Raw genomic sequence first — 115,343 nt, 5'->3', positions numbered from 1 at the left:
TAGATAAGTTATACTCTAGCCACATTCTACTCCCTAAACCCCTCCCGGGGGGCACAAAAGGCTATTTGAGATGGATAAAAAATCGAACCTGATCTGGGTTGACCTGGAAATGACCGGTCTGAACCCGGATACCGACCGCATTATCGAGATCGCCACCGTGGTGACCGATAAAGACCTGAATGTCATCGCCGAAGGCCCGAACCTGGTGGTTCACCAGAGCGATGAAGCGCTCGATGCTATGGACGAGTGGTGCACCACGCACCACGGCGAATCCGGTCTGACGCAGCGGGTGAAAGACAGCAAGTTGTCCGACGCGATGGCCGAAGCGGAAACCCTGGCGTTTCTGAAAGAGTGGGTGGAGCCGGGTGCGTCGCCGCTGTGCGGTAACTCAATCTGGCAGGACCGGCGGTTTCTGGTGCGATACATGCCGCATCTCGATGCGTTTTGCCACTACCGTAATATTGATGTCTCCACCCTTAAGGAGCTGGCCCGCCGCTGGCGCCCCGAGGTGTTGGATGGCTTTCACAAGAAGGGTAGCCACCGGGCGCTGGATGATATTCTGGAATCTATCGGTGAATTGAAGCACTACCGTGAGCATTTCATTCGGTTGGACTGAACGGTCCAAACAACGCCTGTTGTTTATGTGTCGTCCGGGCCCCATGTCTGCCCTTCAGGGTCAGTTACGGGCAGGGAATGGATACAAGGCGTTATGAATAAAGTCACCATCATTGGAAATGGCGGAGCCGGGAAGTCGACCCTGGCTCTGGCGCTTGGCAGGCGCACTGGCCTGCCCGTCCATCATCTGGACCAGGTGATCTGGCAGCCCGATTGGCAGGCGGTTTCTGAAGAGGCGTTTTTGCAAGCGCATGATGACCTGGTGGCCGGGGAATCCTGGATCATCGAGGGGGTTGGCTATGACTCAACCATCGCCGACCGGTTTGCGCGCTCCGATGCCATTGTTTACCTTGATTTTCCAATCGCCGTGCATTTTTGGTGGGCCATCAAACGTGGTGTGAAATCGGTGTTTGTGACACCAGCTGGTTGGGCAGAGGGTTGTCAGCCGCTGACAAAACTGATCCCTATGCTCAGGATTATTTGGCATATTCACAGCACGACCCGCCCTTATTTACGCTCGTTACTGGCCCGGCAGGAGAGCGGAGTTTCAATACATCACCTGCGTAGCCCTCGTGAATTGAAGCGGTTCTATGAGTTTTATTGCGAGGGGTAAACCCTGGTATTCCTGTTATTCCACTGTCGTAGCCAGTACCCCGCCTCTCTTCCTGCGTTCCTCAAAGCTCTGAAAAATCATCCTGCAGATTGTTCTGTTTGCCGGCCGTCTGGCCTGCGACTCCCTAGGCGGAAAACCTTAAAAACGAGCCTGGGATTTCTCTGACCCAATGCAATTCACCGTTTTAAGGGCCTAAATTGGTATTATTTTTAGAACGAAACGGTATTGTCTGGTGATCGAAGATGTAAATACCGCTGTTTATTGGCCTAAAGTGTGAATTGGTCAGCAAAATTCGATGGCTTATTTTTCGAACCACCCCGGTTGGTGGCTATATTTTGACCATCCAATCTCTAAAGGTATTAGATTGGTTATATAAGTATTAAGTGAGCTGAGATCACTTGGCCAACCGAAAAATAACAAAAGGAAGGTTCATATTATGAAGCATCAACGAGTCTTACTGGGCTTGAGCACGGCCCTATTGAGCACCGGTCTGATGGCTGCGCCTGCACAACCCAACCTGAGCTGGTTGCCAGCCAGCCTCGACGATGGCAGCAACACCAACATTGCCTGGAATGTCTGGTGGGGTGAAAACGGTTCTTCCTGGACACTGTCTGATAACGGCAATCCAATTTGCCAGAGCAGTCTTACCCGCAATGACCCGAACCCGCAGAACGCCAGCTGTACCGTAGACCTAGCCGCTGGCAGTCACGAGCTGGTGGTGGAGTTGTGCAATGACAGTGGGTGCACCACCAGTGGCGCGACTACGGTTACCGTTGCCGGCAGCGGCGATGACGATGATGGTTCTGGCGACTGGGACCCGGCCGACCTCGACATGACTGGCTGGCCGCACCCGCTGAAGCAAAACAACCAACCCTATGACACCCAGGCAAGTGGCAAGCAGGTGGGCGCCTATTTCGTTGAATGGGGTATTTACGGTCGTGATTTTCAGCCAGCGGATATTCCGGCTGAAAACATCACGCATCTCTATTATGGCTTTATCCCGATTTGCGGGCCGAACCAGTCGTTGGCCGACGCCAACCCTAGTGGTTACAGCGCGCTGCAGAGCCAGTGCAGTGGCAAGCAGGATTACGAAGTGGTGGTGCACGACAAGTTTGCCGCGCTGGAAAAGTCCTATCCAAATGACCGTTGGGACCAGCCGGTTCGCGGTACCTTTGCTCAGCTGTACCGTCTGAAGCAGGCGCACCCTGATATCACCATTCTGCCCTCCGTTGGCGGCTGGACGCTGTCGGATCCGCTCTATGATATTGGAACAGACCCGGCCGCGCGCGCCATCTTCATTGAGTCGATGATCGGCTTCATTCGCCAGTATGACTTCTTTGATGGCATCGACATCGACTGGGAATTTCCAGGTGGCGGTGGCGCCAACCCCGCCCTTGGCAGCCCCGCAGACGGCCAGGGTTTCGTGACCCTGATGCAGGAATTGCGCGTCGCACTGGATGAGCTGGAAGTCGAAACGGGCCGTCAGTATCAACTGACTGCGGCCATGAGCGGTGGTGTTGAGAAATTGCAGGCCGTCGGCGACGGCTGGGCAGACGCCGCCCAGGTGATGGATCACATCAACCTGATGACCTACGACTACTACGGCGCCTGGAATAACGTGCTGGGCCACCAGACCGGCCTGTATCCGGCACCCGATGCCGCCATGCAAGGCTTCAGCGCCCACGAAGCTGTGCAGTACATGCTCAGTGAAAATGTGCCGCCGCAGAAGCTGAGTCTGGGCGTTGCCATGTACGGTCGCGGTTGGAAGGGCGTCAGCGGTGGCCAGCCCGATTACCCCTTCACAGGCACCGGTGGCAGTGCCATTGAAGGCAGCTGGGAAGCGGGCATTCAGGATTACAAGGACATTGAAGCCGAGGTGATGGGCGGTCCGTCTGGTTCGGGTATTAACGGCTACCAGGTTTTCTGGGATGACATTGCCCAGGGCAGTTACGCCTGGAACTATGCCGATGGAAAACTGCTGACCTTCGATACCCAGCGCTCTGTTGAGGCCAAGGGTAACTATGTCCTGCAAAACAACCTGGGTGGCCTCTTTGCCTGGGAAATCGATGCGGACAACGGCCACCTGCTGAATTCCATGAATTCAGGGCTGGGGCATCCGGGCCAGTAACCTCTTTCACGCTTCCTGAAGCCCTTGCCGCCATGGTGAGGGCTTCCACTTCTTTTTCACCAAACAACGGCAAATGGATCACTCATGAAAACTCACCTTACCCTGAGCGCGTGGCTGGGCGGCCTGGTGCTGGCTGGCTCGGCAGCGGCTTACGACTGCAGCGGCCTGCCCGACTGGGATGCCACCACGGCCTTCAGTGGCGGAGACCAGGTGCACTATGATGACATCGCCTATCAAGCCAACTGGTGGACGCAAAACCAGAACCCGGCCGACCACAGCGATCAGTACCAGGAATGGACGGTGCTGGGCAGCTGTGAAACCACCGGCCAGAATCAGCCACCCAGTGTCAGCCTGACGAGCCCTGCAGCCAGTGACGATATTCAGCCTGGCGATACCGTTAATTTTACCGCAGAGGCGAGCGACAGTGATGGTGTTGTTACCGGCGTGGAATTCTTTGTCGACGGCACACCTATCGGTATTGATACCAGTGACCCTTATCGGTTCGACTGGGTCGCCGAAGCGGGCACCGTTAGTGTTTTTGCCCGTGCCACCGACGACGCCGGCGCCACGACCGACAGCACAGCGGTCAGGCTCAGCATCGGTGAAGACCCGATAGCCCGTGGTTGCCGGCCTGAAGGTCTGCACCAGACGGCGGGCGTCGAAGTGCCTTATTGCACGGTCTATGATGACAGCGGCCGCGAAGCGCTGGGCGACACGCACCAGCGTCGGATAATCGGTTACTTCACCTCCTGGCGCACGGGCAAGAACGGCCAGCCAGCCTACCTGGCCAGTGACATTCCCTGGCAGAAGCTTACTCACATCAATTACGCCTTCGCACACATCAACGACCAGAACGAACTGTCGGTTGGTGACACCAGCGACCCGGGCAACCCGGCCACCGGCCTGACCTGGCCCAATGTTTCGGGCGCGGAGATGGACCCGAGCCTGGGCTACCAGGGTCACTTCAACTTGCTGAATCAATACAAGGCACAGTACCCGCACGTTAAAACGCTGATTTCGGTTGGCGGCTGGGCCGAAACCGGTGGGTATTTCGACAGCACCGGTCAGCGCGTCGACAACGGCGGTTTCTACACCATGACCACCAACGCCGACGGCAGTGTCAACTACGCAGGCATTGAAACCTTCGCCAACTCAGCGGTCGATTTTATCCGCACCTATGGTTTCGACGGTGTCGACATCGACTACGAATACCCAACCTCCATGAGTGGTGCCGGCAACCCGCTGGATTTTGATTACGCCGATAGACTGCGTGGTGATTTGTGGAGCTCCTATCAGGTGTTGATGAAAACACTGCGGGAAAAACTGGACCAGGCGAGCGCTGAAGACGGCCAGCATTACCTGCTGACCATTGCCGCCCCCAGCTCAGGCTATCTGCTGCGCGGTATGGAAGACTTCGACGTCACCCCCTACCTCGATTACGTCAACATCATGACCTACGACCTGCACGGTGCCTGGAACGAATACGTTGGTCACAATGCCGCACTGTACGACACCGGTGAAGACGCAGAACTGGCCGCCGCCAACGTTTATGGCACCGCACAGTATGGTGGCATTGGCTACCTCAATACCGACTGGGCGGTGGCGTATTTTCGGGGTGCCATGAGTGCCGGGCGCATCAACATTGGCGTTCCCTATTACACCCGGGGCTTTCAGAACGTTCAGGGTGGCACCCATGGCTTGTGGGGCACGGCCGAACTGCCTGACCAGGCCGGCTGCCCGACCGGTACGGGCGTCAATAGCCCCTGCGGTTATGGCGCGACCGGCATCGATAACCTCTGGCACGACAAAGACGAACAGGGCAACGAACTGGGGGCCGGCTCCAACCCCATGTGGCACGCCAAAAACCTGGATGCAGGCATCGTTGGCCGTTACGTCAGTGATTACGGGTTTGATCCGCAGATGAACCTGAGCGGCACCTATGAGCGCCACTACGATAGCCTGGCCGAAGCCCCCTGGTTATGGAATCCGGATACTCGGGTCTTTCTCAGTACCGAAGACGATCAATCCATGAACGCCAAGGTGCAGTACGTTATCGATCAGGGCATTGGCGGCATCATGTTCTGGGAGCTAGCGGGCGACTACGGCTGGCATCCGCAGCGGGGCGATAACGGCGAGTACTACATGGGCACGACCCTGACGGACATCGCCTACAACGCCTTCGCCGGTGCCGATGGTTACGACACCGAACAGGCCGGTAACCTGGCACCCCCGAGCGAGGCCATCAACGTTACCGTTGAGATCAGTGGCTTTAAAGTGGGCGATAACAACTACCCGATCAACCCGACACTGACGCTGACCAACCGCACTGATGTCGAAATCCCTGGCGGCACCGACGTCAGCTTCAACATGCCGACCTCGACCTCAAGCACCATCTCCGACCAGAGTGGCGCCGGTCTGACGGTACTTGAAGATGGCAGTAACGCCGCCGGCAATAACATCGGCGGGTTGGACGCAACCTTTCACCGTGTCGGTTTCAGCTTGCCAGCCTGGCAGGCGCTGGCCCCTGGTGAAGCTGTCGACATTAAACTGAACTACTACCTGCCGGTCGCCGGGCCCGCCGGGTACCGCCTGCATCTCGGTGGTAACGAGTACGGCCTGGCGCAAGAACACCCGGAATTGCCCGTCGTTACACCCGCTTCGGATTAGCGGGCCAAGACTTCTAGGCCTCTGTCCAGACAGGGATGCCCATCCCTGTCTGGCCCTTCCGGAATCAATGAGAGTTGTCGATGCTGACGTTCGATTTGCACGATACCGTTTCCACTCTGGCTAGTGAAAACCCTCAAATACGACTAGAATCGCCGTCCATCGATTAACCAACCCGGTATTATCCCATGGGCAGAGCCTACCAGAACCGCAAAGAATCCATGGCCAAGACGTCGGACATGAAAGCCAAAGTCTACAGCCGTTACAGCCGTGAAATTTACATGTGTGCCAAATCCGGTGGCATCGAGCCCACCGGTAATCTGGCGCTCGCTTCCCTGCTGGAGCGGGCCAAGAAAGACCAGGTGCCAGCGCACGTGATCGACAAGGCCATTACCAAAGCCGCCGGCGGCGGCGGTGAAGACTTCGCGGTGGCCCGGTACGAGGGCTTTGGGCCGGGTAACACCATGATCATCGTCGACTGTCTGACCGATAACCCGAACCGTACCTATGGCGATGTACGCACCTGTTTCAACAAAGTAAAAGCCAAACTCGGTGCCTCGGGCGCCGTCAGCCATTTGTTCGACCACGATGCGATTTTCAGCTTCTCCGGACCGGACGAGGATGCCGTACTCGAAGCCCTGGCCGAGGCCGATGTCGATGTGTCTGATATCGAAGCCGAAGACGGCGTGATCACGGTATTTGCCCCCCACACCGAATACGCCAAAACCCGGGATGCGCTTAAGAGTGCGTTCGACGGGATCGAATTCGAGGTCGATGAAGTCCAGTTCGTGCCGCAGATGACGACCGCGATTGAAGGGGCCGACGTCGAGCAGTTCGAGAAAATGCTGGATATGTTGAACTTTCTGGACGATGTGCAGCACGTGTTTCACAACGCAGAATATTGACAGACCCCTCAATTTTCGGGAGTGTCCTGTCACTCTCACTCACTAACAGTACTGACAGGACACTCACGCCATCATGACTTCTGTAATTATCGGCCCTTTCAGTTTGCCCATTGGCTACATCATGCTGATGCTGGCGTTTGGCATCGCGATTCTGGTCGGCAGCCTGGTGGGTCGGCGTACCCGCAGCTCGGTGATCTCGAAGCTGGGTGATATTTTCCTGGTCACGGTCGTTGTGGCGCGCCTGGGTTTTATCATCCGTTATTTCGAGTTCTATCGGGACGACTGGCTGGGCATGGTCGACATTCGTGACGGCGGCTTTGACCCCTGGTTTGGTCTGGCCGGTACGATTCTGATGGCCCTGTTCTGGTATTGGCGCCATGCCGATGTGCGTAAGCCTCTGGCCATTGCCGTCAGCGCCGGCGTGGTTGCCTGGCTCGGCATCTGGAGCGGGGTACAGATGGTGGGTTACCCCAATGTGGATGTGCCGGAGCTTGAACTGGTGGACTTGCAAGGCGAGCCGCATAACCTGGCAGTCGTGGGTGCCGGCGGCCCGAGAGTGGTTAACCTCTGGGCCACCTGGTGCGGCCCCTGTGTACGGGAGATGCCGGTGCTGGAAGCCGCGCAGGAAGAGTACCCGGACATCACCTTCATCTTCGTCAACCAGGCTGAGAGCCCGGCCCGGGGGCTGGAATTCCTGAGCGAGCAGGGCCTGAATCTGCGCCACAGCTATTACGACCTGCGAGCCGAGTTACCGGCAATCATTCAAAGCCGGGGCCTGCCAACCACCCTGTTTTATGATGCCGATGGCACCCTGCAAGACACCCACGCCGGTGAGCTATCCCGCGCGACCCTGGCCCAGGGGTTGGCTAAGATTCTGCCAGATAATTAACTCGAGTTTCGGAGTTCGCGGTCGGCTTTGCTGCCAGTCGTCCGCACCGGCCACCAGGTAGGGCTATAGAGGGTCGGCGTGAACCCTTCCATGGGGCCTGGACCGCAGCATCCATGCTGCGGACCACCCTCGATAGCCCTACCTGGCACCCGGTGCTTACCCTTTACTAGCGAACTCCGAAATTCGAGTTAATTATGTTCCCGCCTGAGTGCGAAAGCCCTTTGGTGTTGCGCCTGTCAAACGTTTAAAGAATCTTGAAAAATACGCTGGATCAGAAAAGCCAAGCTCATCGGCTATCTGGTTGATGGTCAGAGCGCTGTAAACCAGCCTCCGTTTGGCTTCCAGGATCTGACGTTCGTGAATCAGCGCCAGGGCGGGTTTGTTGACCGCCTGGCGGCAGATCGAGTTCAAATGGTTGGCGGTGATGCCTATGTCGTTTGCGTAGTCGGCCACACCTCGTGGTTCCCGGAAGTGCGCTTCAATCAGGTCGGTGAAACGACCGAAATGATCCTGGGTTGCCGGGGTGTCGTGTGTGTCTCGGGGTCGGGCCTGACGCAGCAGCCAGACGAACAGGCTGCTGAGCAGCGATTCCAGTAACACCTGCCGGCCCAGTCCATCGCGCTGGTATTCCTGATTGATGATTTCGAACAAGCGCTCAATGTCGCTGCGTCGCTGAGAGACCGAGATACGATGGCGCACGAACTCGCTGAAAAACGCATGCAACTCGGGTAATGACTGCGCCAGCTTGTGCACCAATGGGTGCGCCAGCGTCAGTACATAGCCCGCGGCCTTGGGCCCGAACGCAAAGCCATGAATCGACATCTCGGGCACGATCACCAGGCTGCCTGCTTCCAGGTGGTATTGCTGGGCATCCTGTTGCAGCACCGCATCACCCGCATTCAGATACAACAGTTGGTACAGGCCCCGGTGCCGGTGCGGTTTGATCACCCAGTCGTGCAGGCGGCTGCGGTCTGCAATGGCTTCGCAATGCAGCAGATCCGGTGTCAGCCAGGCGGTTTGTTCGCCATAGAGCTTGAAGACGGGAATGGATTTCGCTTCGGCCATGAGCGTTGGCTTCTGGTAAATGGATGGTTAATTGTGCCGCTATCCATCAAAAGTACAAGAAAAACCCAGTTTTGTTCCTTCTTTTGCCCCCTGTATCGACTAAAAATACCAGCATAAGAAATGGCAGCCTCCAAAATAACCGGGCAGCGGTGCCCGGATGCCTGCTATGCATCTCATCGACAGGAGTACAGAACATGAAAACCCAAGTCGCGATTATTGGCGCTGGCCCCTCGGGCCTGTTGCTCGGCCAGTTGCTGCACCGCAAAGGCATCGACAACGTGATCATCGAGCAGCGCAGTGAAGAGTACGTGCTGGGCCGCATTCGTGCCGGCGTTCTGGAGCAGGGCATGGTCGACTTGCTGCGCGAAGCCGGCGTCGATGAGCGAATGGACCGCGAGGGCCAGGTTCACGAAGGCTTTCACCTGTCGTTCGACAACCGGCTGGAGCGAGTTGATCTGAAAAAGTATTCCGGTGGCAAAACCGTTATGGTTTACGGCCAGACCGAGGTCACCAAAGACTTGATGGACGCGCGGAAAGAAGCGGGTGCCCTGTCGGTTTACGAAGCCGAAGACGTTGCTCTTCACGGCATCGATACCGATACACCCACGGTCACTTTCGTCAAAAACGGTGAAAAAGTTACCCTCGAATGCGACTATATAGCCGGGTGCGATGGCTACCATGGTGTCTCCCGAAAAACCGCGCCGAAAGATGTACTGAAAACGCACGAACGCATCTATCCGTTCGGCTGGCTGGGTGTGTTGTCCGATACACCGCCGGTCGATGAAGAACTGATTTACGCCAACCACGAACGCGGTTTTGCCCTCTGTTCCATGCGCTCCAGTACCCGCAGCCGCTATTACATTCAGGTAGAGCTGGATGAAAAAGTGGAAGACTGGTCTGACGAGCGGTTCTGGGAAGAACTGAAACGTCGCCTGCCCGAAGATGTAGCTGCCCGTTTGGTTACCGGCCCATCCATCGAAAAAAGCATCGCACCATTGCGCAGTTTTGTGGCCGAGCCGATGAAATTCGGTCGCATGTTCCTGGTCGGTGATGCGGCGCACATTGTGCCGCCCACAGGCGCCAAAGGGCTGAACCTCGCCGCCAGCGATGTGTATACCCTGTACCATGCCATGATTGCCGCCTATCACGATGGCAAGCCAGAATTGCTCGACAAATACTCCGACATCGCCCTGCGCCGCATCTGGAAAGCCGAGCGTTTCTCCTGGTGGATGACGTCGATGATGCACAAGTTTGATGAGAACACGTTCAATCAGAAAATGCAGTTGGCCGAGCTGGATTACTTTACCGGGTCGGAAGCAGGGCTGACGGTGATTGCGGAGAATTACGTGGGTTTGCCGTACGAGAAGGTTGAATAAAAAAAGAGGTAACCTGCTCACTTAGCAAATGGCGGTCGGTGGCGTGTGAGTGGGCGTTGGTCCGCATGGACGCGGACCGCCGAGCTTACATGGAAGTACTTGCAGCGTCCCACTCACACGCCACCGGCCGTCGTTTGCGAACAAAAGCCACTAAATCCAATTCAACGGGCAGTAAAGGCAACCTCCCAGTCATCCTTACTCTTTGTCCACCATCTCTTCCCCGCAAAACCGACAAAATTCCGCATCGGCTTCGTGGCCGGTTTTTCCGCAGCCCGGGCAACTGCGATTGTCGCGTTGGACACGCAGTTGCGTGGCGAGTTCTGCGGTGTAGATGCCCGTGGGTACGGCGATGATGGCGTAGCCGATAATCATAACGGCGGTAGATAGAAATTGGCCGATCGGCGTGACTGGGGTTATGTCGCCATAGCCGACGGTGGTGAGCGTTACAATCGCCCAGTAGATGCTCTTGGGAATGGACGTAAACCCGGCTTCCGGCCCTTCGATCAGGTACATGAACGCACCGAACACCACGACCATGGTGACAACACTGTAGAGAAACACCAGTATCTTGCGTTTCCCTGCCCGTAAAGCCTGCATCAGCATTTCAGCTTCACTGATATAGTGAATCAGTTTTAGCACCCTGAACACCCGCAGTATTCGCAGGATGCGAATCACCAGCAAGGTATTGGCGCCTGGTATCAGTAAGCTCAGATAAGTTGGAATGATCGACAGCAAATCGACAATGCCATAGAAACTGGTCGCGTATTTCATCGGGTGGCGCACGCTGACCAGTCGCAGGCCGTACTCGATCGTGAACAATAGCGTGAAACCCCACTCGATGCCGATGAGCAGGGGACGGTAGTGCACTACTACAGCTCCCACGGTTTCGAGCATCACCGCAAGAACGCTGATAATGATCGCTAGAATCAGCACCACATCGAACAGCTTGCCGGCCTTCGATTCGGCACCGAAAATGACGTCATTCAGCGCCAGTCGCCAGTTTGCCAGTGGCTCTGGCGGTGCTTCTTCGGGTAACCGGTCCCGTGGTTCCGTGGCGCGTGGAATGTGGAACCGGTCGGTGCGTGGGTTCGGCATTAAAACGCTTCACCCACACTGATCGCAAACCCAAAGCTTTCCATGTCGACCAGGCCAAAATCGGCGCGAATGTTGAAGCGGGAATCGGCAATGGTGGAATAACGAATGCCGCCGCCGACACTGGTGTGGAAACGGTCTGCACCGAACTCGCTTAATTCACTGGCCACCTGGGCGGTATCGAGAAAACCGGTCACCGCCCAGCGCTGGGAGAGTGTCATCCGGTATTCCGATTGCAGGCCAAGTAGGTGATGATCGACCCAGAGATTGCCATCGGCACCGCGCAGGGTGCGTGCACCCGCCGGGCGAGGCAGGCGGCTGAAAGGCGTGGTTTCGCAACCGAAATCGTAATTGGCACCCAGCGCGATGACGTCATCCCCCAGGGCAATGTAATGGCCGACATCGGTTTCTATGGTACCGAAATTGTCGTCACTGCCCAGGAATTCGAAATACTGGCGGCCGGTGAAGCTCGCTTGTGAGCCTGCCGTCGGCCAGTCTCTGTCGTTGCGGGTATCCCAGCGCGCCGTCAGCCCGAGACCACTGTAAAAGCCGCCTTCAAATCCGCGCTGGTCGCTGCTCAGTAGCGGGTCGCTGGCATCGTCTTCTATCGATTCATTGTCGGCGAACACAAGGCCGCCGACTCGCAATGTGGGTGTCACCCGATAGGCTGCGCCGAACTCGGTTTCGATGGTGGTGAGGTCATAGATCTCCTCGTCATCGTCGAAACCGGTATCGTTACCCTGCTCGTAATAGGGCGTTGGCCAGTATTTGCCGCCCAGGGTGCCATACAGGTTCCAGTCGCCACCGGACACATAAAAATCGGGCCAGATATAAGCCTGGAACTGGCCTTTGGCGGTGCCTTGCAGCAACAGTTCCAGACGGTCCTGAGGCTGGTTCAGGCTCACTTGTTCAAACTGGCGCATCACATAGGCACCGTATTGAAAGCCGGTTTCAGGGCTTGAGCCAATGGCGGGCAGCAGCACCCAGTTAGCAGATTTCAGATTTTCAGCCTGAACCGAGCCAATAGCAGCAGTTAGGGTAAGCAGGGATAACGCTTTTATTTTCATGGCGCACTCGAGTCTGGGTAGCCGGAAACAGCCATCACTATAACCAGCCAGATCAGCGGCGAAAAGGTGAAAGCGGGAATTGGCGCTGTCTGAACCGGCTATTGTGACGCAGGTGACTGGAGAAGACCGGGTCGTTTGCCGATATACTGGCTGAATGATCACTGCAGTAGAGACAGTATGAACTCCGTATTGCTGACAGACCTGAATATTTGTGTGCTTGGCGATGGCATCGCCAGCGGCGAGGGAGACCCCGGACATCGCGGTTGGGCTGGCCCGCTGATCGACAGCGTTCGTGCAGGCCATGGGCCGTTGAACTACTACAATCTGGGCATCGTTGGCCAGAATAGTGAGGCTGTACTCGGGCGGCTGACTGAGCTGGAGCCACGGATGCCACTCGGTGCCGATAACCGGCTGATTCTGGCCTTTGGGCTGATGGATGCCGTGGGGGTGGGGGGCGCAGACCCGCTGCCGGCCAAAACCTCCTGGCAGAATCTGAGCACGCTGCTGAAACAGGTGCATGGGCATTACAAGCCGCTCCTGGTGGGGCCGCCTGCGGTTTACGATCCGGCGCACAATGCCCGGATAAAGCGCATTAATGGTGGCTTTCGTGAACTCTGCACCCGGGCCCGTGTCCCCTATGTTGACCTGTTTACCTCGCTTCAGGACGACGTCCAATACCGGCGCGAATTGAACCAGGGCGACCGCTTGCACCCGGGGCCCTTTGGTCACCGGAAAATATTCGATCTGGTCAGCAATGACCGCAGTTGGTGGTTTGGTTGAATTGCACGTTAAAAGCCCCTGTGTTTGCGGAACTTGAAGTCCGGAAAAGCCGGTTTCTGGCCTGGGTGGAGCCGGTGACCGACCGGGCTGCAGTGCAGGCACGCCTGGCTGAGTTGCGTAGCCAGTATTCCGATGCCCGGCATATCTGCTTTGCGTTTTATGTCGAGGGCGACAGCGGCATGAGTGACGACGGCGAACCCTCGGGCACGGCCGGAAAACCCATCTTCAATGTAATCAGTCACAAGCACCTGGTAAACGTGCTGGCGGTGGTAGTGCGTTACTTCGGGGGCGTCAAACTGGGGGCGGGTGGCCTGGTTCGCGCCTACGGTGGCGCTATTTCCCAGGCGCTGGACCAGGCCGAATGGGTGCCGGTTGAAACGCAGCACCCCTGGGTGTTTACCTGCCCGTTCGCATTGGAAAGCGAGCTGCGTCGGTTACTGGAACGCTACCAACTGCTGCCCGGGGGAGTTGAATACACCACCGGTGTGACCATGGAGGTGACGGTGCCTGATAGCCAGCTCGACGACCTTCGTCGCGATTTCTGCGCGCTGGCGCCACACCGAAATGATCTTTTTGAACATCGGGTAGGGGCGTCACCGGAGCTCGAATAGCTGCCGACATCCAGGCATTGATGATCGCCAGGTGAACTGTCTAGACCGTGTCAGCCTGCTCATGCTGCTCCAATGCCCAGCGAATATGCTCTTGAACCAGGGGGCTGGCATCCGGATAACGTCGTTGCAGGGCGGATACAATGGCCTCGCTGGTCGGTGCGTTGCCCAGGGCAACGGCCAGATTGCGTTGCCACTGCTCAAAGCCGATGCGGCGAATGGCGGAGCCCTCGGTGTTGCCCAGAAAGGTAGCTTCATCCCAGGTGAACAGAGTCAGAAGGCTGATGTTGTCCAGTGAATGACGGGGCTGGAAATCGGCTTCCCGGGTTGGCTCGCTGAAACGGTTGAACGGGCAGACGATCTGGCAATCGTCACAGCCATAAATGCGGTTGCCCATCTTGCTGCGCAGTTCAACCGGGATCGGGCCGCTGTGTTCGATGGTGAGGTAACTGATGCATTTACGGGCATCCAGTACCCCGGGCTCCACAAAGGCATCCGTCGGGCAGTCGGTCAGGCAGCGATTACAGCTGCCACAGTGCTGGCTTTCAAAGGGGGCGTCCAGTGGCAACGGCAGGTTGGTAAACAACTCGCCCAGAAAGAAGTAGCTGCCGGCCTCCTGGTTCAGCAACAGGGTATTTTTACCCAGCCAACCCATGCCACTTTGCTGCGCTAACTCGCGCTCCAGAACCGGCGCGCTGTCAACAAAGGCTCTGAAGCCGTGTTCTCCAACCCAGGATTCAATGGTTTTGCCCAGCTGGGTCAGGCGCTTGCGCATCAGCTTGTGGTAGTCACGGCCGAGTGCATAGCGCGAGATATAAGCCTGGTTTGGGTCATCCAGCACACCCTGCATATCGCCTTCGGGCCGGTAATCCATGCGCACGGAAATGGAGCGCAGTGAACCGGGGTGTAGCTCCGCCGCGTCGAAACGCTTGTCCAGATTGCGGGTCATCCAGTCCATGGTGCCGTGATAGCCCGCCTCCAGCCAGGCCAGATAGCTCGCCCGGTGGGCCTCAGTATTGCCGGTGCCAATGTGAGCCGCCTGAAACCCCAGAGCGGCTGCTTCAGATTTGATCCGTTGTGTCAGATGAACCAGATCGAGACTGGGAATGGCTTGGGTGTCAGCGGGCATGCGGCAAGGGCCAGTTTGGAAGCAGGGTGTAAAGTGTGCGGCCATCCAGGGCGTTAGACAACCCATGGGCTCCGCACGGGTGGCAGCTTGATGTTACACTTTGTGCGTTTAGGTGTGATTTGACCAGCCGGGGAGAAACAGAACATCGTGTTATCGATCACTGTCAGTGAAGTTGCCATGGATGCCGTTGGTCGCAGCCTGGCAAATGCAGTGCGTACCACAAAAGGGGGTATCGTTTATCTCGATGGTACGCTGGGCATGGGTAAGACCACCCTCAGTCGCGCTGTGATTCAGGCCTGTGGCTGGCAAGGCAGGGTCAAGAGTCCGACCTATACGCTGCTTGAGCCCTACGATTGCGACGGTATCACCGTGGTTCACTTCGATCTCTACCGCCTGGCAGACGCTGAAGAGCTGGAATTTATGGGCCTGCGGGACTATCTGCTGCCCGATACCCTGTGGCTGGTAGAATGGCCGGAGCGCGGGGCTGGCGTGTTGCCAGACGCCGATGTCGTGGTACATTTCAGCGATGCCGGGGCCGCTGACGGCAGCGACGGGCGCTTAATTGGATTTGATGGGGCTACAACAGCCGGCCAGCAGATCGTCGATGTGCTGAGTCAGCAACTGGCCGGACAGGCGTTGTAATGGGTTGGCGACGAGCACGATGTACTTACTAATGGGACGGTTAATGAAACAATGGTTTGTAAGCCTTGCGGCTCCGTTGCTGGTGCTTGTTGGGCTGGTGAGTGCTGCCGGCGGTGCCCGGGCTGCTGAGATTGAAGACGCTCGTATCTGGCCCGCGCCGGATAATACTCGTCTGGTCTTTGACCTCAGCGGCCCAGTCGAACACCGGGTATTCGTGTTGTCCAACCCGAGTCGGGTGGTTGTTGACATCAGTGATGTGTCGCTCGATACCAACCTGGAAAGTCTGTCGCTGGAAAACAGCGGCGTGTCCCGCATTCGCAGTGCCCAGCGGGAGGGCGGAGAGTTGCGCGTGGTGCTCGATTTATCCACCCAGCTGAGCCCGCGCAGCTTTGTTTTGCGCCCGAACGAACAGTACGGGCATCGCCTGGTGCTCGATCTGGAGCGCCCGCCTGGCCTGTCCATGGAGCCGAGTGAACGCCAGGTCAGTCGCAGTGCGGACGATCTGTCGAACCAGCAACGCAATATCGTCGTGGCGATCGATGCCGGTCACGGTGGTGAAGACCCGGGCGCCATTGGCCCACGAGGCACGCGGGAAAAAGACGTGGTGCTGGCCATTGCGCGGGAGCTTTATAACCAACTGGACGATCTGCGGGGCTATGAGCCGGTGCTGATGCGCACCGGTGATTACTATTTATCGCTGCAACGCCGGCGTGAGCTGGCGCGCGAAAAACGCGCCGACCTCTTTATTTCCATCCATGCTGACGCCTTCACCAGCCCGCAGGCTTCGGGGGCATCGGTTTTTGCGTTGTCGTCGAGTGGTGCCACCTCGGCCATGGCCGGGTATCTGGCCAACCAGGAAAATGCGGCCGATGTGATTGGTGGTGTGAACGGCATCAGCCTGGAAGACAAAGACGAGATACTGCGCTCGGTGCTGGTTGATTTATCGATGACGGCAACACTGAGGTCGAGCCTGGACGTGGGTAGCGACATTCTGGGACACATGAAACAAGTGGCCCGCATGCACAAGGCCAGCGTTGAACAGGCGGGCTTCGCGGTGCTGAAGTCGCCGGATGTGCCCTCCGTTCTGGTTGAAACCGGCTTTATTTCAAACCCGACCGAAGAAGCCAATCTGGGTTCGGCAAATTATCGCCGGCAACTGGCATCGGCCATTCGCCAGGGGGTGACCCAGTGGTTCGAGAGTAACCCGCCCCCGGGTACCTGGGTAGCCTGGCAAAAGCGTGAAGCGGGCACCTTGCGTCGCTATGTGGTGGTCAGTGGCGATACCCTGTCCGGCATTGCCTCGCGCAATAACACCTCGGTGAGTCGGCTACGGGAAGTGAATCAGTTAAATGGCACGTCTATCCGGATAGGTCAGGTCATTATGATTCCGCAAGGCTGAGCTCCCTGGCGTTTCTGGGTAGTAACGATTAATTGAAGGGTCTGGCATGCGTCGAATATTAACGCTCTCTCCCCGTCTGGCGAACCAGATAGCGGCAGGTGAGGTGGTTGAGCGACCCGCTTCGGTGGTGAAAGAACTGGTCGAGAACAGCCTGGATGCTGGCGCCACCCGCGTGGATGTCGAAGTCGAGCAGGGTGGCGTGAAGCTGATGCGCATTCGCGATAACGGCTCGGGCATTCTTCGGGACGACCTGGCGATGGCGCTGAATCGGCACGCCACCTCGAAGATTCACAATCTCGATGAACTGGAAGCCGTCGCTTCACTGGGCTTTCGCGGCGAGGCGCTGGCGAGTATTGCTTCGGTATCGCGCCTGATGCTCACGTCGAAGCCAGCCGAGCAAGCCGAAGCCTGGCAAGTGAACACGCACGGCCAGGACATGAACACCGAGATTCTCCCTGCGGCTCATACCGATGGCACCACCGTCGAAGTGCGCGATCTGTTTTTTAATACTCCAGCCCGGCGCAAGTTCATGCGCACGGAAAAAACCGAATACAACCACCTCGAAGAAGTGGTGAAGCGTCAGGCGCTGGCCCGTTTTGATGTGGGCTTCAGCCTGCGTCACAACAACCGGACCATTCACGCTTTGCGCCCGGCCACGACTCAGGCCGAGCAGGAACGCCGGGTCGCGCAATTGCTTAGCCCCGACTTTATGAACAATGCCCTGGTAATCGATGCCGAAGCGGCGGGTTTGCATCTGACGGGCTGGGTTGGCCTGCCGACGTTTTCCCGGTCGATGGCCGACATGCAGTACTTCTTTGTGAACGGTCGGGTGGTGCGCGACAAGGTGATATCGCATGCGGTAAAGCAGGCCTATCGGGATGTGCTCTACCACGGTCGCCAGCCCTGCTTTGTTTTGTATCTGCAGCTCGACCCGAGCGGGGTGGATGTCAACGTGCATCCAACCAAGCACGAAGTCCGCTTTCGGGACCAACGGCTGGTGCATGATTTTCTGTTTCGGCAATTGCACCGGGCGCTGGCACAAGTTCGCCCCGATGCCGAGACCGATCCGTCCCGGGCGCAGGCCGCATCGCCCCAGGCGTTGCGGCCTCAGGCTACAGGCGCTTTGGCGGGCGAGTTTGGCGGCCAGCAGCGTATGGACATGTCACCCCCCACCCCTGCATCGGGTGGGGGTTATGAGCGAACTTTCCCGGGAGGGGCGCAGTCGGCCTCGGTAGCCGATCAGATCGGGTTTTACCAGGCGCTATACCCCACCGCGGAGGGGGCCGCGACTGAGCGCCCCGAAACCCAGGGTTGGGACCGGCCTGCTCAGCCTTTGCCCGAGGCTGACGGCGATATGCCGCCGCTTGGGTTCGCGGTTGCCCAGTTACACGGCATCTTCATTCTGTCGCAAAGCCAGCATGGGCTGATTGTGGTGGACATGCATGCCGCTCATGAACGCATTACCTATGAACGCATGAAACGCCAGTACGACCAGCAAGGCCTGCAGGCGCAGCCGGTGCTGGTGCCTCAGAAACTCTCTGTCAGTGAGCGCGAGGCCGATGCCGCCGAAGAATTTGCGCATTTACTGGTCAACTTCGGGCTGGTGATTGAGCGCCTGGGGCCGGATGCGCTGATTGTTCGACAGACGCCGGTCTATCTGCAGCAGGCGGATGTGGAACCACTGGTTCGGTCGGTTCTGGCCGATTTTATCGAGCACGAAACCTCCGATGCCATTGTTGCCCGGCGCGACGAAATTCTCTCCAGCATGGCGTGCCATGGATCGGTACGCGCCAATCGCAAGCTGACCATCCCGGAAATGAACGCCTTGCTGCGTGATATGGAACGAACTGAGCGCAGTGGCCAGTGCAACCATGGCCGCCCGACCTGGACTCAGTTGTCGCTCGACGAGCTGGATAAGCTGTTTTTGAGAGGGCGTTAGGTGAACCCTCCAGCACTGACCGATAAGCCAACGGCGATTTTCCTGATGGGCCCAACGGCGGCGGGCAAGACCGACCTGGCCCTGTCGCTGGTGGACGCCGGCCAATGCGAAATCATCAGTGTTGACTCGGCCCAGGTGTTTCGTGGCATGGATATTGGCTCCGCCAAGCCCGACGCGGCTACCCTGAAGCGGGCGCCCCATCACCTGATCGATATCTGCGACCCGGCCGACAGTTACAGCGCGGCCCGGTTTCGAACCGACGCCCTGGCTGCGATGAGCGACATTCAGCAGCGCGGCCGGATTCCCCTGCTGACCGGCGGCACCATGCTCTACTTCAAAGCTCTGGTGGAGCCTCTGGCTGACATGCCGCCAGCCGATGAAACGGTGCGACAGGCACTGCAGGCGCAGCTAGAAACCGAGGGTCTGACTTCACTGCTGCGCGAGCTGGAAGTCGTCGATCCGGTCGCGTTCACGCGCATCGACCGGCAAAACCCGCAACGTGTGACGCGGGCTCTGGAAGTGTACCGGGTCAGCGGACGGCCGATTTCAGCCTACTGGGCTGAATCGGTGAACGACGGCAAGGGTCGTCTGGCGCAGAACGCGACCGGGGCCTTCCCCTGGCATCTGATACAACTGGCGGTGATTCCGGCAGACCGGGCCGTGTTGCATGAACGGATAGCCCGGCGGTTTCAGCTGATGCTCGATCAGGGGTTTGAGCAGGAAGTGCGAGCGCTGATGGCGAGGGGGGATTTGCACCCGGACCTGCCCAGCATTCGGGCCGTGGGTTATCGCCAGATGTGGCACTTTCTTGAAGGGCAGATCGATCACGCGACCCTGATCGAGACCGGCGTTGCCGCCACCCGGCAACTGGCCAAGCGACAATTGACCTGGTTGCGTAAGTGGCCGGAACTGGCCGTGCTCGACCCTGCCGGGCCCGATGGAGATCGGCGCATTATTGACCAGGCGTGGCAAATCTTGCGTAAATCGGGACTTTAGTACACGAATTGCATCCACATCGGCTTGAAATTCGCCTACAATTCCACATTATCTTGCGGATTGTGAAGTGATCTGGCGGGCTTTGGTCGGCCAATTCGCGACAACCCAGACTTTTTGTCGACCCAGGATACGCAAACCTGCGTAGTAAGAGAGTAGTTTGCCCGTTTTTGTTAACCGGGCAGGCGGACTACCCTGTCAGGTAGCCGTATCGATGGTGACGCTGGTGCAATCCATCAACGGCAGGCCGAGTGCCCGACTGTCCAGTGACGTTCGGCACTGTCGGTATGCCCATAAACGATTACTATAATCCTTCGTTAAAAGGAGTTCGACATGTCAAAGGGGCATTCGTTACAAGACCCTTTCCTCAATGCGCTGCGGAAAGAACGTATTCCAGTTTCCATCTTTCTGGTGAATGGCATCAAGCTGCAAGGGCAGATTGAAAGCTTCGACCAGTTTGTCATCCTGCTGAAAAACACCGTGAGCCAGATGGTCTATAAGCACGCCATCTCCACGGTTGTCCCAGCACGCAATGTTAAAATCCCTCATGAAAGCGAAGAAGTCACCATCGAGTGATGGCGCTGTTCTGCAGGTCAGCCCGGTCTATGATCGGGTATCGGAGAGTCTGATTGTTTTTTGAACGTGTCGAAGGCGGGGACCGGGCTGTATTGGTTCACGTCGATTTTCCCGAATCTGCCAACCGGGAAGACCCCCAGGAATTTGAAGAGCTGGTGACCTCTGCCGGTGCCACTGCTGTGGCCAGTCTGGGCGGTTCCCGGTCGGCGCCGCACCCGAAATACTTTGTCGGGTCGGGCAAGCTGGAAGAAATAAAAGCCGCGGTTAAGGCCAGCGATGCCGACGTGGTGCTGTTTAATCACAGTCTGTCGCCCTCACAAGAGCGTAACGTTGAGCGTGCGGTGGAATGCCGGGTGCTCGACCGCACTGGCCTTATCCTCGATATCTTCGCCCAACGGGCGCGTACCCACGAAGGCAAACTTCAGGTCGAACTGGCTCAGCTCCAGTACCAGAGTACACGCCTGGTACGAGGGTGGACCCACCTCGAGCGTCAGAAGGGAGGTATCGGGCTGCGTGGGCCGGGTGAAACCCAGCTTGAAACCGACCGCCGTCTGCTGCAAGTGCGCATCAGCACCATTCACCGCCGTCTTGAAAAAGTCGAGAAACAACGCGACCAGGGCCGCCGTGCACGAACCCGGTCGGACACCCCGACCATCTCGCTGGTGGGGTACACCAACGCTGGCAAGTCGACGCTGTTTAACGCCCTGACTCAGGCAGAGGTTTACGCCGCAGATCAACTGTTCGCGACGCTCGACCCCACACTGCGCCGGCTAAGCATCCCCGATATGGGCGATGTGGTTCTGGCCGATACGGTGGGGTTTATCCGGCACCTGCCGCACAAGCTGGTGCAGGCGTTCAAGGCAACTCTGCAGGAAACGGCAGACGCTGATTTACTGTTGCATGTGGTCGATTGTGCCGATGAAGACCGTATAGAGAATATGGAGCAGGTTGAGCTGGTGCTCGAAGAAATTGGCTCGCTGGACCTGCCCCGGCTGGAAATATTCAATAAAATTGACCTGCTCGACGACTTTGAACCGGCCATTGAGCGCAATGATCAGGGGCGTCCGGTCCGGGTCTGGGTATCAGCGCAGACCGGACAGGGCCTGGCGTTGATTCAACAGGCAATCGCAGAATGTTTAGGCGATGAGATCATTGCACGTAAAATCAGCCTGAAACCGGACGAATCGGCTTTAAGGGCTGCACTCTATCAGTACAATGCGGTACTGTCTGAGGATTACGATGCCGAGGGGCTGTCGATACTGGATATACGCATCCAGAAAAAAGACTTGCGGCAGCTACTGAAGAAAAACGGGCTTGATGCGGAGCGGTTCGGAGTCAGCGAACCCCGGGAATTTTTTGAGTTGTGACGGCTGTCGGCGCTGAGCCGGTGCCATCAACCCAATCCTTTATCATTTGAAAACGGAGACGACCATGGCGTGGAATGAACCACCAAATGGCAACAACAATAACGATCAGGATCCCTGGGGGAACCGGCGCCGTAAAGGCAATGACGGCCCTCCGGATCTCGATGAAATCTTCAAGCAAGTCAACGAGAAGCTCAACAAGTGGCTCGGTGGTGGCAAGAACAAGGGCGGTGGCAGTTCCGGCGGCTCCGGTGGTTCGGGCGCCAGCTTTGGCGCGATAGTGGGCATTTTGCTGGTCGTGGTACTGGCCTATGCGGCATATGACTCCATCTACACCGTCGATGAATCCGAGCGCGCGGTTATTTTGCGTCTCGGTGAGTTCAGCACGATCGAGTTGCCGGGTCTGCACTTCAAGGTCCCCTTTATTGATCAGATTGATCAGAAAGTGAACGTCACCGAAGTGCGCAGCTATCGGCTCCAGGAAAGCATGCTGACCGGCGATGAGAACATCGTGTCAGTCACCATGACGGTGGAATACCGGGCAGCGGATGCGCAGAAATTTGCGCTCAACGTGCAGCAGCCAGAAACGAGCTTGGCCAATGCCGCTGAATCAGCCTTGCGACACGTTATCGGCTCGGCCACGCTGGAACAGGCACTGACCGTCGGTCGTGACCAGATCCAGGAATCCGTTCGCCAGCGGTTACAGAATTACCTGAACCTCTATGACGTGGGCATTGAACTGGCTCAGTTGAACATCAACGATACCTCGCCACCCCAACAGGTGCAGGCTGCGTTTGATGACGTGATTACCGCCCGGGAAGACCAGCAACGTCTGATCAACGAAGCCCAGGCCTATGCGAACCAGATCTTGCCAGTGGCTCAGGGTCGTGCGCGCCGGCAGTTGGAAGAAGCTCAGGCCTACCGTGAACAGGTCGTTGCGAACGCTACTGGTGAGGCAGACCGTTTCACCAACATCCTTAGTGCCTACAGTGAAGCGCCGGAAGTGACGCGCGAACGGCTCTATCTGGAATCGATCTCACGCATCTATGCCAACACCAATAAGGTTCTGGTGGATGTCGAAGGCGGTAACAACATGATGTACCTGCCGCTGGATCAACTGCGCAGTAATGCCCGTGGTTCAACTGGCAGCGCCAGCAGTGGGTCGGGCCAGCAGGTATTGAACCCGCAAGGGTCTAACATGAACAACTTGTCGAGCAGCGAAGTGCGCAATCTGACCGATCAGATACTGCGTGAAATCGACCGCCGGCGTACCAACTGAGGAGCCTGAAACATGAGTACTCGTAATTTAGTTCTACTCGCCGCGCTCGCTCTGGTTGTCTTTGTAGGCCTGCAAAGTGTCTACGTGGTGTCTGAGAAAGAACGCGCCATCAAACTCCGGTTTGGTGAAGTCGTGGCCGCCGATGTGTCACCAGGCCTGAATTTTAAGGTGCCGTTCATTGAAGTGGTGCGCAAGTTTGAGCGTCGGATCATTACACTCGACAGCGATTCCGAGCGGTTCATTACCAGCGAGCAGAAAGGTCTGGAAGTGGACGCCTACGTTCAATGGCAAATCGATGACGTGCGTGCCTTCTATACAGCCACCAGTGGCGGCGATTTTTTCCGCGCCAACACCATTCTGGCCAACCGCATCAACTCGGCCCTGCGTGACGCCTTTGGTCGGCGTACCCTGCGCGAGGTAGTGTCTGGTCGTGCTGAAGATGAGCCATTGTCAACGGGAACGGCGATTGAAGATGAAGGCGAACGTGATCGTCTGATGCGTGAAGTGACGTCCGATGTTGACGGCTTTGCCCGCAGTGGGCTGGGTATTCGGGTCATTGATATTCGGGTGAAAGCCATCGACCTGCCGCAGGAAGTGTCGGCCGACGTATTCAGTCGGATGCGCTCAGACCGTGAGCAGGAAGCACGCTTGTTCCGGTCTAACGGTGAGCGGGAAGCCGAGGAAATTCGAGCCTCTGCAGACCGCCAGGAAACGGTGATCACCGCCAATGCGTTCCGCGAAGCCGAACAGATTCGGGGTGAGGGTGATGCCGAGGCATCGCGCATCTATTCCACGGCCTATTCTGAAGACTCGGAGTTCTACGGTTTCTACCGTAGCCTGCGCGCCTATGAAGACAGCTTTGGCAGCGGCGGCGACATTTTGTTGCTGGAGCCGGATAACGATTTCTTCCGCTACCTGCAATCGAAAGGCGGTGTTCTGACCACGGATGAGTAATTGCCGGGCTAATGGCGCCCACCCTTTGAAATAGTTCAAAAAAGGGTTGGGGGCCAGCCGTTGCAAGTGTAGAATCCGTTAACCGGGCCATGTGCCCGGTTTTTTTGTGCCCGGCGTTGGCAAATGCTCACCCGGCCCTACAAAAGTGGGGCTTCAAACGTGACGGCGACGCCTGGTAAAACCCTGATCGAATGAATGGGAACGTGTTCCGGCATGACCATAGCAGAACGCTGGCTGTTGCCCGACGGTATTGAGGAAGTCCTGCCGCCGGAAGCCGCACGAATTGAGGCCTTGCGCCGACTTCTTCTCGACGAGTACCGTACCTGGGGCTATGACCTGGTTATTCCGCCGAGCGCCGAATACCTGGAATCGCTGCTCACCGGGGTCGGCCATGATCTGGACTTGCTGACCTACAAGATCACCGACCAGACCAGTGGCCGCCTAATGGGGCTGAGTGCCGACAACACCCAGCAGGTGGCCCGTATGGACGCCCACAGTCTGCCGCGTGCTGGTGTGGCCCGTTACTGTTATTCGAGCAATGTGCTGCACACCAAGGCAACACACCTGCTGTCATCGCGCAGCCCCATTCAGATTGGCGCTGAACTGTATGGCTATTCCGGCATCGACAGCGACATCGAGATTGTTTCGCTGATGCTCACTTCGCTGGCCCGGGCCGGCCTGGTCAACGTAACGCTTGACCTGGGTCACATTGGTATTTACCAGGCGCTGATCGAGGCATCTGGTCTTGAGGGCGACAACGCGACTCAGCTGTTCCGGTTGTTGCGCCACCGCTCTCTGCCAGAACTGAACACCTGGCTTGAAACCGCCCCACTGAGCGATGATTTCAAACGCTGGTTTGCCCTGCTACCACAATGCGCCGGTTCAATGGATAAACTGGAGGGCTGGCCGGAACGCTTTGCCGGTGCGCCCGAAGGCGTGTTAACAGCACTGGATACGCTGACCCGGATCGCCGAGGCCTTGAAAGCCCGCTTTCCTGAGCAGCAAATTCACCTGGATCTGGCCGAACTGCGGGACTTCAATTACCACACTGGCCTGGTGTTTTCGGCCTTTGTTCCCGGTTTTGGTCAGGCCGTTGCCAAGGGTGGCCGCTACGATTCAACTGGCAAGGTATTTGGCCGTGCGCGTCCGGCGACAGGCTTCTCCAGCGATCTAAAGATTCTGGCCAGCCAGACGCGTGGCCGCTGGCAGGAAGCCGCAGGGATACGGGCACCGGCCGTCACAGACCCGGGGCTGATCGAACGGATCAGCCAGTTGCGGGCCTCCGGCGAGCGGGTGATTCAGGTCTTTACGGATCAGGCGGCTCCAGAAGAGCTGGGCTGTGACCGGGAACTCGTGCAGGTGCAGGGCGACTGGCAGATAAAGCCGTTAGCCTGAACCAGCCAACCGATTAACCAACCATATTATCAACTACAGGCAAAAAACGATGGGTAAGAATGTTGTCGTACTCGGCACCCAGTGGGGTGACGAAGGCAAAGGTAAGATCGTCGACCTGCTGACGGAAAAAGCGTCGGCTGTGGTGCGCTTTCAGGGCGGGCACAACGCTGGCCATACCCTGGTGATCGACGGTGTTAAAACCGCCTTGCACCTGATTCCGTCGGGCATTTTGCGCCAGGGTGTCAATTGCATCATCGGTAACGGCGTGGTGCTCTCCATTGAGGCGCTGCTGAAGGAAATGGCCATGCTCGAAGAGCGCGGCGTTCCGGTACGCGAACGGTTGCGCGTCAGCCACGGCTGCCCATTGATTTTGCCGGTACACATTGCACTTGACCAGGCCCGTGAAAGCCGTCGTGGTGAAGCCAAAATCGGCACCACAGGTCGTGGCATCGGCCCGGCCTATGAAGACAAGGTCAGTCGTCGCGGCGTTCGCCTGGGTGACGTATTCCAGCCCGGCTTTGCCGACAAGGTGCGCGAGTTGATGGATTATCACAACTTTGTGCTGGCCAACTACTATGGCGTAGACGCCATCGACGTCGACCAGACCCTGGCTGAAGTGATTGAGCAGGCACAGAGCATTCGCGATATCACCGTCAACTCCGTTGGCCTGATTCACAGCATCCGCGAGCAGGGTGGCGACATCATGTTCGAAGGCGCCCAGGGCTCACTGCTGGATATCGACCACGGCACCTACCCCTACGTGACGTCCTCCAACACCACGGCGGGCGGCGTTGCCACCGGCTCTGGCGTGGGGCCGTTGTATCTCGACCAGATCATGGGCATCACCAAAGCTTACACCACCCGTGTCGGCTCGGGTCCATTCCCGACAGAACTGTTCGATGACGATGGCAAGTACCTGGCCAAAAAAGGCAATGAATTTGGCACCACCACGGGCCGTGCACGGCGCTGCGGCTGGTTCGATGCCGTGCTGGTTAAACACAGCATTCGCATCAACAGCATCAACGCCATCTGCCTGACCAAGCTGGACGTGCTGGACGGCCTGAAAACCGTCAAGGTATGTGTCGGCTATCGCGACGAGGCCGGCAACGACGTGGAATGGCCGGAATCGGCAGAAGCCTTCGCCCGGGTAACCCCGGTCTACGAAGAGCTGCCAGGCTGGGATGAATCCACCGTCGGCGCCAGCGAGCTGAGCCAGCTGCCACAGCGCGCCCGGGATTACATCGCCTACCTGGAAAAGGCCATCGGCGCGCCCATCGATATCGTTTCAACCGGCCCGGACCGAGTTGAAACCATCGTACTTCGCCACTCGTTCGATATTCAGTAATTCTCGTCTCGGAGTTCAAGTTGGCATTATCGTCTTGAGCCCGCGACGGGTGTCACGGTTGCCCCTGTGGGGGCGCCGTGAATACACCGAGACGTCGGACCGCCCTGTAGGCTTAACTTCGGCATCCATGCCTCAGATACCCCCACATGAGCAACCGTGACACCCGTCGCTAGTCTATAGCGAATTCAGAAACTTGATTCAGTAGATTTAATTTCGGCTTTTGCACATAGCAAGCTGCGGGTGCCGTTGGTGCCTCTGAGGGGAAGTCCGCAGCAGGGATGCTGCGGTCTAGGCTCCAAGGAAGGATTCACGCCGACCCCTCAGAGGCACCACCGGTAGCCGCAGCGGACGACAGCTACAGAGCCAAACCAACCCCTCTGTTTTGCCCGTAGCCATGCCGTTACAGCCGTCTGCAGACAACCTTATTCAGATACCCAACAATGCGTTATACTGTTCGCGCATTAGTCAACCATAGCCTATTGGCCTATTAAACGGCCCCATGAATCCGAGGTTGACACTGACATCATATGATCAAATTTTAATCAACAAGGATTACGACCTATCAGCCGACGGAAACCCGCTGACCCGAATCTTGAACGGGAAGCTGAGAAATACGAAAACCCCATTCCCAGTCGGGAATTTATTCTGGAGCACCTGGAAAATCGCCAGGGCCCCGCAACACACCCCGAACTGTGCGATGAGCTGGGACTGGCCGACGACGAACGCGATATTGAAGCACTGCGTCGTCGTTTGATTGCCATGGTCCGCGACGGCCAGTTGCTGTGCTCGCGCAAAGGCGCTTTTGGCCTGATCGACAAGATGGATCTGGTGAAAGGGCGCGTCCAGGGCCACCCCGATGGCTTTGGCTTTCTGATCCACGATCAGGGTGGCAAAGACTACGTATTGAACCATCGCCAGATGCGCTGCTGCTTCGATGGCGACATCGTGCTTGTCCGCAAGGGCGGTACCGACCACCGCGGCCGTGTTGAAGCCATTATTACCGAAGTGCTTGAGCACAATACCCGGGAAATTGTGGGCCGGTATTTCAACGACGGCGGTATAGGCCGGGTTGAACCGGAGAATCGTCGCGTCAGCATTGATGTGTTGATCCCGGCCGGCAATGAAGGTGACGCCGCGCCCGGCGACATCGTCGTGGTCGACGTGCTCGAACAGCCCCAGTTCCGGCGTCAGCCGGTCGGGCGTGTTTCACAGGTGTTGGGTGAGCACATGGCACCGGGCATGGAAATCGATATTGCCCTGCGTACCCACGACATACCGCACGAATGGCCGCGCGAGGTACTCGACCACATCGAGGGCATGAGCGATCAGGTTGACGAAGCGCACAAGGTCAATCGCATCGACCTGCGCGACAAGGCATTCGTCACCATCGATGACGAAACCGCCCGGGATTTCGACGACGCGGTACTCGCCGAATCGGTTCGGGGTGGTGGCTGGCGCCTGTTCGTTGCCATTGCCGACGTCTCTAACTATGTAGCCGTTAACTCGCCGCTGGATAACGAAGCCCGCAAGCGTTCCACCTCGGTGTATTTTCCCGAGCGGGTCATTCCGATGCTGCCGGAGATTCTGTCGAACGGCTTGTGCTCACTGAACCCAAATGTTGATCGCCTGACGCTGGTCTGTGAAATCACTGTGTCGGCTACCGGGAACATCGACAGCTACCGCTTCATGGAAGGCCTCATCAATTCCCATGCCCGCCTGACCTACAACAAGGTGGCGCCACTGCTGGAGCCGGAAACCGCCGCCGAGGCGCGTGAAACCATGCAGCAGGAATACGGTGAGGCAGTGCTGAAAAACCTCACCACGCTGCGCGAGCTGTATAAGATTTTCCGCTTCCAGCGTCGCAAGCGCGGTGCGATCGATTTTGAAACGGTCGAAACCAAGATTGTGTTCGATGCCGACCGCAAGATCGAGCGCATTGTCCCGAGTGAGCGAAACGATGCACACCGGCTGATCGAAGAATGCATGCTGATCGCTAATGTCTGTGCAGCGAATTTCATGCAGGAACTCGAGATTCCCGCGCTGTATCGGGTGCACGACACACCCTCGCCAGAGCGTCTGGAAAACCTGCGCAAGTATCTGGGTCAATTGGGGTTGGATCTGAAAGGCGGGGAGAAACCCCATGCCAAAGATTATCAGACCCTGTTGAACCAACTGAAAGGCCGGGAAGATTTCCAGTTGATTCAGACCATGCTGCTGCGGTCGATGAATCAGGCGGTGTATCAGCCGGATAACCTGGGCCACTTCGGCCTGGCGTTCGATGCCTACACCCATTTTACGTCACCAATTCGCCGTTATCCGGACTTACTAACGCATCGCGCGATTCGCAGTGTGATTCGTTCCGGCAAGCGAACCTCTCTGGTACGTCGGGTTCGGGGCGCATCGAAACTGAACCAGAAAGACATCTATCCTTACGATTTGCAGGCCATGGTCGAGTTGGGTGAGCACTGTTCACTGACCGAGCGCCGTGCCGACGAGGCAACCTGGGATGTGGTGGCCTGGCTCAAGTGCGAATACATGAAAGACCATGTGGGCGACGAGTTCATGGGAACGGTATCGTCCGTCACCAACTTTGGCTTGTTTGTTCAGCTCGACGAAGTCTACGTGGACGGTCTGGTGCACATCAGTTCACTGGCCAGCGACTATTATCAGTTCAACGAAGTGGCGCATTGCCTGGTCGGCGAACGCACCCGGGTCAGTTATGGTCTGGGCGACCGGTTGCAGGTTAAAGTCATGCGGGTTGATCTCGATGACCGCAAGATCGACTTTGAATTGTCGGGCGACTGGGTCCAGAAACCGTCCCGTCCCGGCACGGCCAAAGGCTCGAAAGCCAAGGCGCGGCCAGATCAGAAAACCGGTGCCGGTGACGACGCCAAAAAAGGTAAGAAGTCGGCCAAGTCGGGCGGTAAACGCAAGTCGCGTCCGCGTCGTCGCAAAAGCAGCGAGTAACATCGCTGTTTGAGTAAGGAAAGCCTGGCGATTCGCCGGGCTTTCCTGTTTCTGGGTTAGTTTGATTTTCGGGAAGAATAACCATGAGTGACGCAACGTCCTGGGTCTACGGCATTCATGCCTGCCAGAGCGCCCTTGAGCAACATCCGGATCGGGTGCGGGAAATCGTTTTTCTGAAGGGCCGGCAGGATCAGCGTATTCAGCGCCTGCTGGATCTGGCCAAGGGCCAGGGCGCTCGCTTCCGCTGGCTGGCCAGAGAGGAATTCGATCGCCTGCTCAACCGTAACGACATGCAAGACGCTCGACATCAAGGCGTACTGGTGCAAACACTGGCTGCGCCGGTGCTGGATGAAGGTGACCTCGAATCGCTGGTAGCCGGCCTGGATCGCCCAGCCTTGCTGCTGGTGCTCGACGGCGTGACCGACCCGCACAACATCGGCGCTTGCCTGCGCAGCTGCGATGCCGCCGGGGCCGATGCAATCATCGTCCCGAAAGACAAGTCGGCGAGCCTGACGCCAACCGCAGTCAAGATTGCCAGTGGTGCAGCGGATACGGTGCCTTTTGTCGTCGTCACCAATTTGGCGCGCACTCTGGAGGCATTAAAGCAGCAGGGTGTCTGGATTTATGGAACGGCGGGAGAGGCTGAAGCGTCAATCTATCAGACGGACCTGACTGGCTCCGTGGCCATTGTGATGGGGGCTGAAGGCGCCGGATTACGACGGCTGACGCGTGATACCTGCGATGGACTGTTCAAGCTGCCCATGGCTGGCCAGGTGAGTAGCTTGAACGTCAGTGTTGCCGCAGGCGTCTGCTTGTTTGAAGCTGTTCGTCAGAGGTTGGGCTAGATAATAAGTTCAGGAGTTCGCTCAGAAGATTAGCGCCGGGTGCCGGGTGTGCCTCTGTGGGGTAGTCCGCAGCATGGACTAAAACGCCGGGAGCGTTTTAGCATGAGCGCAGCGAACCCGAAGGGTGAATCCCATGGAAGGGATTCATATCCTGCGGCCTAGGCTCCATGGATGGATTTACGCCGACCCCAAAGAGGCACACCCGGTATCTGGTGCGGGCCAAAGCCTTGGAAGTTAACCGAACTCCGTAGCCTGAATAATAAAATCGACCGTAGTTAGGCAGCCTCTCCGGTCAGAGATTTCAGGAAGCTGGTGCCATAGTCCATCCGTCCTACCTTAAAAAACTCCGCCAACGTCTGGCCAATGTCGGCAAAGGTTTCCCGCTCGCCCAGATTGACGGGTTTCAGGGTTTTTCCGTACACCAGCACCGGGATGTGCTCGCGAGTGTGGTCGGTGCCTGGCCAGGTTGGGTCGCAGCCGTGATCGGCTGTCATGATCAGGATGTCATCGTCCTGCATCTGCTCAAGAATCTCGGGCAGGCGCGAGTCGAAGTATTCCAGGGCGGCGGCGTAGCCGGCAACATCCCGGCGATGGCCGTAGGATGAATCGAAATCCACCAGGTTGGTGAAAATCAGACTGCGATCGTCTGCCTTGCTCATTTGCGTCAGCGTTTCATCGACCAGGGCCGGTAGACCGGTGGCCTTAAACTTCTGAGTGATGCCCACATTGGCGTAGATGTCAGCGATCTTGCCGATGGAAATTACTTCGCCGCCTTCTTCCGCCAGTTTCTTCAGCACGGTCGGTGCCGGTGGCTCGACCGCCAGGTCATGACGGTTGCCGGTGCGCTGGAAGGTGTCGGCGCTGTCGCCGATGAAGGGGCGGGCGATCACCCGGCCGATGTTGTATTCATCGACCAGTTCGCGGGCGACTTCACACACCTCGTATAAACGTTCCAGACCAAAGGTTTCTTCATGGCAGGCAATCTGAAATACGCTGTCGGCTGAGGTGTAAACGATGGGCTTGCCGGTCTTGCAGTGTTCTTCACCCAGTTTTTTCAGGATCTCGGTGCCTGAGGCATGGCAATTGCCAAGCACGCCGGGCAGGTCACACCGTTCGATCAGGGTATCCAGCAATGACTGCGGGAAGGAGTTTTCCAGCTCGCTGAAATAGCCCCAGTCATAGAGAACCGGTACGCCGGCGATTTCCCAGTGGCCGCTGGGTGTGTCTTTACCGCTCGACAATTCCCGGGCGTAGCCGTAGCTGCCGACGGTTTCGGTCGCCAGCGTCATGCCTTCAGGCACGGCGCCCTGGCTGCTTTCGGTGGCGGCGTTGACCAGCCCCAGGCGGGTCAGGTTGGGCAGGGTCAGTTTGCCGGCCCGGCCCTTGTCAGCCTTGCCCTCGGCGCACCACTGGGCGATGTGGCCCAGGGTGTTGGCGCCAGTGTCGCCGAAGCGGTCGGCGTCGGCGCTGGCGCCAATGCCGAATGAATCCAGTACCAGTACGATAGCGCGTCCCATGTCTTCCTCCCGGGCTTTATGCGACAAAGCCCTGTGATGGTCTGTCAGGTCGGTTTGCTGCGTGAAACCGGCTCTGTTAATCCAAATCTTCCGGGCCTATCCGGTCGTGTACCACCGGTTGAGCGGCTACGGCTTGCTCGGCGATTGGTATGGCCTGGGTTAACCGTTGCCGGGTGTCGGCCAGTTGCGCTTCGCTGCGAACATGAGCCATGGCCAGCACATCACCGGCGCGAACCGTCACGCCTGGCCGAACAATGTCGGTCAGACCAACGGCGGCGTCGATCTTCTGATCGGCGCGGGTACGGCCGCCACCCATCGCAACCACCGCCAGACCAATATCGCGCACTTGCAAGGGTTGTACGATGCCATCCCTTGGGGCGATGACTGGTTGAATAATGGGGGCTTTGGGTAAAAAGTCATCGGGTCGGTCGGTAAAGTCGGATGGACCGCCCAGCAGCGTTACCATCCGTTGAAACGCTTCAAGCGCCGCTCCGGAATCCAGCACTGACTGCAACTGACGGCGAGCGGCCTCGATGCTGTCAGCCAGTTGGCCGGATACCAGCATCTCTGCACACAGGGCCATGGTGACCTCGTGGACTACCGGGTCGCGATGGTCACCGCGAAGGTAGGCCACCGCCTCTGTCATTTCCACTGCATTACCGGCTGACAGCGCCAGAACCTGGTTCATATCGGTCAGCAAGGCCGTCGTTTTCACACCTGCGCCGTTGGCCACGCGTACGATGCTTTCAGCCAAAGCCCGGCTTTTTTCCGGGGTGGGCATAAAGGCACCACTGCCGACTTTCACGTCCATCACCAGCGCATCCAGCCCTTCGGCGAGTTTTTTGGAGAGGATGGAGGCGGTGATCAGGTCGATGCTTTCCACCGTGCCGGTGACGTCCCGAATGCCATAGAATCGCTTGTCGGCCGGGGCCAAATTGCCGGTCTGGCCGATAATGGCGACGCCGGCTTCACGCACGGCGCGATCAAAGAGGTCGTTGTCGGGGTAGGTGTTGTAGCCGGGTATGGATTCGAATTTGTCGAGCGTGCCGCCGGTGTGGCCGAGGCCCCGGCCGGAAATCATCGGCACGTAACCACCGCAGGCCGCGACCATGGGGCCGAGCATCAGGCTGACCAGGTCACCGACGCCGCCGGTGCTGTGTTTGTCGAGCACCGGGCCGTTCAGGTCTGGCCAGTGCATGACATCGCCAGAGTCGCGCATGGCAAGCGTCAGGGCGACGCGTTCATCGAGCGTCAGCCCATTGAAGTAGACCGCCATGGCAAAGGCACTGACCTGGCCTTCGCTGATGCTTGAATCCTTGATGCCGCTCACGAACCAGCGAATTTCGTCGTCATTGAGCGCGCCACCATCGCGTTTGCGGCGAATCAGTTCCTGAGGCAGATACATCTTAGTACCCACCCGGTTCGAATGAACCCGAATCCGCCTCGCCGAGTGTTTTCAGCAAATTGGTCAGCAGGCTGCTGGCACCGAAGCGGAAGGTGGCGGGGCTGACCCAGTCCGGCCCCATGATGCGTGCCGCTAGGGCCAGATAGGCCTGGGCATCTTCAGTGGTTTTGATGCCGCCGGCGGCCTTGAAGCCGACTGGACGGCCGCTGTCGCGGATGGCGTGCACCATGATGTCGGCTGCTTCCAGCGTGGCATTCACAGCCACTTTCCCGGTGCTGGTTTTAATAAAGTCAGCCCCCGCTGCAATGGCGATGTCACTGGCCTGGCGAATGAGGTGCGGTTCTTTCAACTCGCCACTCTCGATGATGACTTTAAGCAGAGAACTGGCGCCGCAAGCCGCTTTGCAGGCGGCGACCAGATCGTGACAAACTTCGCTGTTGCCTGCCATCAGGGCGCGGTAAGGCAGTACCACATCGACTTCGTGAGCCCCGGCTGCCACGGCGGCACGGGTCTCCGACACAGCACGCTCAATGTCGTCGCTGCCATCCGGAAAATTGGTGACCGTGGCAACCTGAACGTCATTCAGGCCTTCAGCGGCCAGTGCCCTGCGTGCGGTGGCAATAAATGCCGGGAAGACACATACCGCCGCAGGCGAACCCGCGGGGGTACTGGCTTGCTTGCACAGGGCTTCGATGCGGGCATCGGTATCGTCGTCGTTCAGGCTGGTCAGGTCCATCAACCCGAGCGCCGTTTTGGCGTCACGATGTAACGGATTCATTTTATTGTCCAAATGGTCAGTTTTTAATAAGTTTATGCCCAATATCCGTCAAAAACAACGTCAGATTGGTTGATTATCAAGCACCTTATTCAGGCAAATGGCAATGAGTGCGGCCAGGCCTGTGAACCGTGAGCCATTAAGAAAACTGCGAAACCCTCGATTTAATGGCAAACTGCGTGCAACTGATGGTCGTCCCTGTGCCTGTCTGGCCGGGTTGGCGCTTATAACGTTTGTGGTTTGGGAGAATGCAGTGAATAAAACGTCACAGGTGGCGACCCTTTGGGTCGTCAGCGGAGTGTTGTGGCTGGGCAGTTTGGCGGCTCTGGTGTATTTCGCGATGCCAGTACTGGCGTTGCCGGTTTTAGCGGTGCCTGTGGGGTTGCTCTTGGTGGCAGCGGCCGTGTCGCTGCTGGCACTGAGCCGTATCCAGCATCACGCTGACGACGCCTTTCGGGAGGTTAGCCGGGTTAAGCGGACATTACAGGAAAGCCATCTGCGGATTGAGCGGTTCGAATATGAAGGCAAGCAAAGCGCCGAACTGAGGCGACTGGTGCTGTCATCAGCGCAGGAGAAGGATCTGGCGTTAAAGAACATGGCCAACGCCCTGAATACGGCTATGGCCGAGGTTCAGTCGTTATGTACCTCCAGCCAGCCTGATGCGCTGGAACGAATCCGTGAAAAATCTGAGCTGATGCAGCGCTATGCCGATGATTTGAAGGTACTGGCTCGACTGGAGTTGAAATCGGAATTGCCACGGGCCGAGAACATCAACTTGCTCACCGTGCTGGAAGGGTTTTGCGAAGAATGGCAGCGGTACGGAAAAAATTACAAAACCCGGGTCAAGTTTGAACACCAGGAAGATCAGTTGCCGCTGGTGTCTGACGTAAACTGGCTGCACTCATTGTTAACCCGGGTCGTGTACTCGCTGATGCGAATGAACGAGGGGGGCCTGGTTCAGGTTCATCTGATCGGGTATATCGATGCAGAGCTTGGCGAGGCACTGCGCGTCCGGATCAGCGCTGACGGCCGCCATCTTGGCGTGGAACAGCTCAGCAATGTGCTCACCCATTACACCAGCGTCATTGACGAGGGCCGCGACGTTGGGCCCGGCTTGTCGCTGGTTGTGGCGCGCCGGCTGGCACAAATGCTGGGTGGCAATCTGGATGTGCTGGATGGCGAAAAAGGGACCGAAGTACTGGTGGTATTGCCGCGCAGACAGAATAGCTGGCAGGAGTCGGATCTACCGGGTTGATTGAGGGTGCAGTCCATGCCTTTTAAGCACTTCAGTACCGTGAGTAACCCAGCCACCGATTAGGTGGGTATCACTCGCAAAAGAAAGCGCTGGATACCGGGCAAGTCTGCCTGGTATCCAGCCACAGCCGCTCTACTGGGTAGAATCCAAACGCTCCGGCAGGTTGTTAAAGGTAGGTCTAATCCAGCGGCTGGCTTCCTGAATGGTTTGTACGTTGTCAGCTGTGTAAAAGCCCACCAGGTTGGTGCCATTTTCTGTGTAGGCTTCTTCCATGTCCCGGCCGACCTGATGCAGAACCAGACGTTTTGCGTCGTCTCTGAGCATCTGGTTTTCAAAGAAACGGGTAAAGCCATCCAGACTGATTGCCTCAACAGCCGACGCGAGACGCCGGCGCGTATTGAAGTTCGGATTCCCGTCCATGATGGCCTGCCAATAAGTCTGGCTAAGCTCATAGAGGTTTTGCTCCGGGGTGGTCAGATCGTTGATCAGGCCTGCCTTGTAACGATTGAACTCATCGCTGTCGAGGCTGCGCAGTTGTTGCAGATAGCGGTTCATGAAGCGGTCTGAAAACAGCTGCAACAAGGCCGGGTCCGTGTCGGGTGACTGAATGTAGACGACCAGGCCAGGCAGATCGTCGGCCATGAAATTCTGGCTGAAAACGATGTAACCCAGCTGCTCCTCGGTGCGCATCTCCGCAAAATAGGGCGCGCTCATGGTTCGGCCCAGCAACGCAAACAGAGCGCGCTCGCGCAGGCTACTGTCCTGACCCTGATAGTAGCCGAGCAGGGCACTGTCGTTGTGATCGATGGCCATTTCATGGCGGTAACGCCGGCTGGGCAGGGCGGCCACTTCGTTCCTGACCGGCTCGACATCGGCACTGGGCGGGATCATCGCGCTGATGCGATTGGCCAGTTGCAGGGCACCGTCTTCGGTCTGGTTGCCGTGAATCAGTATCGTCATGGCCTGATGGTTCAGCAACGTGTCACGGTGTGCGAGCACATCGTCGAGCGTAAGGCCCTCAAGCGCTTCAAGCAGGGCCTCCGGTGTTCTGGAATCACGGATCAGTGCCGTATTCAGGCGCCGAACCATCTGATTCAGGACCGGGTCTTCGCGGGTATTGCGCAGCCGGCGCTGGAGATCGGATTTTAGCTGTTCAAACCGGGGCTGGCTGACGCCCGGGTCAGTCAACTCCACCAGTAGGGTGTCGAGTAACACGTGCAGCCGGTCGCTGTAGCCATAGAGTCGCATCTGCAGACCACGCTTCGATGATGACAGGCCATAACCGGAGCCTGCCCGGCCCGCGTCGTAGCGGAAATCGGTCATCCCGTCGTCGACCATGTCGATAAACAGCTGCGTTGCAATGGCGCTGCGGGCGCTGGCATTGGCGTCGGGAGATTCCATCATGACCGTTATATCAAGCTTCGGCGTTCTGAAGGTTTCGTCCTGTTCAAACCAAATGGATAAGCCCGGCGTCTGTTTAATGACCAGGGGCGTGTTGTTGATCAGGTCGCTCTGGCGCCCGGCAAAGGGCAGCACGGTCAGGTCTTCCGGGATGAACAAGTTTTCCTCAGGCAGAGTCAGGTTGCTGTCGGGCTCGGGCGCACGCCATTCGGCGACCACCGAGCCCGACAGCGGCGTTGCCTTGTAAGGGGTTTCGTACCACTCGCTGACGGTGTCTGTTTCCACGTCCGGCGCCATTAGTATGACCAGGGCGTTATCCGGTTGCAGGTAGGACAGCCAGCGTTGAATCGCTTCGGCATCGAATTGCGCCAGCCGATAGGGGCCTATCAGCAACTGATCTGCCGGGTAGTGCATCAGCCGGGTTGCCAGATGCTGTGCCGTGGCAGTGGGGGATACCTGTTCCGCGAATTCGAAGTTGATCTCGTTAATGGTTTGCAGTTCTTTATAGCGCCACTCGTTTAACCCCGCTTGTTCGATGGTTTGCAGGTAGCTGAACATCAGTGTCGCGACGCTTTGCCAGTTGGCCATGCCTTCAGGGGTCAGTTGCAAAGCGATGGTGAAGGTATCCGAATTGCGGCTGGTGCCGGGTGCACGGGCCGATATTCCGTCTGCCCAGCCTTGCTCCTTCAGTGCTTCGAACAGGGTGCCGGGCCCCTGGTGGTCGAGCAGGCTTGCCAGGTAGGTGTAAGGCTTGGTGTCGAGCTCAGGCACGGTTGCCGGGACCGGGAAGCGGAACTGGAGCAGTCTGCTTTCACGACGGGGCTCTACCTCGATCAGCATGGGCAACTGGCTGGTGCGGAACTGCGGCACGTCTATTTGCAGCGGTTCTGAGGAGACCGACCGTATCTGATTGAAGCGAGAATCGACCCAGTCTTTCAGTGTCTCAATATCCTGGGGGCCAACCACGGCCAGCGACAGGCGGTTTGCCACATAGTGCTCACGATAGAAGGCTTGCATCCGTTCGCGCAGTTGGTCGTTATCGAGCGTTTGGGCATTGCCGATGGCGAGGTTGGCCGCTGGATGCTTGGGGTTGACCAGTTCGCGCACCGCGTCTTCACGTCGACGGTTATCGTCTTGCAGACTGGCTGTAAACTCAGATTGCACCGCGTTGATCTCGCGTTCTATGTAGCTGGCGTCGAACAGGGGGGCGATGAAAAACTGCGCCAGCCGGTCCAGGGCCGGTTCAAGGTGATCGGCATCGATGTCAAAGTAGTAGAGGGTGTTTTCATCAGCGGTGTAAGCATTGTTGTTGCCGCCGTTTTGTTCGATAAACTGGTGGTACTCATCGGCATTCGGGTACTTTTCGGTACCGAGAAACAGCATGTGTTCCAGAAAATGAGCCAGGCCCGGCAAGTCGGCCGGGTTGCTCCAGGAGCCAACGCTGACGTTCAGGGCGGCTGCGGCAACTTCGGCGTCTTCATCGGACACCAGTACGACCTTGAGTCCGTTTTCCAGCTGATACTGATGGAATACCCGGTCTTCCCGTTCACTGACGATGATGTTCGACGGATTTTCCGCCCCGGCGTTCGAGGCACTGGTTACAACCAGACCTGCGCTGGCCAGGGCGACAATAACCCCGGTTGTGATGGCGATGAGAACACCACGTTTCATACTGCGCTCCTGATGACGATGCATAGTGAACCGGCTATGGGATAGCATGGCGATACCGGCCCGGACTCAAATGAGGCTCAGATTCCACAGTAAACCGGTCAGCGCCGGCAGCGGGAGTCTGTGACGACAGGGATTGTAACGGTCGGTCGCGCCGCTGTCATGGCATCCCGGGTGCTCTGGTGGAACCCCCGGTATTGCGAAATGCGGTGATGTCCCAATAATGGGGTGATAAAGCCAGTTTTTGAACGCGAGGGTGTTATGAACGAAGTATACGGGCAAGATGCCGGCAACGTGGTGGTCGTAACCGAACAGAACTTCCAGCACGTCATGGTGGAGGAATCCCAGCGTCGCCTGGTGGTCATGGATTTTTGGGCTGAGTGGTGTGCGCCCTGCAAGGCATTGATGCCGATACTCGAAAAGCTGGCGGCCGAATACCAGGGGCAATTGCTGTTAGCCAAGGTTAATGCCGATGAGCAACCCAACATTGTGGCCCAGTTCGGTGTGCGCAGCCTGCCGACAGTGGCGCTGATCGTGAATGGCCAGCCGGTCGATGCCTTTATGGGAGCGGAGCCCGAATCCGCCATTCGGGAGCGCCTTGAGAAGTACTTGCCCAAGCCCTGGGACAGCTTGCTGGATCAGGCCCAGGCGCTGCACACTCAAGGCAAGCTTGATGAGGCGCTGCCTCTGCTGCGCGAAGCCTACACCCTGAGCGATGGCGAAACCGCCATTGCGTTCGCCCTGGCCGATGTTTATGTCGCTTTGCACCGTGCCGAAGACGCTGAAGCCATTCTCGATAAAATGACCATGACGGAGCAAACCGAGCCGGAATACGCGGCGCTGAAATCCCGACTGACGCTGTTGCATCAGGCTGCTGAATCGCCGGAGATTCAGGAATTGCAAAGCAAACGGGACGCTGACCCTGACAATCTGGAGCTGGCCTATGAACTGGCGGTCCAGTACAGCCAGATCAACCGCCACGCCGACGCGCTGGACACCCTGCTGGGCATTCTGCGCAAAGATAAAACCTTCAAAGACGGCGAAGCCCGCAAAACCTTCCTCGACATCGTCAACAGCCTGGGCAAAGGCGACCCAACGGCCGTCAAATACCAGCGCCAGTTGTTTACGTTGCTCTATTGATGGTGTCTGTCGTTCGTGTCGGCCACCGGGTAGGCCTGTCTGGGGTCGGCGTGAACCCGTCCATGGGGCCTAGACCGTAGCATTCATGCTACGGACTACCCCAGATAGGCCTACCCGGCAGCCAACACTTGGTATCCTGCCAAACATTGCCTTACTTAATACCTAACAAGGGTTAGCGGGTGCCTGAGTCCATTAGAAATATGAGCGGGACTCATAACTAACTGAACTTAGCGCTTGCGCAATGCCAGACTACCAATCGAATACCCCGCCCCAAACGAGCAAATCACCCCCAGATCACCGGATTTGAGATCCTGATGGTGCAGGTTAAAGGCAATGATCGAACCGGCTGAGGCGGTGTTTGCATACTCGTCGAGCACGATCGGCGCTTCGTCTTGTGTGCCCACATGGCCCAGCAGGCGCTTGGTGATCAGCTGATTCATGTTGATATTGGCCTGGTGCAACCACCAGCGCCGAACCTGACCGATGTCGGCACCCACGGCTTCGATTTGAGCTGCCAGGTGATCAGCAGCCATCGGGCAGACTTCCTTGAAAACCTTGCGGCCTTCCTGGTGGAAGAGTTTGTCGGGGCCAAATGGGTCGGAATCGAAAGCGTGTGAAACGAAGCCAAAGTTCGAGCGGATATTGTTTGAATAGACCGTTTTCGCCTTGATGCCCAGTATGTCGTAAACATGCTCGGCATTGGCAGTGTCGCCCCGTTCGACCACCATGGCGGTGGCAACATCACCGAAAATAAAGTGGCTGTCGCGGTCGCGGTAGTTTACCTGGGGTGAGGTCAGTTCCGGGTTGATGACCAGTACCGCTCTGGCCGTTCCTGCTTTGACCATCTCGTAAGCGCGGTGCAGGGCGAAGGTGGCGGCGGAGCAGGCTACCAGCATGTCGAAGCCGAAGCCCTCGATGCCGAGTTCGGCCTGCACTTCAATCGCAATGGCCGGGTAGGAGCGTTGGGTGTAGGCACAGCTGACAATCACGGCATCAATATCAGCCGCGCTCTTATTGGCGGCGGCAAGTGCCTTTCTGGCGGCAGCAACGGCCATCTCTCCCTGGTGACTCAGTTCGTCATCGGGGCGCTCCTGAATTCGCGGGCGCATGCGATCGACGTCCATAATGCCATCTTTGACATAGACGTAACGCTGACGGATGCCGCTGGCTTTGGTGATGAAATCGGGGTCGGACTTGGCGACTGGCTCCAGGGTGCCCGCTTCTATTTCGCTGGCATGCTCGTGATTGAACTTATCGGCATATTCGTTCAGTACCTGCACCAACTCTGTGTTAGTGAGCACGTTTTCAGGCGTCCAGAGACCAGCGCCACTGATAACAACAGAGTCATTGGCAGACATAAAGTGATCCTTCTATCGAGTAATTTGGTTTCTTTTAATATGGTGTACTAGCGATTGCGATGAGCCGAGTGCTGGCTACCAGGCAGGCCTATCCGGGGTAGTCCGAAGCATGGATGCTGTGGCCTAGGCTCCAGGGAGGGGTTTACGCCGACCCGGATAGGCCTGCCTGGTGGCTGGCACGTTTTCCCGGCAAGAAATATTAGTCAGCCATTTGTATATTCAAACTGCCAGTTTGAACATTGGCTAAGGCTTTAGTGTAGCAGCCCACCTGAGTTTGGTCAGTGTTGGCGGGTTGATGGTGGGCTAAACAGGGCTATCCGTGAAAGTTTTTCAAAGCCCGGCCAGTTTGGGTATGCTTTAGGGGTGCTCACGATAATAAGAAGGCTGACATGCTGCACCATTTTACACTGACATTTCAGTTGCCGGACTCGGCGGCGGTAGATGCGGCCGCCGTTGCAGGGCAGATGCCAGGGTCGGATTTTACCATTGAGGGACTGGGGTCGAACCCAAGTGGTGAGTTCTCGATTCACTTCAGCCGGGAAGGCGCCAGTGTTACCCAGGTACTGGAGTACGCTAAATCGCAGGTGCAACAGGCCATACCGGATGCACAGTTGGTCGGGATGGATCTGTCGGAAGAACCGCCTGCACAAAGCATGGTGGATGACATCAGCAAGCTGGTGTTGCATGCCTGTAATGCACTGGGCAGTGTTGATGCTGCTCAGGCCTGGCTGGCAACTCCGAACCCCGACCTGGAAGGGCTGACGCCCAAGGCGCTGATGATCAACGCCGAAGGGCGCACCCAGGTGTCCCGGGTGCTGACAAAATTGCTCGCTCGCAAGCAGGGTGCCGCCTGAGCCGGAGCCTTCCGGCTCTGGCTAGGGAGTGTTACAACTTGCTGACCAGAGCTTGCACGCTTTCTTTGGCATCGCCAAACAGCATGCTGCTGTTGTCGCGATAGAACAGCGGATTGCTGACGCCGGCGTAACCGGTTGCCATCGACCGCTTCAGTATCACCACCTGATGCGCGTGCCAGACCTCCAGCACTGGCATGCCAGCGATGGGTGAGCCGGGTTTTTCCTGAGCGTCCGGATTGCAGATGTCATTGGCACCTATCACCAGTGTGACGTCAGTTTTCGGCAGGTCATCGTTGATCTCATCCATCTCCAGCACAATGTCATAGGGCACGTTGGCTTCCGCCAGCAGCACGTTCATGTGCCCTGGCAATCGCCCCGCGACGGGGTGAATCGCAAAGCGCACCGTCTTGCCCTGCTTACGCAATGTGGACGTAAGTTCAGCAACCGCTTGCTGGGCGTGGGCGACTGCCATGCCAAAGCCAGGGGCGATAACCACCGAATCAGCATCACGTAGCCAGCTCGCTACTTCATCGGCTGAGGCACTGCGTGCTTCGCCGTAGTCTTCATCGTCGGCGCTTGAGCCGGAGTCGGTGCCAAAGCCACCCAGAATGACACTGATGAACGACCGGTTCATCGCCTTGCACATGATGTAACTGAGAATCGCGCCGGAAGAACCGACCAGTGCACCGGTGATGATCAGCAGATCGTTACCCAGCATGAAGCCGGTGGCCGCTGCGGCCCAGCCGGAATAGCTGTTCAGCATCGAAATGACCACCGGCATGTCCGCTCCGCCGATAGCAGCAACCAGATGGGCACCGAGCAGCAGCGCGATCAGTGTCATCAGCAGGAGCATGGTGGCATCGCCTGAACCATGACCATCAGGTGCAAACAGGATCAGCATGACCAGCGACACGATGATCGCAACGGCATTCATGACATGACGGCCCGGTAATGCCAGTGGTTTGCTTGACAGAATGCCCTGCAGCTTGCCGTAGGCCGCCCATGAGCCGGTGAGGGTAATGGCGCCGATGAAGATGCCGAGGTAGATCTCGGTATTTTGAATGACCTTTTCAGCGCCCGCCAACTGCGATCTGGGGTCCAGATAAGCCGCCCAACCAATCAGTACTGCGGCCAGGCCAACAAAGCTGTGGAGCAGGGCGACCAGTTGCGGCATGGCCGTCATTTCCACTCTTGAGGCCAGCCAGAGCCCTATGGCCGCACCAATGGCGACGGCAATCGCCAGTACGAAGTAAGCCCCAACGGCCGCAGAGGCCACCGTGGCAACGATGGCGATCACCATACCGGCGATGCCGTAGTTGTTGCCGCGTCGAGCGGTCTCCTGGGAGCTCAGCCCGCCCAGTGACAAAATGAAGAATACCCCGGCCAGCAAATAGGCCATCGATAACAGTCCAGTCATGACGGGTCTCCTTTGCGGAACATATTCAACATTCGTCGGGTGACATAAAACCCGCCCGCAATGTTAATGCTGGCAACCAGTACGCTGATGGTCGCCAGCACGCTTACCAGCCAGGAGCCACTGCCACTGATTTGCAGCAGCGCGCCCAGAATGATGATGCCGGAGATCGCGTTGGTCACACTCATGAGTGGTGTATGCAGAGAATGGCTGACGTTCCAGATGACCTGCCAGCCAATGAAAATCGCCAGCACAAACACTGTGAAGTGGCTGACAAAATCGGCTGGAGCAACGGCGCCGAGGCCCAATATGAGAGCCCCGGCAATCACCCAGTAGAGGGCTATAGGCCGGGCTTTGCGGGGAGCTGGTGGCGATTTCTCTGTTGTCTTTTGTGCCGATGGGGCCGCCGGTTTGGGTGTCGCAGAAAGCTTGGGCGGTGGGGGTGGCCAGGTGATATCGCCACCATGCACGACGGTGCAACTGCGGGTGATCTCATCGGTCAGATCAATGACCAGTTGGCCATCTTTGTTCGGGCACAAATGTTCGAGCAGACGCCACAGGTTGTTCGCCAGCAGTTGGCTGGCCTGGGTGGCGGCCCGGGCGGCCAGGTTGGTAAAGCCGATGACGGTGACATCGTGCGCCTTTACTACCTCGTCTTTCACCGTGCACTCACAATTGCCACCGTTGGGCGCTGCCAGATCAACCACCACGCTGCCGGGCTGCATGGCCTTAACCATGGCCTCGGTGATCAGCTTGGGTGCCGGCTTGCCCGGAATCAGGGCAGTGGTGATGATGATGTCCACTTCTCTGGCCTGCTCCATAAACAGGGCCATTTCCGCGTCAATAAAGGCCTTGGACATCTCCTTGGCGTAGCCACCAGTACCGGCCCCGTCTTCTTCCAGTTCAACGGTGAGGAATTCACCACCCATGGACTCTACCTGTTCCTTGACTTCCTTGCGGGTGTCAAAGGCACGCACAATGGCCCCCAGGCTTTTCGCCGCGCCAATGGCGGCGAGCCCGGCAACTCCGGCACCGATGACCAGCACCTTGGCCGGGGGGATCTTGCCTGCGGCGGTAATCTGACCGGTAAAGAAGCGACCGAACTGATTGGCTGCTTCAATCACCGCCCGATAGCCAGCGATATTGGCCATTGAGCTGAGCACATCCATTTTCTGGGCTCGGGAAATACGAGGAATGGCATCCAGTGACAGGGCCGTAGCGTGCTGTCCGTTGAATTGTTCGAGCAGTGGCTCGTTTTGACCGGGTGCCAGAAAGGATATCCAGGTTTTGGCCTTCTCAGGGGTGCTGCCCAGAGCCTCAAGCTCACTGCCCGTTAGGCCTTCTGCTTGCGCCTGGGGACCATTGATCTTCAGCAGTACATCGGCGCGCTGGTACAGCTTGGCTGTGTCGGCTTCCAGTTCTGCGCCTGCCTGTTCATAGAGGGCATCTGCAAACTGAGCCCTGGCTCCGGCACCGGGCTCTATGAGGACAGTAAACCCCAGATCGATCAGTTTACGGGTGGTATCGGGCGTGACTGGAACCCGGGTTTCACCGGGAGCTCGGTCAACGGGAACAGCTAGGGTTAGCGACATGTGTATCCCTCAATTGCCTGATGGACCTTGCTCGCTGTGCAACGCCTGGCGTTGTACCGGCAGCCCATCCTGTTTTTATTGTTGTTACTGCTTTTCCAGACGCCGGGGTCCATGAAACCGCGGGTAAAATGTTCAGTTGCCGTTAAGCCCGGCCTGGTAGCGTCATACTGGCTGGCTATTGAGGTCGGTGCAAGTGCAAAGGCCGCTGTTGACCTCCAACGAGTCGGACCTGGGCAACGTTAACGGGATACCACTAAAGGATCAGGCGAAACCGGGCAATGCCCGCTAAACTGAATTGAGATATGGCAGGCTGCGGGGTATTCTAAGGCTCGGCGTTCTGGAGTCGTCGCAGGCCATTAAAATTATAAACGGCTCGCAAGCTCACTCCGATGCGGGATAACTCGGTGCCGGATCGTTCCCATAGAGGTAAACGGCCGTATCGGTTTTCCCCGACTAACCACAATAAAAAACTGGAACATTGAGGTCGGTAACCCGGTCGCTCTGGCTCGCATTTGCACTCCGGTATGATAGCGGCCAGCAGACGCGTGTTGAGTACCTCCCTGACCCCATGATGGAGAGTTGAACATGAAAAGACGTGACGTGATCAAAAAAGGCTTGATCGGCGCAGGTAGCGTGGCGGCAGCGACCACCATTGGTACTCCGGCACTGGCTGAAGACCGCATTACCTGGCGTATGGTCACCACCTGGCCGAAGAATTTCCCAGGGCTGGGTGTGGGTGCGCAGCGCCTTGCCGATCGAATTACCGCCATGTCCAACGGCCGATTGACGGTACAAGTCTATGCGGCTGGTGAACTGGTGCCGCCTTTGGGTGCGTTCGACGCGGTCATTGAAGGGTCTGCCGAGATGAGCCACGGCGCTGCCTACTACTGGCAGAACAAGAGCCGGGCCACGTCCTTCTTTACCGGTGTGCCGTATGGCATGACGTCCCGAGAACTGGCGGCCTGGGTTCGTTACATGGGTGGCCAGGAAATCTGGGATGAAATTTACGATCAGTTTGGCGTAAAAGGCTTTTTGTCGGGTGACACCGGTACTCAGGCCGGTGGCTGGTTCCGCGAAGAGATCAACGGCCTGGAAGATATTCAGGGTTTGAAATTCCGGACCCCGGGTCTGGGTGGTCAGGTATGGGAAAAGCTGGGCGCCAGTGTGGTTAACATGGCCGGTGGCGAGATTTACCAGGCATTGCAATCCGGTGCACTGGATGCCGCTGAATTTGTTGGCCCCTACAACGACCTGGCACTGGGCTTCTACCAGATTGCCAAGAACTACTACATGCCGAGCTTTATCGAGCCAGGCCTGGCGACCGAAGCGGTGGTCAGCAAGTCCAAGTTCGAAGCATTGCCGCGCGACCTGCAACAAATTGTCGAGTTTGCCTGCCAGGCCGAGTACGACCAGGTTGCCTCGGACTTCTACGCCAACGATCCGATCGCTCTGCGCACTCTGGTAGAACAGCATGGCGTCCAGGTTAAATACTTCCCTGAAGAAGTATTGCAAGCTGGTGCTGAAGCGGCGAAGGAAGTTCTCGGTGAATTGCGCGACAGCGATGACGCTCTGGTGCGTAAAACCACTGAAAGCTACTTTGAAGCTCTTGCGCTGTTGCGTACCCGTACCGAACAGGTTGACGGTGCCTTCCTGACGGCTCGCCAGAAGTACTTCCAGATGTAACAAGAGCCCGGTCTTATAAAAAACCCGGCTTGTGCCGGGTTTTTTTGTGGGCGGGTTATTAAAATCGATAGCCCGCCCGTATTGGGTGCCAGGTTTTTAGTTGTAGAGCTGAGACGGCAACCAGGTAACCAGTTGTGGAAAGGCCACCAGCAAGACGATCACGATCAGTTGCAGGAACACAAAGGGAATGGCGCCTCTGTAGATGGTCATGGTCGAGACGGAATCGGGTGCCACCCCTCGTAAATAGAACAGCGCAAAACCAAAGGGTGGCGTCAGGAAGCTGGTTTGCAGGTTGACCGCGACGATTACACCCAGCCAGACGGGCTCTACGCCCATCATCAGCAGAATTGGTGCGGTGATCGGTAATACCAGGAAGATGATTTCAAAGGTGTCCAGAATAAACCCAAGCAGGAACATCAGCAGCATGACAAACAAGATGGCGCCCAACTGGCCACCGGGCAGGCTGTTAAGGAAGTCGCTGACCAGTTCTTCACCGCCCATCATCCGGAATACCAGAGAGAAGACGGTCGCGCCGATCAGGATGATAAAAATCATGGTGGTGGTATTCGCCGTCGCGTACATCACCTGACGCAGGTTGGTGTAGGTCAGTTTGCGTTGGAACGCAGCCAGTACCATGGCACCAATAGCGCCTACCGAGGCCGATTCTGTTGGGGTGGCAATGCCGCCCAGAATGGAACCGAGCACCGCAATGATCAGTACCAGCGGTGGCAGCAGGGTAGTGAACACATCTCTCAGCAACCGGGACTTTTCTTCGGCCGTCATGATCAGGGCCGGGCAGGTGTCGGGTTGACGCACGGCCTTGAAGATCATGTACAACATATAAATGCCCATCAGCATCATCCCGGGTATGAAGGCGCCGGCAAACAGATCACCGACCGAGACGGGGGTTGGTGCGAAGTTGCCCAGCGACATCTGTACCTGGCTGTTGATGCCTGAGAGCATGTCGCCCATAAAGATCAGAACGGTTGAGGGCGGAATGATCTGGCCGAGCGTGCCTGAGGCGGTTATAACCCCGGTTGCCAATTTGGGGTCGTAACCGGCTTTCAGCATTGCCGGCAGTGACAGCAAGCCCATGGTGACCACGGTCGCGCCAATAATACCGGTTGACGCGGCCAGCAAGGCTCCCACCAGAATCACCGACAAGCCGAGACCGCCGCGCAAGTCGCCAAACAGTCGGCCCATGGTGATGAGCAATTTTTCGGCAATGCCGGAACGCTCCAGCATCATCCCCATAAAAATAAATAAGGGTACGGCAACCAGTACCTCGTTCAGCATGATGCCCATGTAGCGCGGTGCAACACTCGATAAGTTCGACAGATCAAGCGCGCCCAGAAAGTGGGCAATGGCGGCGAATATCAGCGAGGTGCCGGCCAGCGAAAACGCCACCGGGAAACCGAGCATTAACACACCAATAACGGCAAAGAACATGACGAGCGCGAGGATTTCGCCCAACAACGTGACTTCCATCAGACGTTCTCCCCGTAACGATAATCTTCAGGTACCAGTTCCTGTCGGTTCGCCAGTACCAGGATGCTGCGCCCGATCATGGCCAAAGCCTGAATCGCGACCACAATGGCAAATACGATAATGAACGTTTTAACAACATATAGGCCCGGCATGCCCCCGTAATTGGATGAGCCTTCCATGAAGCGCCAGGACCGGGCGACATAGGGGTAGGCATAAAGACTGATGGTGATGATAAAGGGGAACAGAAACACCAGGCAGCCAAACAGGTCAACCAGAGCCTTTCGCTTAATAGGGGCCGTCCGGTAAAACACGTCGACGCGCACATGGCCTTCACGGAGTAAGGTGTAGCCGGCGATGCCCATAAACATGACGCCATTCATCCAGACATACAAATCCTGCATCAGGACCGAGCCAGTCGAAAAAACATAGCGCATGACAACGACGGTGAAGCATACCAGTACAATTCCCAGCGTCAGCCAGGAAAATACCTGGCCCAGGAATCGGTTCAGCAGGCAACAGAGCCTGACCACGAACGCGAGGCTTTTCATGAGTGATCCTTTTTTATCGGGACAAGGCAAACACGAGGGATAGTTTTGATCATCGGCTGCAATGTGTCGTTGTAGTCGTGAGTTATTGTTTTACTGTTGCTTTAAGCGAGTTTGGCGCTAGCGAAGTAGACTGCACGCCTGGTCAGAGTGCAGCACAACGGTCTTTCAGGGGGTATTAAACCATGCCAGCGCAGCCGACGCCAATGCTTGCATCCTGACCTGTCAAAGCGCTAAATCCCGTCTTTATACCGTTAAGATTGGCCCGGTGGGCAGTGAATCGATAGAGTTCGCGGTTATTTGCCAGCCGACGCCGTGGTTGGCTGTTGTCCTTGTAGTCGAGAGAGAGGCCAAACATGGCGCAATCAACGCCTTCCGAACACGCAGAAAGCCACCCGGTAAACCGAGCGCTGGGCTGGGCCTATGAGCAGGCAGTCGGCGAAGAGGACGCGAGGGTATGCAAAGACATTCCTGAAACAGCCTGCCGGCACCAGCCCCGCAATTTCTTTGCCTATCTGGTGGCCAATACCTTCAGCAAAATAGCCGATGAGCTGAGCAGCGCCCGCCTTATGTTACCGTGGTTAATGAGCGCTTTGGGCGTGCCGCTGGTACTGGTTGGCTTTTTGGTGCCGATACGCGAAGCGGGAGTGCTGATTCCCCAGTTGTTGGTGGCGGCCTATGTTCGCGGGCGGGCCTATCGCAAGCCGGTTTGGCTGGTAGGTGCCGCTGTGTCCTCCCTGGCCTTGTTAGCGATCGCAGCGGCCGCCTTGCTTAGTGACGGGCTAGTTGCGGGTATCTGGATGCTGGTGGGCCTGGTGTTTTATAGCCTGGCTCGAGGCTTATGCTCGGTATCGGCGAAGGATGTTCTGGGCAAGGCCGTCTCCAAGCGCCGGCGAGGAACGGTGATGGGTTACAGCGCCTCGGTGGCGGGACTCGCGGTATTGGGTGTCGGGCTGGTGCTTACGGGTGTCCCTGAGCTGAATGAGAAGCCCGGCCTGCTGCTGGGGCTGTTACTGGTGGCAACACTGTTCTGGTGGCTCGCCATGCTGGCGTTTACCGCCATTGAGGAGGCGCCAGGCGCAACCGAAGGCGGAGGCAATGGCTGGACCGTTGCCTGGCAGCAACTGGGGCTGTTGAGGTCCGATTCGACTTTCCGTTTTTTTGTATTATCCCGGTCGGCATTGCTGAGTGTTGCACTGATGCCGCCGTTTTATGTGGTAATGGTCCAACAGTCCGAAGGCGGCGGGCTTGGCTTGGGTGCACTGATCATCATCAGCGGGCTGGCCGCTTCTTTGTCTTCGGGCGTCTGGGGGCGTTTCAGCGACCGCTCCAGTCAGGGCGTTATGGCGGTGGCCGCGTTTGGGGCGGCCCTGGCAGGGGTACTCGCGTGGGCAAGTGCTGTCTGGTTATCGGGCGTTGCCCAACTGGTGGGTTTGTGTCTGGCCTATGGGGTTATCATGGTCTGTCACGGGGGCGTTCGACTGGGTCGCAAAGCCTATCTGGTCGATATGGCAACAGAGGCCAACCGGGCCAGCTATGTGGCGGTCAGCAATACCGTGGTAGGGGGGATCATGCTGATCGGCGGACTGTTAGGTTTGCTCGGTGATCTATGGTCGCCGCTGGCGGTCATCCTCCTGTTGAGCGGCTTGTCTGTGATGGCTGCGTTGATGTGCGCCCGCCTGCCCGCCGTGCAGTAACACAGAGGGCAGGCGCCGTGCCCGAACGGCCATGAAGGCGAGTTACAGCAAATGGGGGTTCATGCGTTTGTAGTCACGCAAAGCTTTACGCGCGCGTTCTACATCGTTGTACAAACGCATGCGGTCGTCTTTGCTCCCAGTCCCATTAGGGTTTTCTCTAACGAACTGGCGTTTTGCTTCTTCGGCTTCAACAATAGCCTGCTCAAGCTCTTCCAGCTTTTGATCCATAGTTCCCTCGTTGTCCCACGATGACCGCATTGTCAGACGGCCAAAGATTCCTGTGTGTGAGTTTCATAGCGGGTTGAAAAGGGTAAGATGTCACGCCATCGTTACGCCACTCACGCACTCAATGCTAGTTGACCCGCATGACAATTGCTACTGCATGCGCTGATTTGTCACTGATCTACAGGGTTTCTCGCCGTATCGATCCTACGCAGTCTTCGTTCTTTCGGATTGTTCTGGCGATGCGTGCTTGTGTACGACATGGAGCGGATGCTATTGAAGCGATTTTTGTGATGGAATTCAAATCATTAGGCTAAATAGAACGGTGGTAGATTAGATTTTTATGGTTTTTATACAGAACTCAGGTCTCGAGTGCCGAATATTGCGGCTGTAGCGGCAGCCTTACAAGTCCATAAAGGAACAGAGTGTTCTATTCATGGGCGGCAGGTCGCCTTTCGCAGGCGGGTCTGAGAACCTACAGACAAACCAACCCAGAGTCTCATATGCACCCCTTCGGCTCGTTTCCGCAGGGTGGCCGCATCATCGAGCTGGAATGTTCCCTTACCAACACCGGAGTTTCTTTCATGTCCCGATCACTCATTCAACAGTTGCCTGAGGCCCTGGCCGATCTGAAAACTCAGGGTCTGTACAAGACAGAGCGCATCATTATTTCCCCCCAGGGGGCGCAGGTGACGACCGATGGTGGGACGGTATTGAACCTCTGTGCCAACAACTACCTGGGGCTGGCCAACAGCCCGGCGTTGATTGCTGCCGCGAAACAGGGGCTCGATGAGTTTGGGTTCGGCGTCGCCTCGGTTCGGTTTATTTGTGGTACGCAGGGCGTTCACAAAGCACTGGAGCAGCGCCTGAGCGATTTTCTCGGCATGGAAGACACTATCTTGTATTCCAGCTGTTTCGACGCCAATACCGGGCTGTTTGAAACCTTGTTGAATGACCAGGATGCCATCATTTCCGATGCGCTCAACCACGCCTCCATTATTGACGGCGTGCGTCTGTGCAAGGCACGCCGGTTTCGCTACAGCAACAACGACCTCGCTGAACTCGAGCACTGTCTGCAGCAAAGTCAGTCGGCACGGTACCGTCTGATTGTGACCGATGGGGTGTTCTCGATGGATGGCGTGGTCGCCAACCTGACCGGTATTTGCGATCTGGCGGACCGATATGACGCTTTGGTTATGGTCGACGATAGCCATGCGGTAGGTTTTATGGGCGAGCACGGTCGCGGAACGCCCGAGTTTCATGGGGTGATGGACCGGGTTGATATCATCACCGGCACCCTGGGCAAGGCTCTGGGTGGAGCCAGTGGCGGCTATACGGCGGCGGCCAAACCCATCGTCGACTGGTTGCGTCAGCGCTCCCGCCCTTATTTGTTTTCCAATTCGCTGTCGCCCAGCATTGCGGCCGCCAGCCTGAAAGTGCTCGATATGATCGAACAGGGCGATGACCTGCGCCAGCAACTCTGGGACAACACCCGCTACTTTCGGGAACAGATGGAAGCCGCAGGCTTCACACTCGCCGGTGCCAATCATCCGATCATTCCGGTGATGGTTGGCGACGCCACCGTCGCCAGCACCATGGCGGACAAGTTGCTGCAGCGCGGTGTGTATGTGATCGGTTTCAGTTACCCTGTGGTGCCTCAGGGTGCCGCGCGCATTCGCACTCAAATGAGTGCCGGGCTGACCCGGGAGCAATTGGATATCGCCATTGCGGCGTTCACCGAGGTCGGTCGCGAACTGTCGCTTATTTAAGGAGTCCTCGCTATGAAAGCCCTTGCCAAGCTGTACCCGGAAGCCGGTATCTGGATGACCGAGGTCGATGAGCCCGAGGTGGGTCACAACGACCTGCTGATTCGCATTCGCAAAACGGCGATCTGTGGCACGGATGTGCACATTTACAACTGGGATCAGTGGTCGCAAAATACGGTGCCGCTGGGCCTGGTTACCGGCCATGAGTACGTAGGCGAAGTCGTCAGCATGGGCGAGGAAGTCACTGGCTTTGCCCTGGGCGACCGGGTCAGTGGCGAAGGCCATATCACCTGCGGCTATTGCCGTAACTGCCGCGCCGGGCGTCGCCATCTGTGCCGCAATACTGTTGGTGTCGGGGTTAACCGTGCCGGGGCCTTTGCCGAGTATCTGGTGATACCGGCGTTTAACGCCTTCAAGTTGCCCGACGACGTCAGTGATGAACTGGCCGCTATTTTTGATCCGTTCGGCAACGCGGTGCACACCGCCCTGAGTTTCAACCTGGTAGCGGAAGATGTGCTGATTACCGGCGCAGGGCCGATTGGCATGATGGCCGCCGCCGTGGCCCGTCATGTCGGCGCCCGGAACATTGTGATCACCGATGTGAATGATTTCCGTCTGGCCCTGGCAAAACGCATGGGCGCTACCCGCACCGTCAATGTGGCCAACGAGAGTCTCAATGACGTCATGAGCAGTCTGGGCATGACCGAGGGGTTTGATGTCGGCCTGGAAATGTCGGGCGTGCCCAGTGCTTTTCGTTCCATGCTGTCGTCAATGAATCATGGTGGCAAGGTAGCGCTGCTCGGCATTCCCGGGGAAGACATGGCCATTGACTGGAGTCAGGTCATTTTCAAGGGGCTGGAATTGAAAGGCATCTATGGCCGGGAAATGTTTGAAACCTGGTACAAGATGGCCGGTCTGATTCAGTCGGGCCTGGATCTGAAACCGATGATTACCCACACGCTGCCCGTCGCCGATTTTCAGGAAGGTTTCGATATTATGCGCAGCGGCCAATCCGGCAAGGTGATTCTGGACTGGGTATGAATACGACGCTGTTTTTGAATGCCTTTACCAGCTATTTTGTGGTTATTGACCCGATTGGTGCGGCGCTGATTTTCTATTCACTGACTCTGGGGCGAACCTTTCGGCAGCGCCTCAGGGTGATTCTGAAGGCGACCGGGATCGCCGCAGCGGTGATTCTGATCTTTGCCTGGGTGGGTGAAGGGTTGCTCACCACGCTCGGTATCAGCATGGATGCCCTGAGAGTGGCCGGCGGTATTCTGCTGTTCAATACGGCCTTCAGAATGATCACCTCAGCCCCGCTGCCGGACAAACCCACAGATCGCAGCGTCGGTGACATCGCCGTTTACCCGCTTGCGATTCCGCTGATGGCTGGTCCGGGTACCCTGACCATCACTGTGTTGTTAATGGCCGATGCGGACTCACCGGCCAATCAGGGATGGGTCATTGCGGCGGTGATTTCGGTATTGCTGGTCACCCTGGCGGCGGGCTTGCTGGCCAGTCAGATCCGCAAGGTCATCGGCAAGACCGGCGATGAAATCATTCAGCGTTTGCTCGGTGTGATATTGGCTGCGCTGGCTATTCAGTTTGTTGCTAATGGTGCCAATGGATTGTTCTAGTTCAAGTTTAGGCATTTACTCAACAGACTAGTACTGGCTGCCGGGTATGCCTCTGTGGGGAAGTCTGAGGCATGGATGCCGAAGTCTAGGCCCCACGGACGGGTTCACGCCGACCCCACAGAGGCATACCCGGCGGCTGGTGCGGGCCAATACCACTTAAGTGGGAGGACTATGGGTAGTGAGTTTTAAAAATCCGTTCCCAGCGAGATTAGCGGGCCAATTCCGTACTGGTAGCCCATGCCCAGGGTGAACTCATTCAGGCTGAACAGGGCGCTGACGCCGGGTATCAGTTCAAACTCCGAGCGCTCATTGGCGCAGTAGGCATAGCCGGTGACGTTGGATTCATCAATGTCGCAGCGGGTTGAAGCCAGCAAACCCAGCGAGGTGTAGAACGCGATGCGGTCGTTGGGCGCGTAGCCTTTCAGAATGGACAGGTGCAGCGGGAAACCCACAACAGCGTTGTTCGAAACCCGGTCAGTGTCGCTGTGGGGTGGCTCGTACATGTTCACGTTGCCAGAGTAGTCTGACCGCAATACCAAACCCAGCTCAGCACCCCAGGTATCGGCCATAAAGCCGACGCCCACATAGGGCGATTCAAAATAACCCTGCTGACCGCCATAGGATAGCCAGACAAAGTCATCTTTTGCCTGGGCGATGCTGGTTGCTGTCATCAGGCAAGTGATGAGGATGGCTTGCCGGTATCCAGTCGGGCAGGTCATGATTGATGGCTCCCGCAATCTTGGGGTTACGGTCGAATGCGACTCGACGCTTAATGCAATGACTAGAGTATCTGCCTGCTTCATGAACCCCAACTGAATTTTCACAGGCTGACACACCTCAGGCACAAAAATCTGGCTACGTGAACCTGGTCACGCTTGAGTGAGACGCTTTACCTGCCTTTACCCGATTCTCACTCGGCTTTACCTGACGCTGCTTGCCCGGCCTCCAGCTTGCTATAGCATCGGTCGCACGCTTTACCCAGTCAGCAAGGGAATTAACGGTATGACCAGCCAGACCATAGATTTGAACGCAACACCGAATGAGATTCGTGAATTCAACACGCCGAATGAACCCGCTGAGCCGACGAAAAAGCACCTCGGCGAAGCCCCGCGTGCTTTTCACCCGCTGGGGTTCAAGGCACTGAGTCATGTTGGCAAGCAGTTGATGGTTCGGGTATTTACCGTCTTGTTTTACGGTTTGTCAGCGTTACTGGTCATCAGTGGTGTGTTCCATTTTTCCACCGAAGTGATGACCGGTGAGCGCAGTTTCATGTCCACCACCGTCAACCTGGTCAACTCACTGATCATCGGGCTGGCCATGTTCGAGCTCGGGGCGGGCATCAGCAAGGAGTACACAGAATCTGACCAGGAAGAGAATGTGTTTACCAACATTCGCCGAACCATAACCCGGTTTCTGGGTACGGTGTGCATTGCGCTGGTGCTCGAATCGCTGATCATGATCATCAAGTACAGCCAGCTCGATCTGGCCGGCAATCTGATGTATCCGGTCGCCATACTGGGTGGCGCCTCGGTATTGCTGATCTCGCTGGGTGGCTTTCTGGCGCTTACCCGAGGTCACACTCAATAGCCGGTGCGACTGCTAAAGGGGCAAGGCGGTGGTGTACTTCAACTGCTCCATCGCAAAACTGCTGCTCACATCCGCCAGTTTCACCCGGCTGACCAGTCGCTTGTAGAAACGATCATAGGCGGCGATGTCGCTAACCACCACCCTGAGCAGATAATCCACGTCTCCGCTCATCCGATAGGCTTCCATGACCTCGGGCATGGCCAGCACCGCTTCGGTAAAGTCCGTCAGCCAGGTGTCGTTGTGTTCGCGGGTGCGAATAAAAACGAACACATCGACGCCCAGCGCCAGAGGTTGCCGGTTCAGCAGTGCAACCCGACGGCGAATGTACCCCTGGTCTTCCAGTGCCTGGATGCGACGCCAGCAGGGACTGGTGGTTAGATTGACCTTGTCGGCGATGGCCTGCACCGACAGGGTCGCATCCTGTTGCAACAGGTTTAAAATGGCTATATCGATAGCGTCAGGCAATTTATGCCTCCAGATTGGTAAATTTAAGAAATTATTTTCTGAATTTAGCCCATTTATCGCAAAAAATGAAATACATTGGGACTCTCAAGGCGTCACACTGGTTGGGTAATGATTAACGGGAACCTCCCATGACCGCACACAGTACCCGCCCCATAGCGACCAGCCCCGATTGGGCCCGTCTGCGCGCCAACACCCTGCCGATACCCGGCAACCGGCTTTATGCCGACTGGACCGCCAGTGGGCGGCTTTATCGTCCGATCGAGCAGCGCTTGCTCGAGGTCGCCGGCCCGATGATGGCCAACACCCACACCGAAGACAGCCTCACCGGCGGGTTTATGACCCGGGCACTGGACGAAGCCCACCAGATCATGCGTCAGCACGTGAAGGCCGCCCAGGACGATGTGCTGTTGTTTACCGGCACGGGCATGACCGGGGCACTGGCCAAGCTGGTGCGAATGCTGGGGCTCTGGGTTCACGAAACCCACCGCGAAGCAGTGCTGGCGACGCTGATCCACCGGCCCCGGGTCTATGTGACCCATATGGAGCACCACAGCAACCACACTCTGTGGCTGGAGACGCTGGCTGAGGTCGTGATCATACCGCCCACCCAGTCCGGCGAGGTGGATCTGGACTGGCTGGCCGGGTCACTGCGCGAGTTGCCGGCCCGTCAGCCTGTTATGGCCTCCGTCACAGCCGCCAGCAATGTGACTGGCGTGGCGGCACCCTATCGCGCCATCGCACGACTGATGCATCAGGCGGGCGGACACTGTTTTGTCGATTTTGCCTGTGCAGCCCCCTACGTCGACATCGACATGCACCCCGCAGACGATGAACCCCTGGATGCCGTGTTTTTCTCACCCCACAAATTTCTGGGCGGGCCCGGGGCCAGCGGTGTGCTGGTGTTCAATTCAGCGCTGTATCACAACCGGGTACCGGAGCAGCCCGGTGGCGGCACCGTGGTCTGGACCAACCCCTGGGGCGAGCATCGCTTTTATCAGGACATTGCAACCCGTGAATCGGGCGGAACACCGGGCATTTTGCAGAGCCTGAAAGCAGCGATGGCGGCGCAATTGAAAGATGAGATTGGCGTGAGCGCTATTGCTCAGCGTGAGCATGAGTTAAACCAGTATTTTCTGCAGAGGCTGGACCGCATTGCCGGCGTTCAGTGCCTGGCCCGGGAGCAAAGCGACCGACTCAGCGTCTTTTCAGTCGTCATCGAGGGCCTGCACTACCAGCAGGCGGTGCAGCGGCTGAGCCGTGAATATGGCATTGAGGCCCGGGGGGGCTGTGCCTGCGCAGGCACCTACGGACATTATTTGCTGGGCATAGATCGCGCGACCAGCCAGGCCATTACCGGTCAGCTGGACCGGGGCGAACTGGCCGCCAAACCTGGCTGGGTTCGGCTGAGCTTTCACCCGATGATGACCACGGAGGACCTTGACCGGATTTTATCCGCATTGGAGGCCCTGACGAGTGGCGGGAGAGCGACGAGTTCACAATCGCCTTTGAATATGGCCCAGCTCTGGGGTGGCTGGACTACTGGTTCAAATTTTAGCGTTTGATCAGGAGATGAGCACCGGGTGCCGGGTATGCCTCTGTGGGGAAGTCTGAGGCATGGACTAAAACGCCAGGAGCGTTTTAGCACGAGCGCCGCGAGCCCGAAGGGTGAACCCCATGGATGGGGTTCATATCCCGAAGCCTAGGCCCCATGGATGGGTTGAGTGGGCGGCATCCCGCCCGACCCCACAGAGGCATACCCGGTATCCGGTGCGGCCCAAAACCACTGAATTGAGCCTACCCCAGGAGCCTGGGTGCTAGCCAGCAGCGCTCAGTGACTGAATTTGATCGCGTAGGCTGAGCGCTTCTGCTCGTGCCGCCTCGGCAAAGTCGGTGCCCTGGCTGGCGTAAAGTATGCTGCGCGAGGCATTGATCATCAGTCCGCGCCCCGGAGCCGTTTGCCCGTTGTGTACTGTGCCGGGCAGGTCGCCCCCCTGGGCGCCGATGCCGGGTACCAGAAACGGCAGGTCCGGAGCGGCCTGACGAATGCGCGCCATTTCTTCCGGGGCCGTGGCGCCGACCACCAGAGCGATGTTTTTATTTTGATTCCAGTGCTGCTGGGCGCGTCGCGCCACGTGAATGTAGAGCGGTTCGCCGTCGATCAGCAAGTTCTGGAATTCGGCCGCCGAAGGGTTCGACGTGCGGCACAGGAGAATGACGCCTTTATCGGCATGGTCTGCAAAAGGCAGAACGGTGTCGGAACCCATATAGGGGTTAACCGTGACCGCGTCGGCGCCGTAATGTTCGAACGCTTCACGGGCATACATGGCGGCGGTAGAGCCAATGTCGCCCCGCTTGGAATCCAGAATAACCGGAACGTCCGGATAGCGGGCTTTGATGTAGGCAATGCTCGCCTTCAGTTGCGCTTCGGCTTGCTCGGCCGCGAAATGGGCAAACTGGGGTTTGTAGCAACAGGCCAGATCTGAGGTGGCGTCCACAATGGCTTTGTTGAACGCCAGAATGCCGTCACTCTGTTGCTGGAGCGGGGCGGGCAGCCGGTCGATAAAGGGATCGAGCCCGATGCAAACCTGGGTGCCCTGGTCCCAGCGCCGGGCGATGGCGTTCATAAAGGTCACGGTGGTTCCCCCTGCTTGCGAATGGCCGCTGCGACCGTTCAAAGTGATTTGAAAAAGACTTTCGAATTACGCTGAAAGTTGTACAGGCTCTGCCGTTCGGGTGGCAGTTCAGCCACGGGTGCTGACTCAAAACCGCGTTCGGCAAACCAGTGTGCGGTCTGGGTGGTCAGCACGAACAAGCGTTCAACCTTGTGCTCGCGTGCGCGTTTCTCCAGCGCCCGCAACAGGGCATCACCACGACCGGACTGGCGATAATCCTGATGCACCGCGACGCAGGCCAGCTCGGCTACCTGGGGTTCTGTGTCGGGAATCAGGTACAGGGCGGCACAGCCGACGATCATGCCGTCGCGTTCGTTGACGTGAAAATGGGAGATTTCATTTTCCAGTTTTTCGCGGTCACGGCGCACCAGAATGCCCCGCTCTTCCAGCGGTTGCAGCAGGGCGAGAATGCCGTTGATGTCATCGGGCCGGGCCGGGCGAAAGGTGTCGTAGCGATCGCGGGCGATCAGTGTGCCGACGCCGTCGCGGGTAAAGAGTTCTGCCAGCAAGGCACCGTCCTGGTGGCCGTCGATCACGTGGCAGCGCGGAATGCCGGCTTCACTGGCGGCCAGCGCTGTCAGTAATTCGCGCTCGCCAGCGGCCAGTCCGGTTTTACCCTCAAGACACCGACGCAGTTCGAAGGCGTCCATTTCTTTCTGGTTGCCGGTTACCGGGTGCGGGTTGTCGCCGACGATGACGATTTTGTCGGCGTCCATCCGGCGCGCGGTCTCGACCATCAGATGATCCGGTGCCAGATAAAAGACCTCTCCCGTGACCGAATAGCCCAGCGGAGGCATCAGCACGATATTGCCTTTGTCGAGGTGTTCGCGAATGGCCAGGTGATCGATGCGGCGCACGCGCCCCTGGGCCAGCAAGTCGACACCGTCGACAACGCCCGTTGGGCGCGCGGTCACAAAATTACCGCTGATCACCCTGACCCGGGCACCGTGCATTGGCGAATTGGCCAGCCCCTGGGTGAATTGCGCTTCCAGCCGGCTGCGCCAGTGGCCGATGCGATTGAGAATGGCATCCATGGCGTCGCCATCGATCTGAGCGTGTTCATCGAGTCGCAATTCGCCGACTTCATCTTCAGCATCGAACAACAGCAACAATTTCATACCCAGGCTGTTCAGCAGGGCCAGGTCACTGACCAGGGCATGCACGGACGACGGGCTGAGTACGGTGCCGCGCACCCAGACCACCGCGGTTTTTCCCCGGTAGGCATGAATGTAGGGTGCGCTGTTGCGAAAAATACGAACAAAGTCGGTCAAGGCGGGTCTCCTTAGTTGCCGCCATGATACCGGATAACGCCTGCCGGGCTCTACCGCCAGATACAGACCGTTGTCACATCACTTTGGAAAAACGCTGACGGTTCTGGTCGCTCAAATAGGCATCGAAGACCATCAGGATCGGGCGAAGCAATAACCGACCGAGAGCTGTTACGGTTACCCGGTGCTGATTCAATTGCACCAGGCCGTCCTGTTCCAGATCGGTCAGTTGCTGCCACTCGCGGCTAAAATCCCGATCGGGATCCAGGCCATAGCGTTCTGCAACAGAGCCCAGGTCAATCTGCCCCTGGCAGGCCAGCTGGTTGATGATGTCCCGCCGCATCTGGTCATCCCGAGTCAGGAAATAGCCGCGCTGAACCGCCAATGTGCCCTGCTTGAGTGCGTTGTAGTAGGGGTCGAGTTGGCTGTGGTTCTGGATGAAAGCGCCCTGTATCTGGCTGATGCCGGAGACACCGAGTGCCAGCATGTCGGTTTCTGCCTGAGTGGAATACCCCTGAAAGTTGCGTTGCAGGCTACCATCGGTGAGCGCTTTGACCAGGGTGTCGTCACGCCTTGCAAAATGGTCCATGCCGATATAAACATAACCGGCGTCCTGCAATTTGATGATGCAGTGCTGCAGAATGCGAAGTTTTTCATCGGCGTTCGGCAGGCTGTCGCTGCTGATTCTCCGCTGAGCCACAAAGCGATCTGGCAAGTGGGCATAGTTGTACAGGCTGATGCGATCGGGTCCCAGATCGAGCACCTCGTCGAGCGTTGCATCAACCCGGCTGACGGTCTGGTAGGGCAAACCATAAATCAGATCGAAGCTGATCGACTCGAAGGCCAGGTGCCGCGCCTGATGCACCAGGGGTTCCACGACTGACTTTGGTTGTACCCGGTGAATAGCGACCTGAGTCTGGTGGTTGAAATCCTGAATCCCGAAGCTCAGCCGGTTAAACCCGCGCTGGCGCAACAACTCCAGCATGTCGGCCGAGGTTTCCCGGGGGTCGAGTTCAATGGAGTATTCGCCCGGCCGGTCGATTGGGTTCCAGTCGAAATAAATCGACAGTCGGTCGAGCAGCTGCCGCATCTGATTCACTGTCAGAAAGGTGGGCGTGCCACCACCAAGATGAAGCTGGGTAACGGGGCGCTGGCCAAAATCGTGTGACATCAACGCCATTTCCCGTTCCAGCCAGGTCAGGTAGTCGTCGCCCCGGGTGCTGCTTTTTGCAGCCACCTTATTGCAGCCACAGTAATAGCACAGGTGGCGACAAAAGGGGATGTGTACGTACAGCGACAGGGGCGCCAATGAGGTTGTCTGCGGGCGATAGTGCTCGCTGGCCGCGGCTGCACTGATGTCATGAAACTGGGCAGCGGTCGGGTAGGAGGTGTAGCGCGGTCCCTGGACGTTGTACTTTTCGATCAGGCGCGCATCCCACTGAATGGACTGGGCGTTGAAAGCCGACATGGCGTGTGCTCGCTGTGCTGAAGGGTTGACAGCGTGCAAGCCTAAGTCTTTGGTTGCAGGGGAGTGCTGATCTGGGTCAAAACAGGGGCAGAAAACTGGTGTAGGCCATGTTAGCCGCCGGACGAGTGACCACTTAGGGTCACTGCCAGCGCTTGGGCTGTCAGGCCGGTTGCTGAAAAAATTCTCGAGAGCCGTAGACCACCATGGTCTTGCCTTTCACGCTAACCAGACCCTGTTCTTCCAGGTTCTTCAATACCCTGCCAACCATTTCGCGTGAGCAACCGACAATTCGACCGATTTCCTGGCGGGTAATTTTGATCTGCATGCCCTCGGGGTGCGTCATGGCATCGGGCTGCTTGCACAGGTCGAGCAAGGTGCGTGCGACACGACCGGTAACGTCCAGAAATGCGAGGTCGCCAACTTTGCGGGTTGTAGCGCGCAAGCGGGTAGCCATCTGTTCGCCAATAAAATACAGAATGCGGGCGTCGTTTTGGGTGATCTCACGAAATTTCGTGTAGGAAATTTCGGCCACTTCGCACTCGGTTTTGGTTTTAACCCAGGCCGATCGCGAATCCATGGCGTCGAACAGGCCCAGTTCGCCGAAGAAATCACCGGCGTTCAGATACGCCATGATCATTTCCCGGCCGTCGTCATCCTCGATAATGACCGAAACGGTGCCTTTAATGATGTAGTACAGGGAGTCGCTTTTGTCTCCGGCGTATATCAGGGTGGTTTTGGATGGGTAGCGACGGCGGTGGCATTGCGACAGGAAGTAGTCGAGATGCGTATGTTCGAGTGACTGATTAACCATGATCTCTGCTTTCCAGTGTAGCGTCTACGGCCGGGGGGTCACTGCCTGATCAGCCCCGGGGCTCCATGTTGTATGTTCGGTCTAACCGCTGTGCGACGAACGCAACAAAGACCGGTTGCTCCAATCTGCATCAGATTAAAGGGTAACCCGTCTGCGAGTATAGACCGAATTACGTGAATTCGGGCACAGAATGTCTGTGCGCAGTGTGCGAACACTGCTCGGCATTATGGGATATTCAATCGATTCTGGCTATGGGCTCTGCCTATTTGTATGACTTGCGTCCCGTTTTTACAAGTTCATTGACCATTATGGCCAGAATTCGGAGCCAGCGTTCATTGAGTGGCAGTGGCACGCGGCGGACACCGGCGGTGCCTCTGAGGGATCGGGCGGAATGCCGCCCACTCAACCCGTCCATGGGCCTAGACCGCAGGATATGAATCCCCTCCATGGGATTCACCCTTCGGGCTCGCTGCGCTCATGCTAAAACGCTCCCGGCGTTTTAGTCCATGCTGCGTACTACCCCTCAGAGGCACCACCGGCATCCGCCACTCGACTCGATGCCAGCACCAAACTCAATTAATAATGCATAACACGGAGGATTCAGCCTCTATTCGGCTTTAAATCAGACTGTGCTAGGCTTCGCGCCTCAGACGGTATTGAACACTAACCCGGGCCCGCTCAGTCGGGTTTCAGAGGAGTAATGAAGCGTGAAAGCAACGGTTGCATGGGCAGGTGGCAAGGCCTTTTCATACGAGTCGGAATCTGGCCATCATGGCTATATGGATGGCGCCGCTAAAGATGGCCCGGGCAGCAAGGGCCCAAGCCCGATGGAGTTGATACTGAATGGCCTGGGCGGCTGTACCTCTTATGATGTGGTCAACATTCTTCAGAAAAGCCGCCAGGACGTGATCAACTGCGAGGCGCAGCTGAGCGCTGAGCGCGCTGACACCGTGCCGGCGGTTTTTACCAAAATACACATTCACTTCATCGTTACCGGGCGTCAGCTTAAACCTGCTCAGGTAGAGCGGGCCATTGCGCTCTCGGCCGAAAAGTACTGTTCGGCGTCCATGATGCTGGAGAAAGGTGGCGTTGTGATCACTCATGACTTTGAACTGGTTGATGTTGAGTGAAATTGGTAAGCATGATGAATATGCCGTTTACCATTGCGACAAGTGCGGGTAGTTAGTTTAGCCAATGTAGTAAGTGTTGGCTGCCGGGTAGGCTTTTCCGGGGAAGTCTGAGGCATGGACTAAAACGCCTGGAGCGTTTTAGCATGAGCGAAGCGAGCCCGCAGGGTGAACCCCATGGATAGGGTTCATATCCCGAAGTCTAGGCCCCATGGATGGGTTGAGTGGGCGGCATCCCGCCCGGCCCCGGACAAGCCTGCCCGGTGGCCAACACGGATTCTGGCACTAGCTGTAGTAAAATTAGCCACCAAGAACAGCGACTTCGAACTTCGAATATTCGTTGAAAAAATGCTGGGCTCATCCGGGTGTGATCCGCATAATACGGCCCGCTCTAGTACAGCCCGGCTGTGCTGTGCCCCGTGGGACGACTGGATTGACGGTTCAGTCCCTTGAAATTGCCGGCCTGTAAGAGGTTCCATTGCTCATGAATGACGAATTGCGTTTACACGGATTCAACAATCTGACCAAATCGCTCAGCTTTAACATCTATGACATTAATTACGCGAAAACCGAGCAGCAGCAGAACGAGTACATTGCCTACATCGATGAAATGTACAATGCCGACCGCCTGACTGAAATTCTGACTCAGGTAACTGACATTATTGGGGCCAACATATTGAATGTGGCCCGTCAGGATTACGAGCCACACGGTGCCAGCGTCACGATTCTGATCTCCGAGTACCCGGTTGACGGCAACGAGGACTTTTCCACCGCGACGCCGGGGCCAATGCCCAATTCGGTGGTGGGGCACCTCGATAAAAGCCACATTACCGTTCATACCTATCCGGAAAGCCACCCGGATAACGGCATTTCGACCTTCCGTGCCGATATCGACGTCAGCACCTGCGGCGTTATCTCGCCACTGAAAGCGCTGAACTTCCTGATTCACTCCTTCGACAGCGATATTGTGACCACCGATTACCGGGTGCGGGGCTTTACCCGGGATGTCGACGGGCGCAAGCACTACATCGATCACCAGATCAATTCAATTCAGAATTATCTGGCGGAAGACACCAAGCAAGCCTATGAAATGATCGATGTGAATATTTATCAGGAGAATATCTTTCACACCAAAATGCTGTTGAAAGAGTTCAATATCGAAAATTACCTTTTTGGCAGCGGTGTTGATGCCTATTCCGAGTCTGAACTGAGCAGCATCACCGAACGACTCTGGCGGGAAATGCAGGAAATCTTCTACTCGCGCAACATGAGCAACGGCCCCGGCCCCACTCATTCCGGCTGAATTGTTCAAACATTGAACAGGTTTGCTGTAAATTTTGGCGATCGGCTCGAATAGACCGTAAAGTGTGATGAATATCGCCTATTCCTGACTGTACACCCCGGCCCGGCAAGGTAAACTGACATTAAGAATACATCGTCTATCAGGATGATGGTTGCCAGCCGGGCCGCATTGTCGCCATCCACCCTGGGTGGAGCTTAGTGTAACTGGCTGAATTATAACTATAAGCATCAGCAAAACGGGTAGTCTCATGGGTCAGGAAATCGAATTGAAGCTCAGTATTCGTCCTTCAGCGGTCGAAGCTTTCAGATCACATCCGGTGTTGTCCTCACTGCCATCCCAGTCTTCTGCGCTCGAAAACCAGTATTACGATACGCCTGATCAACAACTGACGCAGTCCGGTACGGCACTGCGCTTGCGCTTTCAGGGCGGTCACTGTGTACAGACGCTGAAAACCCGGGGCTCCAATGTGGGCGGGCTGCACCAGCGCGACGAGTGGGAAGTTGAGCGGCCCGATGGCCAGCTTGATCTGTCGGAATGCCCGGACGGCGTGCTGCCAGAAGGCGTTGCCGGCCGGTTGACACAGCTGTTTAGCACCCGGTTTAACCGGCACCGTTGGCTGGTACAGCACCAGGGGGCCGATATCGAAGTTGTGCTGGATGAAGGAGAGGTGTCCGCGGGCACCGATTCCCAGGCGATCAGTGAAGTCGAGCTTGAATTGAAGTCGGGTGGTCTGGCGGCCTTGCTGTCATTGGCGCATGAACTGACGCGCAGTATCCCGCTGGTGCCTTCCGATATCTCCAAGGCCGAACGCGGGTACCGCCTGCTGAACAATGCAGTGCCGATAAACCTGCCGTTGCCAGCCATTGTGGCTCAGCAGAGCATGGAGAGTGCATTTTGCGCGCTCTTCGGTTACGAACTGGAGCGCCTTCAGCGCCAGTGGGACCTGTTCTGGATGACGCAGCAATGGTCTCAGGTACAGGCCATGCTGGTTACGCTGGGCAATATGCAGACGGAATTTGAATGGTTCAGCGATATTCTGCCAACCCGACATCGTCTCCAGGTTAAAGCCTGGGTGGGCTGGCTCGAAGGCGCTATACGGCCGCTGGTCTCCTGGTGGCCAGCGTGTTTTGCGCTCAGTCAGGATGCCTGCAGCGAGCCGGAAAACATTGCCGTCAGTTTGCAACAGGCCAAGGCCATTCGGGCGTTGGAGGGCATTGAAGATCTGGCGAGCAATGCCGATTTTGGCCATACGCTGATGTCGATGACGCAGTGGTTGCATTTGCGCAGCTGGCGGGAAGATCAGACCGAAGAACACAAGTGTGCGTCCGAAGTTGCGGTGAGCGATGGTCTCGACCGTTCTCTCTCCACGGCCTGGCAGGCGTTCAACCCCGATCAGTTTGCCGGCAGCACCAGTCATGCACTGGCTCAGTACCCGGCCGTGCACCGCTTGTTGATGCTGTGCCAATACTTCAACACGCTTTACAGCGAAGACTTGGATCATTACCAGGCTGAACTCCAGGCGCTTGAAGACAACCTGTCGAAATTGTCGGCCATGGATGTCGTCAGTCGTCTGCACGAATGGCTGAACGACTTGCCGCTCGAGCAGCAGGCTTCGGTCTACAGCTGGACGCGCAGCCAGCCTGTACTCTTGCGCGACATCAAGCAACTGGCGGGTCGCCTGTTTGATTCCCGGGATGCCGTACTGGAGGTGTAATCTTGGCCGCAGCCTCCTTGTTGCCGGGTCGGTTAGACATAGACAGCGTATTGCGGGCACTGCAGGACGATGGCCGTCTCAGCGCCGAGCAGACCGACCGGGCCCGTCGCAAGGTGCGCCCGGGCAAGGAGCATCCGCTGCAGCGTCTGGCCTCGCTCGAGTTGACCGACCTGGCCAATCCCGCCAAAAAACTCAGCCTCAATGCGCTGACGCAATGGCTGGCCGAACACGTTGGTTTACCTTACCGGAATATTGACCCGCTGAAAGTTGATGTCACCCGCATCACCGATGTGATGTCGTATGAATTCGCGCGTCGTTACAACTTGTTGCCTCTGGTCATTGAAGACGACGTGGTGGAAATCGCTACCAGCGAGCCATTGCTGACCGGTTGGGAAGACGCGATCGAACAGGTTTCCCGGCGCAGCATTCGCAAAGTTGTAGCCAGCCCCGAAGACATCGACCGCTTTTCACTCGAATTTTATGCACTGAACCGGTCGGTGACCGGTGCGGTTGGGCGTAAGTCGGCAGCCGGTATCGGCAACTTTGAACAACTGATTGAACTCGGCAATCTGCAGAATGTCGAAGCCAACGATGAACACATCGTCAATATCGTCGACTGGTTGTTTCAGTATGCATTCGATCAACGCGCCAGTGATATTCACGTCGAACCACGACGCGAGTATGCCCATATCCGGTTTCGAATTGATGGCATCTTACACGCCGTCTATCAGATGCCCATTCAGGTGGGCCAGGCTGTGGTCAGCCGCATCAAGATTCTCGGCCGGATGAACGTTGCTGAGAAGCGCAAACCTCAGGACGGACGGGTTAAGACCAAAACGCCGGAAGGTCAGGAAGTGGAGCTGCGGCTGTCGACCCTGCCAACCGCATTCGGCGAAAAGCTGGTGATGCGGATATTCGATCCGGAAGTGTTGCTGAAGAGCTTCTCTGCGCTTGGATTGCAGGATGAAGACCTCAACAACTGGAAGCAGATGATCCGCAACCCGAACGGCATCATTCTTGTGACCGGGCCGACCGGCTCGGGTAAAACGACCACGCTGTATTCAACGCTGCGCACCCTGGCCACGCCGGAGGTGAATGTCTGCACCATTGAAGACCCGATTGAAATGGTGGAGCCGGCGTTCAATCAAATGCAGATTCAGCAGAACATCGATCTCAGTTTTGCCGACGGCATTCGCGCTCTGATGCGTCAGGACCCGGACATCATCATGATAGGTGAGATTCGCGACCTGGAAACCGCGCAGATGGCCGTGCAAGCAGCACTGACGGGCCACCTGGTGCTGTCGACCGTGCACACCAATGATGCCCCTACGGCCATTACAAGATTGCTCGATCTGGGCGTGCCCAGTTATCTGATCAAGGCCACCGTCCTGGGCGCCATGGCGCAGCGCCTGGTTAGAACCCTGTGCCCGCATTGCAAGACCACCACTGACGCCAGTGACGATATCTGGCAGCAACTGGTCAAGCCCTGGTCGGCACCGAAACCGGCGTCGTTCTACCAGCCGGTAGGGTGTCTCGAGTGTCGCAATACCGGGTATTTGGGTCGTTCAGGTTTGTATGAAAGCTTTCTGATGAGCGGTGAGCTGGCCGGCTTGGTGACGGACGACTGTGATCCGCAGCGGTTTCGCAAGCATGCCATCAAGCAGGGCATGCTCAGCTTGCGTTTATCCGGAGCCCGGAAGGTAGCAGCCGGTATTACCACGCCGGAAGAAGTGTTCCGCGTGACGCCGGAAGTGCGTTAGAGGTCCACGCATGACCCGGCTGTTAGCAGGGAGCGACACCGGCAAGGTCAGAAACGCCCTAGACCCGGTAGACCGTCTTGGTCATCACCTTTGACACCTCCGTCATGAGTCGCTTCACCGGGGTCGGGAATGCCTGACCACCGGCTGCAAGGGCGTGTTCGGCATGTCGTTCTTCATCGGCCAGCATGCGCTCGAGAATGGCGGTTGAGCGAGGGTCTTGCCGGTCAATCTGATTCAGGTGGTCGCGCAGATGCGCACTGACCTGGTCTTCTGTCGCAGCGACAAAACCCAACGACCAGCGGTCACCGGCCATGCCTGCCATCGCTCCCATGGCATAGGAAAGCCCGTAAAATATTGGGTTCAGGAAGCTGGTACGGCTGTTCAGTTCGTTGAGACGCTGCTCGCACCAGGCCAGATGGTCGAGCTCTTCTTCAGCGGCCTGGTCCATGTCTTCCCGGACTTGCGCCAGTTTCGCGGTGAGCGCCTGGCCCTGATACAACCCCTGTGCGCAGACTTCACCGGTGTGATTGATGCGCATCAGACCGGCAATATGCTGTGTCTGAGCGGTGTCCAGCGCCGGTATGTCCTGATCGTCGACCGGCAGTGGCTGGCGCGCCTGAACGGCCCCCGGCGTCAGCGTCTTGAGGGCGTTGTCGAGGTGGGCGACCAGACGATCAGAAAAAGAGTGACTTCTTGGCATGGGTACGTTCCCGGTTGGCCTGAATATCAGGCATGGCTTGCATAAGCGTTTGTTTCAGTGCCCGGCCGGATACCGGCTTAGTCAGCAAATACTGAATATTAAGCCGGCTTTCATCGAGATCGACATGACCGACATCAACCCCGGTTAACATGATGATAATAATGTCCTTGTTCAGACTGCTGTCAGCGCGAATACGCTCCGCCAGTTCGATGCCGGTCATGCTCGGCATATTCTGGTCGAGGACCAGAACATCCACCGGCGTGCCCTTGTGAAATTCGTTATGGAGATTGGCCAGAGCTGACTGGCCATTGCTCATACTGAAGACATCCATGCCCCAGCTCATGCCCAGATGCTCTATGACCTTGCGGCAGGTGAGGTTGTCGTCGACGACCATGAGTCGCATCTGGTCCAGATCCTGAACCGAATAGTCATCGACTTCGGTGGTCGCGCTGATTTCGGCCAGTGGCAGATCAATCCAGAACGTCGTGCCCATGCGCAGCTCGCTGCTGAAGGTTATTTGGCCACCCAGCAATCCGACCAGAATGCGGGTAATGGGCAAGCCCAGGTGCATATCACGCGGCGCCAGCTGATCTTCGGCCCGAACCGCCGGAAAGTCGAACAGAGTGCTTTTCAGTTCCTTGGGCAGGCCGGGCCCCGTATCGGTCACGCTGAAGCGGATGCGGTTGTGATGCCAGGGTTTGACCTGAATCAGAACCTCGCCGTTGTCGGTGTAATTCAGGGCGTTGTCGAGCAGGTTGCTCAGGACCTGGGCAATGATCTGGGCGTTGCCCCGATAGCGTGTCGGCAGTTCCGGCGCAACGTCCATCACCAGTTCCAGTTGCTTGGCATGGGCGAGGCGAGAGTAGGGTTGAATGGCGTCTTCCAGCAAATCGTACAGATCAAACTCGTCTTCGCCTTCCGGCAGCCGGTTCAAGCCGATGCGCACCAGATTTTGCAACTGGTCCGCCTGGCGCAGCAAGGAAAACCCGGCCGCTTGCACGGTGTTCACGTACTCCTGCTGGTGAGCCGACAAGCTGGTGTCTTGCAACAATTCGGTCATGCCGAGCACACCGTTGATCGGACCGCGCATTTCGTGGTTCAGTTTGCGTAACAGGGGCCAGTGCAGGTTGGGCAAATTAAGTCCGTCGACCGCGAGTCGCGAGTCACTCTTGCGGGCAACACCAAAGGCCGCCCAGCCGACTAACAGGGCGGCGGTCACGGCGAGGCTGTGCAATGCGAAGGCATTCAGGGCAATGCTCTTAATCAGGCCGAGGCTGGCGGTCATGATGACAATGAACAGAATCAGCAGATTGCCTACACCGGCCAACAACCAGCCTTCATAGGGAGCCTTGGCATCCCGCCGATAAAGCCAAAGTGCGACAACGGTCAGTAACAGCACCGGGATCAGGGTCAGAAGAATCGGACTGAAGGTGCGTGACATTGGCAGCAGGGTCACCACAGCCAGCACGGCGAGCAGGCGCAGCAGCCAGGTCAGGCTTTCGCGCAGCCAGGCGGGATAGCTTTCTTTGCGTACCTCAGCCAGCAGGCCAAGCATACTCATAAGAACCGTTACTCCACCCACGTTACGCGCATGAATGTCCAGGTAGCCCTGACCCGGAATCACGAAAGACGCCAGGCCACTCCAGCCTGCATTGATCGCGATAAAACCCAGGTTTAGCAGCAGCGCCCACAGAATGGCAGCGGACCTTAGCTTGAACCAGCCGATCAGCGCGATCAGCGCCAGCACCCACTGGACGGCAAATAGCGCTGAATGAGTGCTGATGCTGCGTGCGACCCTGAGCTTAAGCGTGCGCTCATCCACGACAGAAATAAGGGTGTTTAGCGGATCGGCCGATTGCAGCTTGATGTACAAATATTGGTTTCCGGGTTGAATCGGTACCGGAAGAACGTAAGTCCCAAGTGGCTCCGGCCGACTGTCCAGCGGCACGCTGGCGCCTGAACGAACGCTGCTAAAGGTCAATGCAGCGGCACTCTCGTTAAAACTGGTGTAGGCGGTCGGGTTGGTGCTGGGGTAGTAGATCTCGATCAGATGGTTCGCGTGGCTTTCTACGAAAAATGAATAGCTACGGGTCTGGCCACCAGAGTTATTGACCGGTACACGGATCCAGTAGGCGCCATCAAAGAGGCCGCTGCGCAACAGGCGCTGGTGCAAGGGCGTGAACTGATTGGCCAGCCCTTCCTGTTGCAGCTGGTAGACAGAGTATTGGTTGTCAGCATCGAACAGGTAATCCGAATGCTCAAGGATGTTAATGTCCAGAGAGCTCTGGTTGAGTAAGATGGGCTCATCGGCCGCTGCCAGACTCGTCAGCAGAGTGAGCGCCAACAGCCGCATGATGGCAGCGCTGGCGCTGTGGATCAGTCGAACAGTTTTCACAAGGCAGAGCTCCGGCACCGAACGTCCCTGGGCGCCAGCTGATTGCTGATGCCCGCGTGGGCGCAGTATAACGCCGTCGGGCACTGGCCCCAAGTCGGTGCCGCAGAAGTCGGGGCTTTCGCCCCGATGGCTGTGCCGGTCAGTCGCGGTTGATCGCCCGGTGGCCGATGTCGGTACGGCAGTAGCGATCTGCGAACTGAACTGACTCGACCGCCTCATAGGCACGTCGTTGGGCATCGCCAATGGTCTGGCCCAGAGCCGTGGCACACAGCACGCGGCCACCCTGGGTGACTGTCTCACCCTGGTCGTTCAGGCCTGTACCCGCCTGAAAGACTTTGGCATCGGGACCGAGGTCTGTGTCCAGACCGCTGATGACATCGCCCGAGCGATAACTGGCCGGGTATCCGCCAGCGGCCAGTACAACACCCAGCGCCGGTCGCGGGTCCCACCGGGTCTGCTGCCCTTCGAGTCTCCCTTCAACCGCTGCCAGGCACAGGGCTACGAGATCCGATTGCAAGCGCATCATGATCGGTTGGGTTTCCGGATCACCGAAGCGGCAGTTGTATTCCAGCACGTTGGGTGTGCCATCAGCGGCGACCATGATGCCAGCGTAGAGAAAGCCCCGGTAGCGGTTGCCCTCGGCTTGCATACCATGCACGGTGGGATAAATCACCTCATCCATGATGCGCTGGTGCAATTCATCGGTGACCACAGGGGCAGGCGAATAGGCACCCATACCCCCCGTGTTGGGTCCGGTGTCGCCGTTGTCGCGCGCCTTGTGGTCCTGGGAGGAGGCAAAGGGCACGACGGTGTCACCATCGACCATGACGATGAAGCTCGCTTCTTCGCCAGTCAGGCATTGCTCAACCACGACGCGTGAACCGGCGTTACCGAACGCATTGCCAGACAGCATGTCGTCGATGGCGGCGATGGCTTCTGCTTCGGTCCGGGCGACGATGACGCCTTTGCCGGCCGCCAGTCCATCGGCTTTAACGACGATGGGTGCGCCTTTTTCCTGCACAAAGGTTCGGGCTGCAGCGGCGTCGGTAAATACCTGGTACCAGGCCGTCGGGATGGCATGGCGCTGCAGGAAGTCTTTGGTGAATGCCTTGGAGCCTTCGAGCTGGGCCGCACCTTGGGTAGGGCCGAAAATAGGCAGGCCGCGTTGCTCGAACAGGTCGACCACACCAGCGACCAGCGGGGCTTCCGGGCCGACGATGGTCAGGCCAACCTGGTGTTCCTCAGCAAAGCGGGCCAGGCCGTCCAAATCCAGAACGTCGATGGCAACGTTCTCGATTCCGGTTTCACGAGCTGTTCCGGCATTGCCCGGTGCGACATAAACCGTGTCGGCCAGGGGGCTTTGTCGGGCTTTCCAGGCCAGGGCGTGCTCACGCCCGCCATTGCCAATGATCAGAATGTTCATAACAGTTGTCCTGTAGTTCTTGCCGCGATGGGCGCAGTCGTTAGGGTGACGAGTCGGGTATCAGTGGCGGAAATGACGCATGCCAGTCAACACCATGGCAATGCCATGCTCGTCTGCAGCGGCGATGACTTCGTCGTCGCGCATGCTGCCACCCGGCTGAATGACGGCTTTGACGCCCATCTCAGCGGCCTGGTCGAGGCCATCCCGGAATGGAAAGAAGGCATCGGATGCCATGACCGAGCCGGCTATGCGCAGCCCCTCGTCGGCGGCCTTGATGCCGGCGATTTTAGCGCTGTAAACGCGGCTCATCTGACCCGCGCCGATGCCGACGGTCTGGCCGTCTTTGGCATAGACAATGGCGTTGGACTTAACGAACTTGCACACCGACCAGGCGAATTGCAGGTCGAGCAGTTGTTCGGGGGTTGGCGCTGTTGTCGTGACCAGTTTGAATTCATCGGCCGAGACCTCGCCCAGGTCCCGGTCCTGAATGAGCAAGCCACCGTTAACGCGCTTGAAGTCGAAACCGGGCAGAGCGCGGTCCCAGAAGCCACTGCTGAGCAGGCGAACATTGGGTTTGGCGGCAACGATGGAGGCTGCTTCAGCACTGACCGAGGGCGCTATGATCACTTCGACAAACTGACGGTCAATAATCGCATGGGCCGTGGCAGCATCAAGCTCGCGGTTGAAGGCGATGATGCCACCAAAAGCCGAGGTCGGGTCGGTCTGGAAGGCCCGTTCGTAGGCGGCCAGCTGCGTATCAGCAACCGCCACACCGCAGGGGTTGGCGTGTTTGACGATGACACAGGCCGGTTGTTCGAAGCGCTTGACGCATTCCAGAGCCGCATCGGTATCGGCAATGTTGTTGTAGCTCAGCGCCTTGCCCTGCAGGCTGGTGGCGGTGGCTATGCTGGCCTCGGGGGTCTCGGTATCGACGTAAAACGCCGCTTTCTGGTGCGGGTTTTCGCCGTAGCGCATAACGTCTTTCAAGTGCCACTGCTGATTGTAGGTGTGCGGGAAAACGGCTTTTTCGGGAACGCTGGCCGGGTCGGTATCGAGGTCTACCCGGCCGAGGTAATTGGCGATCATGCCATCGTACGCCGCCGTATGTTCAAAGGCGGACCGGGCCAGCCGGAAGCGGGTGGCATGCGACAAGCCGCCGCTGGCATCCCATTCGCTGAGAATAACCGGATAATCGTCCGTGTTGACGACGATGGCCACGTCGGCGTGGTTTTTGGCCGCTGAGCGCACCATGGTCGGGCCGCCGATGTCGATGTTTTCAATGGCGTCGGCCAGGGTGCAGTCCTCCCGGCTGACGGTGTCGGCGAAGGGGTAGAGGTTGACCACGACCAGGTCGATGGCATCAATACCGTGCTCGTTCATGACCGTGTCGTCCTGACCGCGCCGGCCCAGAATGCCACCGTGAATCTTCGGGTGCAGCGTCTTTACCCGGCCGTCCATCATTTCCGGGAAACCGGTGTGGGCGGATACTTCAGTTACCGGAACTCCAGCGTCGGTCAGCAGGCGAAAGGTGCCCCCGGTGGACAACAGCTCGACACCGCGCTGGTTGAGTTCACGGGCAAAGTCGACGATGCCGGTTTTGTCGGAGACGCTGATCAGGGCGCGTTGTGGCGTTTTGGTCATAAGATCCTCGAACGATCGGTCAGTGGCTTGCGGCGGCAGACGCGGTGCCGGGTTGGGCCGGTTTCAGTCAAAAAGCAGAGTCTGTGATGGTCAATCTGGTGCAACTGGTCAAAAACCGGTTGCCCGAAATGCAAAAAGGCGACTCGACGTCGCCTTTTTCGTGGTTAGAGCAGCCCGTACTGCTTCAGTTTTTTGCGCAAGGTACCCCGGTTGAGGCCGAGCACCCGGCTGGCTTTGGTCTGGTTGTCCCGGCTGAAGCGCATGACGGCCTCGAGCATGGGGGCTTCCACTTCGCTCATGACCATCTGGTAGACATTGGCAACGTCCTGGCCTTCGAGGTGGGCAAAGTAGTTGCGCATGGCAATTTCAACGCTGTCACGCAAAGTCTGGGGGTTGTCGGCCGAGGAGTGGATGTTCAGTGAATCTTTTGAATCAGGGCGCTGAGGGTCCTGGGCAACGGTGTCGAGGTTCATGCTGCTGTATCCTTTAACGATGTCAAACGTTGAAAAAGGGTGGCTATAACCTGGAGCTGCTCACGCGGTTGCTCCAGGTGATTGAATGCTGAGAGTGTCGTCCGGTCGACACCCCGGGCTTTGAGATACCAGCCCACGTGTTTACGGGCAATGCGCACGCCCATGTAGTCTCCATAAAACTGATGCAGCGACTGGACATGTTGGCTCAGCGTTGCAGCAACTGTGTCCAAATCCGGCTCTGGCAGTATCTCGCCATGGGCCAGGTAATGATTGATCGCCTGAAAGATCCAGGGGTTCCCCTGGGCCGCACGGCCAATCATTACACCGTCGGCACCGGTGACTGAGAGCACCTTGGCTGCTTGCTGCGGGCTGTCGATATCGCCATTGGCGAGCACCGGAATGCTCACGGCCTGCTTAACCTGCGCGATGGTGTCGTACTCGGCCGAGCCTTTATAGGCATCGGCCCGGGTCCGTCCATGCACCGACAGCAGCGCAATGCCGAGGTCTTCCGCCATGCGAGCAATGGTGACGGCATTGCGCTGGTCTGGCGACCAGCCAGTCCGGATTTTCAGGGTAACCGGGACATCAACCGCCCCAACCACGGCGGCCAGGATGTCCCGAACCAGACCTTCATCGCGCATCAAAGCGGAACCGGCCGCCTTGTTGCACACTTTTTTGGCCGGGCAGCCCATATTGATGTCGATAATCTGTGCGCCGCGGGTCACATTGGCCTGCGCAGCCTGCGCCATCATGTCGGCGTCGCCACCGGCAATCTGGACACTGATTGGCCCCTGTTCACCCCGGTGATCAAGCCGCCAGCGAGACTTGTTGCTGTTCCACAGGCGAGTATCACTGGTGACCATTTCCGACACGACCAGCCCCGCACCCAACGACCGGCACAGAGAGCGAAACGGTCGATCGGTGACTCCGGCCATAGGCGCCAGGACGGTCGGTTGTGTAATGGTATAGGGGCCGATGGCAAACACAGTAATCGGTTAAAAATTGCTCAGCTCAAGGGCGGGGAATGATACTGGCTCTGGCGTTCAGATGAAAGATTGACAATCCGTTTCTTTTCAAAAAATGGGGCCTTTGGCCCCATTGATTGTTTGAGCGGATCTTGTATCGCTTTTAACGGGTTCCGGCAGGCGCCAGAACAAGCTGGTAGTTCACAGCCCGGGTGCCGGGATCGCGAATTGGAAGAGAGACATAGATGCGCGTATTAACGGGCATCAGGCGGGTGCCGGTCAGTTCGCCACGCAGGTATTGCTCGGGTGTGAACGACTGGTCGGCCACCAGTTCCCCGTTGACATCGGTGTATTGCAAAATCAACACCGGAAAGGGTTGCCGGAAGGCGGCGCGGTTGGTCAGAACGGCATCGAGCAATTTAACATCATTCAATGCGCGGTGATCCCGGATCAGGACGTTTGACGTGCGCACCAGGTCCAGGTCTTCCTGTTCCGGCAGGGTGCAGCCCACGGCGTTACACACGGTCTGATAAAGGCCCCGCCACTGATCCATTTTGGCGTAGGTATCCCGTTGCACCCAGGCAAGCTGCGCAACCAGTACTCCGATCAGTACGACAATAAAAACCGCACCCAGCCAGCGCCAGCGCGCCAGCCGGTCTTCGGCATTGAAATCCAGGTCGATGTCGTGATTCAGCTGACGAACAACAGAGGATGCGGTCGCCTTGTCGTTGCCGCGCCGGTCGGTGCTGCCGAAAGCGGGGCTGTCGAAATCGTCGGTGTCCGAGTCGTCAACGGACCAGGCGGGTTCGGCTTCTGGCCGTTTTGCCTTGACCGGTCGGGGGTCGGACATCGGCTTGCTAACGAACTGCGCTTTTTCCTGGCGTCGGTTATCCCGGGATTCTTCGCGTTCAAGTTCTTCCAGAATTGACTCTGCCCAACTTTCATCGGCGCTTTCCGGGTCGTCGAGGATGTCTTTTTCATCATCGGCCTCACGCTGAAAGGGGTTGGCGCTCTTGCGATTGCTGGTCGGGTTGTTGAGGCTAATGAACGAGTCGCTCAAATCACCCAGTTCGGAATCGTCATCGTCCTGGTCGTAGAGATCGTCATCGCTGTCCTGAAAGACGAACTCCTGGTCCTCTTCCGGGTTGTCTGCGAACAGGAAGTCGGCATCGTCATCGTCGTCTGCGGCAAAGCGCGAAGGCGGAGCTGGCTTGGCGGGTTTGGGTTTGGCTGCCGGTGGCGATGCCTTGGGTTTGGCGGCTGCGGCAGCTTTCGGTGCTGCTGCTCTCGGGGTTTGAGCCGGTTTTTTTGTGGTTGGCCGGGCTGGCTTTGCAGCGCTGGGCGCCGGGCGAGGGGCCGGCTTGGATTTTGGCTTGCCCGCAGCAGCAGTCACAATGTGGTTTCGGGCACTGAAAACCTGCAGGCAGGCGCCACAGCGCACAGAGCCGTTGGCGATGGACAGCTGTTCGTCACTGACGCGAAAAGAGGTGCCGCAGTGCGGGCACTGTGTAATAAAGGTTTCAGCCATTGCTAATTATGATTCCTGGCATCCATGCACGATTGGTCCTGTCTCTGGCCACGGTTCTGGTGACCCGCAGGGTATTATTGGTCCGTTTTATGTGGCGCGACGGTCGGTTAGTGTAAGAAAGGCGCTGTCAGATAACAATATGTGACTGCCTCACTCAACAGGCAGGCGCCACTACTGACGCCGTCGCCCGTTCAGTCGAACCCAGCCATCATGGCTTGCGCGAGGCTCGAAGTCGACCCAGGGCGCATAGGCAGCGAGTACCGTATCAGCCTGGTGTTCCAGTATGCCCGACAGTGCAATCTTGCCGTTGGATCTGAGCCGGCTACAGATCGACGCAGCCAGGTCGCACAGCGGGCCTGCGAGAATGTTGGCGACCACCAGGTCATAGTGTGGATCGAGATCCTGATCGTCGAGCATGACCCGAAAGCGTGACGGGGCAATGGCGTTGTTGTCGGCATTGGCCCGGGTCGCATCGAGTGCCTGGGGATCAATGTCGAGTCCGTCCATTCGGTCAGCGCCCAGTAACAGGGCGGCCAGGCCGAGGATGCCGGAGCCACAACCGTAGTCCAGCACAGTATCGCCAGGCCGGGTATTCTGGTCGAGCCAGGTCAGGCACAGGAAGGTGGTCGGGTGTGTGCCCGTACCAAACGCGAGGCCTGGGTCCAGTCTCAGGTTGATGGCCGTCGGATCGGGTGGCTCGAGCCAGGACGGGCAGATCCACAACCGATCGCCGCAGGGAATGGGCTTGAAATTGTCCATCCAGCTGCGTTCCCAGTCTTTGTCTTCCAGAATTTCCGTGATGATGGGGCCCTGAGCGTCAATTTTCATGGCCTGCATGGCGTCTTGCAACTGCTGGGTCAGGGCATTGGCGTCCAGTTCGTGGTCGAACAGGCCCTGAATCGTTGTGTGTTGCCACAGTGGTGTTGTGCCGCGGATGGGTTCGAAAACCGGTTGGTCTTCGCTATCGACCAGGGTCACCGCCTGGCACCCGGCCAGCAGCAGGGCATCTTCCAGAGCGTCGGTATGCTCGGGCAGTGTGGGGATTTTGATGTGTAACCAGGGCATGGCAAATCCTGTGCAAGGTTGGGCAGCGTCTGAGAGGTGAAGTGTACACCAGAGCGCCTGTTGGTTCAGTTTTGCCTGCAAACAGGCTCTCGAAGGGCTGTTTGCGGTCAAACAACAAAAAGCCGGGCAGAACCCGGCTTGGTAGTAATCAGTGTTCCGGCAATGGGTGCCGGATTGCCCGCTTACTGTTCGTCGGCCAGTTTATGCTCTAGGTAGTGAATGTTGACACCACCACGCGCAAAGCCTTCGTCTCGAACCAGATCCATTTGCAACGGGGTGTTGGTCTTGATCCCGGCGATGACCAGTTCATCCAGGGCCGATTTCATGCGTGCCAGCGCCTGAGGCCGATCGTCAGCCAGGGTGATCAGCTTGCCGATCATGGAGTCGTAAAACGGCGGGATGGTGTAGCCGGAATAAATGTGCGAATCCCAACGCACGCCCAGGCCACCGGGCGGGTGGAACTGGGTGATTTTGCCCGGGCTGGGCATAAACGTACGCGGGTCTTCGGCGTTAATGCGGCACTCAAAGGCATGGCCTTTGATCTGGATTTCATCCTGACGATAGGACAGCGGCTCGCCCGAGGCGATGCGCAGTTGTTCCTTGATGATGTCCACCCCGGTCACCATTTCGGTCACCGGATGCTCAACCTGAACGCGGGTGTTCATTTCAATGAAATAGAAGTTGCCGTCTTCGTATAGGAATTCAAAGGTGCCAGCGCCACGGTAGCCAATTTCGATGCAGGCATCCACACAGGCTTTCTGCACTTTGGCGCGCGCTTCCGGGTCGATGTGCGGAGCCGGTGCTTCTTCCATGACCTTCTGGTGACGACGCTGCAGTGAGCAGTCGCGATCGCCGAGGTGAATGGCGTTGCCGTGGGTGTCGGCCAGCACCTGAATTTCAACGTGACGCGGGTTTTGCAGGAACTTTTCCATGTAAACGGTGCCGTCACCAAAGGCGGCTGCGGCTTCGTTCTGTGTGACTTGTATGGCGTTGAGCAGGTCTTTTTCCGCATGAACAACGCGCATGCCGCGCCCGCCGCCACCGGCAGCGGCCTTGATGATGACCGGATAGCCCACCTGGCGACCCATGGCCAGGCATTTTTCCGGGTCGTCGGTCATCGGGCCATCGGAACCCGGAACCGTCGGCACGCCGGCTTTTTTCATGGCTTCAATGGCCGAAACCTTGTCACCCATCAGCCGGATAACGCTGGACGACGGGCCGATGAAGGTAAAGCCGGATTTCTCGACCTGCTCGCAGAAGTCAGCCCGTTCAGCTAGAAAGCCGTAACCGGGATGAATGCCATCGGCATCCGTGACTTCGGCCGCGGCGATCAGGGCGGGTATGTTCAGGTAGCTGGCTGAGGAGGCATTGGGACCAATACAGACCGACTCGTCGGCGAGCTTCACGTGTTTCAACTCACGGTCGACGACAGAGTGCACCGCCACCGTCTGAATGCCCAGCTCTTTGCAGGCCCGCAGGATGCGCAAAGCAATCTCGCCGCGGTTAGCAATCAGGACTTTCTTAAGCATGACAGGCCTCGTTAGCTGATGGTGACCAGGGGTTGGTCGAATTCGACCGGCTGACCGTTTTCGACCAGAATCGCTTCAACGGTGCCGCTCTTGTCGGCTTCGATCTGGTTCATCATCTTCATCGCTTCAACGATGCAAATGGTGTCACCCTGTTTCACTTGCTGGCCTACTTCTACAAAGTTGGGGCTCGTTGGCGACGGCGCGCGATAGAACGTGCCGACCATGGGTGAGCGTACAGAGTGGCCTGCCGGTTCAGCCGGGGCGCTGGGTTCGGCCGCTGCCGGGGCCGGTGCGGCGGCAGGCGCTGCCATTGGAGCAGGCGCTGCTGCGTAATGCATCTGCTGCGGGGGCAGGCTGTGTGAGGTACGGCTGATGCGAATGGCTTCTTCACCTTCAGTGATTTCAATTTCATCGATGCCGGATTCTTCCAGCAGTTCGATCAACTTCTTGACCTTGCGAATGTCCATAAGGGGTTCCTTTATTCAGTGCGTTAACTGTTGATGGGCGGCGTGCAGAGCGAGTTCGTAGCTGTGCGCTCCAAATCCACATATCACTCCGACCGCCTGGTCGGAAAGATACGAATGATGTCTGAACGGTTCACGGGCATGCACGTTGGACAGGTGCAACTCAATGTAGGGAATGGCAACCCCGGCTAGCGCATCGCGCAGGGCAACACTGGTGTGAGTGAATGCGCCGGGGTTGATCAGAATGAAGTTGACCCCTTCATCCCGGGCCTGGTGAATGCGGTCGATCAGCATGCCTTCGTGATTGCTTTGAGTACAGGCCAGGCTGTGGCCGAGGTCGGCAGCGGCGCGTGCTAGCGACTGTTCGATGTCGTTGAGCGTTGTGTGTCCGTATACCTCGGGCTCCCGAGTGCCCAGCAAATTGAGGTTGGGGCCATTGAGCAGCAGTAATTGCGCCATGAGTACCTGTGTGTCCTTAGCTGTTGGTCCGGATGAGAGTGTAGGTGGTGAATCGACCAATGTCCGGGAACCTGACCGGAAATATAGACGATAGTGCTGTTAAATTCGTCGAACAACTGAATCGGCGAATTTTAGTTGTGAATTTTCATCATCAAATGCCTGCCTTTCCATGCTTTTCGTGCATTTCAGGCGCTGTCCGGCCAGAGGGTGTGAAGACGGTCCAATAGCATTATTGCTTTTGTGACCATCATCCCTTGGTTTCGGGTGAGTGGATGACTAAGCTGGCGGCATAGCGATTACTTTTAACACTATTTCAAAGTCGACAGGCAGGGAGTTCAGACAAATGATTCGTGAACGATGGTCACGCATTAAGACAGGACTGGGTCGAGGGCTTGGCCGTTTTCGACTGACCGGTCGCTCCAGCCGCTGGCTGGGCCTGGCGGCGCTGGTTGTTTTTCTGGCACTGGTTCTGCTGGGCTGGTACTGGAGTAACGAACCCGGAGAGCGGGATGTCGTTGCGCTCGCCGAACGCCATGCCAGCGACAATGGCCACGAGCTGGTCGTTGGGTACACCACAACCTATACCCTTAAAGAACTGATGACGGTGGTACTTGAAAAGCCCGGTGGCTACCTGGCCAATGACGTGACCCCGCCTTCGCTGTGGCTCGACAACATGCCAAGCTGGGAGTTTGGGGTGATCATTCAGGTGCGGGATTTGAGCCGGGCCATGCGCCGAGATATGAGTCGTTCCCAGTCTCAGTCGACTGAAGATCCGGATCTGGCCAGAGCGGAGCCGCTGTTTCATTTTGACCACAACAGCTGGATGCTGCCGTCCACCGAGAGTGAGTATCGGCGTGGGCTTGAGTACATCGATGCCTACATGATGCGCCTGTCCGATCCCGAAAACACCCGGGCTCAGTTCTACGCGCGGGCCGATAACCTGAACCGCTGGCTGGAGGATGTCGAAACCCGGCTGGGCTCCCTGTCACAGCGATTGAGCGCCTCGGTGGGTCAGCGCAGCGTCAGTACCAATCTGATGCTCAACCCGGATGCGGCCACTAGCGTTATCAGTAGCGAAGAAGAGATTGTGAAAACGCCGCGTCTGGAAGTGGACAATGTTTTTTATGAAGCCCGGGGGTCTGCCTGGGCCTTGTTGCACATTTTAAAAGCGATCGAAGCGGATTTTGGTTCGATTCTGGATAACAAGAATGCCCGGGTCAGTTTGCAGCAAGTGATCCGTGAACTGGAAGGCACCCAGAGAATGGTCTTTTCGCCCATGGTCCTGAACGGCAGTGGCTTTGGTCTTCTGGCCAATCATTCGCTGGTCATGGCCAACTACATTTCGCGGGCGAACGCCGCTCTGGCCGATCTGCGCGAGCTGATGGCCAGTGGCTAACGGGTTATCGCCAGACGTAAAAAAGCCGGGACCGTGATCCCGGCTTTTTTTAGCATTTTTTGGCGATTCAGGCCAAATTGATTATTGCTTGTCGTAGGCGTTGGCCGCTTCGGTAATAATTTCTTTGGCGCGGGCTGCATCGGCCCAGCCTTCGACTTTGACCCACTTGCCTTTTTCGAGATCCTTGTAGTTCTCGAAAAAGTGTTTGATTTGCTCCAGCAGCAGGGCGGGCAGGTCGGTCACTTCCTGAACATCGTCGTACAGAGCGCTGAGCTTGCTGTGCGGAACCGCAACCACTTTGGCATCGGAACCCGCTTCGTCGGTCATTTCCAGAACGCCCACCGGACGCGCGCGAATGACACTGCCGGGTACCACCGGATAGGGCGTGACGACCAATACGTCTACCGCATCGCCGTCATCGGCCAGGGTGTTGGGGATGTAGCCGTAGTTGGCCGGGTAAAACATGGGCGTAGCCATGAAGCGGTCGACCATCAGCGCGTCGAAATCCTTATCGATTTCGTATTTGATCGGGCTGCTGTTCGCCGGTATTTCAATGGCAACGTAGACATCGTTAGGCAGGTCTTTCCCGGCCGGGATCTGGTTATAGCTCATGAAGCGGGCCTCCTGGTTCGTAAAAGGGTACCGCCTGGTCTCAGGCGGCAAGTATTAACAGTGTGCGCGCCATTATAGGGACTGACACGCCGCTTTGCAGCCTTACCATGGTCGCAGTATGAGGGTTTTCTGCAGGGTGCACAGAGCTCATTCACTGTGGGTGATGCTGGCAAAGCGTTCGAAATAGTCCGGAAAGGTTTTTGACGTACAGCCCGGGTCGTTAATGGTGATCTCGGCCTCGCTGAAAGCCGCCAGCGAAAAGCACATCGCAATGCGGTGATCGTTGTAGGTGTCAATGGCGGCCGATTGCACTACCTTGGGCGGCGTGATGGCAATGTAATCCTCGCCTTCATCCACAGTAGCGCCCAGTTTGCGCAATTCTGTTGCCATGGCCGCCAGCCGGTCGGTCTCTTTGACCCGCCAGTTATAAATATTGCGAATGCGTGTGGTGCCCTCGGCAAACAGGGCCGTGGTGGCAATGGTCATGGCCGCATCGGGAATGTGGTTCAGGTCGACATCGACGGCTTTAAGTGGACCGTCTTTGCTGACCTCAATCCAGTGTTCGCTCCAGGTGACCCGGGCGCCCATTTGTTCGAGTACCTCGGCGAAACGGGCATCACCCTGTACCGATGCCGTTCCGGTGCCTTCAACCCGAACCGGTCCGCCACCAATGGCGCCAGCGGCAAGAAAATAGCTGGCACTGGAGGCATCGCCCTCAACCATGATCCGACCCGGGCTGACATAGGCTTGGTCGGCGCTGATGTGAAAAGAGTGGTAATTGTCGTTGGTAACCGTCACTCCGAATTGCTGCATGACATTGAGCGTGATGTCGATGTAAGGCTTTGACACCAGCTCACCGCTCACTTTGATGGTGAGGTCTTCCGTCAGCAGGGGGGCTGTCATCAGCAGTGCGGTGAGAAACTGGCTGGAAATACTGCCATCGATACTGACTTCGCCGCCTCGAAGTGTCTGCGCTTTAATCCGCAGAGGCGGGAAACCGGCTTGTCCGAGGTAGGTTACGTTGGCACCCAGTGGCGTCAGGGCGTCGACCAGGTCGCCGATGGGGCGTTCAGCCATGCGCGGCTCACCGGTCAGTTCAAACTCACCGGAACCGGCACAGAGGGCGGCAGCCAGGGGCCGCATGGCGGTGCCCGCATTGCCCAGAAACAGCGTTAACACCTGGCCGCGAGCCAGCTCACCCGCCTGACCGACCACGCGGCATTCGGTGCCATCGTCGCTCAGGTAATAAGGAATGCCCAGTTCGTACAGGGCGTCGAGCATATAGCGGATGTCGTCGCTGACCAGCAGGTTGCTGACGCGGGTAGTGCCCTTGCACAGGGCCGCCAGCAGCAGGATTCGGTTCGACAGGCTTTTGGAGCCGGGAATGTGAACGGTGCCGCGCGCCTGTCGCAGTCTGGGGAGGGTCAGAGTTTGCATAGCCATCCGTACGCTGAAGAAATCGGGCGACTATTGTACGTCAGCTTGGGGTGGTCTTGCATCCGGTGCAACACCTTGAAAGAAAGTGTTGCACCTTACGGTATGCTGATCGGGGTTTGTGCTGTTATTTAACAATCAGAATATCGACCGTTATCCGGTCCAGAATTTTCTCGGCGGTATGGCCCAGCAGCCAGCGTTCCAACCCGCTTCGGGCCACGGCCCCCATGATGACCATGTCAACATTGGCCTGGTGCAGGTACTCCGGAATAACCGACAGGGTTGAACCGGTTTCGAGCACCGTGTTGGCCCGGTCGATCTGGTGCTGATCGGCCAGTTGGTGCAAGGCCTGCTCATGTTGCTCGCGAATCTCTTCACTGATGTCGGCACTGTCAATGGTGGGCTGATCGAGGTAGATAAGCAGTGGCGTGGGATCGTACACATGCAGCAGTTCGAGCCGGCCGTTGAGGTGGGTGCCAAAATCCTTGCCCCAGCGGACAATGTGTTCATCGAGCGTATCGGGTTTGTCGTTGGCCTGCACCGGGTCTACAGCGGCGGTAAGGCGCACCGGGTCACCCCAGGCGTTTGATTTGGTCAGCAGCAGCGGCACCGGGCAATGGCGAATCAGCTCCCAGTCGGTCTGGCTGAAAAAAGTACGTTGAATGACGTTTTGATGGTGGGTGGCCTTTACCACCATATCGGTCGGGTGGTCAGACAGGTAATTCAATAACGCCGTGCCGGCATGTTTGTCCCAGACGCCTTCGAGTGAGACCTCGACGGCTTCATTGCGAGCGATGTCTGCGATGGTTTCCAGCCCTTCCATCATACGATGCATGTAGGCTTTCTGGGCTTTTTCCGACGTCTCCGGGTTGAGTGGGTGATTGGACGCCAGGCTGGCATTGTACCCGCAGGCGAACAGGGTGAGGTGCGCGTCGTCAAGACGCGCCAGACGGCTGGCCTTGCTGACGGCCAGGGCACTGTCTTCGGCCGGATCAATCAAGACAATAATGTGTTTGTGTTTAAACATGGCCAGTTCCTCACAGGGTCGATACATTCGGCGGCTGTTGTCTAAAGCTTAGTCGCAGTTACTGCGCTTGTCTGCGCGTGCTTCAAATTATTCCGAGTCTTCCCGGTGCTGGCTGCCATTAGTCGGCCGGGGTAAAAACCGTCACCACTTTTTGCACGCCCGAGACTTCCGACGCGATAGTCACCGCCTGTTGCGCAGTCTCACGGGTCACGCGGCCAAGCAAATAAACAACACCTTCTTCAACCACAATATTCACGTTGGATGAGGAGAATTCATCGGTGGTAAACATTCTCGATTTAACTTTTACCTCGAGCCAGGAGTCGTTCGTGCGCACGCCCGCTGAGATAGGTGCCTTGGCAGAAAGGTGGTTGTGCACAGCTTCAACCGTAGGGTCATTGCGCGCAACCTCGGTGGCCCGGGCAATAAGGTCGGTGCTGGGAACCTGACCAACCAGAAGCACCAGACCGCTGTTAACGTGAATGCCAATGCGGCTCTGGCTGAACCGCTCATCGGCTTTGTCGAGGTTGACGGCCAAGCGCGTTTCGAGGCTGTTGTCGTCAATCACCTGGCCCATGCTGCGGCCTTCGGTGTCAGGAACAATGGGCTCATCGGTGGCGCTGCCTAGCAGGCTAGCGCACCCGCTGAGGGCGAGAAAACCGGACATAACGATGATAACAGGGAGTTTCATATCAGAGCTCACTTCCAAATAATTGATGTTCGATCAGCGCACCCAGGCAGTTCAGAATCAAATGGTGGGTGAGCTGCAGACTGGTATTGGTGGCGCCGGAAACACTGAGTTCAACATCATTCTCTTCCAACAGGGTGGCGATGTCACCACCGTCCGGCCCGGTTAGTGCGACAACGCACAAACCCATGTCGTGAGCAGCCTGCACCGCTTTGATGACGGCAGGCGCTTTGCCCGATGCTGAAATCGCGAGCAGCACGTCCTGTTCGTGCCCGAGCGTGCGAACCTGACGGGCGAAGATGTCATTGGGGTTGGTGTCGTAGCTGATGCCACTCATCAGCGACCCGTCTCCCGACAGCGCCAAGACGGGCAAGCCGGGACGCTCCCGGTCGAATCGACTGAGCATGCCCGTGGCAAAGCCCTGGCCCAGTGCGGCGGAACTGCCCATGCCGCAGACCAGTATTTTTCCGTCGTTAAGCAGCGCTTCGGTTAGCAGGTCGGCGCCGTGGTGCAGCAATTCGTCGAGTTGTTCGGCCACCCACTGAAAGGATTCCAGGCTTTGGCCAATGTGCTCGTAGAGAATGTCATCGGGCTCGGTCATCAGGCCGCAAAGGCTCCTTTAATCCAGTGGATGGCATTGTTCTTATCAAGTGCCAGTACATCAAAGCGAGCGCCACAGCGGGCTTGCGCCGGGTTAGATTGCAAATACCATTGTGCCGCCCGAATCAGCTTTTTCTGTTTCGCGGGGGTCACGCTGGCGCTGGCGGAGCCAAACCGCTCGTTACGGCGTTGCCGGACTTCGACAAACACCAGCGTTTCTCCATCGCGGCAAATCAGATCGATCTCGCCAACCTTTACCTGAAAATTGCGCGCCAGTACCGTCCAGCCCTGTTGCTGGCACCAGTCGTAAGCCTGGTCTTCCGCATCGCCGCCTTTTACCGGTCGCCAAACCATCAGGGTGTTGTGCCCGTTGGGTTGAGTACGTTGATCAGCCCGGTGCCGGGGCGAACTTCACCGTTGCTGAACTGGGCCCAGGTCAGCTCGCGCTCAATGCGTTGCCGGGCATCGAGCCTTAAAGTGCCGGTGACACCGTAGACGCGGGTGTCTGGAAACTGTTGCAGTTGTGGCAAGCGTGGATAGAGGCGGTAGCTGTCTACTCCCAATGCGACCAGAGATTCAAAGCCGGCAAACTGTTCATTGAACGCTGCCCGGACATCGCGCTTGATCGGGTTTTCGCGCAGCTCCCAGGGCATTTCGACGAACGACACGCCGTTCAGATCCTGATCGCGGCTGGTGTTGCGGGTGCCATCATACAGGTGCGATGTGGCCATAACCGGAATGTCCGAGGCGTATTGAAAGTTCAGCATGGGTTTAAGCTGTCGAGCCTGGGACGGAAAAGCGACCATGAATATCATGTCGATGTCTTCGCGCCGGCGTGGTTCAAAAATAATGTCTCGCTCAATCAGAGTATCGAGCGCACGCATGCGTCGTTCACTCTGGTCGATATTGAGTGCCCGGCGAACCGTGTTGAGGTATTGGTCTGGCTGGGTATAGAGCGATTTGCTGGTTATCCGCCCGCCCTGGGTTTCCCAGTTGCGAACGAAGGTGTCGCTCACTTTGCGGCCCCATTCAGAATCGGGTGCCAGCACCATGGCGTTGCGGTTGCCCTGCTGCCAGGCCTGCTCGGCAACCTGCTTGGCTTCGTCTTCCGGTGCCAGACCGAACTGGTAAAAGTTGGATGGACCGCTGCCCGCGAGGTCGCTGTAGTTCAAGGCCAGTACCGGAACTGACAGCACGGTTTGTTGCTGCAATTGCTGAACCCGCGTTTTATCGAGCGGACCGATGATCAAATCTGCGCCTTCGAACACGGCTTGCTTATAGGTGTTATAGGCATCGGCATTTTCGGTGGTGTCAAAGAAGGTCAGTGAGGGGACTTCGCCCTCTTCAAGGCTCGATTCATACCAGGCAGCTAACAAGCCGCTGCGTATGGCTTTGCCGGCCATCTCCAGCGGACCCGACAGTGGCAGCAGTACCGCGATGTTGCGTGGCTGGGTGTTGGCCAGTTGGCGCAGTAAGGCCAGGTCACCGGGGATGTTCTGAGCGGCCGGGTGTGACGGGTGGCTGTTTATCCATTCGTCGATGGCGATCACCTGGCGGCGCAGGTCGTCCGGATTGTCCCGTGCGATCAGCGCCAGCTCAAGCCAACCGGTCAGGTCGGGGCTCGATTCTGCCGCCACCAGGTCGCGAATCGATTCTTCGGGCACCAGTTGCAGGTCGAACCAAATCTGCTCGTTATTGAAGCGGGCATCATCACCTTCTAAAACCGGCGCCAGAAATATTCGCTCACGCGCGGCCGACAAATAGCTGCCGGAATATTCGTAAGCTTCCGCTCGCATCAGGCTGATGACTTTTTGCTGCTCCAGCGGCAAGCCATCGAACAGGGAAGCGCGGTCGCCACTGAGCCAGTTGAGTGCTTCATTGCCGTCACCCAGGCTCAGCGCCAGCTCGGCTCGGAGTTGGGCGTAGCGCGTTCGCTGGGCCGTGGTTAACTGATTGAACTGAAGACCGCTCAGTACCACCTCGGCTTCATTGACCTGGTAGTCTTCAAGCAATGCCTGCGCCTGGTCCAGGCGTTGATCGACCAGGCCGTCGACCGTTTGTACCGATTCATCCGACGACGGTTCCGGGGTTGTTGACTGGCTGGCGCATCCGGCCAGCATCGCGATGGCAATTCCGATGCAAAGTGGCAGAGCAGTTTTGATGGTGGGCATTTTCAACATGGACCGGGCGCTGGTTACAATGGATTACCAGCATTCTACTGAATAAAGTGAAGATGAAATAGGGCGTTGCCTGTAAGGAAGCCGCTTCTGGTACAGTGTCGGTAATTACCGTTCCCGTTAACCCTAGTCTGCCCGGGTGCTTCTGCACCACCCAACCGAGGTCTCATGTCTGCCAATACAACTCTGCCAGCGGCTCTTTATGTCGTCGCGACGCCCATCGGAAATCTGGATGATATTACGCGCCGTGCGGTTTCGGTGCTGTCGTCCGTGGACGTTTGCTGCGCTGAAGATACCCGGCACAGCCGCCGTCTGCTGGATCATCTGGGAGCGTCACCCCGGCTCATCTCCGTCCATGAGCACAATGAGCGTGACCGTGGACACTTTATTGTTTCTTTACTGGAGCAAGGCCAGTCGGTCGCGCTGATCAGCGATGCCGGTACGCCGCTGATCTCCGACCCTGGCTATCACCTGGTTCAGGCCGTGGCCGACGCCGGCTTTCCGGTGCACCCGGTTCCCGGGGTCAGCGCGGTCATTACCGCCTTGAGTGTCGCGGGCCTGCCGACGGATCACTGGCGCTTCGAAGGCTTTCTGCCAGCTAAAACGGCCGCCCGGCAAAAAGCGTTGCAAGCCTGTGCAGAGAGCCCTCACACCCTGGTGTTTTACGAAAGCAGTCACCGCATTCTGGCCAGTCTGGCGGACATGGTATCGGTCTATGGTGGCGAGCGGCGAGTGGTGGTTGCCCGGGAGCTGACCAAGACCTTTGAAACGGTCTTGCGGGGCACACTCGATGAGGTGCTCGGCTGGGTTGAGGCGGACGAGCATCAACGTAAAGGTGAGTTTGTGGTGATGGTGGCCGGGGAGGCGCGTACGGACTCGTCGGTTGGGCTGGACCCCAAAGCGCTGGCAGTTGTATTGGCACCACTGATGCCGCCCAAGCAGGCAGCGGCCGCCATGGTGTCGTTAATCGGTGGGCGCAAGAAAGAGTGGTATGAGCTGATTACCGGGTTGAATCGGGCCGATTGAGGTTCAGGGGCGCTGCGACAGAAAAACACTTGCGATTCGTCGGGTTTCCCGTATTGTGCGCCCCGCGAGTTGGCCAGACAGTCGCTGCTTCGAAAGAAGGAGAGGAAAGTCCGGGCTCCATAGGGCAGGGTGCCAGATAACGTCTGGGCGGCGAAAGCCGACGGAAAGTGCAGCAGAAAGGAAACCGCCTCTCGTTCGCGAGCGGTAAGGGTGAAAAGGTGCGGTAAGAGCGCACCGCAGGTCTGGTAACAGAGCTGGCGATGGTAAACCCCACCTGGAGCAAGGCCAAATAGGGTCCCACTAAGGCGCGGCCCGCGTCGGGACCGGGTAGGCTGCTTGACCCTGCGGGTGACTGCAGGGCTAGACGAATGACTGTCCACGACAGAACCCGGCTTATCGGCTGACTCGCCCTCTTTTATCCTCCTTGATATGCCCCGGAATAGGGGTCGTACAGGTAGACTCAACAGCCAGCGCTTGTTTGGCGCCGTGTTGATTAGCCCCTCTTTAATTCGTTTGAACCTCAATGCAAGTAGCTCGCTGCACTATTTATGGCGGCTTCATTTTTTGACCGTATTTTCTTTGGCAAACGACACGGTTCCGTCTCCTTCTGAAGTCCAATGTCAGCAAACCGCAAAGCCCGTAACGATGCGGCTGTGCGCCGTTTCACATCTGACCGGTGTTCTGCTTCTGTAATTCTCTATGTGACTTATAGGCTGGTTTTATATTCCAAAATATTCTTTAACTTAATGTGTCACTTTAACTTGAGCGGCCAAGTTGGTCTGTTTGCTTGGGTTTGGTGTGTTAGTGGTCGCTAACTTTAGGGTGTGGGATTGTGCGCTATTTCCTAACTTGCTGTTTTTAGTGGTTTTTTCTGAAGCTCCCAGGCTAGTGACCACTTGCTTGTGGGTCGCGTGACTCCTATAGTGTCGTTATGTGGAGAAAAGTGGCAAAAAGTGGGTTTGAAGGGCAGGGATTGACCGGAATTGGCCGTTAGGCACCCGGGCACGCATCCGGCACAACCCAACAGGAAGTCAGACCAACACAACGGATTACGACCACCATGGCACGAGCGACCGACACAATCATGCTCCGAGGAGTGCACACCCTGGCATTGGATGCCAAGGGTCGCCTCGCCGTGCCCAGTCGTTACCGCTCTGTGTTACAGGCGCTGGCCGAAGGCCAGCTAGTGGTCACCATTGATACTGAAGCCCGCTGTTTGCTGATTTACCCGCTGGATGAGTGGGAAGTCATTCAGGAAAAAATCACTGCACTGTCCAGCTTCAACAAGGCGGCCCGCCGTATTCAGCGTTTGCTGGTCGGTCATGCGACGGATGTGGAGATGGACGGTTCCGGTCGGGTGCTGATTCCGCCGCCGCTGCGGGATTATGCCAGCCTGGATAAAAAAGTCGTGCTGCTGGGCCAGGGCAACAAATTTGAATTGTGGTCGGAAGAACTGTGGGAGCGCACGCGCGATGCCTACCTGGATGAAGCCGGCGATGAAGACACCCTAACTGAAGAACTGGAGCAAATTTCACTGTGACCCCAACACCGGACCAGGCGTTCAGTCATGAAACCGTTTTGCTGCACGAGACCGTGGCGGCATTGCGGGTGGCGGATGGCGTCTACGTCGACGGTACTTTCGGCCGGGGGGGGCACAGCCGTTTGTTGTTAGAGCAGTTGTCGCCCTCGGGTCAGTTGGTCGTGGTGGATAAGGACCCGCTGGCGATCGCGACGGCCAATGAGCTGGCTGAGCGGGATTCCCGGGTCAGCGTCTGCCACGCCAGCTTCGCCGATTTGAAATCTCAGTTGCAGCAGCGCGATCTGGCCGGCCGGGTTAATGGCATCTTGCTGGACCTGGGTGTGTCTTCGCCGCAGCTGGATGATGCCAGCCGGGGGTTCAGTTTCCGCGCGGATGGTCCTTTGGATATGCGCATGGATCCGACCGCGGGCGTCAGTGCAGCACAGTGGATTGCGCACGTTGGCGAAACGGACCTGGCCAATGTGCTGTTTCGCTACGGCGATGAGCGCTACAGCCGCCGGATTGCCCGCGCCATCGTGCGCGCGCGCGGTGAAGCACCTATTACCACAACCTTGCAATTGGCGGACATCGTGTCGAAGGCACACCCGGCCTGGGAGCGTCACAAGCACCCGGCAACGCGCAGTTTTCAGGCAATCCGCATACACATCAACGCAGAGTTGGCCGATCTGGAAGCGCTGCTGGCCGACTGCGTTGAATTGCTGGCCCCCGGTGGCCGGCTGGCGGTCATTACCTTTCACAGCCTGGAAGACCGGCTGGTTAAGCGGTTTATTCGTGAGCAGGAGCAGGGCCCTGAGTTACCGCCGGGTTTGCCGGTTCTCGAAGCCGAGATTCCGCGCACCATGAAAAAGGTCGGTAAGCCGATCAAGGCCAGTGCGGCGGAAGTGCAGGGCAATATTCGCTCGCGCAGTGCAACCCTCAGGGTTGCTGAGAAGTTGTGATGGAGGTCGGGTGATGTCCTGGCCAGCCCGGTTGCTGACACTGGGGTTGCTGGTTGCGGTGCTGGTGTCCGCGTTCGGGGTCATTCAGGTGACCTACCAGACCCGGGTGCAGTTTGCCCAGTTGGAGTCTTTGCGGCTGGAAGGGCAGCGACTGGAAGAAGAATGGGGGCGCTTACTGCTGGAAGAGAGCGCTTTTTCGTCTCCAGCCCGGGTCGAGCGTCTGGTGCGCGAAGAGTTGGGTATGTCGGAACCTGAGCCAGGGCAGATGCGCTGGTTGAACCGAAGCGAACAGCAAACACAAACAGACTGAGTTGAGTCACTTAAAAGGGAAGCCGGAAAAATCATGTTGGCAAACTGGCGCTTTCATTTCGTTCAAATCGTACTGCTGGCTCTGCTGGCAGTTGTGATTTGGCGTGTGCTCAGTTTGCAGGTACTGGAAAAGGAGTTTTTGATCGACCAGGGGACGTCGCGCTGGCAGCGAGCTGAAGTGATTAACGCGCCCCGGGGCATGCTGACTGATCGCCATGGCGAGCCGGTCGCGGTTAGTACACCCGTGGTTTCTGTCTGGGCCGACCCTCGCGAGCTTGGCGAGTCGGATATCAGCCGTCTCGCGGCGGCATCAGGGGTGAGTGAACGCACGCTGGCGGCGCGCCGCCAGCAACACCGCGCCTTCATGTACGTAACCCGCCACCTGGCACCTTCTGATGCGGAAGAGATTCTGGCGCTGGGCATTCCCGGCGTTTATGGGCTGACCGAATACAAACGGTATTACCCGGCGGGTGAGGTGGCCAGTCACATCGTTGGGATCACGGATATTGACGACCGTGGTCAGGAAGGTATTGAGCTGGCTTACGACCGGCAGTTGCAGTCGCGCGCTGGCAAAAAAGAAGTGATTCGCGATCTGATTGGCCGGTCGGTGCGTGATGTTGGCGAGCTCGAAGCCCCGAAGGCGGGTCGGGATCTGAGTCTGACCCTGGACCTGAGGTTGCAGTATCTGGCCTACCGGGAGCTGAAGAAAGCCGTGACGCAGATGGGCGCAACCGGCGGGTCCGTCGTGATGATGGATGTGCATACCGGTGATGTGCTGGCTATGGTGAACCAGCCTGGCTTTAACCCCAATAACCGGGCCAGCATGACGCCTGCCGCCATGCGCAACCGGGCGATGACCGACCAGTTTGAACCGGGTTCGGTGATGAAGCCCATCACCATGGCAGTTGCGCTGCAAAGTGGCCAGTTCCGACCCGACACCGTTATTGATACCAGCCCGGGCTATATGAGGCTGGGCAGCTACACCATTCGCGATTTTCGCAATTACGGTGAATTGGATCTGACCGGCATTATTACCAAGTCGAGCAACATTGGCATGGCCAAGGTAGCGCTGGCGCTCGAAGGGCAGGATATCTGGGACATGCTCTACTCGCTGGGTCTGGGTCAGAGTACGGGCATTGGCTACCCCGGTGAAGCGGTTGGCCGCTTGCCGAATCAGGTGGAGTGGCGGCCGGTCGAGCAAGCGTCCATGGCCTATGGCTACGGGATTGCGGTCACGCCACTGCAATTGGCCCAAGCTTACTCGACCCTGGCCAATGGCGGACACAAGGTCAACGCTCGCATTCTGATGGATGCGCCCATTGAGACGGGTCCACAGGTCATCTCCGGCGAAATCTCCAGTCAGGTCCTGGCGATGATGGAGACTGTGGTGCAACCGGGCGGCACCGGCACCTCCGCTACGCTCGACTGGTTCAGTGTGGCAGGCAAGACAGGTACCGTGCACAAGGTGGGCGGTGAAGGTTATTTTGACGATCGCTATATGTCGACCTTTGTGGGAGTAGCGCCGGCCCAAAATCCCGAAGTGGTCACCGTGGTGGTGATCAACGAACCGCCTTCCGATGCTTATTATGGTGGTCGGGTGGCAGCGCCTGTATTTAACGGCATTATGCGGCAGGCACTGCCTTTACTGGGCGTCGAGCCGGATCTGATTCCACCCCAGGCGCGCATGGAGGGTGATCAATGATGCCTCTGCATAAAGGCTTGCCTGGTATTCCTGAGTTGTCTGGCCTGGCCGTGCGCGATCTGACGCTCGACAGCCGTGAAGTGGGCCGCAAGGATGTGTTTATTGCGCTGAAAGGGGCGGCCGTTGATGGCCATGATTATATAGACGCGGCGGTCAAGGCCGGTGCGGTTGCGGTCATCGCTGAACACCCGGTAGCGGACACAGACGTGCCGGTTGTGGTCGTTTCTGATCTTAAAGCCCGGTTGGGTGAGCTGGCGCACGATTTTTATCAGGCACCCAGCGACCATCTGCAAATGATCGGTATTACCGGTACCAACGGCAAGACGTCGACCTGCCAGTACATTGCTCAGTCGCTGGATTATTTGGGTAAGCGCTGCGGCATCATCGGCACCAATGGTCAGGGTTTGTGGGGTGCCTTGCAGGAAACCATGAATACCACGCCCGATGTGGTGCGCTTGCACCGCGAACTGGCGCGACAGCGGGACCAGGGTGGACATTTTTGCGCGATGGAAGTGTCGTCCCACGGTCTGGTTCAGGGCCGAGTTGCCGGAGTGCGCTACAAGACGGCTGTCTTCACCAACCTGAGCCGTGACCATCTGGACTATCACGGCACCATGGAAGCCTACGGCAACGCCAAGTGGACTCTGTTCCAGTGGCCAGGCCTGGTGAATGCCATTGTGAACCTCGATGATACCTGGGTGCAGCAGCATTTGGACAGCATTGTGGCCGAGCGGGTCATTACCTTTGGTCATACACCCGAGGCGGATGTTCGTGTGGTTTCTTACCAGTGCCACCCCGGTGGCATCGATGCTGTGATCACAACGCCCTGGGGCGAAACTGAATTGAATCTTCCTCTTCTCGGGCAATTTAACCTGAGCAATGCACTGGCCGCTTTTTCGGTGCTGCTGTCTGAATCTGTACCCTTGTCGACCGCTGCGCGGGTGTTGTCGACCTTGCGTCCGGTCAAGGGTCGTATGGAAAAACTGACGCTCGACTCCGGCCTCACCGTGGTCGTCGACTATGCCCACACACCCGATGCCGTCAGCAAGGCGCTGTCGGCCTGCCGGGATCATGTGTCCGGGCGGCTGGGTGTGATTTTTGGCTGCGGCGGAGACCGCGACCCCGGTAAGCGCCCTGAAATGGCCGCCGCGGCAGAGCAGGGGGCTGATTTTGTGGTAGTCACCGATGATAACCCGAGAGGTGAGGCCTCAGCGGCCATTCTGGCTGATATTCGACCGGGCTTTACGTACCCTGATCGTGTGACTGAAATTCCCGACCGGCGCTCCGCTATTGAACAAACCCTGGCGCGCTGTGGTTCAGGTGATGTGCTGCTGATTGCCGGTAAAGGCCATGAGGCCTACCAGGAAATCCTGGGTACGCGGCACCCGTTTTCCGATCAGGAAACCGTATTGGCCTGGCAGGAGGTTAACCATGTGGAGTGATCCGACATTGAGCCAGTGGGCCGCTGCCTGTCAGGGACAGCTTATTGGCGAAGACCGGGTTGTCGGGGCGGTATCAACCGACAGCCGCACCGTTGTAACGGGCGACGTCTATGTCGCCCTGGTGGGCGACCTGTTCGATGGGCACAACTATGTGACGACGGCCATTTTCAAGCAAGCGGCGGCTATTGTTGTGCATAGCCCCGTCGCTGACTGTCCGGTACCGCAGTTGGTGGTTGATGACACACGCCAGGCGCTGGGGTACTTGGCCGGGCTGCTGCGCAACGCATTTGAAGGCCAGGTGGTGGCAATTACCGGCAGCGCCGGTAAGACCTCTACCCGGTCTATGTTACAGCATATTTTTAACCAGCAGCCCGGGTTGCTGGCAACGCAGGGTAATTTCAATAACGACATTGGTGTACCGAAAACCTGGTTTCGGCTGAGTGATCAGCATCAGCGCGTCTTGCTGGAAATGGGGGCCAGTGCTGTCGGAGAGATTGAGTGGATGACCCGCTTCTCCCGTCCGCACATCAGTCTGCTGCTGAACGCGTCTGAAGCCCATTCAGACGGCTTTGGTGGTCTGGAACAGGTTCGTCAGGCCAAAGGCGAGATTCTTGAAGGCACCGAACGCGATGGCGGTTGTGTGCTTAATCATGACGACCCGGGGTATCAGGGCTGGCTGAAGCGGGTGGTTGATCGTCGGGTGATCAGTTTCGGACAGCACAGTCGGGCTGATGTGTGCCTGTTGTCTTTCCAGGCCTCGGGTACCGGCAGTGAATTCACCCTGTCATTGCCCGATGGCGATATTTCGGTCTCCTGGTCGATGCTGGGCAAGCACATGGCGTTGAACGCAGCTGCCGCTGCAGCAACAGCCTGGCTGGCCGGTGTGTCGCCTTTGGATATCGCCGAGGGGTTGTCGCAAATGCAACCCGAGCCCGGCCGGTTGGAACCGCTGGTGTCCGGGCATGGCGGCATCCTGATCAACGATGCCTATAACGCCAGTCCGGCGTCGGTTAAAGCTGCTATCGATGTATTGTCGGAGCAAAGCAGCGATACGTTGTTGATATTGGGCGATATGGCGGAGCTTGGCGATGATAGCCACACACTGCACCAGGAGCTGGGTGTATACGCGCGCGGCCGTATTCAGTCGCTCTGGACGCTGGGAACAGAATCATCCGTGACCGCCGAAGCTTTTGGTGGTCAGTCATTTGAAACGTTGAAGCAATTGCTGGATGCATTGCCATCCAGATTGACAGAAACCACCGCAGTACTGGTCAAGGGATCGCGCAGTGCAGGTATGGAACGGGTCGTAGAAACCCTGAAAAGGAAACCTTGATGTTTGTTTGGTTGACACAGTACCTCATTCAGCTCCACTCCGGCTTCGGCGTGTTGCAGTACCTGACACTGAGAGCCATTTTCGGCGTGCTGACGGCGCTCGGTGTGTTGCTGATTCTGGGCCCCTGGCTGATTCGGACACTGCGTCAGTACCAGATTGGTCAATCGGTTCGAACCGACGGACCCCAGAGTCATTTGAGCAAGGCGGGCACGCCTACCATGGGCGGTGCGCTGATTCTGGTGTCGATTGTTGTGTCGACACTGCTGTGGGCTGATCTGGGTAATCGTTATATCTGGATCACCATTCTGGTGACCGCCGGGTTTGGCGCCATTGGCTGGGTTGATGATTACCGCAAGGTGGTCAAGCGTGACAGCCGCGGTTTGTCGGCTCGCTCAAAGTATCTCTGGCAGTCGGTGTTTGGGCTGGGCGGTGCGCTGGCGCTGTTCTGGACATCGGGTGATTACATTGTGGCGAACACCCTTTATGTGCCGTTTTTCAAGAACATCGCCATTGTACTGGGCGGCTTTTTTGTGGTGCTGGCCTATTTCGTCATTGTCGGTACGTCCAATGCGGTCAACCTGACCGACGGCCTGGACGGCCTGGCGATACTGCCCACTGTGCTGGTCGGTGGCGCTTTGGGTGTACTGGCTTACGTTGGCGGCAATGCGGTGTACTCGGAATACTTGCAGATTCCCTATGTGCCGGGCGCGGGTGAGCTGATTATCATTTGCGGCTCGCTGGTCGGCGCCGGCCTCGGTTTTTTGTGGTTCAACACCTACCCGGCCCAGGTATTTATGGGAGATGTCGGGTCGCTGGCGCTGGGCGCCTGCCTGGGTGTGATGGCGGTGATCGTTCGGCAGGAGTTGGTGCTGTTCATTATGGGCGGTGTTTTTGTGGCCGAGACGGTCTCGGTGATTTTGCAGGTCGCGTCCTACAAGCTGACCGGCCGGCGGATTTTCCGGATGGCACCCCTGCACCACCACTATGAATTAAAAGGCTGGCCCGAACCCCGGGTCATTGTTCGGTTCTGGATCATCACCGTCATTCTGGTGTTGATTGGTTTGGCAACGTTGAAGATTCGCTGATATGGCACTGATAGCAGCAGACACACAGTATTTAGTCGTGGGCCTTGGGGCTACAGGGCTGTCGTGTGTCCGTTATCTGGTGGCGAAGGGCAAATTGGTTTCGGTGATCGACAGCCGGCAGGCGCCGCCGGGGCTCGATGCGTTGCGAGCTGAATTTCCGGACGTTGAGGTTACGCTCGGTGGCTTTGATGCCGATGTCATGACCCGGGTGGATGTCCTGGTGATGAGTCCGGGAGTGCCGCTGTCGACTCCGGCGGTTCAGACAGCGCTCGCAAACGGAGTGCGCCTGAGCAGCGACATCGAACTGTTCTGCCAGGCGCACCAGGGCCGAACTGTTCTGATCACCGGGTCCAATGCCAAATCGACGGTCACCAGTTGGCTGGCGGATATCGCCAGTCGTGCTGGGGTCACTTTTGTGGTTGGGGGTAATCTCGGGCAGCCAGCCCTCACCTTGTTGGAAGAGCCGGCCGAGTTGGCGATTCTGGAGTTGTCGAGCTTTCAATTGGAGCTGGTCGGGCCCTTGCGTGCCGATGTGGCCACGGTACTGAATGTGTCCGAGGATCATCAAGACCGTTACCCGAGCTTTGCTGCCTACCAGCAAACCAAGCAGCGCATTTACTTTGGTTGCCGTCACGCCGTGTACAACCGCGACGACGTTCTTACCTCGCCGCTGCTGCCAACCGGTGTCGCCCAGACAACCTTTGGCCTGGACCAGCCCGATCTGAATCAGTTCGGCGTGTTGGAGCATGACGGCGAAGCCTGGCTGGCCTGTGGTCGTGACCTGTGGATCCGGGCAAAGGACGTTGCCTTGCCGGGTCGTCACAATCGCAGCAATGCCCTGGCGGTAATGGCGCTGGCTCAGGCTATTGGCCTGGACCGCGACGCTATTCTGGCTTCCTTGAAAGCCTTTAAAGGTTTGCCGCACCGGTGCGAACCCGTTGGGTCCATCGATGGTGTGCAGTTTGTGAATGATTCAAAAGGCACCAATGTGGGTGCCACCCTGGCCGCTGTCGAAGGACTCGGTAGAGATCATCCCGGACGCCTGATTCTGCTGTTGGGTGGCCAGGGCAAAGGGGCTGATTTCAGTTCGTTGAGCGAGCCGGTGGCACAGTTGTGCAAGTCGTCCTGGGTGTTTGGTCAGGACCAGGAGCAGATCGCCGCCGTGCTGTCCGCTGGCGGACAGTCCAGCACGGTTCACCGGGTCGACACCCTTGAGCAGGCACTGGCCGGAGCCGAAGCTGAAGCTCTGGCCGGCGATATTGTGTTGTTGTCACCCGCCTGCGCCAGTTTTGATCAGTTCAATGATTTTCAGCACCGGGGCGATGTGTTCCGGTCCTGGGTGGAGGCGCGCCTATGACTGCTCAGGCGAATGCTTTGCCGTTACTGTCCGATCGGTTGGCGGTTGCTTATCAACCCTTGTGGCAGCCCGACCGGGTATTGCTGGGAACCAGCATGGCACTGTTGCTGATTGGTCTGGTGATGATTGGCTCGGCATCCATTGATGTCAGTGAACAGACGTTTGGTGTACCGCATCACTTTGTTTTGCGGCATGCGGTTTACATGGTCCTCGGCTTTGGCCTGGCCTATCTGGTGAGTGCGGTGCCGTTGCGATTGTGGCAGTCCTTTAGCTGGCTGCTGCTGGTATTGGCGATGGTGCTGTTGGTGTTGGTGTTGATCCCGGGCATTGGCCGGGAAGTAAAGGGCAGCTGGCGCTGGATCGATCTCGGTCCGGTGGGTTTTCAGCCGTCCGAACTGGGCAAGGTCGCGATGATTCTGTACGTCGCCTCTTACCTGGTGCGACGCCGGGATGAAGTCATCAGTCGCCTGTCCGGGTTCGTTAAACCCTTACTGGTGATGTCTGTGATGGTGGTGTTGCTGTTACTGGAGCCAGATTTCGGCACCGTGGTCGTGGTCATCGGCACCATTCTCGGCATGTTGTTTCTAGGCGGCGTCAAGGCCGGCCAGTTCTTCCTGGCTGTGCTCGCGGCGGCAGGTGCAGTAACGCTGATGGCGTTTGCACAGAGCTACCGGGTACAGCGGCTGCTGTCGTTCATGGACCCCTGGTCGGAAGAGAACGTCTATGGCAGCGGCTACCAGCTTACCCAGTCCCTGATCGCCTTTGGGCGAGGCGAATGGTTTGGCGTTGGTCTGGGCAATTCGATGCAGAAGCTGTTCTATCTACCGGAGGCCCACAACGACTTTATTCTGGCCATTATCGGTGAAGAGTTGGGTCTGGTCGGGGTGATGGTTGTACTGGGGCTCTTTACCGCACTGATTTACCGGATGTTCGCCATTGGCCGTCTGGCAGAGCAAAAAGGGTATTTGTTCGGCGCTTTTGTCAGCTACGGCATCGCCATGCTGTTTTCGATTCAGATTTTTATCAATGTCGGTGTCAATACCGGCTTGCTGCCTACGAAGGGCCTCACCTTGCCATTCGTCAGCGCGGGCGGTACCAGCTTGCTGGTGTGCATGGCGCTGGTAGCGCTGGTTAATCGTGTTTATGGCGAAACCTTGCGCATGAGCGCGAAGGGGGCCAAATGAAGCGGGTGCTGATTATGGCAGGCGGTACCGGTGGTCACATTTTTCCGGCGATGGCGGTGGCTGAAGCGTTGCAGGAAGCCGGTTACGCCGTGAGCTGGCTGGGGGCCCGTCGTGGCATGGAAATGACCTTGGTGCCAAAAGCCGGGTATGACCTTCACGCCCTGTCGGTGTCTGCCTGGCAGGGCGGTGGGTTGCTGCGCAAATTGATGGCGCCGCTGAATCTGATTCGCGCGCTGGCGCAGGCCTGGGCGGTGTTGACCCAGTTGCGCCCTAGCATAGTGGTTGGTTTTGGCGGCTATGCGTCGGCGCCGGGCGGTATTGCTGCCTTGTTGCGCCGGGTACCGCTGGTGTTGCATGAACAAAATGGCATTCCCGGCCTGACCAACGCTCGTCTGGCCGGGCGGGCGACCCGCGTATTGCAGGCTTTCCCGGGCACCTTTGCCGGCGACGTGGAAGTGGTTGGGAACCCGGTACGCAAGGCTCTGCTCGGACTGGGAGAGCCGGTACAGCGCGGCCTCGGTGGTCACCGGCGCTTGCGGGTGCTGGTGATGGGCGGCAGTCAGGGTGCTCAGGCATTGAACGAGGTTGTGCCAGATGCGGTCGGCGCGATTAACCAGACAGTTCGCCCCGAACTCTGGCATCAGGCGGGCCGTGACAAGGTTGAATCAACCCTGGCGGCCTATCAGGCCGCCGGCGTCGAAGGCAGCGTCGTTGAGTTTATCGACGATATGGCCAAGGCCTACGCCTGGGCCGATGTGGTGGTATGCCGCAGTGGCGCATCGACGGTCTCGGAACTTGCCGCCGTAGGTGCCTACAGCATTCTGGTGCCGTACCCCTGGCACCGCGATCAGCAACAGGTTCGCAATGCCGAATGGCTGGTGAATGAACAGGCTGCTGAGTTGATCGACCAGGCTGACTTTACCGGCACCTGGCTGGCTGAACGCCTGACTTACTGGCACAGCCACCGAAGCGAATTGAAAACCCGGGCCACGAACAGTTGGCGCTGTGGAATACGGGACTCCGCGCAGCGAGTGGTCTCGGTGATTAACGAATTGGCAGTGGAGGACGCGGCATGACGCGCCTGGACATAAACAACGGACAAGAGTTTCCGATTCCTGAAATGCGCCGCATTCGCCGCATCCATTTCATTGGCATCGGCGGTGTTGGCATGTGTGGCATCGCTGAAGTATTGCATAACCAGGGTTACAACATCAGTGGTTCCGACCTGAAAGACAGCGTGACCACCGAGCGGCTGGCCGCCATGGGTGTCACGGTGTTTATCGGTCACGACGAGAATAACGTGATCGGTGCTGATGTTGTGGTGGTGTCAAGTGCCATTAACCCGTTAAACCCGGAGGTGAAATGGGCGCTGGATCGTCGCATTCCCGTGGTTCGCCGTGCCGAAATGCTGGCTGAGCTGATGCGCTACCGGCACGGCATAGCCATTGCCGGTGCGCATGGCAAAACCACTACCACATCCTTGATGGCCTCGGTGATGGCGCAGGGCGGTTTTGACCCGACCTTTGTGATTGGCGGCAAGCTGAACAGTGCCGGCAGTAATGCCCGTTTGGGCACCAGCCGCTACTTGGTGGCTGAAGCGGATGAGAGCGATGCCTCCTTTCTGCATCTACAGCCGATGACAGCGATTGTCACCAATATCGATGCCGATCATATGGATACGTACGAAGGTGATTTTGAAAAGCTCAAAGACACCTACATCCAGTTTCTGCACAACCTGCCCTTTTACGGGCTGGCGGTACTGTGTGCCGATGATGAACACGTTCAATCCATACTGCCACGCCTGTCGCGCCAGTTTGTGACCTATGGGCTGGCTCCGGATGCCGACTACCGTGCGGTTGATGTACGGCAGATCAGTGGCCGGACTGAGTTTCGGGTGCATCGGCCAAGCGGACACGAGCCGCTCGACATCGTGCTGCATATGCCTGGCATGCACAACGTGCTGAATGCCCTGGCGGTCATTGCCGTTGCAACCGATGAAGGCATGACAGACGACGCCATCTGTCAGGGGCTGAACGGTTTTGAAGGCGTGGGTCGCCGGTTCCAGTTGCAGGGCGAATACCCGGTTCCAGGAGGCGAGGTGATGCTGGTTGATGACTATGGACATCACCCGCGCGAGTTGGAAGTGACCTTCGATGCGATTCGCCAAGGGTGGCCGGACCGTCGCTTGGTCGTGATGTTTCAGCCGCATCGGTTCAGCCGTACCCGGGATCTGTATGAAGACTTCGTCGATGTGCTGTCCAAAGTCGATGTGTTGTTGCTGCTGGATGTATACCCCGCCGGCGAAGAGACCATTGCCGGTGCCGATGGCCGAAGTCTGAGCCGAAGCATCCGGCTGCGTGGCCGGGTAGACCCGATATTTATCGAACACAAAGACAAAGTGCTGGATGTACTGCCTGATGTGTTGCGGGCGGGAGACATCCTGCTAACGCAAGGCGCGGGTGATGTTGGGGCGCTGTCGGCCGACATTGCTGCTGCAAGACTGGGGTTTGAATCATGACTGGTGCGGCATTCGTCAATACTGAAATCCTGGCGCGATTTCCTCGTGTAGGCGTGGTGTATGGCGGGCAATCTGCTGAACGCGAAGTTGCTCTGGGCAGTGGCCACACGGTTATCCGTGCCCTTCGTGAGGCGGGGTATCAGGTAGCCGAGCATGACGTAACTGGTCGTCCGGCACTGATCAACTGGTTGCAAACCACAAAGCTTGATCTGGTATTCCCGGTGCTGCATGGCCGGGGTGGTGAAGACGGCACAATGCAAGGTCTGCTCGAATGGCTGGGCATTCCGTATGTGGGCAGTGGCGTTCTGGCGTCCGCTCTGGCAATGGATAAATTGCGCAGTAAATGGGTGTTCGGCGCCAGCCAGATTGCGACACCGCCGTTTGCGGTAGTGCGCTCGGCAGAAGAATGCACGGCCCTGGCTAGCCAGCTGGAATACCCGGTCATGGTCAAGCCGGTGCATGAAGGTTCAAGCATTGGCATGAGCCGGGTCGAAGACGCTAACGGTCTGAGTGAAGCCTGTGCACTGGCGTTCCAGTTCGACACCGAGGTCATGATCGAACAATTCGTGATGGGCAAGGAATACACCGTCGCTGTTATCGGAGATCAGGCATTACCGGTGATCGGCTTGCAGCCAGCCTCCGGGTTTTACGATTACAACGCCAAATACATAGCAGACGATACCCACTATGCACTGCCATCGGGTCTATCGGACGCGATGGAAGCCGAGGTGAAAGCGCTGTCGGTAAAAGCCTTTCAGGCGCTGGGCTGTCAGGGCTGGGGACGGGTTGACCTGATGATGGACAGTGCCGGACAACCCTTTGTTCTGGAAGTGAACACCATACCCGGCATGACCGATCACAGCCTGGTGCCCAAGGCGTCAGTGGCGCATGGCTGGCCACTGCCGGAATTGATGCACAGGATTTTGGCAACAGTGCCGGAGCAGCGGGCGTGACTGAGCACAAGCGACGCGGCCAGGGCGCTGTACCGCGCAAGCCCAGCAAACCGCCGCGCAACTGGCGACGCGCGCTGCGCCTGTCAGCCCAGGCATTGGCGGGTGGTTTGGCGGTCGTGGCCTTGGTTGTTGTCGGCCGGTGGGTAGCCGAGCAGGACGTATCGCTGGATTGGCGCCCGATGGCGGTTACCACCTGGGAGGTGGATGAGTTGCTGGTTTATGAAGATCGCACACGGCTGGATGCGGCAATGGAAGCGTTTCGCGGGCGCAGCTTGCTGACCGTTGCACCGGGTGAGGTGCAGCAGAGGCTGGAGCAGTTGCCCTGGATAGCTGAGGTGAGCGTCACCAAAGCCTGGCCCGACCAGTTGCAGTTGGCCGTAACCGAGCATGAGCCGGTCGCGCGCTGGAATGGCGACCAGGTATTAAACAGCGACGGTGAACCGTTGAGCCGTCCGGTTGCTGAACTGGTACTGGCTGAGCTGAGTGGGCCGGACGCACAGGCCAAGCGCGTGATGGAGCAATACCTGCAGTTTAGCCGGGTCTTTTCCGGTGCAGGACAACGGCTCAATGGCGTCCAAATGCACCGCCGTGGTGCGTGGACACTGACGCTGGACAGTGGCATTGAGGTCGCGCTGGGGTCCAAGGACATGCTGGCAAGAACGCGTCGGGTGGTTGTGCTGCTGAATGCAGAAGGCGTGGCACCCGGCAGTATTGAATACATCGATGCGCGGTATCCGAACGGCTTGGCCGTCGGACACCGCGCATCTTCTGAACCATCGGTATGAGGTGAGAGATGACATCGCCGTTTCAGGGAAAATTGATCGTCGGACTGGATATCGGTACATCCAAGGTCGTCGCCATCGTGGGTACGGTGACAGCCGAAGGCGGCATTGAGATCGTTGGCCTGGGGTCGCACCCGTCGCGCGGTTTGAAAAAAGGCGTGGTGGTGAACATTGAATCCACCGTGCAGAGCATTCAGCGCGCGGTTGAGGAAGCTGAGTTGATGTCTGGTTGCGACATTCATTCTGTGTATGTCGGCATTGCAGGCAGTCACATCAGCAGTCTGAACAGCCACGGTATTGTCGCGATCAAGGAAAAAGAGGTGATCGAGGCGGACCTTGAGCGCGTGATCGATGCCGCCCAGGCCGTCGCTATTCCGGCCGACCAGCGGATTCTGCACATCCTGCCGCAGGAGTACATCATCGATTCCCAGGAAGGCATTAAAGAGCCGTTGGGGATGTGCGGCGTGCGTCTGGAAGCCAAGGTGCATCTGGTGACCGGTGCCCAGAATGCCGTGCAGAACATCGACAAATGTGTGCGTCGCTGTGGGCTGGAAGTCGACCAGATCATTCTAGAGCAACTGGCTTCTGCCCAGGCTGTACTGACCGACGATGAACGGGAGCTGGGCGTCTGCCTGGTCGACATTGGTGGCGGCACCACCGACATGGCGATCTTCACGGAAGGCGCGATCCGCCACACGGCGGTGATCCCGATTGCCGGAGATCAGGTGACCAACGACATCGCCATGGCCTTTGCCACGCCGACCCAACATGCCGAAGAGATCAAAATCAAATACGCCTGTGCGCTGTCTCAACTGGCCGGCGCGCATGAAACCATCAAGGTGCCGAGTGTGGGTGACCGCAGTGCGCGCGAACTGACCCGCCAGGCTCTGGCTGAAGTCGTCGAGCCGCGCTACGAGGAGTTGTTCAACCTGATCAAGTCCGAACTGCGCCGCAGCGGATTCGAAGACATGATTCCGGCCGGTGTCGTACTGACCGGTGGCACCGCCAAGATGGAAGGCGCCGTGGAACTGGCCGAAGAGGTGTTTCATGTGCCGGTCCGGCTGGCCTATCCGCAAAATGTCTCGGGCTTGTCGGATGTGGTCTCCAACCCGATTCACGCGACCGGCGTTGGCCTGTTGCAGTACGGGTTAAAGCAGCTTCAGGGCGGCAAGCAGCCCGCCACCCGGGCGCGCAAACAGGCACAGGTTCCGAAAGAGAGCGCCTGGACCCGGTTTCGCAGCTGGATGGCGAACAATTTTTAACCATTTTGCAAGACCGAGCCGGTACGCCGGATCGGAAAAAGGACGGTTGTCACATTCAAGCAGTAAGTGGCCGCCAAGACAGGACGACCCTCACACATTCAGGGCACAGACCTTCGGGTCTGAAACAACAACATCCATTCTTAAAACAATGGAAGGAGCAGGAAAATGAAACATTATGATCCGGAAGTAAACGGCGGCGATATGTTCACACTCGTCGATGAACAGCCGCAAGCGGCGGTGATCAAGGTGTTTGGCTGTGGTGGTGGTGGCGGTAACGCTGTGCGTCACATGTTGCAGTCGCACATCAATGGCGTCGAGTTCATTTGCGCCAACACCGATGCCCAGGCATTGCGTGGCGTAGAGGCCACTACCCAACTGCAGCTGGGTAATGGCATTACCCGGGGCTTGGGTGCGGGTGCCAACCCGGAAGTAGGCCGTCAGGCGGCTCTGGAAGACCGTGAGCGCATTGCCGAAGTGCTCAAGGGCGCTGACATGGTGTTCATCACCGCGGGCATGGGTGGCGGTACCGGTACCGGTGCAGCGCCTGTCGTCGCAGAAGTGGCCAAAGAACTGGGCATTCTGACCGTCGCCGTCGTGACCAAGCCTTTCCCGTTCGAAGGCCGCCGCCGGATGAAGGTTGCCAATGAAGGTCTGGACATGCTGCGTGAGCATGTGGATTCGCTGATCACCATCCCCAACGAGAAATTACTGACCGTTTTGGGTAAGAATGTGACGCTTTTGGAGGCTTTCTCCGAAGCCAATAACGTGCTTCTGAACGCCGTTCAGGGTGTTGCTGACCTGATTATCCGTCCGGGCACCATCAACCTCGACTTCGCTGACGTCCGCACCGTTATGTCTGAGATGGGCATGGCGATGATGGGTAGCGGCATTGCCTCCGGAGAAGACCGTGCGGTCAGAGCCGCCGAGATGGCGATTCGCAGCCCGCTGCTTGAAGACGTCGACCTGCATGGTGCCAAGGGCATCCTGGTCAACATCTCGGCCGGTGTCGACCTGGGGCTGGATGAGTTCACTCAGGTGGGTGATACCATTGAAGAATTCGCTTCTGAAGACGCAACCGTTGTAGTTGGCACGGTTATTGATCCTGAATTGGGTGATGAAATTCGTGTGACCGTGGTAGCGACTGGCATTGGCCAGGCCGAAGCCATGGCTGCCAAGCCCAAGGTGGCGGTGGATAACACCCGCAAAGCAGATGGCAGTGTCGACTACAAGAAGCTCGATCGCCCAACTGCAGTGCGCAATGCCAAGCCTTCAGAAGCCGCAGCGGAAGACAGCAAACCAATGCGCAGTGCAAAAGACCTGGATTACCTCGATATACCAGCGTTTTTGCGTCGTCAGGCTGACTGAATCTGTACAGAAATAGCGTAGGTTCGCTGTCAAGCTTCTGGTAGAATGCTTGCCCTTATTATTTTGACGGCGTTGAGCCAGTAGCGACTGGCTGAACCAAACAGTAGGATCGGAACGCATGGTAAAACAAAGAACACTCAAGAACGCAATTCGTGCTACCGGCGTGGGTTTGCACTCAGGCAAAAAGGTGTATCTGACGTTGAAACCTGCGCCCGTCGACACGGGTATCGTTTTCTGCCGCACGGATCTTGATCCGGTTGTGGAAATTCCTGCCCATGCCCTGAATGTGGGCGATACTACCTTGTCGACGACCCTGGTAAAGGGTGATGTCTGCATCGACACCGTCGAGCACCTGCTGTCGGCCTGCGCTGGCTTGGGCATCGATAATGCCTACATCGAAGTCAGCGCGGCCGAAGTGCCGATTATGGACGGCAGCGCCGGTCCCTTCGTTTTTCTGCTGCAGTCTGCCGGAATCGAAGAGCAGGGCAAGGCCAAGCGCTTTATTCGCATCAATAAGCCGGTCATCGTTGAAGATGGCGACAAGATCGCCCGGTTTGAGCCGTATGAAGGCTTCGCCGTGCGCTTCACCATCGACTTCGACCACCCGGTGTTCCGTGATCGTTCGCAAACAGCCGAGCTGGATTTTTCCACCACGGCTTTTGTGAAAGAGATCAGCCGGGCCCGTACCTTCGGATTTATGCGTGATTTCGAGTATCTGAGAGCCAATAATCTGGCACTGGGCGCCAGCGTGAATAACGCAATCGCCGTTGACGATTACAAGATTCTGAACGAAGATGGGCTCCGATACGAAGACGAGTTTGTCAAGCACAAAGTACTGGACGCCGTAGGCGACCTTTATTTGCTCGGCCACAGCCTGATTGGCCGCTTTGTCGGTTACAAGTCGGGCCATGGGCTGAACAACTTGCTGTTACGGGCGTTACTCAAGCAGGAGGACGCCTGGGAGTTCGTGACTTTCGAAAATGAAGAAGCGGCTTCAGTGCCCATCGCCTATGCGCCGGTGCTTGCAACAAGCTAACAACTCATGTGTACCGCTTGGGTGTCACAATTGAGGCCCCTGCTACTGGCAGGGCCGCACAGAGTGGTGACCGGGCGGTTCGCACGAAGCGTTCGTCCCAGTCATTCGTGCCGCTTGTTCAGGATAGGTAATCGCGCAGTATGAACGTGATCTTTGTCAGTCGGCGTCACAGCCGTTCCAGAACGTTATCGTTGCCACTGCTAATGGCATTCCTGGTGTTGATCGCGATCAGCCTTATGGGCAGTGGCGCTTATTTGGTGCACCTCTGGTACCAGGACGATACGCCTCTGGTAATGGATTCCCGGGCGGTTCAGGCCTGGCAGGAGCGCATGGCGTTCCAGGAAGAAGAGCTTGAGCGTACCCGCAACTATACCGAAGACCAGATCCGCGCCCTAACCGTAAAACTCGCCCAGCAACAATCCCGTCTTACCCGTCTCGATGCACTTGGCGAACGCCTGGTTAACGTTGCTAAGCTTGAAGACGGCGAATTTGATTTCAGCATCGACCCGGCCGTCGGTGGTCCTGAAAGCAACGTCGGCGATGCCTATTCTCCGCCCGATTTCGTGAATGCCCTCAATGAACTCTCTAGTCTGATCGACAGCCGCGAGCAGCAATTGTCTGTGCTGGACTCTCTGTTGGGCGACCGCAAAATACAATCCTCCACTTTTGTTGCTGGCCGCCCCATTGAGCGCGGCTGGATGAGCTCTCGCTATGGCTACCGGAATGATCCTTTCAATGGCAACGTCGCCTGGCACGACGGGGTCGACTTTGCTGGCAAGGAAGGATCGAACGTCATTGCTGTCGCTGCCGGCGTGGTTACATGGGCGAGTGATCGATATGGCTATGGCAATCTGGTCGAAGTGAACCATGGCAATGGCTATGTCACTCGCTATGCTCATGCTCGGGAAATATTGGTTAACGTAGGCGATGTGATCAGCAAGGGCGATGTTGTCGCCCTGATGGGCAGTACTGGCCGCTCGACGGGCCCGCACGTGCATTTTGAAGTGCTGCACCGTGATAAGTCGGTTGACCCGGCGAAATACATCGATCGCGTAGCTCGGTTTTAGCGCCCTGTCCGGGGCGTTTTGGCCAAGTAGACACCCCTCACCTTTTCGGGTGATGGTTCGAAAAGCCCCCGCCAGACTATTTTTACAATTTCAAAGACAAGAGCACTTGCAGTCAGTATAGTTGACCACCACTAAGTCTTTGAATCGAATCTAAAAAACGACACTCTCCTATGTTCACGACACTGATGAAGAAGGTGGTCGGCTCCAAGAACGACCGCGAAATTAAGCGTTTGGCCCGCCTGGTACAGCGAATTAACGTCCTGGAACCCGACATGGAACGCCTGTCTGACGACGAGATCAAAGGTCAGACGGCTGTATTTCGTGAGCGGCTGGAAAAGGGTGAATCGCTCGACAGCCTAATCCCTGAAGCCTTTGCTCTGGTACGGGAAGCCAGCCGTCGCGTGCTGGGTTTGCGCCATTTCGATGTGCAGATGATCGGCGGCATGGTGCTCAACTCCGGCAAGATCGCCGAGATGAAGACTGGCGAGGGTAAAACCCTCGTAGCGACCCTGGCTGCCTACCTGAATGCCTTGCCTGCCAAGGGCGTTCACATCATCACCGTGAACGACTATCTGGCACGGCGCGATGCGGAATGGATGCGCCCTTTGTATGAATCGCTTGGGCTGACGGTCGGCATTGTGGTCTCACAGCAGGACCCGAACGAAAAGCGGGCCGCCTACCAGGCTGATATCACCTACGGTACCAACAACGAATTCGGCTTCGACTACCTGCGCGATAACATGGCATTCAGCCTGAAAGACAAGTTCCAGCGCGGCCAGGCCTTCGGCATCGTGGATGAAGTGGATTCCATTCTGATTGACGAAGCCCGGACTCCGCTGATCATCTCCGGCGCTGCCGAAGATTCCAGCGAACGCTATATTCAGGTCAATAAGCTGATTCCGTCGTTGAAACCGGCCAAAGAAGCGACCGAGGGTGAAGAGGCCGTAGACGGGGATTTCCTGGTCGATGAGAAGAATCGCTCTATCGAACTGACCGAACAGGGTCATGACCGGGTTGAGTCCTTGCTGCAGGATGCGGGTTTGCTGCCGGAAGGCGAATCCCTTTACGCACCGCACAATCTTCTGCTCTTTCACCACGTTACGGCGGGCCTGAAAGCCCACTATATGTTTCAGCGCAACGTCGACTACATTCTGCAAAACGACCAGGTGGTCATTGTTGACGAGCATACCGGCCGCACCATGCCCGGGCGCCGCTGGAGCGATGGCCTGCACCAGGCGGTAGAGGCCAAAGAGGGCCTGCAGGTTCAGAAAGAGAACCAGACGCTGGCATCAACCACCTTCCAGAACTATTTCCGGCTGTACGACAAGCTGTCTGGCATGACGGGCACGGCCGATACCGAAGCGTTTGAGCTTAACCAGATCTATGGCCTCGACGTGGTGGTGATCCCGACCAACAAGCCCATTGCCCGTACTGACTTTAACGACCTGATCTTTCTGACCGAGCCTGAAAAATTCAATGCGGTCATTGAAGACATCATTGCCGAGCGCGACAAGAAGCGCCCGGTACTTGTGGGTACAGCCTCGGTCGAGGCGTCGGAGCGTATCTCCGAGGCCCTGACCAAAGCCAAGGTGCCGCACAACATTCTGAACGCGAAACAACACGACCGGGAAGCTCAGGTAATTGCACAGGCTGGCCAACCCGGCGCGGTGACCATTGCGACCAACATGGCGGGTCGGGGTACCGACATCAAGCTGGGCGGTAACTGGGAAACCGAAGTGCTGGATCTCGACAGTGCCGATCCCGATGTACTGGCACGTGCCGAGGCTGACTGGAAAGAACGCCACCAGACAGTGATTGAAGCCGGTGGTCTGCACATTATTGGTACCGAACGTCACGAAAGCCGCCGTATCGATAACCAGCTGCGAGGCCGCGCCGGTCGGCAGGGGGATCCGGGGTCGTCTCGCTTCTTCCTGTCGATGGAAGACAGCCTGATGCGTATTTTCATGCCCGAGCGCATGAAAGGCATCATGCAATCGCTGGGCATGAAAGATGGCGAAGCCATTGAAGCCAAGATGGTCAGCAACGCCATCGAAAAGGCACAGCGCAAGGTTGAAAACCGCAACTTCGACATCCGCAAACAGTTGCTGGAATACGACGATGTGGCCAATTCCCAGCGTCAGGTGGTGTACCAGCAGCGCGACGACCTGATGGCCGCCGACAGCATCGAAGATGTGATCGACAACGTTCGCAGCGATATCGTCAACGCTGAGATCAGCGAGTACATCCCACCACAAAGCCTGCCCGAACAATGGGATATTTCTGGCTTGGAAACTGCGGTGCAGAAAGAGTTCGGCGTGAAACTGCCGATTCAGGAATGGCTGGATGCCGACGACCATCTGCATGAAGAAAAGCTGCGCGAACGCATTCTTGAAGCCGCGGTTGCTCACTACAAAGAGAAAGAATCGGTCGCGGGCCCTCAGGCACTGCGCCAGTTCGAGAAGCAGGTCATGCTGCAGGTGCTGGATCAGCACTGGAAAGAGCACCTCTACAACATGGATCACCTGCGTCAGGGCATTCATTTGCGCGGTTACGCGCAGAAAAACCCCAAGCAGGAATACAAGCGAGAGTCGTTCGAGCTGTTTCAGGCCATGCTCGAGCAGGTTAAAGCCGATACCATTCGCATTCTGTCACACGTTCAAGTGCGTACGCCCGAGGAATCTGCCGAAGAAGAGCGCAAACGGCGCGAAGCGGCTATGGCGCGAATGAATTTCGAACACAGCAAGGCAACGCCGCTGGAAGACGCCGCCAAGGCGGAAGCCGACGCGGGTTCGACGCCCGATACGGCGGCAGCCCAGGCTGCTCCGGCGCGACAGGGGCCCAAGGTGGGTCGCAACGAGCCTTGCCCTTGTGGTTCCGGCAAGAAGTACAAACACTGTCACGGAAAATTGAACTGAGGGTGCAAGGATGGCCGTTGGACAACCCAATACAGCCCCGTTGATCCCGATCGACGGCGTTTCCATCGGTGTCGGTTGCGCGGGTATTAAGAAGCCAAACCGGCAGGACCTGGTGGTGTTTCAACTGGCTCCGGGCAGTTCAGTGGCCGGAGTATTCACGACCAACGCCTTCTGCGCTGCACCGGTTGTCGTCGCCCGTGAGCATCTGAAACAGGGGGATATCCGTTGTCTGGTCATTAACACCGGAAATGCCAACGCCGGCACAGGCCAGCAGGGGCTTGAAGACGCGCATGAAACCTGTGCCCGCCTGGCCGCCCTGAAGCGCATTGAACCCGAGCAGGTGCTGCCGTTTTCAACCGGTGTTATTGGTGAATACCTGCCAATGCCCGCCATTGCCCAGGCGCTGCCCAATGTGGTGGCCGCAATGAGCCCTAACCACTGGTCCGATGCCGCCAATGGCATTCTGACCACCGATACCCGTGCCAAAGGCTGCTCGCGCCAGTTCGAATACCAGGACGAAACCATCACCGTCACCGGCATCGCCAAGGGGTCGGGCATGATCAAGCCCAACATGGCCACCATGCTGGGTTTTGTTGCCACTAATGCGAACGTCGCGCCAGAGATCCTGCAGCAATTACTGACAGCCGCGAATGAGCGCAGCTTTAACCGCATTACCGTTGACGGCGACACCTCGACCAACGACGCCTGCATTCTGATTGCCACCGGCCAGACTGAAGCTCCGGCTATCACTTCGGCAGACAGTGACGTTTACCGTCATTTGCTCAAGACTGTCTCGGAAGTCATGTTGGAGCTGGCGCAGGCCATCGTGCGGGATGGCGAAGGGGCGACCAAGTTTGTTGAGATTGCCGTAGAAGGCGCTAAAACAACGGAAGAAGCACTCAGCGTTGCGTACACCATCGGTCATAGCCCTCTGGTCAAGACGGCGCTTACCGCTTCAGATGCCAACTGGGGCCGCATTCTGGCTGCGGTTGGCCGCAGTGGCGTGGCAGAGCTCGACGTCGACCTGGTTGATATCTGGCTGGATGAGGTTCAAATCGTCAGCAATGGCGAGCGCGCCCCCGGTTACACTGAAGCGGCAGGCAGTGCCGTCGTGGCTCAGGAAGAGATAACCATTCGGGTTCACCTGAACCGGGGCGAGGTCTCAGATCGGATCTGGACCACTGACTTGTCTCACGATTACGTCAGCATCAATGCAGACTACCGCAGTTAGAGGGTTGCGAGACATTGGCCAACACTCCTAAAAAAACCGTGCATGTTGCCGTTGGTATGGTGGTACGAGATGGCCAGGTGCTGATCGCCAAGCGCCAGGATCACCAGCACCAGGGCGGTCTCTGGGAGTTTCCCGGTGGCAAAGTAGAGGCCGGTGAAACCACACCCCAGGCACTGGTCCGCGAATTTCAGGAAGAAGTCGGCTTGATCCTTGATCCCGAGCAAATGTCTCCTCTGATGGAGCTACCCTTCGACTACGGTGACAAAACTGTTCTACTGGACACTTGGGTGTGCCATAGCAGCGAGGGGGTTGCCCGCGGCTGCGAAGGCCAGCTCGTTCAATGGGTGGCTGTCGATGAGCTAGACGGGTACACCTTCCCCGAAGCCAATACAGAATTGATTTCGAGATTCCGGCAATTGCGTTAGCATTGGGAGGGTCTGATCTAGGAGCCTCTGAACAATTCCCCTAGGCTCAACGCGGGCCAAACCGTATTGGCCAGGTGGGGCTAATCCGACGCGGCTCGGACCACAATGGACGTAGCCCTTGTCAAGAATGGGTATCAGGTGCCTGGAGGACAGTCATGATCAAGCCCGCCAGCCTGTTTACTCCTTCAGTTGGAAACCTCACGTTAACCGCGCCTTCCCTGCGAAATCAGGCTGTCGCATTGGCGTGGACCATAGAAAACACGAGTCTTTCGAATTATGACTGACCGTGTCGAACCCTGTTCACCGCAACAACGGACCTGGGTGCTGGCGGCTACGATCCTGGCCTCGGCGATGGCATTTATTGATGGCTCCGTGGTCACCATCGCCCTGCCGGTCATTCGCACCGATCTTGATGCCTCACTCACAGAGATGCTCTGGGTGCTGAATGCCTATACCCTGCTGCTGGGGGCCCTGTTAATGGTCGGCGGTGGCGCAGGTGACCGCCTTGGCCGGCGCCGTGTGTTCCTGGCCGGTACCCTGCTTTTTGCGCTGGCATCGCTGCTCTGCGCCCTGTCGCCAAGCCCGGAAGTGCTGATCGCTGGACGGGCGCTCAAAGGCATTGGCGCTGCACTGCTGGTTCCCCAAAGCCTGGCTATAATCTCGGCCAGTTATCCGGAAGGCGAACGCGGCCATGCCATTGGGCTCTGGGCCGGTGCTTCAGCGCTGACTACAGCCCTCGGTCCTGCTGTCGGCGGTTTTTTAATGGATCTGTTCAATTGGCGGGCGGCCTTTTGGATCAACCTGCCACTAGCCGCACTGGTGCTGTTGCTGACCCTGGCTTTCATGCCTGAAACCCGCGACCGCTCCGTCAGTGGTCGACTCGACTGGGGAGGAGCGCTCATCGCTTTTCTCGCTTGCGGGTCTCTGACGCTGGGGCTGACCTGGCTGACCGAGTCGGAAGGGCGTCTCGTCCTGTCCCTTGCGCTGGTCTGTCTGGGGCTTGCTGGTTTGCTGATTTTTTTCTGGTATGAAGGTCGGGTGGAGCAACCCCTGGCACCGACCGTATTGTTTCGAAGCCG

96 protein-coding genes and 1 other RNA gene (1 of these 97 only partly in view) are annotated in these 115,343 nt (G+C 57.6%); 59 read left to right on the top strand and 38 right to left on the bottom strand.

Features of this window, described 5'->3' with window-relative positions; all coding sequences use genetic code 11:
- Positions 1-70 precede the first annotated feature (70 nt).
- The 6 genes from orn (at position 71) to EP166_RS08850 (ending at position 7,814) form a co-directional block, all read left to right on the top strand.
- The gene (orn, locus tag EP166_RS08875) at positions 71-616 is read left to right on the top strand and encodes an oligoribonuclease (protein ID WP_127556472.1); all 546 of its coding nucleotides are present in this window, start codon (positions 71-73) and stop codon (positions 614-616) included.
- Positions 617-709: 93 nt separating this feature from the next.
- The gene (locus EP166_RS08870) at positions 710-1,228 is read left to right on the top strand and encodes a P-loop NTPase family protein (RefSeq protein WP_127556471.1); all 519 of its coding nucleotides are present in this window, start codon (positions 710-712) and stop codon (positions 1,226-1,228) included.
- 436 nt (positions 1,229-1,664) lie between these two features.
- The gene (locus tag EP166_RS08865; protein ID WP_127556470.1) at positions 1,665-3,356 is read left to right on the top strand and encodes a glycosyl hydrolase family 18 protein; all 1,692 of its coding nucleotides are present in this window, start codon (positions 1,665-1,667) and stop codon (positions 3,354-3,356) included.
- Between the two features lie 84 nt (positions 3,357-3,440).
- Positions 3,441-6,023, top strand: a complete 2,583-nt coding sequence (locus EP166_RS08860; protein WP_127556469.1) for a glycosyl hydrolase family 18 protein — start codon at positions 3,441-3,443, stop codon at positions 6,021-6,023.
- 185 nt (positions 6,024-6,208) lie between these two features.
- Positions 6,209-6,925, top strand: a complete 717-nt coding sequence (locus EP166_RS08855) for a YebC/PmpR family DNA-binding transcriptional regulator (RefSeq protein WP_127556468.1) — start codon at positions 6,209-6,211, stop codon at positions 6,923-6,925.
- A 73-nt stretch (positions 6,926-6,998) separates the two neighbouring features.
- Positions 6,999-7,814 carry a TlpA disulfide reductase family protein gene (locus EP166_RS08850; protein ID WP_127556467.1) on the top strand — a complete coding sequence of 272 codons (816 nt, stop codon included), beginning with the start codon at positions 6,999-7,001 and terminating at the stop codon, positions 7,812-7,814.
- 192 nt (positions 7,815-8,006) lie between these two features.
- Here EP166_RS08850 and EP166_RS08845 read toward each other — a convergent pair whose 3' ends face one another.
- Entirely contained in the window at positions 8,007-8,879 is an 873-nt protein-coding gene (locus tag EP166_RS08845; RefSeq protein WP_127556466.1) for a helix-turn-helix domain-containing protein, read from the bottom strand.
- Between the two features lie 194 nt (positions 8,880-9,073).
- Between EP166_RS08845 and pobA the strand changes: the two genes are divergently transcribed.
- Positions 9,074-10,255: a 4-hydroxybenzoate 3-monooxygenase gene (gene pobA / locus EP166_RS08840; protein WP_127556465.1), complete on the top strand. Its 1,182-nt coding sequence runs from the start codon at positions 9,074-9,076 to the stop codon at positions 10,253-10,255.
- Positions 10,256-10,450: 195 nt separating this feature from the next.
- Here the strand turns inward: pobA and EP166_RS08835 are convergent, their stop codons facing one another.
- Positions 10,451-11,350 carry an ion transporter gene (locus tag EP166_RS08835; protein ID WP_127556464.1) on the bottom strand — a complete coding sequence of 300 codons (900 nt, stop codon included), beginning with the start codon at positions 11,348-11,350 and terminating at the stop codon, positions 10,451-10,453.
- Positions 11,350-12,414 carry a BamA/TamA family outer membrane protein gene (locus EP166_RS08830; RefSeq protein WP_164743877.1) on the bottom strand — a complete coding sequence of 355 codons (1,065 nt, stop codon included), beginning with the start codon at positions 12,412-12,414 and terminating at the stop codon, positions 11,350-11,352. Before EP166_RS08830 ends, EP166_RS08835 begins: the two co-directional genes overlap by 1 nt.
- A gap of 177 nt (positions 12,415-12,591) precedes the next feature.
- Between EP166_RS08830 and EP166_RS08825 the strand changes: the two genes are divergently transcribed.
- Both EP166_RS08825 and EP166_RS08820 read left to right on the top strand, forming a co-directional pair.
- Positions 12,592-13,194, top strand: coding sequence for a GDSL-type esterase/lipase family protein (locus tag EP166_RS08825; protein ID WP_127556462.1), 603 nt, complete (start codon positions 12,592-12,594; stop codon positions 13,192-13,194).
- The gene (locus EP166_RS08820) at positions 13,191-13,805 is read left to right on the top strand and encodes an IMPACT family protein (RefSeq protein ID WP_127556461.1); all 615 of its coding nucleotides are present in this window, start codon (positions 13,191-13,193) and stop codon (positions 13,803-13,805) included. The genes EP166_RS08825 and EP166_RS08820 overlap by 4 nt, the downstream gene beginning before the upstream one ends.
- A gap of 40 nt (positions 13,806-13,845) precedes the next feature.
- Here EP166_RS08820 and queG read toward each other — a convergent pair whose 3' ends face one another.
- Positions 13,846-14,931, bottom strand: a complete 1,086-nt coding sequence (gene queG / locus EP166_RS08815; RefSeq protein ID WP_127556460.1) for a tRNA epoxyqueuosine(34) reductase QueG — start codon at positions 14,929-14,931, stop codon at positions 13,846-13,848.
- A gap of 147 nt (positions 14,932-15,078) precedes the next feature.
- Here queG and tsaE point away from each other — a divergent pair, with 147 nt between their 5' ends.
- From tsaE to rlmB, 12 genes are all read left to right on the top strand, one after another.
- A complete protein-coding gene (gene tsaE / locus EP166_RS08810) occupies positions 15,079-15,573 on the top strand; it encodes a tRNA (adenosine(37)-N6)-threonylcarbamoyltransferase complex ATPase subunit type 1 TsaE (RefSeq protein WP_342775614.1) in 495 nt (164 codons plus the stop codon).
- A gap of 43 nt (positions 15,574-15,616) precedes the next feature.
- On the top strand, positions 15,617-16,972 hold the full coding sequence (locus EP166_RS08805; RefSeq protein WP_246026255.1) for an N-acetylmuramoyl-L-alanine amidase: 1,356 nt from the start codon (positions 15,617-15,619) through the stop codon (positions 16,970-16,972).
- Positions 16,973-17,018: 46 nt separating this feature from the next.
- Positions 17,019-18,911, top strand: coding sequence for a DNA mismatch repair endonuclease MutL (mutL, locus tag EP166_RS08800; RefSeq protein WP_127556459.1), 1,893 nt, complete (start codon positions 17,019-17,021; stop codon positions 18,909-18,911).
- Positions 18,912-19,907, top strand: coding sequence for a tRNA (adenosine(37)-N6)-dimethylallyltransferase MiaA (gene miaA, locus EP166_RS08795; protein WP_342775613.1), 996 nt, complete (start codon positions 18,912-18,914; stop codon positions 19,905-19,907). It abuts the gene before it with no gap.
- A 330-nt stretch (positions 19,908-20,237) separates the two neighbouring features.
- Positions 20,238-20,480 (top strand): RNA chaperone Hfq, encoded by a 243-nt coding sequence (gene hfq, locus EP166_RS08790; protein ID WP_028669518.1) that lies wholly within the window; start codon positions 20,238-20,240, stop codon positions 20,478-20,480.
- 53 nt (positions 20,481-20,533) lie between these two features.
- The gene (gene hflX, locus EP166_RS08785; protein WP_127556458.1) at positions 20,534-21,847 is read left to right on the top strand and encodes a ribosome rescue GTPase HflX; all 1,314 of its coding nucleotides are present in this window, start codon (positions 20,534-20,536) and stop codon (positions 21,845-21,847) included.
- Positions 21,848-21,911: 64 nt separating this feature from the next.
- Entirely contained in the window at positions 21,912-23,123 is a 1,212-nt protein-coding gene (gene hflK / locus EP166_RS08780) for an FtsH protease activity modulator HflK (RefSeq protein ID WP_127556457.1), read from the top strand.
- A gap of 12 nt (positions 23,124-23,135) precedes the next feature.
- Entirely contained in the window at positions 23,136-24,077 is a 942-nt protein-coding gene (hflC, locus tag EP166_RS08775) for a protease modulator HflC (RefSeq protein ID WP_127556456.1), read from the top strand.
- A gap of 213 nt (positions 24,078-24,290) precedes the next feature.
- A complete protein-coding gene (locus EP166_RS08770; protein ID WP_127556455.1) occupies positions 24,291-25,472 on the top strand; it encodes an ATP phosphoribosyltransferase regulatory subunit in 1,182 nt (393 codons plus the stop codon).
- A 49-nt stretch (positions 25,473-25,521) separates the two neighbouring features.
- A complete protein-coding gene (locus tag EP166_RS08765; protein ID WP_127556454.1) occupies positions 25,522-26,817 on the top strand; it encodes an adenylosuccinate synthase in 1,296 nt (431 codons plus the stop codon).
- Between the two features lie 561 nt (positions 26,818-27,378).
- Entirely contained in the window at positions 27,379-29,784 is a 2,406-nt protein-coding gene (rnr, locus tag EP166_RS08760; RefSeq protein ID WP_127556453.1) for a ribonuclease R, read from the top strand.
- Positions 29,785-29,867: 83 nt separating this feature from the next.
- Positions 29,868-30,629, top strand: coding sequence for a 23S rRNA (guanosine(2251)-2'-O)-methyltransferase RlmB (gene rlmB, locus EP166_RS08755; protein ID WP_127556452.1), 762 nt, complete (start codon positions 29,868-29,870; stop codon positions 30,627-30,629).
- A gap of 275 nt (positions 30,630-30,904) precedes the next feature.
- On the opposite strand, the gene EP166_RS08750 is transcribed toward rlmB, so the two are convergent.
- The 3 genes from EP166_RS08750 to deoC all read right to left on the bottom strand — a co-directional run bounded on the left by EP166_RS08750 (position 30,905) and on the right by deoC (position 34,329).
- On the bottom strand, positions 30,905-32,146 hold the full coding sequence (locus EP166_RS08750) for a phosphopentomutase (protein ID WP_127556451.1): 1,242 nt from the start codon (positions 32,144-32,146) through the stop codon (positions 30,905-30,907).
- A 76-nt stretch (positions 32,147-32,222) separates the two neighbouring features.
- Positions 32,223-33,551, bottom strand: a complete 1,329-nt coding sequence (gene deoA, locus EP166_RS08745) for a thymidine phosphorylase (RefSeq protein WP_127556450.1) — start codon at positions 33,549-33,551, stop codon at positions 32,223-32,225.
- Position 33,552: 1 nt separating this feature from the next.
- Complete coding sequence (gene deoC / locus EP166_RS08740; RefSeq protein ID WP_127556449.1) at positions 33,553-34,329, bottom strand: deoxyribose-phosphate aldolase; 777 nt, start codon at positions 34,327-34,329, stop codon at positions 33,553-33,555.
- A 250-nt stretch (positions 34,330-34,579) separates the two neighbouring features.
- On the opposite strand from deoC, the gene EP166_RS08735 reads away from it, so the two are divergent.
- Positions 34,580-35,581, top strand: coding sequence for a sensor histidine kinase (locus EP166_RS08735; protein ID WP_164743876.1), 1,002 nt, complete (start codon positions 34,580-34,582; stop codon positions 35,579-35,581).
- A gap of 132 nt (positions 35,582-35,713) precedes the next feature.
- Here the strand turns inward: EP166_RS08735 and EP166_RS08730 are convergent, their stop codons facing one another.
- On the bottom strand, positions 35,714-38,653 hold the full coding sequence (locus EP166_RS08730; RefSeq protein ID WP_164743875.1) for an insulinase family protein: 2,940 nt from the start codon (positions 38,651-38,653) through the stop codon (positions 35,714-35,716).
- Positions 38,654-38,911: 258 nt separating this feature from the next.
- Between EP166_RS08730 and trxA the strand changes: the two genes are divergently transcribed.
- On the top strand, positions 38,912-39,790 hold the full coding sequence (gene trxA, locus EP166_RS08725) for a thioredoxin (RefSeq protein WP_127556446.1): 879 nt from the start codon (positions 38,912-38,914) through the stop codon (positions 39,788-39,790).
- Between the two features lie 227 nt (positions 39,791-40,017).
- Here the strand turns inward: trxA and EP166_RS08720 are convergent, their stop codons facing one another.
- On the bottom strand, positions 40,018-41,148 hold the full coding sequence (locus tag EP166_RS08720) for a beta-ketoacyl-ACP synthase III (protein ID WP_127556445.1): 1,131 nt from the start codon (positions 41,146-41,148) through the stop codon (positions 40,018-40,020).
- Between the two features lie 389 nt (positions 41,149-41,537).
- Here EP166_RS08720 and EP166_RS08715 point away from each other — a divergent pair, with 389 nt between their 5' ends.
- A complete protein-coding gene (locus tag EP166_RS08715; protein ID WP_127556444.1) occupies positions 41,538-42,002 on the top strand; it encodes an MbcA/ParS/Xre antitoxin family protein in 465 nt (154 codons plus the stop codon).
- Between the two features lie 31 nt (positions 42,003-42,033).
- Here EP166_RS08715 and pntB read toward each other — a convergent pair whose 3' ends face one another.
- Entirely contained in the window at positions 42,034-43,419 is a 1,386-nt protein-coding gene (pntB, locus tag EP166_RS08710) for a Re/Si-specific NAD(P)(+) transhydrogenase subunit beta (RefSeq protein WP_127556443.1), read from the bottom strand.
- Positions 43,416-45,008 carry a Re/Si-specific NAD(P)(+) transhydrogenase subunit alpha gene (locus EP166_RS08705; protein WP_127556442.1) on the bottom strand — a complete coding sequence of 531 codons (1,593 nt, stop codon included), beginning with the start codon at positions 45,006-45,008 and terminating at the stop codon, positions 43,416-43,418. The genes pntB and EP166_RS08705 overlap by 4 nt, the downstream gene beginning before the upstream one ends.
- Positions 45,009-45,593: 585 nt before the next feature.
- On the opposite strand from EP166_RS08705, the gene EP166_RS08700 reads away from it, so the two are divergent.
- On the top strand, positions 45,594-46,691 hold the full coding sequence (locus tag EP166_RS08700; protein WP_127556441.1) for a TRAP transporter substrate-binding protein: 1,098 nt from the start codon (positions 45,594-45,596) through the stop codon (positions 46,689-46,691).
- A gap of 96 nt (positions 46,692-46,787) precedes the next feature.
- Here EP166_RS08700 and EP166_RS08695 read toward each other — a convergent pair whose 3' ends face one another.
- Both EP166_RS08695 and EP166_RS08690 read right to left on the bottom strand, forming a co-directional pair.
- On the bottom strand, positions 46,788-48,164 hold the full coding sequence (locus tag EP166_RS08695; protein ID WP_220432567.1) for a TRAP transporter large permease: 1,377 nt from the start codon (positions 48,162-48,164) through the stop codon (positions 46,788-46,790).
- Positions 48,165-48,178: 14 nt separating this feature from the next.
- Positions 48,179-48,727 carry a TRAP transporter small permease subunit gene (locus EP166_RS08690; RefSeq protein WP_127556439.1) on the bottom strand — a complete coding sequence of 183 codons (549 nt, stop codon included), beginning with the start codon at positions 48,725-48,727 and terminating at the stop codon, positions 48,179-48,181.
- A gap of 353 nt (positions 48,728-49,080) precedes the next feature.
- On the opposite strand from EP166_RS08690, the gene EP166_RS08685 reads away from it, so the two are divergent.
- Positions 49,081-50,421: an MFS transporter gene (locus tag EP166_RS08685; RefSeq protein WP_246026254.1), complete on the top strand. Its 1,341-nt coding sequence runs from the start codon at positions 49,081-49,083 to the stop codon at positions 50,419-50,421.
- A 42-nt stretch (positions 50,422-50,463) separates the two neighbouring features.
- On the opposite strand, the gene EP166_RS08680 is transcribed toward EP166_RS08685, so the two are convergent.
- A complete protein-coding gene (locus EP166_RS08680) occupies positions 50,464-50,649 on the bottom strand; it encodes a hypothetical protein (protein ID WP_127556438.1) in 186 nt (61 codons plus the stop codon).
- Positions 50,650-51,227: 578 nt separating this feature from the next.
- Between EP166_RS08680 and EP166_RS08675 the strand changes: the two genes are divergently transcribed.
- From EP166_RS08675 to EP166_RS08665, 3 genes are read left to right on the top strand one after another with little or no spacing between them, the layout of a single operon-like run.
- Positions 51,228-52,412: a glycine C-acetyltransferase gene (locus tag EP166_RS08675; protein WP_127556437.1), complete on the top strand. Its 1,185-nt coding sequence runs from the start codon at positions 51,228-51,230 to the stop codon at positions 52,410-52,412.
- Between the two features lie 12 nt (positions 52,413-52,424).
- Positions 52,425-53,450, top strand: a complete 1,026-nt coding sequence (gene tdh, locus EP166_RS08670; protein ID WP_127556436.1) for an L-threonine 3-dehydrogenase — start codon at positions 52,425-52,427, stop codon at positions 53,448-53,450.
- Positions 53,447-54,046, top strand: coding sequence for a MarC family protein (locus EP166_RS08665; protein ID WP_127556435.1), 600 nt, complete (start codon positions 53,447-53,449; stop codon positions 54,044-54,046). Before tdh ends, EP166_RS08665 begins: the two co-directional genes overlap by 4 nt.
- Before the next feature lie 185 nt (positions 54,047-54,231).
- Here the strand turns inward: EP166_RS08665 and EP166_RS08660 are convergent, their stop codons facing one another.
- Complete coding sequence (locus EP166_RS08660) at positions 54,232-54,765, bottom strand: hypothetical protein (protein ID WP_127556434.1); 534 nt, start codon at positions 54,763-54,765, stop codon at positions 54,232-54,234.
- Between the two features lie 283 nt (positions 54,766-55,048).
- On the opposite strand from EP166_RS08660, the gene EP166_RS08655 reads away from it, so the two are divergent.
- Complete coding sequence (locus EP166_RS08655; protein WP_220432530.1) at positions 55,049-55,633, top strand: hypothetical protein; 585 nt, start codon at positions 55,049-55,051, stop codon at positions 55,631-55,633.
- Positions 55,634-55,645: 12 nt separating this feature from the next.
- Here the strand turns inward: EP166_RS08655 and EP166_RS08650 are convergent, their stop codons facing one another.
- Complete coding sequence (locus EP166_RS08650; RefSeq protein WP_127556433.1) at positions 55,646-56,098, bottom strand: Lrp/AsnC family transcriptional regulator; 453 nt, start codon at positions 56,096-56,098, stop codon at positions 55,646-55,648.
- 128 nt (positions 56,099-56,226) lie between these two features.
- Between EP166_RS08650 and EP166_RS08645 the strand changes: the two genes are divergently transcribed.
- On the top strand, positions 56,227-57,660 hold the full coding sequence (locus EP166_RS08645) for an aminotransferase class V-fold PLP-dependent enzyme (protein ID WP_127556432.1): 1,434 nt from the start codon (positions 56,227-56,229) through the stop codon (positions 57,658-57,660).
- Between the two features lie 252 nt (positions 57,661-57,912).
- Here EP166_RS08645 and pyrF read toward each other — a convergent pair whose 3' ends face one another.
- The 4 genes from pyrF to crp all read right to left on the bottom strand — a co-directional run bounded on the left by pyrF (position 57,913) and on the right by crp (position 62,317).
- Complete coding sequence (gene pyrF, locus EP166_RS08640) at positions 57,913-58,722, bottom strand: orotidine-5'-phosphate decarboxylase (RefSeq protein ID WP_127557861.1); 810 nt, start codon at positions 58,720-58,722, stop codon at positions 57,913-57,915.
- A 47-nt stretch (positions 58,723-58,769) separates the two neighbouring features.
- A complete protein-coding gene (argA, locus tag EP166_RS08635) occupies positions 58,770-60,041 on the bottom strand; it encodes an amino-acid N-acetyltransferase (protein ID WP_127556431.1) in 1,272 nt (423 codons plus the stop codon).
- 73 nt (positions 60,042-60,114) lie between these two features.
- On the bottom strand, positions 60,115-61,506 hold the full coding sequence (hemN, locus tag EP166_RS08630; RefSeq protein WP_127556430.1) for an oxygen-independent coproporphyrinogen III oxidase: 1,392 nt from the start codon (positions 61,504-61,506) through the stop codon (positions 60,115-60,117).
- A gap of 160 nt (positions 61,507-61,666) precedes the next feature.
- The gene (gene crp, locus EP166_RS08625; protein WP_028669485.1) at positions 61,667-62,317 is read right to left on the bottom strand and encodes a cAMP-activated global transcriptional regulator CRP; all 651 of its coding nucleotides are present in this window, start codon (positions 62,315-62,317) and stop codon (positions 61,667-61,669) included.
- 707 nt (positions 62,318-63,024) lie between these two features.
- On the opposite strand from crp, the gene EP166_RS08620 reads away from it, so the two are divergent.
- The 4 genes from EP166_RS08620 to tfpB all read left to right on the top strand — a co-directional run bounded on the left by EP166_RS08620 (position 63,025) and on the right by tfpB (position 68,221).
- Positions 63,025-63,447, top strand: coding sequence for an OsmC family protein (locus tag EP166_RS08620; protein WP_127556429.1), 423 nt, complete (start codon positions 63,025-63,027; stop codon positions 63,445-63,447).
- A 481-nt stretch (positions 63,448-63,928) separates the two neighbouring features.
- Positions 63,929-64,747, top strand: coding sequence for an adenosylmethionine decarboxylase (gene speD, locus EP166_RS08615; protein WP_127556428.1), 819 nt, complete (start codon positions 63,929-63,931; stop codon positions 64,745-64,747).
- Between the two features lie 247 nt (positions 64,748-64,994).
- Positions 64,995-66,461, top strand: a complete 1,467-nt coding sequence (locus EP166_RS08610; protein ID WP_127556427.1) for a CYTH domain-containing protein — start codon at positions 64,995-64,997, stop codon at positions 66,459-66,461.
- Entirely contained in the window at positions 66,461-68,221 is a 1,761-nt protein-coding gene (gene tfpB / locus EP166_RS08605; RefSeq protein WP_220432566.1) for a type IV pilus assembly ATPase TfpB, read from the top strand. The genes EP166_RS08610 and tfpB overlap by 1 nt, the downstream gene beginning before the upstream one ends.
- A 58-nt stretch (positions 68,222-68,279) precedes the next feature.
- Here the strand turns inward: tfpB and coq7 are convergent, their stop codons facing one another.
- From coq7 to aroQ, 11 genes are all read right to left on the bottom strand, one after another.
- Complete coding sequence (coq7, locus tag EP166_RS08600) at positions 68,280-68,921, bottom strand: 2-polyprenyl-3-methyl-6-methoxy-1,4-benzoquinone monooxygenase (protein ID WP_127556425.1); 642 nt, start codon at positions 68,919-68,921, stop codon at positions 68,280-68,282.
- Positions 68,896-71,316 (bottom strand): hybrid sensor histidine kinase/response regulator, encoded by a 2,421-nt coding sequence (locus EP166_RS08595; RefSeq protein ID WP_164743874.1) that lies wholly within the window; start codon positions 71,314-71,316, stop codon positions 68,896-68,898. The genes coq7 and EP166_RS08595 overlap by 26 nt, the downstream gene beginning before the upstream one ends.
- Positions 71,317-71,455: 139 nt before the next feature.
- Complete coding sequence (gene purD, locus EP166_RS08590; RefSeq protein WP_127556423.1) at positions 71,456-72,739, bottom strand: phosphoribosylamine--glycine ligase; 1,284 nt, start codon at positions 72,737-72,739, stop codon at positions 71,456-71,458.
- 60 nt (positions 72,740-72,799) lie between these two features.
- On the bottom strand, positions 72,800-74,380 hold the full coding sequence (purH, locus tag EP166_RS08585) for a bifunctional phosphoribosylaminoimidazolecarboxamide formyltransferase/IMP cyclohydrolase (RefSeq protein WP_127556422.1): 1,581 nt from the start codon (positions 74,378-74,380) through the stop codon (positions 72,800-72,802).
- Positions 74,381-74,544: 164 nt separating this feature from the next.
- Positions 74,545-74,853 (bottom strand): DNA-binding transcriptional regulator Fis, encoded by a 309-nt coding sequence (gene fis, locus EP166_RS08580; RefSeq protein ID WP_028669477.1) that lies wholly within the window; start codon positions 74,851-74,853, stop codon positions 74,545-74,547.
- On the bottom strand, positions 74,850-75,839 hold the full coding sequence (dusB, locus tag EP166_RS08575) for a tRNA dihydrouridine synthase DusB (protein WP_220432529.1): 990 nt from the start codon (positions 75,837-75,839) through the stop codon (positions 74,850-74,852). The genes fis and dusB overlap by 4 nt, the downstream gene beginning before the upstream one ends.
- A gap of 142 nt (positions 75,840-75,981) precedes the next feature.
- On the bottom strand, positions 75,982-77,346 hold the full coding sequence (locus EP166_RS08570) for a DUF3426 domain-containing protein (protein ID WP_127556420.1): 1,365 nt from the start codon (positions 77,344-77,346) through the stop codon (positions 75,982-75,984).
- 171 nt (positions 77,347-77,517) lie between these two features.
- Positions 77,518-78,411, bottom strand: a complete 894-nt coding sequence (gene prmA / locus EP166_RS08565; RefSeq protein ID WP_127556419.1) for a 50S ribosomal protein L11 methyltransferase — start codon at positions 78,409-78,411, stop codon at positions 77,518-77,520.
- Between the two features lie 182 nt (positions 78,412-78,593).
- Complete coding sequence (accC, locus tag EP166_RS08560; RefSeq protein ID WP_127556418.1) at positions 78,594-79,940, bottom strand: acetyl-CoA carboxylase biotin carboxylase subunit; 1,347 nt, start codon at positions 79,938-79,940, stop codon at positions 78,594-78,596.
- A gap of 11 nt (positions 79,941-79,951) precedes the next feature.
- Positions 79,952-80,407, bottom strand: a complete 456-nt coding sequence (gene accB, locus EP166_RS08555; RefSeq protein WP_127556417.1) for an acetyl-CoA carboxylase biotin carboxyl carrier protein — start codon at positions 80,405-80,407, stop codon at positions 79,952-79,954.
- 15 nt (positions 80,408-80,422) lie between these two features.
- Entirely contained in the window at positions 80,423-80,863 is a 441-nt protein-coding gene (gene aroQ, locus EP166_RS08550; RefSeq protein ID WP_127556416.1) for a type II 3-dehydroquinate dehydratase, read from the bottom strand.
- A 343-nt stretch (positions 80,864-81,206) separates the two neighbouring features.
- Between aroQ and EP166_RS08545 the strand changes: the two genes are divergently transcribed.
- The gene (locus EP166_RS08545; protein WP_127556415.1) at positions 81,207-82,259 is read left to right on the top strand and encodes a DUF2333 family protein; all 1,053 of its coding nucleotides are present in this window, start codon (positions 81,207-81,209) and stop codon (positions 82,257-82,259) included.
- 81 nt (positions 82,260-82,340) lie between these two features.
- On the opposite strand, the gene ppa is transcribed toward EP166_RS08545, so the two are convergent.
- From ppa to EP166_RS08510, 7 genes are all read right to left on the bottom strand, one after another.
- Positions 82,341-82,871, bottom strand: coding sequence for an inorganic diphosphatase (gene ppa / locus EP166_RS08540; RefSeq protein WP_127556414.1), 531 nt, complete (start codon positions 82,869-82,871; stop codon positions 82,341-82,343).
- A 147-nt stretch (positions 82,872-83,018) separates the two neighbouring features.
- On the bottom strand, positions 83,019-84,308 hold the full coding sequence (aroA, locus tag EP166_RS08535) for a 3-phosphoshikimate 1-carboxyvinyltransferase (protein ID WP_127556413.1): 1,290 nt from the start codon (positions 84,306-84,308) through the stop codon (positions 83,019-83,021).
- A gap of 124 nt (positions 84,309-84,432) precedes the next feature.
- Positions 84,433-85,332 (bottom strand): universal stress protein, encoded by a 900-nt coding sequence (locus tag EP166_RS08530; RefSeq protein WP_164743873.1) that lies wholly within the window; start codon positions 85,330-85,332, stop codon positions 84,433-84,435.
- A gap of 118 nt (positions 85,333-85,450) precedes the next feature.
- Entirely contained in the window at positions 85,451-86,020 is a 570-nt protein-coding gene (locus tag EP166_RS08525) for a BON domain-containing protein (protein WP_127556411.1), read from the bottom strand.
- Between the two features lies 1 nt (position 86,021).
- A complete protein-coding gene (locus EP166_RS08520; protein ID WP_127556410.1) occupies positions 86,022-86,618 on the bottom strand; it encodes a D-sedoheptulose-7-phosphate isomerase in 597 nt (198 codons plus the stop codon).
- Positions 86,618-86,971, bottom strand: coding sequence for a YraN family protein (locus EP166_RS08515; protein ID WP_127556409.1), 354 nt, complete (start codon positions 86,969-86,971; stop codon positions 86,618-86,620). Before EP166_RS08515 ends, EP166_RS08520 begins: the two co-directional genes overlap by 1 nt.
- Positions 86,971-88,788, bottom strand: a complete 1,818-nt coding sequence (locus tag EP166_RS08510; protein WP_164743872.1) for a penicillin-binding protein activator — start codon at positions 88,786-88,788, stop codon at positions 86,971-86,973. The genes EP166_RS08515 and EP166_RS08510 overlap by 1 nt, the downstream gene beginning before the upstream one ends.
- 174 nt (positions 88,789-88,962) lie before the next feature.
- Between EP166_RS08510 and rsmI the strand changes: the two genes are divergently transcribed.
- The 23 genes from rsmI to EP166_RS08395 all read left to right on the top strand — a co-directional run.
- On the top strand, positions 88,963-89,820 hold the full coding sequence (rsmI, locus tag EP166_RS08505) for a 16S rRNA (cytidine(1402)-2'-O)-methyltransferase (RefSeq protein ID WP_127556407.1): 858 nt from the start codon (positions 88,963-88,965) through the stop codon (positions 89,818-89,820).
- Positions 89,821-89,885: 65 nt separating this feature from the next.
- Positions 89,886-90,232, top strand: an RNA gene (rnpB, locus tag EP166_RS08500) — RNase P RNA component class A.
- Between the two features lie 672 nt (positions 90,233-90,904).
- The gene (mraZ, locus tag EP166_RS08495) at positions 90,905-91,360 is read left to right on the top strand and encodes a division/cell wall cluster transcriptional repressor MraZ (RefSeq protein WP_127557859.1); all 456 of its coding nucleotides are present in this window, start codon (positions 90,905-90,907) and stop codon (positions 91,358-91,360) included.
- Positions 91,357-92,298 carry a 16S rRNA (cytosine(1402)-N(4))-methyltransferase RsmH gene (gene rsmH / locus EP166_RS08490; protein WP_127556406.1) on the top strand — a complete coding sequence of 314 codons (942 nt, stop codon included), beginning with the start codon at positions 91,357-91,359 and terminating at the stop codon, positions 92,296-92,298. Before mraZ ends, rsmH begins: the two co-directional genes overlap by 4 nt.
- A gap of 13 nt (positions 92,299-92,311) precedes the next feature.
- On the top strand, positions 92,312-92,608 hold the full coding sequence (ftsL, locus tag EP166_RS08485) for a cell division protein FtsL (protein ID WP_127556405.1): 297 nt from the start codon (positions 92,312-92,314) through the stop codon (positions 92,606-92,608).
- 33 nt (positions 92,609-92,641) lie between these two features.
- Positions 92,642-94,309: a peptidoglycan D,D-transpeptidase FtsI family protein gene (locus tag EP166_RS08480; RefSeq protein ID WP_127556404.1), complete on the top strand. Its 1,668-nt coding sequence runs from the start codon at positions 92,642-92,644 to the stop codon at positions 94,307-94,309.
- Positions 94,306-95,751 (top strand): UDP-N-acetylmuramoyl-L-alanyl-D-glutamate--2,6-diaminopimelate ligase, encoded by a 1,446-nt coding sequence (locus EP166_RS08475; protein WP_127556403.1) that lies wholly within the window; start codon positions 94,306-94,308, stop codon positions 95,749-95,751. The genes EP166_RS08480 and EP166_RS08475 overlap by 4 nt, the downstream gene beginning before the upstream one ends.
- Positions 95,741-97,084 carry a UDP-N-acetylmuramoyl-tripeptide--D-alanyl-D-alanine ligase gene (locus EP166_RS08470; RefSeq protein WP_164743871.1) on the top strand — a complete coding sequence of 448 codons (1,344 nt, stop codon included), beginning with the start codon at positions 95,741-95,743 and terminating at the stop codon, positions 97,082-97,084. Before EP166_RS08475 ends, EP166_RS08470 begins: the two co-directional genes overlap by 11 nt.
- Complete coding sequence (gene mraY / locus EP166_RS08465) at positions 97,084-98,169, top strand: phospho-N-acetylmuramoyl-pentapeptide-transferase (RefSeq protein ID WP_127556401.1); 1,086 nt, start codon at positions 97,084-97,086, stop codon at positions 98,167-98,169. Before EP166_RS08470 ends, mraY begins: the two co-directional genes overlap by 1 nt.
- Before the next feature lies 1 nt (position 98,170).
- Positions 98,171-99,526, top strand: a complete 1,356-nt coding sequence (murD, locus tag EP166_RS08460; protein WP_127556400.1) for a UDP-N-acetylmuramoyl-L-alanine--D-glutamate ligase — start codon at positions 98,171-98,173, stop codon at positions 99,524-99,526.
- The gene (gene ftsW / locus EP166_RS08455; RefSeq protein ID WP_127556399.1) at positions 99,523-100,710 is read left to right on the top strand and encodes a putative lipid II flippase FtsW; all 1,188 of its coding nucleotides are present in this window, start codon (positions 99,523-99,525) and stop codon (positions 100,708-100,710) included. The genes murD and ftsW overlap by 4 nt, the downstream gene beginning before the upstream one ends.
- Positions 100,707-101,786 (top strand): undecaprenyldiphospho-muramoylpentapeptide beta-N-acetylglucosaminyltransferase, encoded by a 1,080-nt coding sequence (murG, locus tag EP166_RS08450; protein WP_127556398.1) that lies wholly within the window; start codon positions 100,707-100,709, stop codon positions 101,784-101,786. Before ftsW ends, murG begins: the two co-directional genes overlap by 4 nt.
- Positions 101,783-103,228, top strand: coding sequence for a UDP-N-acetylmuramate--L-alanine ligase (gene murC, locus EP166_RS08445; protein WP_127556397.1), 1,446 nt, complete (start codon positions 101,783-101,785; stop codon positions 103,226-103,228). Before murG ends, murC begins: the two co-directional genes overlap by 4 nt.
- Positions 103,225-104,181, top strand: a complete 957-nt coding sequence (locus EP166_RS08440; RefSeq protein ID WP_127556396.1) for a D-alanine--D-alanine ligase — start codon at positions 103,225-103,227, stop codon at positions 104,179-104,181. The genes murC and EP166_RS08440 overlap by 4 nt, the downstream gene beginning before the upstream one ends.
- On the top strand, positions 104,178-104,966 hold the full coding sequence (locus EP166_RS08435; protein WP_127556395.1) for a cell division protein FtsQ/DivIB: 789 nt from the start codon (positions 104,178-104,180) through the stop codon (positions 104,964-104,966). Before EP166_RS08440 ends, EP166_RS08435 begins: the two co-directional genes overlap by 4 nt.
- Positions 104,967-104,974: 8 nt before the next feature.
- Positions 104,975-106,225, top strand: coding sequence for a cell division protein FtsA (gene ftsA / locus EP166_RS08430; protein ID WP_127556394.1), 1,251 nt, complete (start codon positions 104,975-104,977; stop codon positions 106,223-106,225).
- Between the two features lie 201 nt (positions 106,226-106,426).
- Positions 106,427-107,590 carry a cell division protein FtsZ gene (ftsZ, locus tag EP166_RS08425; RefSeq protein WP_127557857.1) on the top strand — a complete coding sequence of 388 codons (1,164 nt, stop codon included), beginning with the start codon at positions 106,427-106,429 and terminating at the stop codon, positions 107,588-107,590.
- A gap of 118 nt (positions 107,591-107,708) precedes the next feature.
- The gene (gene lpxC, locus EP166_RS08420; protein ID WP_127556393.1) at positions 107,709-108,626 is read left to right on the top strand and encodes a UDP-3-O-acyl-N-acetylglucosamine deacetylase; all 918 of its coding nucleotides are present in this window, start codon (positions 107,709-107,711) and stop codon (positions 108,624-108,626) included.
- Positions 108,627-108,766: 140 nt separating this feature from the next.
- Positions 108,767-109,693, top strand: a complete 927-nt coding sequence (locus tag EP166_RS08415) for a M23 family metallopeptidase (RefSeq protein ID WP_127556392.1) — start codon at positions 108,767-108,769, stop codon at positions 109,691-109,693.
- Positions 109,694-109,863: 170 nt separating this feature from the next.
- Positions 109,864-112,608, top strand: coding sequence for a preprotein translocase subunit SecA (gene secA / locus EP166_RS08410; protein ID WP_127556391.1), 2,745 nt, complete (start codon positions 109,864-109,866; stop codon positions 112,606-112,608).
- A gap of 10 nt (positions 112,609-112,618) precedes the next feature.
- On the top strand, positions 112,619-113,839 hold the full coding sequence (gene argJ / locus EP166_RS08405) for a bifunctional glutamate N-acetyltransferase/amino-acid acetyltransferase ArgJ (RefSeq protein WP_127556390.1): 1,221 nt from the start codon (positions 112,619-112,621) through the stop codon (positions 113,837-113,839).
- Between the two features lie 14 nt (positions 113,840-113,853).
- Positions 113,854-114,264, top strand: a complete 411-nt coding sequence (mutT, locus tag EP166_RS08400) for an 8-oxo-dGTP diphosphatase MutT (RefSeq protein WP_246026252.1) — start codon at positions 113,854-113,856, stop codon at positions 114,262-114,264.
- Between the two features lie 276 nt (positions 114,265-114,540).
- Positions 114,541-115,343: the 5' portion of an MFS transporter gene (locus tag EP166_RS08395; protein ID WP_127556389.1), read on the top strand. Its footprint extends 664 nt past the window's final position; 803 of the gene's 1,467 nt are visible here — the first part of the coding sequence; it begins with the start codon at positions 114,541-114,543; its stop codon lies off the right edge, out of view.

The sequence above is a fragment of the Saccharospirillum alexandrii genome, assembly GCF_004000275.1.
In the GTDB taxonomy this organism is placed as follows: Bacteria; Pseudomonadota; Gammaproteobacteria; order Pseudomonadales; family Natronospirillaceae; genus Saccharospirillum; species Saccharospirillum alexandrii.
This window is presented reverse-complemented; position numbering and strand designations above follow the sequence as displayed.

What these genes read in the sequence shown, in the direction of transcription:
- purD (WP_127556423.1), bottom strand. Translation starts at nt 72,739, where the DNA reads ATGAACATTCTGATCATTGGCAATGGCGGGCGTGAGCACGCCCTGGCC.
- purH (WP_127556422.1), bottom strand. Translation starts at nt 74,380, where the DNA reads ATGACCAAAACGCCACAACGCGCCCTGATCAGCGTCTCCGACAAAACC.
- EP166_RS08750 (WP_127556451.1), bottom strand. Translation starts at nt 32,146, where the DNA reads ATGGGACGCGCTATCGTACTGGTACTGGATTCATTCGGCATTGGCGCC.
- mraZ (WP_127557859.1), top strand. Translation starts at nt 90,905, where the DNA reads ATGCTCCGAGGAGTGCACACCCTGGCATTGGATGCCAAGGGTCGCCTC.
- EP166_RS08705 (WP_127556442.1), bottom strand. Translation starts at nt 45,008, where the DNA reads ATGTCGCTAACCCTAGCTGTTCCCGTTGACCGAGCTCCCGGTGAAACC.
- EP166_RS08715 (WP_127556444.1), top strand. Translation starts at nt 41,538, where the DNA reads ATGCTGCACCATTTTACACTGACATTTCAGTTGCCGGACTCGGCGGCG.
- EP166_RS08470 (WP_164743871.1), top strand. Translation starts at nt 95,741, where the DNA reads ATGTGGAGTGATCCGACATTGAGCCAGTGGGCCGCTGCCTGTCAGGGA.
- accB (WP_127556417.1), bottom strand. Translation starts at nt 80,407, where the DNA reads ATGGACATTCGCAAGGTCAAGAAGTTGATCGAACTGCTGGAAGAATCC.
- EP166_RS08730 (WP_164743875.1), bottom strand. Translation starts at nt 38,653, where the DNA reads ATGAAACGTGGTGTTCTCATCGCCATCACAACCGGGGTTATTGTCGCC.
- EP166_RS08530 (WP_164743873.1), bottom strand. Translation starts at nt 85,332, where the DNA reads ATGTTTAAACACAAACACATTATTGTCTTGATTGATCCGGCCGAAGAC.
- aroQ (WP_127556416.1), bottom strand. Translation starts at nt 80,863, where the DNA reads ATGGCGCAATTACTGCTGCTCAATGGCCCCAACCTCAATTTGCTGGGC.
- tdh (WP_127556436.1), top strand. Translation starts at nt 52,425, where the DNA reads ATGAAAGCCCTTGCCAAGCTGTACCCGGAAGCCGGTATCTGGATGACC.
- EP166_RS08680 (WP_127556438.1), bottom strand. Translation starts at nt 50,649, where the DNA reads ATGGATCAAAAGCTGGAAGAGCTTGAGCAGGCTATTGTTGAAGCCGAA.
- EP166_RS08720 (WP_127556445.1), bottom strand. Translation starts at nt 41,148, where the DNA reads ATGTCTGCCAATGACTCTGTTGTTATCAGTGGCGCTGGTCTCTGGACG.
- EP166_RS08645 (WP_127556432.1), top strand. Translation starts at nt 56,227, where the DNA reads ATGACCGCACACAGTACCCGCCCCATAGCGACCAGCCCCGATTGGGCC.
- EP166_RS08835 (WP_127556464.1), bottom strand. Translation starts at nt 11,350, where the DNA reads ATGCCGAACCCACGCACCGACCGGTTCCACATTCCACGCGCCACGGAA.
- EP166_RS08865 (WP_127556470.1), top strand. Translation starts at nt 1,665, where the DNA reads ATGAAGCATCAACGAGTCTTACTGGGCTTGAGCACGGCCCTATTGAGC.
- EP166_RS08545 (WP_127556415.1), top strand. Translation starts at nt 81,207, where the DNA reads ATGATTCGTGAACGATGGTCACGCATTAAGACAGGACTGGGTCGAGGG.
- ftsA (WP_127556394.1), top strand. Translation starts at nt 104,975, where the DNA reads ATGACATCGCCGTTTCAGGGAAAATTGATCGTCGGACTGGATATCGGT.
- ftsZ (WP_127557857.1), top strand. Translation starts at nt 106,427, where the DNA reads ATGTTCACACTCGTCGATGAACAGCCGCAAGCGGCGGTGATCAAGGTG.
- murG (WP_127556398.1), top strand. Translation starts at nt 100,707, where the DNA reads ATGAAGCGGGTGCTGATTATGGCAGGCGGTACCGGTGGTCACATTTTT.
- EP166_RS08845 (WP_127556466.1), bottom strand. Translation starts at nt 8,879, where the DNA reads ATGGCCGAAGCGAAATCCATTCCCGTCTTCAAGCTCTATGGCGAACAA.
- deoA (WP_127556450.1), bottom strand. Translation starts at nt 33,551, where the DNA reads ATGTATCTGCCTCAGGAACTGATTCGCCGCAAACGCGATGGTGGCGCG.
- EP166_RS08415 (WP_127556392.1), top strand. Translation starts at nt 108,767, where the DNA reads ATGAACGTGATCTTTGTCAGTCGGCGTCACAGCCGTTCCAGAACGTTA.
- EP166_RS08685 (WP_246026254.1), top strand. Translation starts at nt 49,081, where the DNA reads ATGGCGCAATCAACGCCTTCCGAACACGCAGAAAGCCACCCGGTAAAC.
- EP166_RS08655 (WP_220432530.1), top strand. Translation starts at nt 55,049, where the DNA reads ATGACCAGCCAGACCATAGATTTGAACGCAACACCGAATGAGATTCGT.
- EP166_RS08765 (WP_127556454.1), top strand. Translation starts at nt 25,522, where the DNA reads ATGGGTAAGAATGTTGTCGTACTCGGCACCCAGTGGGGTGACGAAGGC.
- EP166_RS08825 (WP_127556462.1), top strand. Translation starts at nt 12,592, where the DNA reads ATGAACTCCGTATTGCTGACAGACCTGAATATTTGTGTGCTTGGCGAT.
- murD (WP_127556400.1), top strand. Translation starts at nt 98,171, where the DNA reads ATGGCACTGATAGCAGCAGACACACAGTATTTAGTCGTGGGCCTTGGG.
- rsmI (WP_127556407.1), top strand. Translation starts at nt 88,963, where the DNA reads ATGTCTGCCAATACAACTCTGCCAGCGGCTCTTTATGTCGTCGCGACG.
- orn (WP_127556472.1), top strand. Translation starts at nt 71, where the DNA reads ATGGATAAAAAATCGAACCTGATCTGGGTTGACCTGGAAATGACCGGT.
- pntB (WP_127556443.1), bottom strand. Translation starts at nt 43,419, where the DNA reads ATGACTGGACTGTTATCGATGGCCTATTTGCTGGCCGGGGTATTCTTC.
- coq7 (WP_127556425.1), bottom strand. Translation starts at nt 68,921, where the DNA reads ATGCCAAGAAGTCACTCTTTTTCTGATCGTCTGGTCGCCCACCTCGAC.
- EP166_RS08570 (WP_127556420.1), bottom strand. Translation starts at nt 77,346, where the DNA reads ATGGCTGAAACCTTTATTACACAGTGCCCGCACTGCGGCACCTCTTTT.
- murC (WP_127556397.1), top strand. Translation starts at nt 101,783, where the DNA reads ATGACGCGCCTGGACATAAACAACGGACAAGAGTTTCCGATTCCTGAA.
- EP166_RS08855 (WP_127556468.1), top strand. Translation starts at nt 6,209, where the DNA reads ATGGGCAGAGCCTACCAGAACCGCAAAGAATCCATGGCCAAGACGTCG.
- fis (WP_028669477.1), bottom strand. Translation starts at nt 74,853, where the DNA reads ATGAACCTCGACACCGTTGCCCAGGACCCTCAGCGCCCTGATTCAAAA.
- pyrF (WP_127557861.1), bottom strand. Translation starts at nt 58,722, where the DNA reads ATGAACGCCATCGCCCGGCGCTGGGACCAGGGCACCCAGGTTTGCATC.
- mraY (WP_127556401.1), top strand. Translation starts at nt 97,084, where the DNA reads ATGTTTGTTTGGTTGACACAGTACCTCATTCAGCTCCACTCCGGCTTC.
- EP166_RS08850 (WP_127556467.1), top strand. Translation starts at nt 6,999, where the DNA reads ATGACTTCTGTAATTATCGGCCCTTTCAGTTTGCCCATTGGCTACATC.
- EP166_RS08870 (WP_127556471.1), top strand. Translation starts at nt 710, where the DNA reads ATGAATAAAGTCACCATCATTGGAAATGGCGGAGCCGGGAAGTCGACC.
- argJ (WP_127556390.1), top strand. Translation starts at nt 112,619, where the DNA reads ATGGCCGTTGGACAACCCAATACAGCCCCGTTGATCCCGATCGACGGC.
- EP166_RS08805 (WP_246026255.1), top strand. Translation starts at nt 15,617, where the DNA reads ATGAAACAATGGTTTGTAAGCCTTGCGGCTCCGTTGCTGGTGCTTGTT.
- EP166_RS08440 (WP_127556396.1), top strand. Translation starts at nt 103,225, where the DNA reads ATGACTGGTGCGGCATTCGTCAATACTGAAATCCTGGCGCGATTTCCT.
- hflK (WP_127556457.1), top strand. Translation starts at nt 21,912, where the DNA reads ATGGCGTGGAATGAACCACCAAATGGCAACAACAATAACGATCAGGAT.
- rlmB (WP_127556452.1), top strand. Translation starts at nt 29,868, where the DNA reads ATGAGTGACGCAACGTCCTGGGTCTACGGCATTCATGCCTGCCAGAGC.
- EP166_RS08665 (WP_127556435.1), top strand. Translation starts at nt 53,447, where the DNA reads ATGAATACGACGCTGTTTTTGAATGCCTTTACCAGCTATTTTGTGGTT.
- EP166_RS08860 (WP_127556469.1), top strand. Translation starts at nt 3,441, where the DNA reads ATGAAAACTCACCTTACCCTGAGCGCGTGGCTGGGCGGCCTGGTGCTG.
- hflC (WP_127556456.1), top strand. Translation starts at nt 23,136, where the DNA reads ATGAGTACTCGTAATTTAGTTCTACTCGCCGCGCTCGCTCTGGTTGTC.
- pobA (WP_127556465.1), top strand. Translation starts at nt 9,074, where the DNA reads ATGAAAACCCAAGTCGCGATTATTGGCGCTGGCCCCTCGGGCCTGTTG.
- prmA (WP_127556419.1), bottom strand. Translation starts at nt 78,411, where the DNA reads ATGCCCTGGTTACACATCAAAATCCCCACACTGCCCGAGCATACCGAC.
- ftsW (WP_127556399.1), top strand. Translation starts at nt 99,523, where the DNA reads ATGACTGCTCAGGCGAATGCTTTGCCGTTACTGTCCGATCGGTTGGCG.
- EP166_RS08480 (WP_127556404.1), top strand. Translation starts at nt 92,642, where the DNA reads ATGTTGGCAAACTGGCGCTTTCATTTCGTTCAAATCGTACTGCTGGCT.
- EP166_RS08675 (WP_127556437.1), top strand. Translation starts at nt 51,228, where the DNA reads ATGTCCCGATCACTCATTCAACAGTTGCCTGAGGCCCTGGCCGATCTG.
- EP166_RS08700 (WP_127556441.1), top strand. Translation starts at nt 45,594, where the DNA reads ATGAAAAGACGTGACGTGATCAAAAAAGGCTTGATCGGCGCAGGTAGC.
- EP166_RS08525 (WP_127556411.1), bottom strand. Translation starts at nt 86,020, where the DNA reads ATGAAACTCCCTGTTATCATCGTTATGTCCGGTTTTCTCGCCCTCAGC.
- ftsL (WP_127556405.1), top strand. Translation starts at nt 92,312, where the DNA reads ATGTCCTGGCCAGCCCGGTTGCTGACACTGGGGTTGCTGGTTGCGGTG.
- secA (WP_127556391.1), top strand. Translation starts at nt 109,864, where the DNA reads ATGTTCACGACACTGATGAAGAAGGTGGTCGGCTCCAAGAACGACCGC.
- lpxC (WP_127556393.1), top strand. Translation starts at nt 107,709, where the DNA reads ATGGTAAAACAAAGAACACTCAAGAACGCAATTCGTGCTACCGGCGTG.
- accC (WP_127556418.1), bottom strand. Translation starts at nt 79,940, where the DNA reads ATGCTTAAGAAAGTCCTGATTGCTAACCGCGGCGAGATTGCTTTGCGC.
- hfq (WP_028669518.1), top strand. Translation starts at nt 20,238, where the DNA reads ATGTCAAAGGGGCATTCGTTACAAGACCCTTTCCTCAATGCGCTGCGG.
- EP166_RS08690 (WP_127556439.1), bottom strand. Translation starts at nt 48,727, where the DNA reads ATGAAAAGCCTCGCGTTCGTGGTCAGGCTCTGTTGCCTGCTGAACCGA.
- trxA (WP_127556446.1), top strand. Translation starts at nt 38,912, where the DNA reads ATGAACGAAGTATACGGGCAAGATGCCGGCAACGTGGTGGTCGTAACC.
- deoC (WP_127556449.1), bottom strand. Translation starts at nt 34,329, where the DNA reads ATGAATCCGTTACATCGTGACGCCAAAACGGCGCTCGGGTTGATGGAC.
- EP166_RS08660 (WP_127556434.1), bottom strand. Translation starts at nt 54,765, where the DNA reads ATGACCTGCCCGACTGGATACCGGCAAGCCATCCTCATCACTTGCCTG.
- EP166_RS08770 (WP_127556455.1), top strand. Translation starts at nt 24,291, where the DNA reads ATGACCATAGCAGAACGCTGGCTGTTGCCCGACGGTATTGAGGAAGTC.
- queG (WP_127556460.1), bottom strand. Translation starts at nt 14,931, where the DNA reads ATGCCCGCTGACACCCAAGCCATTCCCAGTCTCGATCTGGTTCATCTG.
- EP166_RS08610 (WP_127556427.1), top strand. Translation starts at nt 64,995, where the DNA reads ATGGGTCAGGAAATCGAATTGAAGCTCAGTATTCGTCCTTCAGCGGTC.
- aroA (WP_127556413.1), bottom strand. Translation starts at nt 84,308, where the DNA reads ATGCAAACTCTGACCCTCCCCAGACTGCGACAGGCGCGCGGCACCGTT.
- EP166_RS08515 (WP_127556409.1), bottom strand. Translation starts at nt 86,971, where the DNA reads ATGGTTTGGCGACCGGTAAAAGGCGGCGATGCGGAAGACCAGGCTTAC.
- speD (WP_127556428.1), top strand. Translation starts at nt 63,929, where the DNA reads ATGAATGACGAATTGCGTTTACACGGATTCAACAATCTGACCAAATCG.
- hemN (WP_127556430.1), bottom strand. Translation starts at nt 61,506, where the DNA reads ATGTCGGCTTTCAACGCCCAGTCCATTCAGTGGGATGCGCGCCTGATC.
- ppa (WP_127556414.1), bottom strand. Translation starts at nt 82,871, where the DNA reads ATGAGCTATAACCAGATCCCGGCCGGGAAAGACCTGCCTAACGATGTC.
- EP166_RS08520 (WP_127556410.1), bottom strand. Translation starts at nt 86,618, where the DNA reads ATGACCGAGCCCGATGACATTCTCTACGAGCACATTGGCCAAAGCCTG.
- EP166_RS08510 (WP_164743872.1), bottom strand. Translation starts at nt 88,788, where the DNA reads ATGCCCACCATCAAAACTGCTCTGCCACTTTGCATCGGAATTGCCATC.
- EP166_RS08830 (WP_164743877.1), bottom strand. Translation starts at nt 12,414, where the DNA reads ATGAAAATAAAAGCGTTATCCCTGCTTACCCTAACTGCTGCTATTGGC.
- mutL (WP_127556459.1), top strand. Translation starts at nt 17,019, where the DNA reads ATGCGTCGAATATTAACGCTCTCTCCCCGTCTGGCGAACCAGATAGCG.
- crp (WP_028669485.1), bottom strand. Translation starts at nt 62,317, where the DNA reads ATGGTTAATCAGTCACTCGAACATACGCATCTCGACTACTTCCTGTCG.
- EP166_RS08475 (WP_127556403.1), top strand. Translation starts at nt 94,306, where the DNA reads ATGATGCCTCTGCATAAAGGCTTGCCTGGTATTCCTGAGTTGTCTGGC.